Origin of the sequence: Leptolyngbya sp. DQ-M1 (assembly GCF_039962505.1) — a bacterium.
Taxonomy (GTDB): Bacteria; Cyanobacteriota; Cyanobacteriia; order Leptolyngbyales; family Leptolyngbyaceae; genus Leptolyngbya.
This window is the reverse complement of sequence record NZ_JAMPLJ010000004.1, coordinates 403,701-516,677: the sequence shown is the minus strand read 5'-3', so window position 1 is coordinate 516,677 and position 112,977 is coordinate 403,701. Positions and strand designations below refer to the sequence as shown.

Annotated in this window: 110 protein-coding genes and 1 other RNA gene (2 of these 111 running past the window's edge); 57 read left to right on the top strand and 54 right to left on the bottom strand. The window is 48.7% G+C overall.

Going from position 1 to position 112,977, the window contains the following annotated elements:
- Positions 1 to 621, bottom strand: partial view of an acetyl-CoA carboxylase, carboxyltransferase subunit beta gene (gene accD, locus NC981_RS15740; protein WP_348243811.1) — the 5' portion only. It extends 300 nt beyond the left edge of the window; the window shows 621 of its 921 coding nt (coding positions 1–621); its start codon is at positions 619 to 621; its stop codon lies off the left edge, out of view.
- 379 nt (positions 622 to 1,000) lie between these two features.
- Here accD and NC981_RS15735 point away from each other — a divergent pair, with 379 nt between their 5' ends.
- Positions 1,001 to 1,999, top strand: coding sequence for a squalene/phytoene synthase family protein (locus tag NC981_RS15735; protein WP_190377879.1), 999 nt, complete (start codon positions 1,001 to 1,003; stop codon positions 1,997 to 1,999).
- Positions 2,000 to 2,076: 77 nt separating this feature from the next.
- Here NC981_RS15735 and NC981_RS15730 read toward each other — a convergent pair whose 3' ends face one another.
- Both NC981_RS15730 and NC981_RS15725 read right to left on the bottom strand, forming a co-directional pair.
- Positions 2,077 to 3,798, bottom strand: coding sequence for a diflavin flavoprotein (locus NC981_RS15730; RefSeq protein WP_348243810.1), 1,722 nt, complete (start codon positions 3,796 to 3,798; stop codon positions 2,077 to 2,079).
- A 96-nt stretch (positions 3,799 to 3,894) separates the two neighbouring features.
- The gene (locus NC981_RS15725) at positions 3,895 to 5,631 is read right to left on the bottom strand and encodes a diflavin flavoprotein (RefSeq protein ID WP_348243809.1); all 1,737 of its coding nucleotides are present in this window, start codon (positions 5,629 to 5,631) and stop codon (positions 3,895 to 3,897) included.
- A 108-nt stretch (positions 5,632 to 5,739) separates the two neighbouring features.
- Here NC981_RS15725 and NC981_RS15720 point away from each other — a divergent pair, with 108 nt between their 5' ends.
- A complete protein-coding gene (locus NC981_RS15720) occupies positions 5,740 to 6,537 on the top strand; it encodes a pantothenate kinase (RefSeq protein WP_348243808.1) in 798 nt (265 codons plus the stop codon).
- Between the two features lie 12 nt (positions 6,538 to 6,549).
- Here NC981_RS15720 and NC981_RS15715 read toward each other — a convergent pair whose 3' ends face one another.
- The 5 genes from NC981_RS15715 to NC981_RS15695 all read right to left on the bottom strand — a co-directional run bounded on the left by NC981_RS15715 (position 6,550) and on the right by NC981_RS15695 (position 10,097).
- A complete protein-coding gene (locus NC981_RS15715) occupies positions 6,550 to 7,005 on the bottom strand; it encodes an NUDIX hydrolase (RefSeq protein ID WP_348243807.1) in 456 nt (151 codons plus the stop codon).
- 100 nt (positions 7,006 to 7,105) lie between these two features.
- A complete protein-coding gene (gene bcp, locus NC981_RS15710) occupies positions 7,106 to 7,564 on the bottom strand; it encodes a thioredoxin-dependent thiol peroxidase (protein WP_348243806.1) in 459 nt (152 codons plus the stop codon).
- A gap of 2 nt (positions 7,565 to 7,566) precedes the next feature.
- Complete coding sequence (argH, locus tag NC981_RS15705) at positions 7,567 to 8,976, bottom strand: argininosuccinate lyase (RefSeq protein ID WP_348243805.1); 1,410 nt, start codon at positions 8,974 to 8,976, stop codon at positions 7,567 to 7,569.
- Between the two features lie 108 nt (positions 8,977 to 9,084).
- Positions 9,085 to 9,315, bottom strand: a complete 231-nt coding sequence (locus tag NC981_RS15700; protein ID WP_348243804.1) for a hypothetical protein — start codon at positions 9,313 to 9,315, stop codon at positions 9,085 to 9,087.
- Between the two features lie 74 nt (positions 9,316 to 9,389).
- The gene (locus NC981_RS15695; RefSeq protein ID WP_348243803.1) at positions 9,390 to 10,097 is read right to left on the bottom strand and encodes a response regulator transcription factor; all 708 of its coding nucleotides are present in this window, start codon (positions 10,095 to 10,097) and stop codon (positions 9,390 to 9,392) included.
- A 241-nt stretch (positions 10,098 to 10,338) separates the two neighbouring features.
- On the opposite strand from NC981_RS15695, the gene NC981_RS15690 reads away from it, so the two are divergent.
- Entirely contained in the window at positions 10,339 to 11,820 is a 1,482-nt protein-coding gene (locus NC981_RS15690; RefSeq protein ID WP_348243802.1) for a phospholipid carrier-dependent glycosyltransferase, read from the top strand.
- 71 nt (positions 11,821 to 11,891) lie between these two features.
- Here NC981_RS15690 and NC981_RS15685 read toward each other — a convergent pair whose 3' ends face one another.
- The 3 genes from NC981_RS15685 to NC981_RS15675 all read right to left on the bottom strand — a co-directional run bounded on the left by NC981_RS15685 (position 11,892) and on the right by NC981_RS15675 (position 15,376).
- The gene (locus NC981_RS15685; RefSeq protein ID WP_348243801.1) at positions 11,892 to 12,746 is read right to left on the bottom strand and encodes a histidine kinase; all 855 of its coding nucleotides are present in this window, start codon (positions 12,744 to 12,746) and stop codon (positions 11,892 to 11,894) included.
- 187 nt (positions 12,747 to 12,933) lie between these two features.
- Positions 12,934 to 13,665, bottom strand: a complete 732-nt coding sequence (locus NC981_RS15680; protein ID WP_348243800.1) for an outer membrane beta-barrel protein — start codon at positions 13,663 to 13,665, stop codon at positions 12,934 to 12,936.
- 523 nt (positions 13,666 to 14,188) lie between these two features.
- Entirely contained in the window at positions 14,189 to 15,376 is a 1,188-nt protein-coding gene (locus NC981_RS15675; protein ID WP_348243799.1) for a glycosyltransferase family 4 protein, read from the bottom strand.
- A gap of 357 nt (positions 15,377 to 15,733) precedes the next feature.
- On the opposite strand from NC981_RS15675, the gene NC981_RS15670 reads away from it, so the two are divergent.
- Positions 15,734 to 16,279, top strand: a complete 546-nt coding sequence (locus NC981_RS15670; protein WP_190377867.1) for a late competence development ComFB family protein — start codon at positions 15,734 to 15,736, stop codon at positions 16,277 to 16,279.
- A gap of 55 nt (positions 16,280 to 16,334) precedes the next feature.
- On the opposite strand, the gene NC981_RS15665 is transcribed toward NC981_RS15670, so the two are convergent.
- Both NC981_RS15665 and NC981_RS15660 read right to left on the bottom strand, forming a co-directional pair.
- Positions 16,335 to 16,802: an NUDIX hydrolase gene (locus tag NC981_RS15665; RefSeq protein ID WP_348243798.1), complete on the bottom strand. Its 468-nt coding sequence runs from the start codon at positions 16,800 to 16,802 to the stop codon at positions 16,335 to 16,337.
- Positions 16,803 to 16,824: 22 nt separating this feature from the next.
- Positions 16,825 to 17,394 (bottom strand): L,D-transpeptidase, encoded by a 570-nt coding sequence (locus NC981_RS15660; RefSeq protein WP_348243797.1) that lies wholly within the window; start codon positions 17,392 to 17,394, stop codon positions 16,825 to 16,827.
- 278 nt (positions 17,395 to 17,672) lie between these two features.
- On the opposite strand from NC981_RS15660, the gene NC981_RS15655 reads away from it, so the two are divergent.
- The 3 genes from NC981_RS15655 (at position 17,673) to NC981_RS15645 (ending at position 19,305) form a co-directional block, all read left to right on the top strand.
- Positions 17,673 to 17,819 carry a hypothetical protein gene (locus NC981_RS15655; RefSeq protein WP_190377864.1) on the top strand — a complete coding sequence of 49 codons (147 nt, stop codon included), beginning with the start codon at positions 17,673 to 17,675 and terminating at the stop codon, positions 17,817 to 17,819.
- A gap of 149 nt (positions 17,820 to 17,968) precedes the next feature.
- Positions 17,969 to 18,628 carry a sigma-70 family RNA polymerase sigma factor gene (locus NC981_RS15650; protein WP_190377863.1) on the top strand — a complete coding sequence of 220 codons (660 nt, stop codon included), beginning with the start codon at positions 17,969 to 17,971 and terminating at the stop codon, positions 18,626 to 18,628.
- Between the two features lie 194 nt (positions 18,629 to 18,822).
- Positions 18,823 to 19,305: a zf-HC2 domain-containing protein gene (locus NC981_RS15645; protein ID WP_348243796.1), complete on the top strand. Its 483-nt coding sequence runs from the start codon at positions 18,823 to 18,825 to the stop codon at positions 19,303 to 19,305.
- Positions 19,306 to 19,349: 44 nt separating this feature from the next.
- On the opposite strand, the gene NC981_RS15640 is transcribed toward NC981_RS15645, so the two are convergent.
- Complete coding sequence (locus NC981_RS15640; protein ID WP_348243795.1) at positions 19,350 to 19,760, bottom strand: gamma-glutamylcyclotransferase family protein; 411 nt, start codon at positions 19,758 to 19,760, stop codon at positions 19,350 to 19,352.
- A gap of 39 nt (positions 19,761 to 19,799) precedes the next feature.
- Between NC981_RS15640 and NC981_RS15635 the strand changes: the two genes are divergently transcribed.
- Positions 19,800 to 20,288 (top strand): WbuC family cupin fold metalloprotein, encoded by a 489-nt coding sequence (locus NC981_RS15635; protein ID WP_348243794.1) that lies wholly within the window; start codon positions 19,800 to 19,802, stop codon positions 20,286 to 20,288.
- A gap of 60 nt (positions 20,289 to 20,348) precedes the next feature.
- On the opposite strand, the gene NC981_RS15630 is transcribed toward NC981_RS15635, so the two are convergent.
- From NC981_RS15630 to NC981_RS15620, 3 genes are read right to left on the bottom strand one after another with little or no spacing between them, the layout of a single operon-like run.
- Positions 20,349 to 20,687: a DUF4359 domain-containing protein gene (locus NC981_RS15630; RefSeq protein ID WP_348243793.1), complete on the bottom strand. Its 339-nt coding sequence runs from the start codon at positions 20,685 to 20,687 to the stop codon at positions 20,349 to 20,351.
- 25 nt (positions 20,688 to 20,712) lie between these two features.
- Positions 20,713 to 20,874, bottom strand: a complete 162-nt coding sequence (locus tag NC981_RS15625; protein ID WP_348243792.1) for a hypothetical protein — start codon at positions 20,872 to 20,874, stop codon at positions 20,713 to 20,715.
- Complete coding sequence (locus NC981_RS15620; RefSeq protein WP_348243791.1) at positions 20,871 to 22,214, bottom strand: hypothetical protein; 1,344 nt, start codon at positions 22,212 to 22,214, stop codon at positions 20,871 to 20,873. Before NC981_RS15620 ends, NC981_RS15625 begins: the two co-directional genes overlap by 4 nt.
- Before the next feature lie 72 nt (positions 22,215 to 22,286).
- Here NC981_RS15620 and NC981_RS15615 point away from each other — a divergent pair, with 72 nt between their 5' ends.
- The 4 genes from NC981_RS15615 to NC981_RS15600 all read left to right on the top strand — a co-directional run bounded on the left by NC981_RS15615 (position 22,287) and on the right by NC981_RS15600 (position 26,050).
- Complete coding sequence (locus NC981_RS15615; protein WP_348243790.1) at positions 22,287 to 22,994, top strand: hypothetical protein; 708 nt, start codon at positions 22,287 to 22,289, stop codon at positions 22,992 to 22,994.
- A 54-nt stretch (positions 22,995 to 23,048) separates the two neighbouring features.
- A complete protein-coding gene (locus tag NC981_RS15610; RefSeq protein ID WP_348243789.1) occupies positions 23,049 to 23,330 on the top strand; it encodes a hypothetical protein in 282 nt (93 codons plus the stop codon).
- A gap of 350 nt (positions 23,331 to 23,680) precedes the next feature.
- Complete coding sequence (locus tag NC981_RS15605) at positions 23,681 to 24,634, top strand: hypothetical protein (protein WP_348243788.1); 954 nt, start codon at positions 23,681 to 23,683, stop codon at positions 24,632 to 24,634.
- Between the two features lie 33 nt (positions 24,635 to 24,667).
- Positions 24,668 to 26,050, top strand: coding sequence for a serine/threonine-protein kinase (locus tag NC981_RS15600; protein ID WP_348243787.1), 1,383 nt, complete (start codon positions 24,668 to 24,670; stop codon positions 26,048 to 26,050).
- Between the two features lie 336 nt (positions 26,051 to 26,386).
- On the opposite strand, the gene NC981_RS15595 is transcribed toward NC981_RS15600, so the two are convergent.
- Both NC981_RS15595 and pip read right to left on the bottom strand, forming a co-directional pair.
- Positions 26,387 to 26,686, bottom strand: a complete 300-nt coding sequence (locus NC981_RS15595) for a ferredoxin (protein WP_190377853.1) — start codon at positions 26,684 to 26,686, stop codon at positions 26,387 to 26,389.
- Between the two features lie 255 nt (positions 26,687 to 26,941).
- On the bottom strand, positions 26,942 to 27,892 hold the full coding sequence (gene pip / locus NC981_RS15590; protein WP_348243786.1) for a prolyl aminopeptidase: 951 nt from the start codon (positions 27,890 to 27,892) through the stop codon (positions 26,942 to 26,944).
- A gap of 57 nt (positions 27,893 to 27,949) precedes the next feature.
- Here pip and NC981_RS15585 point away from each other — a divergent pair, with 57 nt between their 5' ends.
- Positions 27,950 to 28,171 carry a hypothetical protein gene (locus NC981_RS15585; protein WP_348243785.1) on the top strand — a complete coding sequence of 74 codons (222 nt, stop codon included), beginning with the start codon at positions 27,950 to 27,952 and terminating at the stop codon, positions 28,169 to 28,171.
- Here the strand turns inward: NC981_RS15585 and ilvC are convergent, their stop codons facing one another.
- The 3 genes from ilvC to moaA form a co-directional block, all read right to left on the bottom strand.
- On the bottom strand, positions 28,172 to 29,167 hold the full coding sequence (ilvC, locus tag NC981_RS15580) for a ketol-acid reductoisomerase (RefSeq protein ID WP_190377850.1): 996 nt from the start codon (positions 29,165 to 29,167) through the stop codon (positions 28,172 to 28,174).
- Between the two features lie 70 nt (positions 29,168 to 29,237).
- Positions 29,238 to 30,716: a DEAD/DEAH box helicase family protein gene (locus NC981_RS15575; RefSeq protein ID WP_348243784.1), complete on the bottom strand. Its 1,479-nt coding sequence runs from the start codon at positions 30,714 to 30,716 to the stop codon at positions 29,238 to 29,240.
- Positions 30,717 to 30,782: 66 nt separating this feature from the next.
- On the bottom strand, positions 30,783 to 31,769 hold the full coding sequence (gene moaA / locus NC981_RS15570) for a GTP 3',8-cyclase MoaA (protein ID WP_348243783.1): 987 nt from the start codon (positions 31,767 to 31,769) through the stop codon (positions 30,783 to 30,785).
- Positions 31,770 to 31,927: 158 nt separating this feature from the next.
- Here moaA and NC981_RS15565 point away from each other — a divergent pair, with 158 nt between their 5' ends.
- On the top strand, positions 31,928 to 32,626 hold the full coding sequence (locus NC981_RS15565; protein WP_348243782.1) for a glutathione binding-like protein: 699 nt from the start codon (positions 31,928 to 31,930) through the stop codon (positions 32,624 to 32,626).
- 112 nt (positions 32,627 to 32,738) lie between these two features.
- Here NC981_RS15565 and psaB read toward each other — a convergent pair whose 3' ends face one another.
- Positions 32,739 to 34,955 carry a photosystem I core protein PsaB gene (psaB, locus tag NC981_RS15560; RefSeq protein WP_348243781.1) on the bottom strand — a complete coding sequence of 739 codons (2,217 nt, stop codon included), beginning with the start codon at positions 34,953 to 34,955 and terminating at the stop codon, positions 32,739 to 32,741.
- Between the two features lie 328 nt (positions 34,956 to 35,283).
- Here psaB and NC981_RS15555 point away from each other — a divergent pair, with 328 nt between their 5' ends.
- The 3 genes from NC981_RS15555 (at position 35,284) to NC981_RS15545 (ending at position 38,414) form a co-directional block, all read left to right on the top strand.
- A complete protein-coding gene (locus NC981_RS15555) occupies positions 35,284 to 35,760 on the top strand; it encodes a molybdenum cofactor biosynthesis protein MoaE (RefSeq protein WP_348243780.1) in 477 nt (158 codons plus the stop codon).
- A gap of 103 nt (positions 35,761 to 35,863) precedes the next feature.
- Entirely contained in the window at positions 35,864 to 37,549 is a 1,686-nt protein-coding gene (gene hflX, locus NC981_RS15550; RefSeq protein WP_348243951.1) for a GTPase HflX, read from the top strand.
- 73 nt (positions 37,550 to 37,622) lie between these two features.
- Positions 37,623 to 38,414 carry an ion transporter gene (locus tag NC981_RS15545; RefSeq protein ID WP_348243779.1) on the top strand — a complete coding sequence of 264 codons (792 nt, stop codon included), beginning with the start codon at positions 37,623 to 37,625 and terminating at the stop codon, positions 38,412 to 38,414.
- Here NC981_RS15545 and cobS read toward each other — a convergent pair.
- Positions 38,385 to 39,107, bottom strand: a complete 723-nt coding sequence (gene cobS / locus NC981_RS15540; RefSeq protein WP_348243778.1) for an adenosylcobinamide-GDP ribazoletransferase — start codon at positions 39,105 to 39,107, stop codon at positions 38,385 to 38,387. The genes NC981_RS15545 and cobS overlap by 30 nt on opposite strands.
- A gap of 159 nt (positions 39,108 to 39,266) precedes the next feature.
- Here cobS and NC981_RS15535 point away from each other — a divergent pair, with 159 nt between their 5' ends.
- A complete protein-coding gene (locus NC981_RS15535) occupies positions 39,267 to 39,722 on the top strand; it encodes a hypothetical protein (protein WP_348243777.1) in 456 nt (151 codons plus the stop codon).
- A 64-nt stretch (positions 39,723 to 39,786) separates the two neighbouring features.
- Positions 39,787 to 40,737, top strand: coding sequence for a zinc ABC transporter substrate-binding protein (locus NC981_RS15530; protein ID WP_348243776.1), 951 nt, complete (start codon positions 39,787 to 39,789; stop codon positions 40,735 to 40,737).
- A gap of 158 nt (positions 40,738 to 40,895) precedes the next feature.
- Here the strand turns inward: NC981_RS15530 and NC981_RS15525 are convergent, their stop codons facing one another.
- Positions 40,896 to 41,393: a hypothetical protein gene (locus NC981_RS15525; RefSeq protein WP_348243775.1), complete on the bottom strand. Its 498-nt coding sequence runs from the start codon at positions 41,391 to 41,393 to the stop codon at positions 40,896 to 40,898.
- A gap of 169 nt (positions 41,394 to 41,562) precedes the next feature.
- Here NC981_RS15525 and NC981_RS15520 point away from each other — a divergent pair, with 169 nt between their 5' ends.
- The gene (locus tag NC981_RS15520; RefSeq protein ID WP_190377840.1) at positions 41,563 to 43,215 is read left to right on the top strand and encodes an AarF/ABC1/UbiB kinase family protein; all 1,653 of its coding nucleotides are present in this window, start codon (positions 41,563 to 41,565) and stop codon (positions 43,213 to 43,215) included.
- Between the two features lie 115 nt (positions 43,216 to 43,330).
- Positions 43,331 to 43,720, top strand: a transfer-messenger RNA (tmRNA) gene (gene ssrA, locus NC981_RS15515).
- Between the two features lie 29 nt (positions 43,721 to 43,749).
- Here ssrA and NC981_RS15510 read toward each other — a convergent pair.
- A complete protein-coding gene (locus tag NC981_RS15510) occupies positions 43,750 to 44,544 on the bottom strand; it encodes a polysaccharide deacetylase family protein (protein ID WP_348243774.1) in 795 nt (264 codons plus the stop codon).
- Complete coding sequence (locus NC981_RS15505; protein ID WP_348243773.1) at positions 44,537 to 45,058, bottom strand: GNAT family N-acetyltransferase; 522 nt, start codon at positions 45,056 to 45,058, stop codon at positions 44,537 to 44,539. Before NC981_RS15505 ends, NC981_RS15510 begins: the two co-directional genes overlap by 8 nt.
- An 80-nt stretch (positions 45,059 to 45,138) precedes the next feature.
- On the opposite strand from NC981_RS15505, the gene NC981_RS15500 reads away from it, so the two are divergent.
- Positions 45,139 to 45,873 carry a DUF561 domain-containing protein gene (locus tag NC981_RS15500; RefSeq protein ID WP_348243772.1) on the top strand — a complete coding sequence of 245 codons (735 nt, stop codon included), beginning with the start codon at positions 45,139 to 45,141 and terminating at the stop codon, positions 45,871 to 45,873.
- 66 nt (positions 45,874 to 45,939) lie between these two features.
- Here NC981_RS15500 and NC981_RS15495 read toward each other — a convergent pair whose 3' ends face one another.
- Positions 45,940 to 46,314 (bottom strand): DUF4870 domain-containing protein, encoded by a 375-nt coding sequence (locus NC981_RS15495; RefSeq protein ID WP_348243771.1) that lies wholly within the window; start codon positions 46,312 to 46,314, stop codon positions 45,940 to 45,942.
- Between the two features lie 532 nt (positions 46,315 to 46,846).
- Between NC981_RS15495 and NC981_RS15490 the strand changes: the two genes are divergently transcribed.
- From NC981_RS15490 to NC981_RS15480, 3 genes are all read left to right on the top strand, one after another.
- On the top strand, positions 46,847 to 48,046 hold the full coding sequence (locus NC981_RS15490) for a sugar ABC transporter substrate-binding protein (protein WP_348243770.1): 1,200 nt from the start codon (positions 46,847 to 46,849) through the stop codon (positions 48,044 to 48,046).
- A gap of 157 nt (positions 48,047 to 48,203) precedes the next feature.
- The gene (locus NC981_RS15485) at positions 48,204 to 49,031 is read left to right on the top strand and encodes an ATP-binding cassette domain-containing protein (RefSeq protein ID WP_348243769.1); all 828 of its coding nucleotides are present in this window, start codon (positions 48,204 to 48,206) and stop codon (positions 49,029 to 49,031) included.
- Positions 49,028 to 50,263 (top strand): inner-membrane translocator, encoded by a 1,236-nt coding sequence (locus tag NC981_RS15480; RefSeq protein WP_348243768.1) that lies wholly within the window; start codon positions 49,028 to 49,030, stop codon positions 50,261 to 50,263. The genes NC981_RS15485 and NC981_RS15480 overlap by 4 nt, the downstream gene beginning before the upstream one ends.
- 193 nt (positions 50,264 to 50,456) lie before the next feature.
- Here NC981_RS15480 and pgeF read toward each other — a convergent pair whose 3' ends face one another.
- Positions 50,457 to 51,227 (bottom strand): peptidoglycan editing factor PgeF, encoded by a 771-nt coding sequence (gene pgeF / locus NC981_RS15475; protein ID WP_348243767.1) that lies wholly within the window; start codon positions 51,225 to 51,227, stop codon positions 50,457 to 50,459.
- Positions 51,228 to 51,697: 470 nt separating this feature from the next.
- Between pgeF and NC981_RS15470 the strand changes: the two genes are divergently transcribed.
- Entirely contained in the window at positions 51,698 to 52,819 is a 1,122-nt protein-coding gene (locus NC981_RS15470) for a peptidoglycan DD-metalloendopeptidase family protein (RefSeq protein ID WP_348243766.1), read from the top strand.
- A gap of 467 nt (positions 52,820 to 53,286) precedes the next feature.
- Here the strand turns inward: NC981_RS15470 and recG are convergent, their stop codons facing one another.
- Genes recG through NC981_RS15455 form a run of 3 tightly spaced genes read right to left on the bottom strand, consistent with a single transcriptional unit; the run spans position 53,287 to position 56,582 of the window.
- Positions 53,287 to 55,755, bottom strand: a complete 2,469-nt coding sequence (recG, locus tag NC981_RS15465) for an ATP-dependent DNA helicase RecG (RefSeq protein ID WP_348243765.1) — start codon at positions 55,753 to 55,755, stop codon at positions 53,287 to 53,289.
- Positions 55,756 to 55,779: 24 nt separating this feature from the next.
- Positions 55,780 to 56,202 carry an NUDIX hydrolase gene (locus tag NC981_RS15460; RefSeq protein ID WP_348243764.1) on the bottom strand — a complete coding sequence of 141 codons (423 nt, stop codon included), beginning with the start codon at positions 56,200 to 56,202 and terminating at the stop codon, positions 55,780 to 55,782.
- Positions 56,199 to 56,582 (bottom strand): hypothetical protein, encoded by a 384-nt coding sequence (locus NC981_RS15455; protein WP_348243763.1) that lies wholly within the window; start codon positions 56,580 to 56,582, stop codon positions 56,199 to 56,201. Before NC981_RS15455 ends, NC981_RS15460 begins: the two co-directional genes overlap by 4 nt.
- A gap of 195 nt (positions 56,583 to 56,777) precedes the next feature.
- Between NC981_RS15455 and folD the strand changes: the two genes are divergently transcribed.
- The 4 genes from folD to NC981_RS15435 all read left to right on the top strand — a co-directional run bounded on the left by folD (position 56,778) and on the right by NC981_RS15435 (position 59,686).
- Positions 56,778 to 57,653 carry a bifunctional methylenetetrahydrofolate dehydrogenase/methenyltetrahydrofolate cyclohydrolase FolD gene (folD, locus tag NC981_RS15450; RefSeq protein ID WP_348243762.1) on the top strand — a complete coding sequence of 292 codons (876 nt, stop codon included), beginning with the start codon at positions 56,778 to 56,780 and terminating at the stop codon, positions 57,651 to 57,653.
- Positions 57,654 to 57,700: 47 nt separating this feature from the next.
- The gene (gene crtE, locus NC981_RS15445) at positions 57,701 to 58,624 is read left to right on the top strand and encodes a geranylgeranyl diphosphate synthase CrtE (protein WP_348243761.1); all 924 of its coding nucleotides are present in this window, start codon (positions 57,701 to 57,703) and stop codon (positions 58,622 to 58,624) included.
- 81 nt (positions 58,625 to 58,705) lie between these two features.
- Positions 58,706 to 59,206, top strand: coding sequence for a divergent PAP2 family protein (locus NC981_RS15440; RefSeq protein ID WP_190377824.1), 501 nt, complete (start codon positions 58,706 to 58,708; stop codon positions 59,204 to 59,206).
- Positions 59,207 to 59,269: 63 nt separating this feature from the next.
- Positions 59,270 to 59,686: an acyl-CoA thioesterase gene (locus NC981_RS15435; RefSeq protein ID WP_348243760.1), complete on the top strand. Its 417-nt coding sequence runs from the start codon at positions 59,270 to 59,272 to the stop codon at positions 59,684 to 59,686.
- A 57-nt stretch (positions 59,687 to 59,743) separates the two neighbouring features.
- On the opposite strand, the gene NC981_RS15430 is transcribed toward NC981_RS15435, so the two are convergent.
- Genes NC981_RS15430 through NC981_RS15415 form a run of 4 tightly spaced genes read right to left on the bottom strand, consistent with a single transcriptional unit; the run spans position 59,744 to position 62,058 of the window.
- Positions 59,744 to 60,238, bottom strand: coding sequence for an ATP-binding protein (locus NC981_RS15430; protein WP_348243759.1), 495 nt, complete (start codon positions 60,236 to 60,238; stop codon positions 59,744 to 59,746).
- Positions 60,239 to 60,260: 22 nt separating this feature from the next.
- Positions 60,261 to 60,950: a hypothetical protein gene (locus NC981_RS15425; RefSeq protein WP_348243758.1), complete on the bottom strand. Its 690-nt coding sequence runs from the start codon at positions 60,948 to 60,950 to the stop codon at positions 60,261 to 60,263.
- A gap of 13 nt (positions 60,951 to 60,963) precedes the next feature.
- Positions 60,964 to 61,290 (bottom strand): MgPME-cyclase complex family protein, encoded by a 327-nt coding sequence (locus tag NC981_RS15420; RefSeq protein ID WP_190377817.1) that lies wholly within the window; start codon positions 61,288 to 61,290, stop codon positions 60,964 to 60,966.
- Positions 61,291 to 61,335: 45 nt separating this feature from the next.
- Positions 61,336 to 62,058 carry a pyridoxine 5'-phosphate synthase gene (locus tag NC981_RS15415; protein ID WP_190377816.1) on the bottom strand — a complete coding sequence of 241 codons (723 nt, stop codon included), beginning with the start codon at positions 62,056 to 62,058 and terminating at the stop codon, positions 61,336 to 61,338.
- Positions 62,059 to 62,267: 209 nt separating this feature from the next.
- Between NC981_RS15415 and NC981_RS15410 the strand changes: the two genes are divergently transcribed.
- From NC981_RS15410 to NC981_RS15390, 5 genes are all read left to right on the top strand, one after another.
- Positions 62,268 to 62,954, top strand: a complete 687-nt coding sequence (locus NC981_RS15410; protein WP_348243757.1) for a cytochrome b N-terminal domain-containing protein — start codon at positions 62,268 to 62,270, stop codon at positions 62,952 to 62,954.
- A gap of 62 nt (positions 62,955 to 63,016) precedes the next feature.
- Entirely contained in the window at positions 63,017 to 65,629 is a 2,613-nt protein-coding gene (locus NC981_RS15405) for a chloride channel protein (protein ID WP_348243756.1), read from the top strand.
- A gap of 94 nt (positions 65,630 to 65,723) precedes the next feature.
- The gene (locus NC981_RS15400; protein ID WP_348243755.1) at positions 65,724 to 67,037 is read left to right on the top strand and encodes a BMP family ABC transporter substrate-binding protein; all 1,314 of its coding nucleotides are present in this window, start codon (positions 65,724 to 65,726) and stop codon (positions 67,035 to 67,037) included.
- 126 nt (positions 67,038 to 67,163) lie between these two features.
- Positions 67,164 to 68,675, top strand: coding sequence for an ATP-binding cassette domain-containing protein (locus NC981_RS15395; protein WP_348243754.1), 1,512 nt, complete (start codon positions 67,164 to 67,166; stop codon positions 68,673 to 68,675).
- Between the two features lie 5 nt (positions 68,676 to 68,680).
- Positions 68,681 to 69,715, top strand: coding sequence for an ABC transporter permease (locus NC981_RS15390; protein WP_348243753.1), 1,035 nt, complete (start codon positions 68,681 to 68,683; stop codon positions 69,713 to 69,715).
- An 88-nt stretch (positions 69,716 to 69,803) separates the two neighbouring features.
- Here NC981_RS15390 and dacB read toward each other — a convergent pair whose 3' ends face one another.
- The gene (dacB, locus tag NC981_RS15385; protein ID WP_348243752.1) at positions 69,804 to 71,153 is read right to left on the bottom strand and encodes a D-alanyl-D-alanine carboxypeptidase/D-alanyl-D-alanine-endopeptidase; all 1,350 of its coding nucleotides are present in this window, start codon (positions 71,151 to 71,153) and stop codon (positions 69,804 to 69,806) included.
- A gap of 317 nt (positions 71,154 to 71,470) precedes the next feature.
- On the bottom strand, positions 71,471 to 72,430 hold the full coding sequence (gene nadA, locus NC981_RS15380) for a quinolinate synthase NadA (protein WP_348243751.1): 960 nt from the start codon (positions 72,428 to 72,430) through the stop codon (positions 71,471 to 71,473).
- 83 nt (positions 72,431 to 72,513) lie between these two features.
- Here nadA and NC981_RS15375 point away from each other — a divergent pair, with 83 nt between their 5' ends.
- Positions 72,514 to 72,879 (top strand): hypothetical protein, encoded by a 366-nt coding sequence (locus NC981_RS15375; protein WP_348243750.1) that lies wholly within the window; start codon positions 72,514 to 72,516, stop codon positions 72,877 to 72,879.
- 163 nt (positions 72,880 to 73,042) lie between these two features.
- Here the strand turns inward: NC981_RS15375 and NC981_RS15370 are convergent, their stop codons facing one another.
- The 3 genes from NC981_RS15370 to NC981_RS15360 form a co-directional block, all read right to left on the bottom strand.
- Positions 73,043 to 74,623: a hypothetical protein gene (locus tag NC981_RS15370; protein ID WP_348243749.1), complete on the bottom strand. Its 1,581-nt coding sequence runs from the start codon at positions 74,621 to 74,623 to the stop codon at positions 73,043 to 73,045.
- Positions 74,624 to 74,747: 124 nt separating this feature from the next.
- Positions 74,748 to 78,269: an AAA-like domain-containing protein gene (locus NC981_RS15365; protein ID WP_348243748.1), complete on the bottom strand. Its 3,522-nt coding sequence runs from the start codon at positions 78,267 to 78,269 to the stop codon at positions 74,748 to 74,750.
- Positions 78,266 to 79,597 (bottom strand): AAA-like domain-containing protein, encoded by a 1,332-nt coding sequence (locus tag NC981_RS15360; RefSeq protein ID WP_348243747.1) that lies wholly within the window; start codon positions 79,595 to 79,597, stop codon positions 78,266 to 78,268. Before NC981_RS15360 ends, NC981_RS15365 begins: the two co-directional genes overlap by 4 nt.
- A gap of 1,077 nt (positions 79,598 to 80,674) precedes the next feature.
- Between NC981_RS15360 and NC981_RS15355 the strand changes: the two genes are divergently transcribed.
- Positions 80,675 to 82,390: an EAL domain-containing protein gene (locus NC981_RS15355; protein ID WP_348243746.1), complete on the top strand. Its 1,716-nt coding sequence runs from the start codon at positions 80,675 to 80,677 to the stop codon at positions 82,388 to 82,390.
- On the opposite strand, the gene NC981_RS15350 is transcribed toward NC981_RS15355, so the two are convergent.
- From NC981_RS15350 to NC981_RS15340, 3 genes are all read right to left on the bottom strand, one after another.
- Complete coding sequence (locus tag NC981_RS15350; protein ID WP_348243745.1) at positions 82,387 to 83,058, bottom strand: DUF547 domain-containing protein; 672 nt, start codon at positions 83,056 to 83,058, stop codon at positions 82,387 to 82,389. The two genes, NC981_RS15355 and NC981_RS15350, sit on opposite strands and share 4 nt — an antisense overlap.
- A 2-nt stretch (positions 83,059 to 83,060) precedes the next feature.
- A complete protein-coding gene (locus tag NC981_RS15345) occupies positions 83,061 to 84,953 on the bottom strand; it encodes an ABC-F family ATP-binding cassette domain-containing protein (RefSeq protein WP_348243744.1) in 1,893 nt (630 codons plus the stop codon).
- A 97-nt stretch (positions 84,954 to 85,050) separates the two neighbouring features.
- Positions 85,051 to 85,332, bottom strand: coding sequence for an HU family DNA-binding protein (locus NC981_RS15340; protein WP_190377803.1), 282 nt, complete (start codon positions 85,330 to 85,332; stop codon positions 85,051 to 85,053).
- 151 nt (positions 85,333 to 85,483) lie between these two features.
- Here NC981_RS15340 and NC981_RS15335 point away from each other — a divergent pair, with 151 nt between their 5' ends.
- From NC981_RS15335 to NC981_RS15320, 4 genes are read left to right on the top strand one after another with little or no spacing between them, the layout of a single operon-like run.
- The gene (locus NC981_RS15335; protein ID WP_348243743.1) at positions 85,484 to 86,059 is read left to right on the top strand and encodes a Uma2 family endonuclease; all 576 of its coding nucleotides are present in this window, start codon (positions 85,484 to 85,486) and stop codon (positions 86,057 to 86,059) included.
- A 33-nt stretch (positions 86,060 to 86,092) separates the two neighbouring features.
- Positions 86,093 to 87,457, top strand: a complete 1,365-nt coding sequence (locus tag NC981_RS15330; RefSeq protein ID WP_348243742.1) for a glycoside hydrolase family 76 protein — start codon at positions 86,093 to 86,095, stop codon at positions 87,455 to 87,457.
- Positions 87,454 to 88,134, top strand: coding sequence for a GDSL-type esterase/lipase family protein (locus tag NC981_RS15325; protein WP_348243741.1), 681 nt, complete (start codon positions 87,454 to 87,456; stop codon positions 88,132 to 88,134). Before NC981_RS15330 ends, NC981_RS15325 begins: the two co-directional genes overlap by 4 nt.
- Entirely contained in the window at positions 88,131 to 89,012 is an 882-nt protein-coding gene (locus NC981_RS15320) for a 50S ribosomal protein L11 methyltransferase (protein WP_348243740.1), read from the top strand. Before NC981_RS15325 ends, NC981_RS15320 begins: the two co-directional genes overlap by 4 nt.
- Before the next feature lie 363 nt (positions 89,013 to 89,375).
- Here NC981_RS15320 and NC981_RS15315 read toward each other — a convergent pair whose 3' ends face one another.
- Positions 89,376 to 91,259 (bottom strand): cation:proton antiporter, encoded by a 1,884-nt coding sequence (locus NC981_RS15315; protein ID WP_348243739.1) that lies wholly within the window; start codon positions 91,257 to 91,259, stop codon positions 89,376 to 89,378.
- A 221-nt stretch (positions 91,260 to 91,480) separates the two neighbouring features.
- Here NC981_RS15315 and NC981_RS15310 point away from each other — a divergent pair, with 221 nt between their 5' ends.
- Positions 91,481 to 92,449 carry a protochlorophyllide reductase gene (locus NC981_RS15310; RefSeq protein WP_348243738.1) on the top strand — a complete coding sequence of 323 codons (969 nt, stop codon included), beginning with the start codon at positions 91,481 to 91,483 and terminating at the stop codon, positions 92,447 to 92,449.
- A 57-nt stretch (positions 92,450 to 92,506) separates the two neighbouring features.
- Here the strand turns inward: NC981_RS15310 and NC981_RS15305 are convergent, their stop codons facing one another.
- On the bottom strand, positions 92,507 to 92,842 hold the full coding sequence (locus NC981_RS15305; RefSeq protein ID WP_348243737.1) for a hypothetical protein: 336 nt from the start codon (positions 92,840 to 92,842) through the stop codon (positions 92,507 to 92,509).
- 1 nt (position 92,843) lies between these two features.
- Between NC981_RS15305 and NC981_RS15300 the strand changes: the two genes are divergently transcribed.
- Positions 92,844 to 93,026: a hypothetical protein gene (locus NC981_RS15300; protein WP_348243736.1), complete on the top strand. Its 183-nt coding sequence runs from the start codon at positions 92,844 to 92,846 to the stop codon at positions 93,024 to 93,026.
- Here NC981_RS15300 and NC981_RS15295 read toward each other — a convergent pair.
- Both NC981_RS15295 and NC981_RS15290 read right to left on the bottom strand, forming a co-directional pair.
- Positions 93,023 to 93,901 (bottom strand): BMC domain-containing protein, encoded by an 879-nt coding sequence (locus NC981_RS15295; protein WP_348243735.1) that lies wholly within the window; start codon positions 93,899 to 93,901, stop codon positions 93,023 to 93,025. The two genes, NC981_RS15300 and NC981_RS15295, sit on opposite strands and share 4 nt — an antisense overlap.
- A 133-nt stretch (positions 93,902 to 94,034) precedes the next feature.
- Positions 94,035 to 96,194, bottom strand: coding sequence for an S-layer homology domain-containing protein (locus tag NC981_RS15290; RefSeq protein ID WP_348243734.1), 2,160 nt, complete (start codon positions 96,192 to 96,194; stop codon positions 94,035 to 94,037).
- Between the two features lie 373 nt (positions 96,195 to 96,567).
- Here NC981_RS15290 and NC981_RS15285 point away from each other — a divergent pair, with 373 nt between their 5' ends.
- From NC981_RS15285 to NC981_RS15255, 7 genes are read left to right on the top strand one after another with little or no spacing between them, the layout of a single operon-like run.
- Positions 96,568 to 97,068, top strand: coding sequence for a DUF2231 domain-containing protein (locus NC981_RS15285; protein WP_348243733.1), 501 nt, complete (start codon positions 96,568 to 96,570; stop codon positions 97,066 to 97,068).
- Between the two features lie 26 nt (positions 97,069 to 97,094).
- Complete coding sequence (locus NC981_RS15280; protein WP_348243950.1) at positions 97,095 to 97,673, top strand: DUF2231 domain-containing protein; 579 nt, start codon at positions 97,095 to 97,097, stop codon at positions 97,671 to 97,673.
- 6 nt (positions 97,674 to 97,679) lie between these two features.
- Positions 97,680 to 98,618: a cytochrome c oxidase subunit II gene (locus NC981_RS15275; RefSeq protein ID WP_348243732.1), complete on the top strand. Its 939-nt coding sequence runs from the start codon at positions 97,680 to 97,682 to the stop codon at positions 98,616 to 98,618.
- Between the two features lie 27 nt (positions 98,619 to 98,645).
- Positions 98,646 to 100,334: a cytochrome c oxidase subunit I gene (ctaD, locus tag NC981_RS15270; RefSeq protein ID WP_348243731.1), complete on the top strand. Its 1,689-nt coding sequence runs from the start codon at positions 98,646 to 98,648 to the stop codon at positions 100,332 to 100,334.
- Positions 100,331 to 100,966, top strand: coding sequence for a heme-copper oxidase subunit III (locus tag NC981_RS15265; RefSeq protein WP_348243730.1), 636 nt, complete (start codon positions 100,331 to 100,333; stop codon positions 100,964 to 100,966). Before ctaD ends, NC981_RS15265 begins: the two co-directional genes overlap by 4 nt.
- A 10-nt stretch (positions 100,967 to 100,976) precedes the next feature.
- Positions 100,977 to 102,479 (top strand): GMC family oxidoreductase, encoded by a 1,503-nt coding sequence (locus NC981_RS15260; RefSeq protein WP_348243729.1) that lies wholly within the window; start codon positions 100,977 to 100,979, stop codon positions 102,477 to 102,479.
- Positions 102,480 to 102,520: 41 nt separating this feature from the next.
- Entirely contained in the window at positions 102,521 to 103,351 is an 831-nt protein-coding gene (locus NC981_RS15255; protein ID WP_348243728.1) for a Uma2 family endonuclease, read from the top strand.
- Between the two features lie 41 nt (positions 103,352 to 103,392).
- Here NC981_RS15255 and NC981_RS15250 read toward each other — a convergent pair whose 3' ends face one another.
- A complete protein-coding gene (locus tag NC981_RS15250; RefSeq protein ID WP_348243727.1) occupies positions 103,393 to 104,178 on the bottom strand; it encodes a DUF1868 domain-containing protein in 786 nt (261 codons plus the stop codon).
- Between the two features lie 131 nt (positions 104,179 to 104,309).
- On the opposite strand from NC981_RS15250, the gene holA reads away from it, so the two are divergent.
- A complete protein-coding gene (gene holA, locus NC981_RS15245; protein WP_348243726.1) occupies positions 104,310 to 105,296 on the top strand; it encodes a DNA polymerase III subunit delta in 987 nt (328 codons plus the stop codon).
- Here the strand turns inward: holA and NC981_RS15240 are convergent.
- A complete protein-coding gene (locus NC981_RS15240) occupies positions 105,293 to 106,090 on the bottom strand; it encodes a Uma2 family endonuclease (RefSeq protein ID WP_348243725.1) in 798 nt (265 codons plus the stop codon). The genes holA and NC981_RS15240 overlap by 4 nt on opposite strands.
- 219 nt (positions 106,091 to 106,309) lie before the next feature.
- Between NC981_RS15240 and NC981_RS15235 the strand changes: the two genes are divergently transcribed.
- Positions 106,310 to 106,822: a DUF4168 domain-containing protein gene (locus tag NC981_RS15235; RefSeq protein ID WP_348243724.1), complete on the top strand. Its 513-nt coding sequence runs from the start codon at positions 106,310 to 106,312 to the stop codon at positions 106,820 to 106,822.
- A 266-nt stretch (positions 106,823 to 107,088) separates the two neighbouring features.
- On the opposite strand, the gene thrC is transcribed toward NC981_RS15235, so the two are convergent.
- Positions 107,089 to 108,156, bottom strand: coding sequence for a threonine synthase (gene thrC, locus NC981_RS15230; RefSeq protein WP_348243949.1), 1,068 nt, complete (start codon positions 108,154 to 108,156; stop codon positions 107,089 to 107,091).
- A gap of 279 nt (positions 108,157 to 108,435) precedes the next feature.
- Here thrC and NC981_RS15225 point away from each other — a divergent pair, with 279 nt between their 5' ends.
- The 5 genes from NC981_RS15225 (at position 108,436) to NC981_RS15205 (ending at position 110,970) form a co-directional block, all read left to right on the top strand.
- On the top strand, positions 108,436 to 108,678 hold the full coding sequence (locus NC981_RS15225; RefSeq protein ID WP_348243723.1) for a hypothetical protein: 243 nt from the start codon (positions 108,436 to 108,438) through the stop codon (positions 108,676 to 108,678).
- A gap of 106 nt (positions 108,679 to 108,784) precedes the next feature.
- Positions 108,785 to 109,384: a low-complexity tail membrane protein gene (locus NC981_RS15220; RefSeq protein ID WP_348243722.1), complete on the top strand. Its 600-nt coding sequence runs from the start codon at positions 108,785 to 108,787 to the stop codon at positions 109,382 to 109,384.
- Positions 109,385 to 109,480: 96 nt separating this feature from the next.
- Positions 109,481 to 109,720, top strand: coding sequence for a hypothetical protein (locus NC981_RS15215; protein ID WP_348243721.1), 240 nt, complete (start codon positions 109,481 to 109,483; stop codon positions 109,718 to 109,720).
- A gap of 5 nt (positions 109,721 to 109,725) precedes the next feature.
- A complete protein-coding gene (locus tag NC981_RS15210; RefSeq protein ID WP_348243720.1) occupies positions 109,726 to 110,196 on the top strand; it encodes a GNAT family N-acetyltransferase in 471 nt (156 codons plus the stop codon).
- Between the two features lie 18 nt (positions 110,197 to 110,214).
- The gene (locus NC981_RS15205; protein WP_190377782.1) at positions 110,215 to 110,970 is read left to right on the top strand and encodes a HEAT repeat domain-containing protein; all 756 of its coding nucleotides are present in this window, start codon (positions 110,215 to 110,217) and stop codon (positions 110,968 to 110,970) included.
- On the opposite strand, the gene NC981_RS15200 is transcribed toward NC981_RS15205, so the two are convergent.
- From NC981_RS15200 to NC981_RS15190, 3 genes are all read right to left on the bottom strand, one after another.
- Complete coding sequence (locus NC981_RS15200; RefSeq protein ID WP_348243719.1) at positions 110,967 to 111,644, bottom strand: ATP-dependent Zn protease; 678 nt, start codon at positions 111,642 to 111,644, stop codon at positions 110,967 to 110,969. The genes NC981_RS15205 and NC981_RS15200 overlap by 4 nt on opposite strands.
- Positions 111,641 to 112,456 (bottom strand): M15 family metallopeptidase, encoded by an 816-nt coding sequence (locus tag NC981_RS15195; protein WP_348243718.1) that lies wholly within the window; start codon positions 112,454 to 112,456, stop codon positions 111,641 to 111,643. Before NC981_RS15195 ends, NC981_RS15200 begins: the two co-directional genes overlap by 4 nt.
- Before the next feature lie 104 nt (positions 112,457 to 112,560).
- On the bottom strand, positions 112,561 to 112,977 hold the 3' portion of the coding sequence (locus NC981_RS15190) for a sorbosone dehydrogenase family protein (RefSeq protein ID WP_348243717.1). Its footprint extends 900 nt past the window's final position; the window shows 417 of its 1,317 coding nt (coding positions 901–1,317); its start codon lies off the right edge, out of view; it ends in the stop codon at positions 112,561 to 112,563.

Below are 112,977 nucleotides of genomic sequence, written 5' to 3'. Positions count from 1 at the left end.
TGGATGAGTTAGGACTGGGATGTAAAGCAGGCGGCTTTCCCGGTGACGCTGTAGCGCTCCGGAGATTTTTGCCATCTGCATCAGGCTCAGCATTCCTTCCTGCATTCTCGCGCCACCAGAGGCGCACACAATCACAACCGGAAGGCGCTGCTGAGATGCGCGTTCAATCAGGCGGGTAATTTTCTCACCCACGACCGACCCCATACTCCCCCCAATGAAGCGGAAATCCATTACGCCGAGCGCAACTTGGCAACCATCGAGTTGACCGATTCCGGTTTGTACGGCTTCAGTCAGCTTGGTTTTCTCTTGGGTATCGCGCAGGTAGTCACTGTAAGATTTGCGAGCGCGGAATTTTAGCGGGTCGGTCGGAAGGATATCTTCATCGATCGGGACCCACGTGTCTGCGTCGATCAATTGTCGAATCCGTTCTGGACTAAAAACACGCATATGATGGCTGCATTCTAGGCAGACCATCTGATTTGCTCTGAGGTCTTTGGTGTAAGTCAATACACCACACATTTCGCACTTTTTCCAAAGTCCATCAGCAATCTCTCGCTCTTGAGCCTGAGGAACTTTCGGATCAGATTTTCGCCGATTTGCAAACCAATCAAATAGTGACATTAGTGAATCTACCTACTACCACGAATAAAAGTTAACGGCTTATATAAAAGCGAGTAACATGTCGCTAGTTCAATCAAATCGTATTAAAAAATGCGTTCTTTTCTATACTCTACACGTACTAAATTTGACTACCTTAACAGTATGAAAGCTTGTACGTAACCCATCTCTGATGAGAAATCATTTTTGTCGCTGTATTCTCTCGTACCTCATTTAACCGCTCGATTGAGAAATATTTTCTCGACGCGTTCTTGGTTTATCCAATTCCCAAGACTTTGGCAACTCTTATCTTAAATTGTTGTCATTGACATCCGTTAATCCTACCAAAATCTGGGAATTCTAAGCGCGAGTGCCGTGGCAAGTCCGAAATTTACCTGTTGATATGAACACGTCTACTGCTGAGTTGTTTGGGTCGTCTCATTATCGTGCCATTGCGGATGATGCTTTGAAAGACGAAGATAATGCTGCTTGGGTGATGGAGTTAGATCCAGACGTTCGACAAGCTTGGATTGAGCGGATTCGTTGGATTCGTTTAGCAGATCGTTTAGCGGAAAATGAACTGATTGAGGAGAGATCTGGACAGTTTCAAGCATTTTGTAATTCGTGGCGCTGGCTGAGTGCGACTGGAACGGTGCAGCCGACGGGAGATCATCGATCGCTGTTTGAGTCGATGCGAGACTGCTGGTTTGACCAGGCTGATCCAAGTAGTCAATTTTCCCGGCAGGCTTGGCAGCAGTATTTAACGGCGCTGAATCGGTATAGCCAGAAGAATTTAGTCTTTGATACGATCGCTGAGTTTGAGACGATGCTGCGGGAGTTAGCTGCATCATTTTTTCAGGTTTTACCGTTTTTGTCCGATCAGACTTGCCAGGTGGTTGGCGCGTTCGGGGTCGTCGATCAGTTTTACAATACGCTACGAGATTTACGTGAGGATGCAGAGCAAGGAATTTGCTATTTGCCCAACGAATTGCTCGATCGCTTCGCTGTGACACGATCTGAGATTCTAGACCTTAGAGCCTATGACAATCCGGGATTTCGATCGATGATGCAGTTTTGGATTTATGATTATTTGCCAACCCTACAGCGTCGCACTTATCCATTTCTTTTGTCGTCTGATTTGCATCCGTCTTGGCAGATTTTGCGCGATTGGTCGCTGAATCGGTACCGTCGCATTGAGCGGGTGATGCGCCATTGCGATTATGATTATGTGCGATTTCCGCAAGTCTATTGGCGTGAGGTGCAGCGCGATTTAGTGCTGTTGATGCCTGCAAGATGGGGGAACGCAACCGCGCCGAAGCAGTCTAGCAAAGCGGTATCGTTTCACGATCGACATTGTAAGCTGCGGAAATTTGTCGCAACCGATCTTTCACAGTGCGGGTAACTTCAGAAGATTCTGCCGAACAGCAATACTCTCGCTGCTTCAACTTAAAGCGGTTAGACAGCGAGAGCAACTCGCCTTTAATAGGCGCTTGCGGTTTTACGGTGCTGAACTGCGGTTACGCCTGTGGGTTCAAGCACTTTACCATTCTCAATCGTGGCATAAAGCAGCCAGTGGTCGCCGCAATCCATCCGATTCTCGATTTTGCATTCGAGGTAGGCAAGAGCATCTAAAAGAATAGGGCAACCATTAGAGGCGTGATCGGTGCTGAGTTCAGCAAAACGATTTTCACCGGGAGCGGTTGCTTTTAAGAAGGTGCGCCGAACGTTTCGCCCTTCCTTCAGAATGTTGAGCACAAAGGGAATTTCAGGATGGTCTAGAACGCCTTCTGCTCGATCTTTCGGTAAGGCAACCGTAATTCCAGGAGGGTTAAAGGTCGCTTGCGACACCCACGAGGTTAGAATCCCAAACGGTGTTTCTCCCTGATTTGCAGTCACAACACAGAGCGAACCGACAACGCGCCCGATCGCTTGCTCGGTACGATCGGTTTGAGCTTCGACGGCTCCTTGACGCGGCGCTCTGATTTTTTTCATTTTTTTCAGAGCTTGAGCGAATTCGGCTCCGGCGGCTTCACAGTGTTGCAGCACTTCTTCTGAAGGTGTGAATTTGACGCGAATGGTGTCGAAGCCAAAGGCAAATCCGGCATCTTGCAGTCTGCCTTCGAGTAGGTCGATCGCTTCACCACTCCAGCCGTAAGAACCAAAAACACCTGCAATTTTGGTTTTTGAAGCGGTAGAAAGCACTAATCCTAGAGCAGTCTGCATTTGGGTTGGAGCGTGTCCGCCCAGCGTTGGAGAGCCGATGACGAATCCGTCGCATTGCTCGATCGCGGCTGTGATTTCGCTGGGGTCAACGAGTTCACAATTAATCAATTCGACTTTGATTTCAGCATCGGTGAGTCCTTTAGCGATCGCGTGGGCGACGGTTGCGGTGTTGCCGTAAGCAGAGGTATAAAGCAGCGCTACAGAAAGTTCTTGATTCTCTTGCTGTTCGCACCATTCGAGGTATTCGAGCTTGAGGCGGCTGAGGCTGTAGCGCACGATCGGGCCATGTCCAACCGCGTACCATTTCGGACGAAACCGAGCCATCTTGTCGATCGCGTCTTCGACTTGTTTTGACTGTGCTGCGTGGAGGCAATCGAAGTAGTAATGGCGATCGTCGTCGAGTTGCTTCCAGTTCTCGTCGAAAATGGCATCATCGCAAACGTGAGCGCCGAAGAATTTATCAGTATAGAGAATACGGGTTGCCGGATCGTAAGTGCAGAGTCCATCTACCCAGCGCGGGGTGGGCGTAAAGGCAAACTGAAGCTCGTGCCCTTTTCCGAGGTCGAGGACTTCTTCACCTCGAACGGGGTTGATGTTTAGGGGCTGATTGGAGAATGCAGCCTTGAGGCTATTGGCGGCAGGGCGAGAGCAAACGATCGTAATTTGTGGCGCAATTTCGAGCAGGCGTTTGATCGTTTCGATCCGATTGGAGTTGACGTGACCCAGAATTAGGTAGTCGAGCTTTTGGAAATACTGGTGGTCGTGGAGTTCCTTGAGAAAGATATCGGTAAAGGAGCCGCCCGGTGGGTCAAACAGCGCACTTTTTTCGGCTTGAATGAGGTAGCTGTTTGCAGTTGTTCCTTTTTGACGGGCGTATTCGGTTTCAAATTTCAGCCGATCCCAGGTGCGCGATCGTAAGATCCAAGTATCTTGAGCGATTTCGGCAACTTGGACATCTCTAGGTCGAGTTTGAAGCATAAGGCGAGCATGATGAAGGGTGGGACATAAAGGACAGGTTCATCCTTTTGCAAACTCCCACCCTGACTGGACAAGTCGGGGTGAGGAGATTCGGTATTAATAGTGATTGCCAACTTTGCGATGGTGTACAGCCGTTAACGCATCCGCTTTCGCGACTCGCCCTGTGGTAACGATGCTGTAAACAATCCAGTGATCGGGGCATTCCATCCGGCTCACAACTTCGCACTCTAGATAAGCCAGCGATTCAGCCAGAATCGGTGAGCCATTAGTCGCAGGATAGGTGGTGACATCGGCAAAGCGATCGGCTCCCGGCGCAAACCGCTTGAGGAAGTGCTTCATTAATGCCTGATATTTTCCTTCTTCCAGCGCATTTAGCACGAAGTGATCGCCAATGTGCAGGAACGATTCGATCGCCCGATCTTTGGCAACCGCGATCGAGACTCCGAGCGGTTCAGAACTTGCCTGCGCGACCCAAGATGCCAGCATTGCACTGGAGATGTCGCCCTTTTTGGCAGTAATGATGTACAGACCGCCGCTAATGCGACCGAGGGCTTTATCTAGCTCGGTGTCGAGGGCTTTCATTTGTTTGACGGTACGATCGCGAGTGAGCCATTGTCCTAAGTCTGTGCCGGACTCCTCGCAAAGCTGGTAGATCGCTTCGGTCGGTTCGTCTGCGATTTTGATTGGCTCAAATTTCTCAACCAAGCCAATCTCCCGGATTCGGTTGCGAATCGGATAAACGGCTTCATCGTTACCGCCGCCGACTTCAAACAGTCCAAAGTTCTGCTTGGAATTTACGGCAGCAAGAATGGTACCGATCGCGGCGGCAGCGTTTTCAGCAACTTCTCCAGATTGCGGGGGCATTCCCAGAACGATCGCGCTGGAGAGTTCGACCAGTTCGCGGACTTCCTGCGGTTCAGCAACGCGCAGATCCATGATTTCAACGGCGACTCCGGTTTTGGTAATTCCGGTTGTGATCGCTTGCGCGAGTTGATCGCCGTACCCATGTCCTGCCACATAGAATAAGCCAACGGTGGTGGTCGCTTTTGCTTGGGTTTGGCTCCAATCTTGGTAGCGTCCGACTAATTCTTCGATGTTGTAGCGCAGCAGTGGCCCGTGACCTGTGGCGATCGTCGTAATTTCGGGAAGTTCTTTGATGCGTTTGATCGCTCCGAGTACCGATCGAGCGTTCGGAGCCATGAGGCAGTCGTAGTATAGACGAAACTCGGCTTCGAGAATATCAAGGTCTTCATCGTAGGTGTGATCGTCGCAGAAGTGCATCCCGAACGCATCACAGGTGAATAGCGTTTGCGTTTTGTGGTCGTAGGTGAAAATTGTGTCGGGCCAGTGTAAGTTCGGTGCAGAGACAAATTCAAGTTCGTGTCCATTGCCGAGTTCCAGACGATCGCCGCTCTTGACAACTTTGCTCTTGAACGGCTGATGCACCAAGTTTTCGAGAAATTGGATCGCAACTTTTGCACCCACGACGATGATATCCGGATTGAGTTCTAGGACATCGCGGACTAAGCCACTATGATCTGGCTCGGTGTGACTGATGATTAGATAGTCAATGTCTTGTGGATCAATCAACTCATTTAGAGCATCAATGTAGAGTTCACGGAATTTCGCATGTGAGGTATCAACTAGAGCAACTTTCTCGCCTTTAATTAAAAAAGAATTGTAAGTTGTTCCATTCTCAAGAGAAAATTCGATATCGAAGCGATCGCGATCCCAATCGAGCGATCGGATCGTGGTAGTTTCGGGTGCAATATCGCTGATTTCGGTAGTGAGACGAACTCGTGATCGAGCTGAGCGAGGAGCAGAAGCGACCATAAACGATCTCCCAGAGGTAATGTAAACGATAACGCAGTTCTCTTATAGCTTGATTGTCGCGCCTTGTATCTCAATTTGTAAAGTTTCAATAAGTAAGCATACCTATAAATGAAACTAATTACAAATCGTTGGATCGCGCTAAATATTGGAAACTCCCGACTTCATTGGGCTTTGTTTGAAAATGACCAAATTCAACAAAGATACAATATGTCACATATCGCCGAGGATTCAGTGATTCTGCTGAACGATCGTGATTCCAACTCTACAGCAAAACCGATTAGCTTAGTTTATCAATCGCTGCCTTGGATGAGCATCGATTCAGAGCTATGGGTCGCGTCAGTTGTCCCGAAGCAGGTTGATTACTGGCGGAATGTTCCCAATTTTCACGGCATCTCTCTCAGCGAAATTCCTCTTCATCAGCTTTATTCTACGCTCGGTGTCGATCGTGCTCTAGCTCTATGGGGTGCTATCCAAGTCTATGGTAGTCCAGCCTTAGTCATCGATTGCGGAACGGCAATGACTTTTACAGGTGGGAACGAAAAGCATGAGTTGATTGGCGGCGCGATCGTGCCTGGAGTGCGGCTACAGTTTCAAGCTCTGGGACAACAGACCGCAGCGCTTCCTACGATCGGGCAAGTTGAAACTCTGCCTGAACGATGGGCAAGGAATACCCAAACCGCGATCGAGAGCGGAATTTTGAACACACTTTTAGCAGGAATTCGCAGTTTTGTCGAAGACTGGAATCAGCAGTTTGAAAGGAGTACGATCGTCTTGACCGGGGGTGATGCGGAGTTAATTTATCGGCTCTTTGAGCAGACCGAGCCGCGAATTTTTGAGCAGCTTCGACTCGATTTGGATTTAGTGTTTTGGGGAATGCGATCGGTTCGCAACGCCTTGAAACCTTAAGCGCTTGAAACTTTAAGCGATCGTAGTCCTGCCCTCAAAATAATCTTGTAGCTGCTGATCGTGATCATGTGAGAGCTTACCGGGGGGTAGATGTAAGCAATGGAACGCCTGCACATCTGCTACTTCATCGATATCCTTTGGGTTGAAGGTTCCAGTTGCTTCCACTTCCACAACGATGCAAATTGAGTGCATTCGTGGATCGCGATCGGGAGCCGAGTAAATTCCGACTAATCGCCGAATTTTGGTCAGTTCTAAACCTGTTTCCTCGACAAGCTCGCGGCGAATCGCCGTCGGCAAGTCTTCGCCCCAATCGACAATGCCTCCGGGAAGGCTCCACAGTCCGTTATCTCGTCGCCGAATTAGCACAATGCGATCGTCCGGTAAAACTGTAATGATGCTTGTCCCAGTAATCGGGTGGCGGAAGATCACACCCAGAATGGTTTGGAAATATCGCCAAAACCGACGCATAAATTCACGATATGAGGTGAAGGGGTTGAAGTGCCTAAAAGTGATAGAAGCAGTCGAGCGGGAATTTCTGGTAGATACGAGACGCTGGAGGATAAGCAATTCACGCGAGATCGGCGAGGACTTGTGCTGCGTGAAACTCAGGTTTTACTTTGCGGTAGATTTTCTCGATCGTACCATCTGGGCTAATGACAAAGGTGTTCCGGATTACGCCTAAGAACTCTTTGCCCATAAATTTCTTCAATCCGTAACTTTCATAAGTCTCCGCTACTTTACCGCCTTCATCACACAGCAGCGGAAACGGCAAATTGTACTTCGTCACAAACTTCTCATGGGAATTAGCGTCATCCGCGCTAATTCCCAATAGAACGATATCTTGCGTCTGATATTGCTCGTAAGCATCCCGAAATCCACAAGCTTCTTTAGTGCATCCGGGAGTATTATCGCGAGGGTAGAAATACAAAACGACTCGCTTACCTTTGAAATCCGCAAGCTTGACTAAATTTCCCTGAGTATCGGGTAAACAGAAGTCAGGAGCGCGATCGCCTACAGTTAGTCCCATACTTAGCTCTGTTGAAATCGTTGTTTTGCGGATGCGATCGCCTGATTAATCTGCTCGAATCCAGTTCCACCGAAACTATTTCGGGCTGCAACGACCTGCACAGGTGAGATCGCGTCGTAGATATCTGACTCAAACGCCGGATGAAGTTCTTTCCATTCTGCAAGGGTTAGGTCTTTGAGCAGCTTATTGGCTGAGAGGCACGATCGCACCACTTTCCCAACCAGGTTATACGCTTCTCTAAAGGGAATTCCTTTTGCTGCAAGGTAATCCGCCACATCAGTTGCATTTGAGAAATCTTCTGTCACCGCTTCGTTCAATCGTGCCGTGCGGAACTCTAAGCCTTCTTGAAATAAAATTGTCATCGCTTCTAGACAAGCCTTGACGGTGTTCACAGAATCGAACAAGGCTTCTTTGTCCTCTTGCAAATCTTTGTTGTAAGCGAGCGGCAGTCCTTTCATCAGCACCAACATTCCCTGCAAATGCCCGAAGACTCGCCCTGCTTTACCGCGCACGAGTTCTGGTACATCGGGATTCTTTTTTTGCGGCATGATGCTCGATCCTGTAGCGCAGCTATCTTTCAGCGTGACAAAACTGAATTCTTGAGATGCCCAAAAAATTACTTCTTCGGACAAGCGGCTAAGATGCACCATGATCAAGCTTGCAGCGCAGAGGAATTCGATCGCAAAATCTCGATCGCTCACGCCATCTAAGCTGTTTTCGTACAGTCCCCCGAACTCTAACAATTCGGCGGTGTAATGTCGGTCGATCGGAAAGGTTGTTCCCGCTAGCGCCCCTGATCCCAAGGGTGAAACGTTGACTCGCTGATAAATTTCGCCGAGTCGCGTCCAGTCGCGCTGCGTCATCTCGAAATACGCCAGCAAATGATGTGCCAAACTAATCGGCTGCGCCCGTTGCAGATGGGTGTAGCCCGGAATTAGCGTCTTAACGTGCTGCTCAGCGAGTCCGAGTAAAACGCCTTGAAAGTCTCGAAGCTGCTGACGAATTTGTTGAATTTGGGCGCGGAGATAAAGGCGGGTATCAGTTCCAACCTGATCGTTGCGCGATCGAGCGGTATGCAACTTCTTACCAACATCGCCCACAATCTCGGTGAGACGGTGTTCTACCGCGAAATGCACGTCTTCTGCATCAATGCCGGGTTGAAACTGTCCTTGGCGATATTCTTGCCGGATCTGCTCTAGTCCTTTGACTAACTGATCGCCCTCTTCCGCAGAAATAATGCCAGTTTTTGCCAGCATTTTTGCGTGTGCTTGCGATCCCGTTAAATCATATTCAATTAGCGCGATATCAAATCCGATGCTGGCGTTAAACTGCGCGATCGCGGGATGCAATGCCGTTTCAAAACGCTGGCTCCAAGTTTGAGAAGGTTTAGATTCAGGAGACTGCTGACTCAAGGGAACTCTTTGTCGATCGACTGCAAGTTCTAAGCCTACCGCAAACGGTTGAAAAGAAGGGATGAAGCTCAGATTAATTTTTCATCCCAGTAAAGAGACTCGCCGGAATTAGCCGAACGAAGTAAAGGTTCTGACGAAGTACCCTAGTCCAGCTCCTAACACAAATGCCCAAACCTGACCGGTTCTGACAAAGTGATTCCAGCTTTTGCCGACATTCCCGGCAATATCGGTTTGCTTGAATTCCTGAGCCAGAATGTTGACATCGATCGATTGCACAACATCGCTCAGATGAAGGGTGTGATCGAACCAGGTGGGTAGATCTAAAACAAGATGAATCATGTGATTGTGCCGTGATTGGTTTGCTTTCAGCACAGTCTTATCACAGGAATCAAGTTAGAGAGTCCGAGAAAATGCTAGTTCAGAAGCGGCATTACTGAGGTCGCGATGATCGCCGCCTGCGTACGATCGCGTAGATTCAAACGCCCTAAAATGCTGGCGACGTGGTTTTTCACGGTTCCTTCTGAGATTTCGAGCGATTGGGCAATTTCCCGGTTGCTCGATCCTTCTGCGATCAGTCTTAACACTTGGCGCTCACGAGCAGTCAGCTTAGCAAATCCAGGCGGTAAGCTAGGAGCAGGAGTACGCCGCTGGGACGGCATAAACGGCAGAACGTTCGTCATTGATGGTTCGGTAGGACTGGTTTCTCCGATCGGCGGAGCAAGCACTTTCTGCAAAATTCCGGGACTGAGTTGAGTAAAGCCTCTATGTGCAGTCCGAACGGCATTGGCTAACTCGTCAGGCGACATATCCTTGAGCAAATAGCCCCGCGCTCCAACTCGCAAAGCGGTTCGGACTGAGGCTTCATCATCAGTAGCGGTCAGAACTAAAACGCGGGTTTTTGGGCAGCGCTCACAAATGGCTTGAGTTGCAGTGATGCCGTCCATTTTTGGCATTTTCAAATCCATCAACACCACATCTGGCTGGAGGGCTTCCGTTTGCTCTACCGCATCGCAACCGTTGTCTACATCTGCTACAACTTGCAGATCAGGCTCCTGCTCTAGAAGCGCTTTCAATCCTTCTCGAATGAGGTTTTGATCATCGGCTAACAATACGCGAATCATACAGTGCTTTCCTCTTCTCAGAGATGAAGTTTAGGGATGGGGGCGATCGAAAAACTCCTGAACGCAATGAACTCGAAATACAGTAACCGTTGAGAAAATTGTTCTCGATAATTTGTAAAATATCATCAAAATATCTTTTCGTTTTTATAGAAATAAATCAAGCCCTTTGTGACAGAAATTTACCAAATTGGAGAAGAAGTCAGTATGCTGAAAGACTAGAAAAAATGGCAGTGAAGTTGTGATGCGAAAGACTGAGCAACCCGTCAAGCCGATCTCCTGGTTTCGGCTTGGAATCCTTGGAATATTTCTTGTGTCGCTGGGTCTGCGGTTCTGGGGACTCGGACGATTTAATACACTCGTTTTTGACGAAGTTTACTATGCAAAATTCGCGAATAACTACTTAACTGGGACAAGATTCTTCGATGGTCATCCGCCGTTAAGCAAATACTTGATCGCAATCGGAATCTGGATTGGAAATCGTCTTCCGATCGGTCAAGACACTGTAAACAATTTGGCAGGCTCAACTTTAAGTACCTGGAGTTATCGCTGGCTTAATGCGTTAACAGGTTCCTTTATTCCGCTAGTTATTTCTGCGATCGCATACCAACTCAGCCAACGTCGTAGCTATGGTCTGATTGCCGGAATTCTTGCCGCGATGGATGGTCTATTCCTGGTTGAGTCACGCTACGCCCTGAATAATATCTACCTTATATTGTTCGGATTGTTGGGACAATGGTTCTTGTTATTAAGTTTACGATCGCCAAAAAAATTGAATTGGTTTCTCGTTGGATCTGGAGTATTTTTTGCTGCCTCTGCTTCAATCAAATGGAACGGATTATGGTTCTTGATGAGTGCTTATTTCCTGTGGGGATTAGGTTGGTTATTTCGCCTGCTTAATTGGATGAGTCAGCGATCGCAACGATTCACAGAAGTCTCTAATCATCCATTACCAACTTCATCGTTGTATCGAATTACGCAGATTAATCTGTTCTCTTTTTTACTCTGTTTTGCAGGTGTTCCAGCGCTGTTTTATTGGTTAATTTGGCTACCTCATATTTATCTAAATCCTGAATTTAACTTTATCGAAGTTCAGAGGCAAATTTTGTCTTACCATCAGCGCGTGGGTAGCGGCATGAATATTCATCCTTACTGCTCAACTTGGTACAGTTGGATACTAATGCTTCGCCCAGTTGCGTATTTTTATCAAGTTGCAAATTCACCGACTGCTCCAATTCCAAACGGAAGTTCTGCCCTAATTCTTCAGCCTGGACGGGTGGTTTACGATGTTCATGCAATTGGAAATCCAGCGCTATGGTGGTTTTCTTCGGTGGCGATCGTATTTCTCATTTGGATACTTGTCGAACACTGGCACATCTTGCCAACTCTGGTTACGGCTCAAGCTCCCAAGCTAGGCTATTTGCCGCCTCAAGAGTTATGGATTGTGCTGTTTCTAATGACTGGGTATGTAGCGAATTTACTGCCCTGGATGCCTGTATCGCGCTGTGTGTTTCTGTATCACTACATGGGATCATCCATTTATGCCGCGATGGGACTGGCTTGGCTGATCGATCGCTGGCTTCGCAAGCGCGAATCTCGTGCGCTCGGAATTGGCGTAATCATGCTTTGTGCGATCGCGTTTGTGTTTTGGATGCCGATTTATCTGGGCTTGCCATTGTCGCAATCAGAATATGAGATGCGGATGTGGCTGAGATCGTGGATTTAACGACTCTGAAATAAACGAAACGGGTTCCATTGAATGAAACCCGTTGAACTTATCCCGATTTTGCTGAGGCTCTATTTGATCTTGCTATCTTCGATGTCAATTTGAGTAGGGGGCAATTTCGGTGCGTCTTCTGTCCTATTAGAAGACTTCGATCGCGCCTCTCCCGCTTCTCTCACCATATCGGTTGCTTGTTTTAGCAAGTCTTTGAGCATTTTTCGCACTTGCCGTTCCCGTTGTGCCAGAGCAACTCCCGCTTCTCCAATTTGTCGATCGAGGTCTGCCATCTTTTGATCCGCTTGGGTCTTTGCGGATTCGGCTTGTGGTCGGGCTTGGTCGTACCACTCTTTTGCTTCGTTCAGGTGAGCTTGAGCGCGATCGTGATAATCCTCGCTGCGTGCAGCCAGGTTTGCCCGCAGAATGGCTAACTGTGCCTGCACTTGAGCATAGCGTTTCTTTAACAAACCCGCCTCCTCGCTGTTGCGAATCGTCTCGATCGTCGTCTCGATCTGTTCCCGAACTTCAACAGACATATCTCGTGCGGCTTCCTTCAGCCCTTCCATGCCCGCTTCGACTTGTTGCTCTAGTTCGTCTTCTTGTTCACTGAGTTGAGTCTGTAGCCGCTTCACTTCTGCTTCAGTTTCAGCAATACGCTGTTGACGAGCGCGACTAATTCCTTCGACGACTCCTTCAACCGAAGCGGTGATGTCTTCTTTGATATGTGTCCCGCCTTCTTGCAAGCTTGTTGCTGCACTAGAAAACGCATCCTTGACGATCGACCGAATATCTCCGGTTCCTGCTTTCAATTCGGAAGTGATTTGGTCGATCGCGCTTCGCATAATTTCTCGAATGCGATCGGTGCGGAGTTGTCCCACTTCTTTTGCTTGCTTCAGGTCAGATGAGATTTTCTCTTTGACAGAATTAGCCATATGAATCCTCTAATTAAAACCTTATTATTTCTTCCTCTAGTCTGACGTAGGATTTCTTTAACATCCTCTTTCTTAAGGTTAATAAGAAAAGCTCCTGATAAAATACCAGGAGCTAAGCTTTGAATTAGATGACCTTAAGCTTCAACAAAACGCTAAGCAAATTGTGTTCAGATTGCAATTCAAGAAACTAGAATCGCAGACCTACACCACCAACAATGCTCAGTGAACCATTGCCGCTTCCTTGATAAGCATTGATGCCATATTTCGCATCGCTATAAACAACAACGCCTTTTGCAACTTCTGATTCAACACCTGCTGAAATAACGGCAGAATCTTTGTTGCCAATTTGAGAAGTTTGACCGTCTTTTTGCACAAAACCGTAGCCAGCACCTAGATAGACGTTCGTGTTTCTAGAAACAGGAAGATCATAGGTCAGCGAAGGAATAACCGCGCTGTTGTCGCCGTTGAACATAACGGAACCACGAACAGAAACAGGCGCATTTGGAATTGCAAATCGACCTTGAATGTTTCCACCAAATACTGCTTCGTCATTACTGACTCCGCCGCTGGTCACACTGCCGCCAACCCCAGCTCCAACATAGCTTCCGTCGAAGCGAACAGATTGGGCAGAAGCAGAACCTGCAAAGAACAAAGGAGACAAAGCAAGGGCAGAAAGAGCAGAAAGAGTTGCTACCGATTTGAGAGAGAGTTTCATAACTTTTCCTAGCGTGACGAAGAACTTTAGTTGAGGTTTATTGCCTTCAATTCTTACTTTCAATGTCGTAAGAAGTGCTTGATGTGTTCCCGGAGTTTCAGAGGTTTTTGAATTGGTTAGGAGTTCTATATCTTTAGAAATAGTTCCAGTTTGATCAGTCAAAAACTTGAGATTACTTCTGGAGGAACCAGCAATAAATCGCATTGATTTCTCATATCTCTGGTATATCTTGCAGGATTTCAAATCATCTTAAACAATGGTCTGTTCTATAAGTGTCACATCATAAATGTTGTCATTTATCTCTCTTTCAAAACAACAAAAAAGAGGCATTCTTTGCAATTTTGCCAAAGAAAACGCCTCTAAGAAAATGATTTTTAGGTGTGAAAATTAGCGTTAAAGTTCGGTTTTCCGTCTCGTTAAATCAAGAAGTACCTAACCCAAAAGGCTGAGAATAACTACACATTATTAACTAGAATTTTCGGAAGCAATATCTTTTAGGTTTCCGAAAGAGGTCAGTTGTAAAGAGCGCGGCTATAGTCATCCTAATTAGTTGTGAAATGGGGCGTGGGGTGTCGTTTCTTTTTCAACCCCCTACTCCTTTTAGCGTTCACAACTCAAACAGGGTCGCTACACAATTTATAGATGCAGCAGCAGAATCAAAAGTTCCGAGCCGATCGCTCTGCAAAATAAAGAAACTTTTCGCTGACATGAAACTACGGCGTGAATTCTACCAATCCACCTCTGCCCGTTCATGCAGGACGCGCCCATACACGGCTTCAGTTTGCTGTGCCAGCTTGCTCCAGTCAAACCGCCGGACTAAATCTTCATAGGCGTTCTGCACCAGCGATCGCGCAAACTCTGGACGCTTCAATATTTCCAAAATTCCCCAAGCGATCGACTCTGGGTTACTCACCCAAGTCACAATTCCAGTCCTGCCATGCCGCACAACTTCAGGAAATCCCCCTGCATCGGAAACAACAACGGGCACTCGCGCTGCAAAGCTTTCGAGCGCCACAATTCCGAAAGGTTCATACAAACTTGGGAAAACCGCACAATCTGCAATCGTCTGAAAGCGATCGAGGTCTTGATCCGGCATAAATCCAGCGAAGAAGCAATGTCTCCAAATTCCGAGTTCTTTCGCCTGCTGCTTGAGATGTTCTGTGTGTCCACCCCCAATAAAAACGAATTTCACGCGCTGATTCATCTCATGTAGGATCTTCGGAGCCGCCTGAATCAAGCCAGAAACCCCTTTCTCATGCGTCATCCTGCCGACGTAATAGACAATTTTCTCCTGATCGACCGCAAAACGCCGCCGAAACTCCCAATAGTCGAAATCCGGGTCAAGCTGTTTTTTCTCGCGCCGGATGCCATTGTAGACGACATCAATTTTGTCCCACGGTGCCGCGAGGGTTTGCTCAACTTCTCGCCGCATAAAGTTTGTGCAAACAATAATTCGCCACGCTTCGTGAGTTAACAACCGCTCCTTTCCGTGAACATAATGCTGCGTTGGGTTAAAAATTCCACCATGCCGTCCACGTTCTGTAGCATGAATGGTTGCCACAAGTGGCACTTTAAAGTGATGTTTTAACGCGATCGCCGCATCGCTCACCAGCCAGTCATGAGCATGAATGGCATCAAAGCCGCCTTCTTCTAGGATTAATTTACCGCCGTGCTGTCCCATGCTATCGTTCATGGCACAGACCCATTGGAAAAAATCTTCATGTTTTGCTACGGCGACTCGATGAACTTGGACTCCCTCCACAACCTCAAAATGAGGTGCCAGTCCAAACTCCACGGTAATCAATACAATTTGATGCCCCAGTTTCACCAACTCTGGGTAAAGTTCTCCAACATGGCGAGCAATGCCGCCCACGATGCGGGGTGGAAATTCCCAAGTCAGCACCAAAATCTTCATCGCTCTTAACGCCCTTTTACCAGCGGTATGTTTGTACTTGCTTTGAGTCCTTTCCTTCACCAGCGCCCAAGTGTTAGATATGGAACCTCTTACAGATGGAATCCTGATTCTATCAGTCTGTTTTTTCGAGATTGATAAAACTTTATGCTAAAAAATAGACTCAGTGTGAGGTCGTAGACTTGATCGATCCTGAATGAATTGTCGTATTAAAAAACACTAAAGATTCAGCCACAATCCTTTATTTTTGTACTGCTACAATAAGCTTTCATCAGAGTGTTCCTGGGTACGCAAACTAGGGCAAAATGATGCAGAGGAAATCGATAAACAATCCGCTGCGATGGAGTTGAAAGAGGCGATATGAGCATTGAAAAAATCGTTGATCAAGCCCTTCAGGATGGCTATTTGACCCCCGCGATGGAAGCCGAAGTTGGGCGTATCTGCGACACCGCCTCGGAACTGTCGATCGAAGAGTATATGGCGTTGGATCGATTGATGGGAGCGCTCCTGACTGGAGAAGTGGTTGCCGTTCCCCGTAAGCAGTTTATTAACGTCATGGAAGAATTGGTCTTAACGGAAGCGATCGCACGGGTTGCAGAAATTGAAGCGACTAGCGATCGCACCTTAGATTTAGGTGATATTGCCGCTTATGCGTTGAACCGTTTACCGCCGCTTTACGCTACGACTGAAGAAGGCGCGAACTATCAACGGCAACACGCTAAAGAAGATTTACAAGGAATGATTTCGCAGCGAGTTGGAGAAGCGATCGCGAAAAATCTTGATAAGCCTGATTTCTTCCCAGAACGTCAGATTCTCGGCAAAAGCTCGAAAGATGAGATTCTCACTCAAGTGGGCAGTCTTTTGCAGGCGTATGCTCCCAGTTTCGAGCCAGAGCCACATCGTTAGATATTTCTATTGTTAGATATTTTTCATGAGGTTAAAGGGGCAGAACGCCCCTTTTTTATCGAGATTGTAATCCGAGATAATGAACCATCGGGAAGCCTGCGGCTAGATCCTGCCAGAATTGATCGCGTAATTCCTCTGGATACACAGTAACTTGATCTAGCTCAATTCGCTTAAACCAGCGGAGTTCTGTAATCCAATCAGAATCAGGCGAAGTTGGGGGGAGGTGTTCGAGCGTGAGCGTACCGGAGAAGTGATCGACCACGCAGAAAAACTCACAACTGCGAACATCTGATTCACTGTCGTAAAACTCTAGCAGGTAAGCGATGCGTGACAAGCTGGCGGTCAGTCCAGTTTCTTCAAAGATTTCACGAGCGGCACAGGCAAAAATCGACTCGTCTTCCCGCTCAATGCCACCACCGGGAGGAATCCAGATTGTGCGTCCAGTTTCGGGGCATTTATGAGCAACTAATAGAATCTCATCTTCCTGCACCACTAAACCAGCCGCTCGAATTCGGTGTTTCATACAAATAGTTTCATACAAATAATTAAGGCTTAACGACGACCAGAGTTCCAATCTGTACCTGTTTGTATAGCGCAACAACATCAGCATTCCTCATTCTGAGACAGCCATGCGAAACGGCTTGCCCTAGCAAGGAATAATCTGTCGTTCCGTGAAAACCAATCAGCAGTTTACCCTGCGATGTGAATCCGATCCAGCGCTGACCGAGCGGATTATCTTTGTGTCCGGGCGCAATCTTTTCCCCTGTAATTGGATGCTGCCATGCGGGATTCTCGTACATTTGCTGCACTTTAAAGGTGCCTGTCGGAGTTTCCCAGCCCTCCTGTCCGATCGCAATCGAATAAGTTGCTTCTAATTTCTTCTGTTCATACAACCGGACTTTACGATCGCTTAAATCTACAACTAATTCTCTTTCAATCACGGGGGATGGCTCTGGAGCCGGAGTCACGCTCACTTGAAAATTTGGCAGCTCAATTTGAGGCATTGAGATCGCCGGAAGGCGCTGCAATTGCAGAAGCGCGATCGCGCAGCCCGTAAGAACGCAAATCGTCGTTAAGGCTCTAGCAAGAGACGAATTTTGAACCTTTGTCGCCATTACTTCTTCATTCAAACTGCCACAATTATCTTATTTTGCCCGGAACCCCGACTGTAAGCCTTGAATCTCTAGACGCAAGTAGACCTACATCACAGGTATACCACTGTCAAAATGTCAACGTAGTTATTACGGCGATAATTTCACTCAACCGGACGGTCGGTGAATTTGAGAAACTATAACCATGGTTAGATGAAGTAGCACTTGACAATGGTTCAATCTGCGATTCGGAATCTACAATGCTGGGAGTGTGGTGTTTCGGTTTAGAGGAGGACGGAGTGATGAAAGAAAAGTTTTTTTTGGCGATCGTAATTACTTTTTCACTGAGCTGCCTGCAAAACTGGTCAATTCCGACTGCAACACAAATAAAAGATTCCATGCAGGAGCAAACCTATCACCTCGCTCGCGTTTGGATTGACCAGCCTTAGGCGTATTTCTATTGCAGGAACTCTCCAGTAAGAACGGGCACGAGATATCCTAGATAAGACCATTCGATCGCGCCCTTAAACTCGAAGGAACTTTTTCAACCCGTGTGCTGTCATCTATAGCGGAACGTCAAACATACCGTTATCCGCCCATGAGTCAGTCCCTTCCTGTATCCTGGTCATCGATCGAGCCAAAGGTTCTTCAGAGTCCAGTGCAAGCAGAAAAACTCTCTAATTACGATCTAGTGTTGCAGTGTCAGACCGGACATCGCCCAGAGAAAGCCGTGTTTTCGGAACTCATGCGGCGGTATCAGTCTCATGTCGACAAAGTTTTGTATCATCTCGCTCCGGATTGGCAAGACCGCGCCGACCTCGCGCAAGAGGTCTGGATTCGCGTCTATCGCAACATTACCCGACTGAATGAACCGGTGAAGTTTCGGGGCTGGCTCAGCCGGATCGCCACGAATCTGTTTTACGATGAGCTTCGCAAACGCAAGCGCAATGCTTCTCCGCTGTCACTCGATGCGCCGCTATCGGTCGAGGACGGTGAAATGGATTGGGAAATCGCCTCAGCGACCCCGGGGCCGGATGAAGATTTGACGACGCGGGAATTTTACGATCAGCTAAATGAAGCGATCGCTGACCTACCCGAAGTATTTCGCACGACGATCGTCCTCCGCGAAATCGAAGGGATGGCATATGAAGAAATCGCTGAACTGACCGGAGTTTCACTTGGAACCGTAAAATCACGGATTGCAAGAGCGCGTCATCGCCTCCAGTCCCAACTCCAGCAGTATCTTGACGGACATTAAACCCGCCAAGCGACGCTACAGACTTCAGGTTGGCTTTGATATTATGCTTCTAGACGTAACCCAAAATGAGAATTGTGCTTTGAGGAGTGGTTGATTACACTGATTTCATATCTTGCAGGCATTCTCAACTCAATGTCTTACCTCATTGATAGTGACCCTCGATGAACTCCAATTTTGATTCGCTCAATAACACTATGCAACCTTCGCCCGATTCTCAGTTAAACGCCCGCGATCGCTTTGAGTTACTCAGCGCCTATTTAGATGGGGAAGTTACTGCTAGCGAGCGCAAACAGGTTGAAGAATGGTTATCTACCGATGCCTCTGTCCAACAGCTACATGCCCGATTACTGAAGCTTCGTCAAGCTTTCCGCTCGATGCCGGCTCCAGCGCCGTCTCAACCTGTTGAAACAACGGTAGATCAGGTGTTGGCAAAAGTCGATCGCCGCCCGAAGCTCCGCTGGGCGTGGGGGGGTGCGGCAATAGCGGCTGCCTTTATGGGTGCAGTTTCGCTGTTTAGTGTGCGTCAAGCTCAATTTGCCAAAGTGAATCCGCCTCAACAGCCGACGGTACAAGCACAACAGCAACCCGCTTCAGAAGTAACAGGCGGAATGATGGTGGCGCTCGATCGTCCAGTGGTATCGATCAAAGCTGCTGATACTTCAAAACAACGCAACTAGAAAGATTTGATGAATTTCTCTGCTCGTAGTGCGACCACTACGAGCTATTTTTTTGATTGCCAAATGCCATCAGGGGCTGGAATCCCATTTAGACGATCGACTTGATCTAGAGTCATGACATACGCCCAAGCTAGACCGATAAAATCGCCGTTGAGAGCAAAAACTTCGATCTCCTTGCGGTCATAATTATTGTCTAAACCAAACAGGGCGATCGTTTCAGGGTCGTGCTGTTCGTAATCGTCGAGAATTTCTAGAATGGCGCGATCGTTAAAACTTAGAAGATAGCCGTAAGTCGCAGCGTTTCCAGGAACGATCGCGGGATAGCCAAGCGGTAAATGATAAAGAGCTGCGCGAACGATCGCAGGGACTGCGGAAATTACGGAATCTCTACAGAGAAAATAGCTCGTTTCATCAGGTTTTAACGTGCCATAGACGAATACGTTGATAGACTGCATTGCAACACCAAAGCAATTTTGTTAATTCTATTTACTCCTATGACTGAATTACCGATTAAGCGCTTAACGCAGCCGTTGATGGACTCGATCGCCGAACAAGCCCGCTCTAGTCCGCGTCAGCGCAAGAATCACAACTTTCATGAACATCACGATCGAGTGCAGCGATTTCTAAATGTGCTGCAACCCGGAACTTATGTGCGTCCCCATCGCCATGTCCGTCCGGCAGATGCAGACGGATTTGAGTTCTTTTTGGTGCTACAAGGCGCGATCGGGATTTTGATTTTAAACGAATCGGGCAGTGTCATTCACACCGAAAAAATTAGCGCAACGGGCACGACGCGAGGGGTAGAACTTGGAGAGGGAATGTTCCATACACTGATTGCATTAGAGCCAGACACGGTGATGTTTGAATTGAAGGAAGGGCCTTATGTGCCAATGGACGATAAAGACTTTTTGCCGCAATTTCCGTTGGAGAATACGCCCGACGCAAAGCAATGGATACAAACTTGGCAGGGCTATTTTGCCTAATTGTTCTACCAAAACCTTGTATTGCTCTACCAAAACATTGTAAGCAAAACATTGTAAGTATCAAAAACACTGTCCTGCAATTCCAATGGTCTGAACTTCTGTATCTATGAACTTTGTACGATAGATGCTGAGCAACAGATGATTTTTGCGGTAGGTATGCAATGAAGTTCCTGAAGCAGTCACAGCATTTGGTAGAGATATAATCACCGAACAAAACATTCCAGCCACTGATTTCTGTTCACAAATCTTGTTCTTGAGCTTTTCGGCAGCGTAATGACTACACGCCTCTTGGTCGGGATTTGTGAGTCCTAATACTGTTAGCACTACTAATCCAGCAGCAATATAAATTCCCCCGGGGCGATTGGGAGGTGAAGATTGCGGTACAAACATCTGAGCCATGATAACAATCCTCCTGAAATAAAGTTTAGCGGCGTGAAGAGTTACGGCGAGACTTTGAACGGTTGCGAACAGTCGATCGCGGTATCCGGGGAGGCTGGAGTCTAATCGGGGTTGAATGATGCCAAGCAACTACAAGCCAAAGCACGATCGCGATTCCTAGACTGAAGCCCAATAGTAAAGCGGTCATGAGAGTTCCTGCACTGCGATCGTATTGTTGCGCCACCAATCCAATCGCTTCCATAGGTCACGATCGATGTCCTCGCTGAGATAAGCGGCAATCTCTGTTTCGAGCGGATCGAGCGGTGTAATTGCTTCTTGACGCACCGAGCGCAAGTGATGGAGGCGATCGTAGATTTTTGCAGGATAGGCTTGATAAAGACAGTTAAAGTGACTGATCAGATCGACTAAGCATTGATAGCCAATTCTGCTGCAAAGCAGCTTGCGACTATCTTCTAGAGAAATAGTGTGTTGCGCCGCCTTAATAACATAGCGATAACTTGGATGGAGTTGAATGCGTCCTAAAATCCAAGCGTAAATCACAGCAATTTCAGCTTGCTCGATCGTGAGATCTTGTCCGGGAAAAGGCAGATTCCGCGCTCCAACGATCGGATGAAACTTCTCAAAATATGTTGCCTCAGCAATTTGGTGATAGTTCTGAACTGCGATCGGATAGTGCGCCCAATGACTATAAGGCAATACGGCTCGATACTGAAGAAAGATAATCTTATTCGGGTCGCCTGTGTCGATGTCTTGATACCCTCGTTCTCGGCTACTGTACCAATTGAGTAACTGCGGTACATTTCTTTGATGAGCTTTATCGATTCCAAGTAAGCGAATCACAAATGTCCCATTCTCTTGGTCACAGCTTCCTTTGAGTTCAATAAACTCGAAGGATTGTCGATCGAGCTGTTTTAGCACTCTGCCTAACTCTGTCTCTTGTGGAAATCGGTGATAAAGCTCTGTCACAACGTGCAATCCAGAAAGCTGCGGCTGCAAGGTAGCTTCAGCTTGCAGTAGCAATTGAGTTTTGAACGCGATCGGATCAGCAAGGAAAGGCAGCAATTGAGACTGATTGAGCAGTGGATTGATCAATCGTTCGATCGCGCAAGCTTCTCCCGCTTCTGGCAAAATGCGCTGATATCCTCGGCTTAAGTCTGATTCTGTCTCATGAAGACAGAGACCATTGGGGCATTCAAACTCAGGACGATAATGAATGAGGTGCTGTTGCTCAAAGGTGAGTGGTGTTCGCAAGTCTGCAATCGATCGCTCTGCTTGTTCGATTTGATTGAGCAACTGACTGACAATCTGTTGCAGTTGCGCTAAGGTTTCAACGCTAGCAAGATGAGCCGCTCTAGAGATCACAGCCGAATAGTATCGATTGAAAGCATTGCTTCGCGCTGAGTTCCAGGGTTGTAGCTGTGATGCAATCTCTTGTTCGATTTGGGCGCTACGGAATCGATAGAATGGTGCTTGTCGTTTCCGTTCAATCTCCTCTAAACACTCTGGTACTTGTGTTGCAAACGACATCCCAATAAAGAGCAATCTAAGATCGCGGATAGATGTCTGCCTCAATCCTCTGTCGAACATTTGATTCGCTCTGTGTTTGAAAACGAAATTCTAACCGATGAGTTTCCTATCTATATCAAGCACTACACGGTCGAGAAAATCCGACCCCTGCCGCTCTATTTCAAAACCAAAGATAAGCTGAGTGGTCTCCTCAACCCGGAGCTATTAGCCAGCCCAGAAAATGAGGATGAAGTGAATGGTCTAGAAAGGCAATTCGCCTACAAAGTTGTTGTCCATTTCTATGTAAAACTGCCAAACAACTACAAGCCCCCCTTTCCGAATCCGAATTCTAGTGCTGATAATCAAATTTCTGAGCAAAGATTTGATTTCTTTGAAGAAGTGAGAGGCGTAGGCAGCTTAATCTCACTAATCACCTCAGCAATTAACTCGGTTTTATTATCGGGAATACCCGTTTTGCAGGAGAAGAAATATTTTCCGATCGCTCAAGAGCGGCTACGGATTAACGAAGTGATCGGACAGAATGGCTACAATCCCGTTTGGTCACAAAATCACGTCAGACTCTGCAAAGAACCAGATATTAAAGCTGCCCTTGACAACCAGAAACCCTATGAACAAGTGGTGCCGGATCTAGAGCTTTCTCACGGTGAGTTTTGTGGATTTGATTTGATTGAAGTCACAGCTAACGCAGCACTCTATGCTCGATTAAGAGCCATTAAAGAAGCTGGAATTGATGCAGAGCGATACATTACTGAGTTATGCAATCGCGTTCTAGAATCATAAGCCCTCAAACAAGCAAAATCTTACCTGGAACTCTACCCCTTTTCGCTGAGAGCAATGGAAGCTCACCTCGATCGCACTGTTTTTTACGCAAATCGATACCGCAGTCGCAATTGCCAGTTTGAATTCAAAGAGCAAGAGCCAAAGAAGCCTTGGAGCCTGATTGCGTATGATGCTCATCTTGCGATCGCCCGTGCCTATTTGATGGAAGGACTATACCGCGTTGGCAAATGCTATCTCGATGTCCTCAAGCCTCATATAGACAATGGGTTTCTATCAGATCGCAGCTTGCAAAATATCAATTATGCCGCTATCGGTACTACAATCTGGCTGATCTAGACGATCGAGACTATTTTCCGGATTCGGGTCGCTTTGAGGCAGTTCGCCGTGCTTACAATGCACTGGATAAAGCAGAAAGGCATGTTCATGACCGACTGAGAAAATATCATGTCCTCGATGAATTCTCACAAAGTAACTTTCATCCCTTCTGTTATCTGCTATCAAAAATTAATGCTCATCGCGCCAAGCTATACATTTTTGCGTCTGTCTCCGTACCTAGTGACGGTCGCCAGTGGGATAACCTCACTCTACCGATTCGACTGCTGGAGAAGGCGCGGATATATGCGGCTCAGGATGGTGCAACATCAGAATACAGCTATTGGTCTGCCTACCAGAGCTGGTGCTATCTTATGCTGGCATATCTACGCGATAGTAACCACCCTAGTTCCTCTTCTAAGCTTGCCTCGATCACCTTTCAAGAATGCACAGATTGGGCGCGTCGATTGATTGATCATGCGCTGATTTGTTACTCTTCGCTCGGTCAGCAATGCTATCAGACAATCAAAGACAACGGTGGGAGAGTGACAAAACATAAACGAAAGACCAAGACTGGGCTGAAATACTATGAAGAGTATGGCAACGTTCAGATACAGATGTTGCCTTTTATCGAAGAAAGTAAAGCTCAAGATGAAGAAAACGAGCCAAACAAGGATTCACGCATTCTTCGGCTTGATTTATCGTTGCTTAAAATAGAGCGCGAAGTCTGGCTGGGCAATAGAGATATGATTCATCTACTAGGCACTCATTCGGCACTGTTGTTGTTTCCAATGGGAATGCTGGAACTCTGCGAGGAGCGAGATCAACCCGCACAGCTTAAGAAGAAGGTACGAAACGCGGAAAAGCTATTTACTTATGCTTGGGCAACCGCCGGTGATGGGGTTTTGCCTGAGCTTGAGGGCGATCGCTTGTATCTCGATCGTAAGCTAGAGCTTGATGATCCAATCCTGGATCGAGAAGCGCTAATTCAAGGTTTATATCCACACCGATTAACGCAGTTTGCTGACTTGGGTAAGGTGTTTGCTGCGGTTTGCAAAGTTCTACTGCTACCGGAGAACCCTGAAGAGGCTGAGACCCAATGGAAGCAGATTTGGTATCTTCTAGATGCGTTGCATGGTGGAGAACATAGTGGCTCTGAGACGATTCTGGAGCAGCGGCGCTACAATGGGCACCTTTCGACGCATTTCAAAAATATCCGCAATTATTTTCATCTGTTAAAGAACACTCCGCTTGAGGGCAGTATGATTGAAAGGCGCGATCGCATCATCAAGCAAGTATTTCAATACACCCTGGGGCGCAACGAATAAGCTATCGGCAATGAATAAGCTATTGATAGTGCAATGGATCAACTGATTGGAAAAGTTCTACACGATCGTTATCAGATTCAATCACTGCTGAGTCGTCAGACTGGGCGCAGAACATTTTTAGCGACTGATTTACAAACCGCGGCATCGGTGGTGATCAAGCTATTATTGTTTGCGCCCGATTTTACTTGGGATGATTTGAAGCTATTTGAGCGGGAGGCAGCCGTTTTACAAGCGATCGATCATCCCGCCATTCCTCGATATCTCGATGGCTTTGAGACTGAGACGGGGTTTGCTATTGTTCAGACTTACATCGAAGCTCGATCGCTGCAAGATTGGGTACAGTCCGGGCGCACGTTTAGCGAAGCGGAACTAAAAGCGATCTCTAAAGAACTATTAAACATTCTGGACTATCTACACAGCCGCCAGCCTTCAGTTGTACACCGCGATTTGAAGCCGAGTAACATTCTATTGAGCGATCGTACCGGAAATAGTCCCGGACAGGTTTATCTGATTGATTTTGGTTCTGTGCAAACGGCGCTTCAGGCTGGAACACGTACAATTGTTGGGACTTACGGCTATATGCCACCGGAGCAGTTCGGCGGGCAGACTGTTCCGGCTTCGGATCTTTATGCTTTGGGTGCAACGCTGATCTATCTTGCAACCGGACAGCATCCGGATCAATTACCGCAGCGTGAATTAAGGATTTTGTTTGACGATCGCGTGACTCTCAGTCCTGCATTCGTGGACTGGCTGAAATGGTTAACGGAACCCAGCTTAGATTTAAGAGCGCGATCGGCACAGCAAGCCTTACAAGCATTAGAAACCTCGCAACAAAACAGTCGCTTAGCGATCGCGAAACCAACCGGAAGCAAAGTTCAAGTCAGGCAGTCTCGGCAGCAGCTAGAAATTTTAATTCCAGCGCGGGGATTTCATGCCGGACTGATTCCGCTGATCGGATTTGCAATTGTATGGAATTCGTTTCTAGTGGTGTGGTACAGCGGCGCAGTTGCGATTTGGGCTTCTGGAGGATGGGTGATGGCATTATTTGCGCTCGGTCATCTCAGCGCGGGTATGTGGATGATTTGGCGCATCTTGTTTGATTGGTTTGGCAAAGTTAGATTGCAAATTACCGACTCGAAGATTTTTCGCAGGATGGAGCTACTGGGAATACATACCTCTCCGACGATCGGCGATCGACAAGACATCAAACAAATTGAGCTGACCAGTGTTTCGCACAAGTCCGATAGTGAAGGTGGAACAATTAGGATTCCGCCCCAAATTAACATTTGGGCAGGTACAAAGAAGTTCTCCTTGGGAGGTGGAGACAATATTACCGAATATTTGACTCCTCCAGAATTAGACTGGCTTGTACAAGTGTTAAGCAAGTGGTTAAATCTACCGATTAAGAAGAACTGACCTTGCCGTTTTCTCAACCGTTTTCTAATTGAGTTGCCAATTGTCTTGAGTTGCCGTCGCACGGTTTCCAGGGTATCCATCTCTTCCGATCGATCGTGACTGAACCAGGACGGGTAGAAGTCGGGTAATTCATCGATGTTGCTTGAGAAATTTCCTTGATCTAGTGGCTGAAACTATCCTGCCACCTGTGGGGATTTAGGGGGTACAAGCTGCCGACAACGAAGCGAAAATTCCCAACCCGCTCCAAACAACAAAGCAGAAACCCCGATCGGGGTTTCTGCTGCAAGAACGTTTCAAGACAGAGAGTGAGAAGCGAATCATCTCCCTGTCGGAGAATTAATAAAGCGCGTCTTCCTGATGGGTCAGGATCGTGCAGTTCGAGCGCGGGTAAGCCACGCAAGTCAGCACATATCCAGCTTCAATCTGGTCATCATCCAAGAACGATTGATCGGATTGATCGATTTCACCTTCAGTGATTTTGCCTGCACAAGTCGAGCAAGCACCCGCACGACAGGAGTACGGCAAATCCAGACCTGCTTCTTCAGCCGCATCTAGAATGTACTCATCATCGGGAACCTCGATCGTCGTGTCCAGCCCTTCGGCTTCGTTGATTAACCTGACCTGGTAAGTAGGCATTCGGTGATCCTCTCTAGTAATAGAAGCGGCAAAACTGCCGGAAAATTTGAGACTTAAGTTTTCTCAATCAATGCTGAGATGCCTAAGTTCTTTTCAATTCTGATACTACGGGAAAACTTAAACGTTAAATCCGCGATTTAGGGGGATCGATGAACGCGATTCCTAATAAATCAGCATGATTTAATCTACTTATACTTATAGGACGATCTATCGGGCGCAATCGAGAGTTACAATCCGTTACCCTAATCATTTGCGTTAGCGATTTTCCCCAAATCTATCGGTAGCATCGACTAAGGCACTAAGAATTCCTGTCTCCATCATCGAGTGCCCTGCATCGGGAACGACGATAAATTCTGCCTTGGGTAGCGCCTGGTGTAAATCCCAAGCTGAAGCCATCGGACAAACGACATCGTAGCGTCCTTGCACAACTACGGTGGGAATGTGAGCGATACGATCGCAGTTTTGCAGCAGTTGCTCATCGGTTTCAAAAAAGCCGCGATTGATAAAGTAGTGACACTCAATTCGCGCAAACGCTTCTGCAAAGTCATCTTGAGCAAACTTACTCTGCAAGTTTGGATCAACAATTAATCGGCTGGTGCTGCCTTCCCAAACCGACCAGGCTTTTGCGGCGATCGCTCGAACTTCTGCATCATCGCTGGTCAAGCGTCGGTAATACGCTGAAACCATGTCGTCGCGTTCTTCGGTTGGAATGGGCGCGAGATACTGTTCCCAAGCGTCGGGAAAAATCCAGCTTGCGCCTTCTTGATAGAACCAGAGGATCTCTTTACGTCGGAGTAAGAAGATGCCGCGCAGGATTAAGCCAAGACAGCGATCAGGATGCGTTTGACTATAGGCGAGCGATAACGTGCTGCCCCAACTGCCCCCGAAGACGACCCAGCGATCGATTTGGAGGTGCGCTCGGAGTTTCTCAATGTCACCGACGAGATCCCAGGTTGTGTTTTCCCTCAGTTCAGCGTGGGGTGTGCTTTTTCCGGCTCCGCGCTGATCAAACAGGATAATCCGCCATTTCTCCGGGTCGAAATACTGTCGATAGATTGAAATGGTGCCACCGCCAGGCCCACCGTGCAGAAAGACAACAGGTTTTCCGTTGGGGTTGCCGCTCTGCTCGTAGTAGATCGTATGCAGGTCGGAGACGGGCAGCATCCCCGACTGGTAAGGCTCGATCGCAGGATAAAGATGACGCATTCTAGTTCTTGGGATAACTAACTGTAGATCATGATAGTTTCCCGCAGTTTCAACTCTATGCGTAATAAGATTCCAGTTGGGTTTTTAGTGTTGTTTAGTATCGTTTTTATTGGATTTGGCGATCAGTTTTTGCCGTCTGAAGTTGGGCGATATAGCTTTCAGGCGAGAAGCACGATCGATCAACTCTTGGTGAATGCTTTTCCCAGTTGGCAACCCAAAACAAACCCCCACCGTCGCACTGAAGAAGCGGTGAGGGATGTGAATAAAGCTAAAGACTAATTAGACTTTCTTCAGCCAGCTAAACATCGATCGCAGGTCTTTGCCGACTTCTTCGATCGGGTGTTCTGCCTCACGTCGGCGCATTGCTGTAAATCCAGCTTTACCCGACTGATTTTCCAGCACAAATTCCCGCGCAAACTGTCCGGTTTGGATTTCGTTGAGAATCTTCTTCATCTCAGCGCGAGTGGAATCGTTGACAATCCGAGGGCCACGAGTGAGATCGCCGTATTCTGCCGTGTTAGAAATGCTGTCGCGCATTCCTGCCAACCCTTCTTCGACGATCAGATCGACGATGAGTTTGACTTCGTGCAGGCATTCAAAGTAAGCAAGCTCTGGCTGATATCCAGCATCAACCAGGGTTTCAAATCCCGCTTTGATCAATGCGCTCAAGCCACCGCAGAGAACCACTTGTTCGCCGAACAAATCGGTTTCGGTCTCTTCGCGGAAGGTGGTTTCCAAAATGCCAGCGCGAGTGCCGCCGATCCCTTTTGCATATGCCATTGCACGATCGCGAGCCTGTCCGGTTGCGTCTTGATACACCGCAAACAGAGCCGGAACACCTTGACCTTGCTGGTAGGTGCGACGCACGAGATGTCCTGGGCCTTTGGGCGCAACCATCACCACATCGACATCAGCCGGGGGCACAACCTGACCAAAATGAATGTTAAAGCCGTGTGCGAACAGCAGCACATTTCCGGCGCTCAAGTTTGGCGCAATTTCGTTTTTGTAAACGCTCTTCTGCACTTCATCGGGGAGCAGAATCATGATCAGATCCGCAGCTTTTGCGGCATCTGCAACGGAGTGAACCGTCAAGCCCGCTTCTTTCGCTTTAGTCGCAGACTTACTCCCTGGATACAGCCCGACGATGACGTTCATGCCGCTGTCTTTCAGGTTGAGGGCGTGTGCGTGTCCTTGAGAACCGTAACCGATAATTGCGATCGTTTTGCCCGCAAGTAAATCTAAGTTGGCATCAGCGTCATAATACATCCGAGCCATATGAAAAGTCTCCTTCCAGCAAGTCGATTAATGAGGGGTCAGAACCGTTAATCTTATCAGAAAATGTGAATTACCAATCGTCGTAATTTGCTTCGCCTTCTGCGGCGCGTGGAATCACGGTGGGCGGGGCTGAGTACGGGACTAATTCGAGTTGACGAGCGGGCGATCGCGGTTTTGTCTTTTGCGTCGGGTTGCGTCGGCGGGAGACTCCTTCTTCGTTGGTGTCTTCTGCCACAACTTCATACAGGATTGCGAGTTTGGTGGGATCTTTGCTTTTTCGCAGAATGCGTCCCATGCGCTGAATGTATTCTCGTGCTGATCCGGTGCCTGAAAGCACGATCGCGATACTGGCATCGGGGACATCCACACCTTCATTGAGGACGCGGGAGGCAACGAGCGATCGATATTCTCCTTGCTTAAATTTAGTCAGAATCTCATGACGTTCCTTCACAGGCGTTTGATGCGTGATTGCGGGAATTAGCAAATCCTGAGAGATGCGGTAAACGGTGGCGTTATCGTCGGTAAAAATTAAGGTGCGCTCCGGGTAGTGACGGGCAAGCAGATCGGCGAGGACTCGTAATTTTCCTTCGGTTCCGAATGCGATCGATTTTGCTTCTCGGTGAGCTAACATGGCTCTGCGTCCGGCGGTCGATCGTGCACTTGCCTGCACAAATCGCTGCCAGCCTTGAGCATTACTAAGGTAAATATTTGATTCTTTTAGAAAGGTGTTACGAATTTGAATGAGTTGATCGTAGCGTTCGCGTTCGTGTTTAGACAGTGATACTTTAATCTGAATCGCTTCATGTTTTGCGAGTGCTGATCCGGATAATTCTTCTGCTGTTTTCCTATAAACCTCTTCACCGATTAATAGTTTTAGATCTTCGTGTTTCCCATCGGATCGCTCAGGCGTTGCCGTTAGTCCTAATCGGTAGGGTGCGATCGCGTACTCTGCAATGACTCGATTAAAGCTACTCGGCAAGTGATGGCATTCATCAAAAACCAGCAGCGCATATTGATTGCCTAATGTTTCGGCGTTGATTGCAGCACTATCGTAAGTTGCGATCAAAATGGGAGTACGATCGCGTGATCCACCCCCCAGCAAGCCAATCTCAACATCAGGAAATGCCGCGCATAAGTTGGCGTACCACTGGTGCATCAAGTCCAGCGTTGGAACCATGATCAAGGTACTGCGCTGCGTGGATTGAATCGCGAGTTGTGCGAGGTAGGTTTTACCTGCGGCAGTGGGTAAGACGACAACTCCCAATCGTCCTGCATTTTTCCAGGCTGCGAGTGCTTCTTTTTGATGTGGATAAGGCTCCATTTCGACCGAGGACACAAGCTCGATCGCGTCGAATCCTTTGGCGCGATCGTCGATTTCGGTTCCTTCCGATCGCAGCGCTAGGACTAATTCCCGATATTGATTTGCCGGAATGCGAAATTTCTCGATGCGATCGTCCCACACCGCAAACTCGACCCAAGCTTTCCCTCTGGGTGGCGGGTGCAGAATCAGCGTTCCGCGATCGTATGACAGACAAGGCATTCTCGGCATGATTAGTACATCTGTCGTTTAACCCTATTGCTCATCCTACCGAGTTCAGGTGAAAAAACCAAATGTTTAGCCGCCAATCTGTGACATGGTGCGGTGATATTTTCCAGTGGTTCCAGATTGACGCTGCTTGTAGTTAATCTCTGGCTTTAGTCCGAGTAGTTCGCTCACTTGTTGACGGAGTTCTCTAGTTGAAACGCCCGATCGCAGTTGGGTTCTGAGATCAATTTGTCCGATCTCATTCAGCAAGCAAGGACGGAGCCAACCATCGGCGGAGAGGCGCATTCGATTGCAGCGATCGCAAAAACATTCTGACATTTGACTAATAAATCCTAATGTTCCTTTTGCTCCTGGAATCTTAAATACATCTGCGGGGCCGTTTCCTCTGACGTTTGCTTCAGTGAGTCCCCAGCGTTTCCGAATTTGTTGACGAATGGTTTCTGAGTCAATCCAACCTTGATCGTTAAATAATTCACCGTTTCCGATCGGCATGAATTCAATAAATCGAACGTGCCATTCACGATCGACGCTCAATGCCGCCAAGTCAAGCACCTCATGATCATTGATGCCCGGAATCACCACGACGTTTAATTTAAGCGGATTAAATCCAATCCGGTAAGCGGTTTGAATTCCGCCCCAAACTTGTTGCCAGCGAGATCGACCCCGATTTCCAATGATGCGATCGAACGTTTCTGGCTCTAGCGAATCGAGACTGATATTAATTCGTCTCAAACCAGCGTCATAGAGATCTTGCGCCATCGATTCGAGCAAAAACGCATTCGTCGTCATCGATAGATCTTGCGTTTCGGGAAATTGCGCGATCGTTCTCACAATGTCCACCACTCCCGGACGAATCAACGGTTCTCCACCCGTTAATCGAAACCGAGTAAACCCAACCGGAATAAAAACTTCTCTCAGCAGCGTGGTTAATTCTTCTTGAGTGAGTAAGTCTTGCTGCAATACATATTCAAGATCGCTGCCTTCAGGCATACAGTACAGACATCGAAAGTTACAGCGATCGACTAAGCTAATTCGCAAATAATCCACTTGATTCATATTTCCATTCTGCCGGATTCGCTCCAGAGCATCAAAACTTTTGACATAGAGTTTCTAGAATTCAGAGAGTTTCTAGAATTTAGGGAGTTTCTAGAATTTAGGGAGTTTCTGGAATTCAGGGAGTTTCTAGAATTTAGGCATTGGTTATCGGAGTCATTATGCTCGATCTTTATTATTGGACAACGCCAAACGGACACAAAATCACGATGTTTCTCGAAGAAGTGGGATTATCCCACAATCTTGTGCCAATCAACATTGGTAAAGGGGATCAGTTTCAGCTAGACTTTCTGAAAATTGCGCCGAATAACCGAATTCCTGCGATCGTCGATCGTGATCCCACAGGTGGCGGTGATCCGATCTCTGTGTTTGAATCTGGTGCAATTTTGTTATATCTTGCTGAAAAAACAGGACAACTCATTCCCTCAGATTTGCGGGGTCGGACTGAAGTGCTGCAATGGCTATTCTGGCAAATGGGCGGCTTAGGCCCAATGGCGGGACAAAATCATCACTTTAGCCAATATGCACCAGAGAAAATTTCTTATGCGATCGATCGGTACGTGAATGAAACGGGGCGATTGTATGCCGTGTTGAATAAGCGACTGAGCGATCGAGAATTTGTGGCGGGTGAGTATTCGATCGCAGACATCGCTTGTTATCCGTGGATTGTTTCCTATGAGCGGCAGGGACAGAAACTCGAAGATTTTCCGAATTTAAAGCGTTGGTTTGAGGCGATTCAAGTCCGTCCAGCAACCATTCGAGCCTACGAGAAAGCGGAAGCATTCAAAGCAGAACAAATTAGTCCGGATCAGGCGCGAGAATTATTGTTCAATCAATCGGCGGGAACCGTGAAACATTAAACCGAATCATTCCTCAAAAATTGCTCCTCGCTAGACAATCGAAACGAAAAAAGGATGAAGCCATTTGACTTCATCCTTTTTTTAGTATTTAGCCGCAGTTGCTAGCAGCACATCAAGCAAATTTACCCGTTGTCGCAGCAATCAAGAACGCTGCATACGTCAGAATATAACCCACCGTGAAATGCACCAGACCCACTAACCAGCCTTGAACGATCGACAATGCAACAGGCTTGTCTTTGAATCGAATCAAGTTTGCTAGCGGTGTACGCTCGTGCGCCCACACTAGCGTCTCAATTAGCTCTTGCCAATATCCACGCCAGCTAATTAGGAACATAAAGCCAGTTGCCCAGACTAAGTGACCAAACAGGAACATCCACGCCCAAACCGATAGATTGCTGGTTCCGTAGACGTTGTATCCGTTGATCAACGGTGCTGAATACTGCCAGAGATAATCTCGCAGCCATCCCATTAGATAAGTTGAGCTTTCATTGAACTGAGCCACGTTACCTGACCAGATCGCAAGATGCTTCCAGTGCCAGTAGAACGTCACCCAACCGATCGTATTCAGCATCCAGAACGTAGCCAAATAGAAGGATTGTTCCCAAGAAGCAATTTGGCAAGTACCGCCACGACCTGGCCCATCACACGGGAAGTTAAAGCCAAAGTCTTTCTTGTCTGGCATCAACTTGCTACCGCGAGCATCCAGCGCACCCTTCAGACAGATCAGCGTTGTCACATGCAAACCAAGCGCGATCGCATGGTGTACCAAAAAGTCACCCGGCCCAATGGTCAGGAACAATGAATTCGTACCACTGTTAATTGCATCCAACCAGCCTGGTAAGTAAGCTGCTCCAGGATTCGATGCAATACTATCTGGATTAGACAGCAACGCATTGAAGCCATAGAGTGCTTTACCGTGAGAGGCTTGCACAAATTGAGCAAACACAGGTTCGATGAGAATTTGCTTTTCTGGTACGCCAAACGCGACTTGAACATCATTGTGAACATAGAGTCCAAGCGTGTGGAAGCCCAAGAACAGCGAAACCCAGCTCAGGTGCGAAATCAGTGCTTCTTTATGTCCCAGCAATCGAGCTAGAACGTTGTTTTCATTGTTGTCTGGATCGTAATCTCGTACCCAGAAGATTCCAGCATGAGCGAATGCACCCACCATGAAGAATCCAGCTAGATATTGATGGTGTGTGTAAAGCGATGCCTGCGTTGTGAAGTCTTTCGCCATGAACGCATAAGGCGGCATCGAGTACATATGCTGCGCCACCACTGAAAGCGCCGTTCCCAAAGCAGCAAGGTGAATCCCTAGCTGGAAGTGCAGCGAATTGTTATACGTGTCGTATAGCCCTGCGTGTGGCAAGTTTCCTTGACCATTGATCCGATTACCAAAGAAGTTCTTCGCGTTGAGAATATCTTTGATGCTGTGACCAATGCCAAAGTTCGTGCGGTACATATGACCCGCAATGATGAAAATCACGGCGATCGCTAAATGGTGATGCGCCATGTCCGTCAACCACAGCGATTCAGTCTGTGGATGGAATCCACCCAGGAAGGTCAAGATAGCAGAACCTGAACCTTGTGCCGTTCCAAAGATGTGTTCTGCGGTATCCGGACTTTGTGAGTAAACGCTCCAGTTCCCAGTGAAGAACGGCTTTAAGCCTGCGGGATGTGGCAGCGTGAACAGGAAGTTCTCCCAACCGACGTGCTGACCGCGAGATTCGGGGATCGCAACGTGGATTAAGTGACCTGCCCAAGCCAGAGAGCTAACCCCAAACAATCCAGCCAAGTGGTGGTTTAATCGAGATTCAGCATTTTTGAACCAAGCCAAACTCGGACGGAATTTCGGCTGGAGGTGGAGCCAACCGGCAAACAGGAACAATGCCGCAATCAAGAGCAGAAAGACTGCGCCTTGATACAGGTCAGCATTAGTTCTCATGCCGATCGTATACCACCAGTGATACACGCCTGAATAAGCGATGTTCACCGGATAATCGACTCCGCCTTGGGTGTAAGCCTCGATCGCAGGCTTACCAAATTGAGGATCCCAAATCGCGTGAGCGATCGGGCGAACGTGGAGCGGATCTTTGCTCCACTGAGGGAAATTGCCTTGCCATGCGACATGGAACAACAGGCTAGATGTCCAAAGAAAAATGATTGCAACATGACCAAAGTGAGTCGCGAATATCTTTTGATACAGCTTCTCTTCAGTCATCCCATCGTGACTTTCAAAGTCGTGCGCGGTTGCAATTCCATACCAGAGTCGCCGTGTGGTTGGGTCTTGCGCGAGATCCTGGCTAAATTTCGGAAATTTAGTCGCCATATAATTTGACTACTCGAATTTCATAAGTGGATCAGTTTAGATTGAGTTGTCCGGAGATCAAATCGCTCGATCGCTAGTTCAATAGATTAATGAAAGTTACGCTCTCAGAGCTACGACCAAAGGTAGAGAATCTGTTTGTCAAATCTTGCATTTCTTATCGGAATTTCTGATCAAAGATTAATGAAACTCTGAAATCATGCGGGTTTTCGAGCAAACGAGGTTATTTTATCAAGCATAAAAATTTACTGAACTTAACAGAGTTGAAATTGAGGCAAGATTACGCTAGTCACCGACCGCTAAGATGTGAATGAAATGTTACACAAATGCTATGGTAATTTCTTTGGTCGGCGCTAAGTCGGTTTCTGCTCATCCGAATGATCAGCTTGTAATTACGATCGCGCCCTTGTCGGTCGAGGAGGTTTACAAACAGGCGGATGATGCGGCGAATGGTGCGATCGTGCTGATGAGCGGCATGGTTCGCAACAATAGCGAAGGCTTTTCGGTGCTGCATCTGGAGTATCAAGCTTATGAACCGATGGCGATTGCGGTGTTCAAACAAATTGCAGCAGAGATTCGCCAAACGTGGACTGACGTGACTCACGTGGTGATTCATCACAGAGTCGGACGGTTAGAGATTGGCGAGATTAGTGTGTTGATTGCAGTAGGTTGTCCGCATCGCAAGGAAGCGTTTGAGGCGTGTCAGTATGCGATCGATACGCTCAAGCATCGCGCCCCAATCTGGAAGAAAGAGTTTTACTACGGCAAAACGGGCGAAGTGTGTTCGAGTTGGGTGAAGTGTTGCTAAAAATCCTGTGAAGTCACAGGCTGAGAATCTATGGCGCTCCCCGATTCCCAACCGACAAGAGCGATCTAAGATAGAAATTAAGTCGCGTTTGGCAAAGTGAGTTATCGAAACGGTCTACGGAAACCTCAACGGTCTAAAATCAAGCCAGATTAAGCAACTACAACGGTTGTATCATCAACGCTTACCCGGCGATCGCATTACCACGTCTGAGTTTGCTCAGCGTATTGCCGCAATTAGCTGCGAAATTAGTCAGCCTGTCTGTGCTTATGTGAATCGTCGCGGTCAAGTGATTCGCGTTGGAGTCGGGACGATGAGGCAAACTCAGATCCCGATGCTAGAGCTTCCACGCTACGGGGCAGAGCGCTTGTGTGGAATTCGCTGTATTGCTACCCAATTAAAGCAAGACCCGCCCGGAGAATCGATGCTGACGGTGATGGCGCTTCAGCGTTTGGATGTGTTTGTAGCGTTAACGCTGACAGGAGGAGGATTTGAGCGCAGAGGGGGCGGCGCGACTGGCTATGTAAGAAATGCGTATTTGGCGCATTTGGTACCACACCCAGAGGCAAATTGGACGATTTCGCCGCCGTTGAGCTTGGATGTGATCGCAGAGCAAGATTTTTTGGCGCTGGTTGAGGGGCTGGAAGAAGAGTTCCGGCGGGAGTATGTCGCGCAGCAAGTCGATCGCGATCACGATCAGGTGCTCATTGTGGGACTGCAAACGGACGAATTCTCTCCGCAAGCCTTCAAAACGGCGCTACAAGAACTGGCGCGGCTGGTAGAAACCGCAGGTGGCGAAGTGCTGCAAACAATGACGCAAAAACGCCCGCGTCCCCATCCTCAGACCGTTGTGGGAGAAGGAAAAGTCCAGGAAATCACCTTGGCGGCTCAAACGGTTGGAGCCAGTTTGCTCGTGTTCGATCGCGATCTTTCACCTGCTCAAATTCGCAATTTGGAAATGCAGATCGGGGTGCGGATTGTCGATCGTACCGAAGTGATTTTAGATATTTTTGCTCAACGCGCTCAGTCGGGAGCCGGAAAGCTTCAGGTTGAACTGGCGCAACTCGAATATATGTTGCCGAGGCTTACAGGACGCGGACAGGCAATGTCTCGACTCGGTGGCGGGATTGGGACAAGAGGCCCTGGAGAAACGAAGCTAGAGACTGAGCGCCGAGCAATTCAGCGACGCATCACACGGCTCCAGCAGGAAGTCAACCAGCTTCAGGCGCATCGTGCCCGATTAAGACAGCGAAGACAGCATGAAGAGGTGCCCTCGATCGCGGTGGTGGGTTATACGAATGCAGGTAAATCGACTTTGCTCAATGCTTTAACGAATGCAGAAGTTTATACAGCAGATCAATTATTTGCAACCCTTGATCCAACCACTCGGAGACTAACCGTAACAGATTCGGAAACTCATCAAAATACACAGATTCTATTAACGGATACCGTTGGATTTATTCATGAGTTACCGCCCTCGCTGATGGATGCGTTTCGGGCAACGTTAGAAGAAGTTACCGAAGCGGATGCACTTCTGCATGTGGTTGATTTATCACATCCAGCTTGGCAAAGTCAGATTCGAGCGGTGATGCAAATTCTGTCTGAGATGCCGATTACTCCGGGGCCTGCGCTTTTAGCCTTTAACAAAATCGATCAGGTAGATGCAGAACAATTGGCGATCGCGCGTGAGGAATTTCCGCAAGCGGCGTTTATTTCGGCGAATGAGCGGTTGGGATTGGAGACGTTGAGACAGCGCTTGTGTCAACTGGTGCGCTATGCGATGTCGAATTAGAAGTCGCCAAATCTCTTTCTAAAAATGCTGGGTTTTGCGTCAAAATGTCTCAGACCCAGCAGCTTATTCATGTATGTTGCCCTTGCGCGAAAAAATTGCGTTTTATCTCGAAGATATTGATACACCAGTAGGAAAAGGAATTAATCTTTTCATTACGGGGCTAGTGTTAGTTTCTTCGGGAATTTTTGTTGCAGAAACCTATAAGATTCCGGTTGAAGTTAGGCAAATTCTGGATGCGATCGAACACCTAATTCTTGCAGTTTTCGTGATCGAATACGGTTTAAGAATTTGGTGTGCTGAGCGAAAACTGCCATTTATTTTTAGCTTATATTCGGTGATTGATTTATTGTCGATCGCGCCTTTCCTGATTGGAACGAACGTAGGTTATTTGAGAATTTTTCGTTGGTTTCGGATTCTTAGATTAATTCGATTTATTCAAGGCAAAACGATTTTTGGCTATGTTAGCAGCGAAGATGGCGCAATCTTTACGCGAATTATTTTTACGATTCTCTCGATTATTTTCGTCTTCTCAGGGCTTATTTATCAAGTTGAACATACCGTAAATCCCAAATTTGGCACATTTTTAGATGCGGTATATTTCTCTGTTTCTACGATTTCTACCGCAGGGTTGGGAGATATTACGCCAATTTCAGAAATAGGGCGATTGCTCACGACTCTGATGGTATTGACTGGGATTGTATTAATTCCCTGGCAGCTTGGAGATTTGATCAAACGACTGGTAAAAACTGCGGATCAAATTCAAGTTTTGTGTTCAAAGTGTGGTCTCGCGTTTCACGATTCAGATGCCTATTTTTGTAAAAACTGTGGAACTTGCTTAAACCGCAGTCAGCAAACAGAGCAATAGCGCCTCTGTCCATTCCACGATCGCCCCATAGGTATCTCCGGTTTGTCCGCCCAACTTCCAATTGAACCAAGCGCCCGCTAGCACTGCGATCGCGCCTCCCGCAATCATCCACGGACGCACCACTAAACTTAGCGCGACTAAAATCACGAGCGTCGGCACCACTTCCCAGGGCGATCGGATTGCCTCTTTATGAAACGCTCCCTTTCCAGCCGGCTTGAGATAGGGATATCGAGCGATCGCCACCAGTTGCCCCCAACGCCCCCAGCCTGCCACCCCCGCCAAAAGCCACATTCGATCCTGCCCCAAATCGCTGAGCGCGATCGTTTTGAGCAACAGCAAAATTACAGCCGTCATTGCCCCAAATGCCCCGGTCGCGCTATCTGCCATCACTTCTAAACGTCGCTCAGGATTCATCACCGCCAGTCCATCGGCTGTATCCATTGCGCCATCGAGATGCAAACCGCCCGTAATCGCTACCCAAACCGCCACCGCGATCGCGCTTCGAGTTAAGATCGGAACATCGAGCCAAGCTAAACCCCAATCTAAAGCGCCTACGATTAAACCCACCATTAAACCCACGATCGGCGCAAATCGAGCAATTCCACGAAAGTCTAAATTTGCGGAAGTGGGAATCGGTAAACAGGTGTAAAACGTAAGCGCAGCAAGGCATTGGTTTAGGGCTTGGATAATCATTGTTCAGATCAATTCACATAACGTAAACTTCTAATACCTTTAGTCAGGATCGCAATCCCGATTTGCAGCCATAATTGCGATAGGAAGCATCTAACTTGAGTCAGAACTTGAGCTAGGCTTGGTCTTAACTTCCGTCTACCCTTTGACTTTGCTTGTGTTATGAGCCACGATTCATTTTCTCGCAATGCTCGAATTCCTGCCCCCTGCATTATTGACGATGGCACGATCATCGACAAGCAAGATATGCAGCGCGTTTTAACCGATTTGAGCCGAGTTCGCTATATCCACACGCACGATGGTAGAACAACGAGCGAAGGAGAAGGCTGCATTCTTGAGGTGTTTGCTGATCCACATCGAGCAACGATGGTGGCAAACCAGACGCTTTATCTCAATGTCTACAGTTTTGATTACATTCAGTTGAGCAAAACCGCAGACGGTTCGCAGTTTGATCTGATTCAGGACGATCGCCGCTTGCGCCTGCTTCCCCTAACCAATCCGATGCAGAATCAAGTCGATCGTGGCATTAATGCGGCAGAGCTTGAAGCGATGGTGGCTGAAGTATTGTCTGCTAGTTTAGATGTGCAGATTGACGACGAAGAAAATTTCTCGCTTTAGAGCGATCGAATTGCTAAACACTTCACGATAAATTGGTTTCCGTCAGAGAAATCGGTGAGGAGCCATGAGACAGGGGTTGAATCGGCGGCAGTTTGGGCAATTCATTGCTGGAGGTACGATCGCGCTTTGGCTGCATGGCTGCGGGCAACAGGAGCAATCGACGAATCAGAAGCCACAGGTGGTTTCGACCAGTACGATTTTGACGGATTTAGCCTCGACGATCGCGGGTGATTCGGTGCAGGTGATTGGAATTCTCAAGCCGGGAGCCGATCCGCATACCTACGAGCCTGTTCCGGCGGATACTGTCGCAATGGAAAAGGCGAATTTGATTTTGTATAACGGCTATAACTTAGAGCCGGGATTGATTCGCTTGATAAAGGCCGCCGGAGTGAATGCGCGTCAGGTCGCTGTGGGAGAAGTGATTACGCCGCTCCAGCTTGAAAAGGAGGGGCAAAAGGTTCCTGATCCGCACGTTTGGGGAGATGTGCAAAATGTGGCAAAAATGACGATCGTGGTTCGGGATGCGCTGATTCAACTGGTGCCGAACGATCGCGAGAAGATGACGCAGAATGCCGATCGTCTGATTGCCGAGTTGAATCGCTTGGATGGCTGGATTAAGCAGCAGGTTCAGACGATTCCTGCCGCAAATCGTCTCCTTGTAACGACGCATGATGCATTTCAGTATTACGGCAAGGCGTATCAATTGGCGATCGCAGGGACGCTGATTGGGATTAGCACAGAGGAGCAACCGAGCGCCCAGACGGTGCAGCGATTGGTGCAGTCGATTAGGTCGGCGCGGGTTCCAGCGATTTTTGCAGAGACGACGATTAATCCAGCGTTGATTCAAACGGTGGCGCAAGAGGCGGGGGTGAAGTTAGCGCCCCAACAGTTGTATTCGGATTCGATCGGTGCTGTGGGAAGTAGTGGGGAGACGTACATTAAGATGATGGCGGCGAATACAACGACGATCGTGCAGGCGCTGGGTGGCAGGGTGATTCCGTTTCAGACCGGGTGAGATGTCAAAATATTCGCACTATTTTTGGGTGATCGCACTATAACTTGCAAATGTTAAGTCCCGTTGCCGGGACTGAAACGCACAACGATTGAAGAAAGGCAATTCTCACAAATTAAAAAGATGTTGGCGCAACGCATGGGCGAACGAAAGCATCAACCTTAAAACGATCGCAACACATCCCGCACAACCTGACGCATCACCTCAAACGGTTGACCCGCAGGCGGCAGCAAGCGCTCAGTTGAGAACACATAATAAATCTCACCCGCATCGCTCACCTCAAAATTCGCATCATACTCCCGCGCCCACAGATCAAGATGCCGCTGTGCCATCTGAGGCTCCAACTGCGTCGCCCTAGAAAACTCAAGCACCGAAATCCGCCCCTGCCGCAAATGCAGCAACTGAAAAAAGCGATCGCGAATCGCCCGACGATGCGCCTTAGAACTCACATAAAGCAGCAACCCCCCGATCGCGCTCGGAGCCAAGCCAAAAAACACCAGCAAAATCGACAACAGCGCCGAAGCCCACGCCGGAGGATGCAGCGTCAAGATCAATAAAAACAGCGAGAGCGAAACGACACCCCCAGCGCAGAGAAATACACTACCAAACGCCTTACTTGCCACGCTCCAAACCCGATTCATGCCGCGTCTCCTTCGCATCGCGTTATTCCTAGACTAACCTGTTTTTCCGCGATCGCTTGGACGGTTATCCGAAACTTTCAACCGATGCAAACGAGTCCTCTTCCACCCCAGAGTAGATAGCTGAAACCATCACGTTTACGCTACTTTAGGAGACAGTGTTCGCCTTCACCCTAACCGGATTTCTTTCATGTTTTCTAGACTTGTCCAAACCAGTTCACGTCAAGGTGAAATCGTAGAAGTTGTCCTACGAAACGGGTGGGACTATATGCGGCGACTGCTCACCGGAGGCAAAGTCGATGAACCCAAACTGCCACCGCCCGCCGTACTTCGCAACATTCTGGTCGATTTAGGTCCTGTTTACGTCAAACTTGGGCAACTCCTCAGCACCCGTCCCGACCTCCTGCCCGCCGAATACATCGATGCCCTTTCTACTCTACAAGCCGAAGTGCCACCGATCGACTGGGCAGAAGTCGAAGTCATGTTACGCAAGCAATTTAGCCAGCCGCTCGAAGAAATCTTCGCCTCCATCAACTACAAACCCGTCGCCGCAGGATCGATCGCCCAAACTCATCGCGCCGTTCTCAAAGACGGTCGCCCTGTTGCACTCAAAGTCCAGCGCCCCGGACTCAGCGCCGTGGTCGAGCAAGACATCTCCCTGATTCGCTTCATCGCTCGCCTAGTTGCTCAGACCGAATTTGGTCAGTATTACGATATCGTCTCGATCGCAGAAGAGTTTGCCGAAGCGCTCAGATATGAACTCGATTTCACTCAAGAAGCTCGATATACCGATCAACTGCGGCATAACTTAAGCAATACGCGCTGGTTCGACTCCAAGCAGTTAGTCGTGCCTCAAATCTACTGGGAATACACTACCGATAAACTGATTGCAATGGAATGGCTCGATGGAGTCGCAATCTTATCTGCGCTTCCACCGATCGGCTTTGATGGCACCACGGACTTACAGCAGCGAGAAGATATCTCCACTCTATTGCTCAGAGCCTTCTTTCAGCAGATCTGTTTAGATGGCTTCTTCCACGCTGATCCGCATCCCGGTAACGTTTTCTATCTCAATGATGGACGGGTCGCACTGCTCGACTGTGGCATGGTTGGGCGGCTTGATCCCCGCACTCAGCAATTGATTCTGGAATTAGTGTTAGCGATCGTCAATCTGGATGCTCAGCGCTGCACTCAGCTAGTCTTGCAGCTTGCACCCCCCGTTCAACCGATCAATCGCGTCAAGCTCGAAACTGAATTCGATCGCCTATTGCGGCGCTACTATAGCTTGAACATTTCTCAAGTGAACTTCAGCAAATTGGTGTATGAAGTGCTGCAAATTGTTCGAGATAACAAAGTGCGGGTTCCTGGAAACTTAGGACTTTGTGCAAAAGCGATCGCCAACCTAGAAGGCATTGCTCGATCGCTTGATCCAAACTTCAATATCCCAAATAAAATTCGCCCGATGATGACTGAAGTATTTCAGCGGCAGATTGTGGGTGAAGCGCCTTTAATTGCTTTATTGCGAACCGCGCTCGACGTGAAGAACCTCTCACTCCAGTCTCCGCGCCAAGTGGAACTCTTACTCGATCGCGTGACTTCAGAAACTTTGCAGTGGAATCTTTCCATTCGAGAAGCAGAACCGCTCCGCCGCACGATCGATGCTTCTGCAAATCGCATGTCATTTAGTATTGTGGTCGGATCATTGATTATGGGTGCAGCGATCATTTCTTCCAACACCCAATTGAGTCAGGTAACTTGGGTGAGCGATGTTCTGTTTGCAGCAGCAAGCTTCCTAGGGCTGTGGTTGATTTTGAGCATTCTGCGATCGGGAGCTCTCCGTTAGCAGCAGAATGCGCTTAGACTACGTTCAGCGTACAACCTAACATTGCAGCATTTAACACGATCGAGCAAAAGCTCCACACAGATCAGAATCTCGCGCTATAATAAGAAAACATCACGGGGCTGTAACGGTTTCGACAGGTTGGCGAACGTTCCGTCGAGATGCAGGTCGAGAGGGAGTCCACTCTCGTAAATCTAGGCTCAAAACAATAGATGCAAACAACATCGTACCTTTTGCTCGTAAAACTGCACCTGTTGCAGCATAAAACACCTCTAATTCAGGTTCGAGCGCTTACAGTCTGACACCGTTAAAGGCAGTAAGCAAACCCCAACGGTTGCGCTAAATCTTCACCTCTGGTTGGCGGTTTAGCTAAGACAATACCAGAGCATCCCATTATCCGGGACAAAGGATAGTTCCCGCTTCGAGGATTAGAGAAGCTAAACCTGTGAACGATTGACAGAGTAAATACCCAGTTTGGACACGGGTTCGACTCCCGTCAGCTCCACTTTAGAAAACTACGCCATACCTTTTGGCTACTCACAAGAGTTTAAACAAGCTACGAGGATCTAGCTTTGCTTGAAACTCAGAAAACGTCGCGAACGTACCGATCGCGCTGACCCACCTCAAATAATTCTCCAAGCGATCGAGCATTTCCCGCCCCGATCGCGTTTTAATATATCCCGGTAATTGATACCCTCGAATATTCGTAAATTCCCAGGGATGAAAATACAAATTGATGTAAAAATCCCAATTTAATGTAATTCGAGAAGCGAGCTTATAAAGCGGTAAAGGCAGGTTCTTAAAGCTTAACCAAAACAAAGGAAATCGAATGAACGGTGTCACCGAAACTGGAATATTTAATAAGCGATCAGAATGATAAGGAATTCGAGGTTTAGAAAGATTGTTGTAGCGACCCGGTAAATAAGTAGGATTCATCGAGGAATTGTAACGATATCCGGCTTGTTGAATCTCTCGATCGCTCACAGGTTGCAGCCGCGCCATTCTAAATCCAGCGACTTCTTGATGCGTAATTTCTTCTAGTGCCTGCTTCGATCGGGCTAAATCTTCCACACAAAACGAAGCATGATAAAACCCATGCGAGGCGATTTCATGCTTTTTTGCAATTTCGAGAATTGTTGAAGGGTGATGAATAGCGAAATTTGCAGTAATGAAAAAAGTGGCTCGAATATTTAAGCGATCGAGCAACTCCAAAACCTTGTCCAAGCCTTCCGCCGAGACTTTGAATTTCATGCTTTCTGGTAGAGTTTGACCGTATTCTTCGGGCACATCAAACTCTTCGACATCAAAACTCAGCAGAATTAGCTTATCCATGCAAACCGTGAAACTCATTCTTGGAGATAGCGTAATACACAACGTCAGTTTTGTAATAGTGCGCGTTCTTCTCAAACGTCATGCCCACTTTTTGCATCACTCGTTGCGATGCCAAATTTTCAGGCTGTGAGATCGCAACAACTCGCTCTAATCCCACTTGCTCAAATCCAAATCGCAGACAGGCGATCGATGCCTCTGTCGCAATCCCCCGATTCCAGTACGCCTTATCCAGGGCATATCCTAGCTCGATTTCTGGCGTTCCATCGAGATAAATCAATCCACATCGGCCTAGCAACGTTTGACTTGCTTTCTCAACCACTGCCCACATTCCAAACTCAGAACAGTTGTAGCGCTGAAGGATCATGGGAAATTCTGCTTCGAGTTGCGATCGCGTCTTTGTTCCAGACGCAATGAATCGCATCACCACCGGATCGCCAAAAATTTCTGCCATCCGATCCAAATCTTCTCGCCTGAACTGACGTAACCACAAGCGTTCTGTCTCTAATTCCTGCATTGATAATGACGCTCTCCCCTAGCTGACATCTCCTAATACTGGCACAATGATCTGTACTCATTTCACGATGATGAAACACTATGATTTCTACGCTACAAACTGCTCTCGCTCAAGGTCGCGCTCTCAAAGTCATTAGCGGCTTGAACAATTTTGATGCAAACAACGTTGCTGCGGTGATTAAGGCTGCCGATCGTGGCGGTGCTACTTTCGTTGATATCGCTGCCGATGCCGACCTGATTCGCCTGGCGAAACAACTAACCAGCCTGCCGATTTGCGTCTCTGCGGTCGAGCCTGAACAATTTGTCATGGCGATCGAGTCCGGCGCAGATTTAATCGAAATCGGAAACTTCGACAGTTTCTACGCTCAAGGTCGTCGCTTTGAAGCTGAGGAAGTTTTGGCACTGACTCAAGCAACTCGCGCTCTCCTGCCTCATGTCACGCTCTCCGTCACTGTGCCTCACATTTTGCCTTTGGATCAGCAAGTCCAACTGGCAGAAGAGCTGGTGAAAGCAGGTGCGGACATGATTCAAACCGAGGGCGGAACTTCTTCGAGTCCTGCACACTCCGGCGCGTTAGGATTGATTGAAAAGGCAGCTCCGACCTTAGCAGCAGCTTACGAAATCTCAAGAGCGATCAACATTCCAGTTCTCTGTGCATCTGGTTTGTCGAGCGTAACGGCTCCGTTGGCGATCGCTGCTGGTGCTTCGGGTGTGGGCGTGGGAAGCGCAATTCACAAGCTCGATAGCGAAGTCGCAATGATTGCAGCCGTTCGATCGCTGGTTGAATCTCTCGATCGCGCTTCGGTCAACGTTTAAACGCAAAAACCCGTAACGGTCATAACAATACGATCGTTACGGGTTTAACAGTGATTTTGGAAATTTCTAGAATAATCGGAAAATAAACGGATAGCGGAACGGCTCATCGGGTTTGCTTAAACAATGTGCAAGCGCCCAAATTGTCAATCCCCAATGTAGCAAAAAGCCAAATCCAATCACCGGGAAGAACAGCAATCCACCCAATCCAAAGGTTAAGAACGATAGAATTCCGACCGGGATACCAATCACCGCCGCCCAGAACCAAACATTCAGGTGAAAATTCATCGATTCTTTAGCGTTAGCTTTGACCACTGGGTCATCCGACAGCAAATTGATTGCAATAGGAACGCCGATCGAGAACAAGGTTGTACTAAAGAAAATTGCGCCATGACTTAAGCAGGATAACAAGCGGCGCTGATTAGTATCGAATGTGGTCTGCATCCTGGATTTCTCCTATAGTGCTTTTTCCTTACAGGCTCGATCGTATCCTTCTAATCAATGCCCGTAGTAGTGCAGTTTACCGTACTTAAAAAACCCGTCGCCTTTTACCTTGGATAGATTAATTTTAAGAAACGATAACGATCGGGCAACGCTTCAATGCTCAATTCACGATATAACGCGATTTTTACGCATAGCGCGATTAGAGATGTGAAGAAAGATTTAGTAACTCCTGCTACTCATTCTCGCGGTAGAGGCTGAAATTAAGCGAAGAAATCTAATGTCAAATAGATGGGGATCGCGATTAGTAACTAATCTCTGAACTTCAAAAGTAATAGAACTAGGAACTAATACGATCGCTATTTTGTTGCTGTGTTGAAACAAGGAAAGTCTATACAAAACTCAGCAGTATAGCTTCTATTTCTACTCTTCCTGAAGTAGCAAGCTGACGCTGTTAAGTTCCTCGCAAATCTGCAACACAGTAACTAAAGAATCTCCGCGTTCGCTACAAGACTCAGACTCTAGGACGGCAGAAATGAAACGTTTTTCAAAACTAATTTACAGCTTTTTACCATTAATGAGTGTGGCGCTGTTTGCAGCCTGTAGTAACCAAAACAATGCTGCGAATAATTCTGCAAACAATCCCACTTCGGGCACAAACACAGATACAAGATTTGCCGCAGCAAAAGGTTGCAAAAACATTGGTGTTCTCTTACCCGAATCTGACTCATCGGCTCGATACGAAGCTTACGATCGACCGTTGCTCGAAAAGGAAATCAAAGCCCAACTTCCAGATGCCACCATCCAATATGCCAATGCGAACAACAATGCAGATACTCAACAAAACCAAGCGGAGGCAGCATTAACCAAGGGTGCCTGCATTCTCGTTGTTGATCCACAAGACAGCGACAAAGCATCGGTGATTGTGCAAAAAGCCAAAGCGAGTCAAGTCCCAGTCATCGCTTACGATCGCTTCATTCAAGACCCAGACGTAGCTTACTATGTATCGTTTGATAATGTGCGCGTCGGCGAACTCCAGGGACAATACATCGCGGATCAATTCCGCAGAGGCGCTTATGGTCTCAAGCCCGGTGCAAACTTGGTGATGATTAATGGTTCGCAGACCGATAACAATGCTCTGCAATTCCGGGAAGGTGCATTAAAAGCATTGCAACCCTTGGTCGATAGCAAACAGTTGAATCTAGTGTTTGATCAGTACACGCCAAACTGGGACAACGCCAGAGCGCAATCCATCATGGAAGGCATTTTGACGCAGCAGAGAAACAATGTCCAGGCGGCGTATGTTGCCAATGATGGCATGGCAAATACTGTGATTGCAGCTTTGAGAGCGCAAAAACTCGATGGCAAAGTTCTCGTCACCGGACAAGATGCCACCTTGACCGGAATCCAGAACATTCTCACAGGCGATCAAGCCATGACCATCTACAAACCGATCGCGAAAGAAGCTCAGGTCACTGCACAGTTAGTTGCAGCATTGAGTAACGGTACTGAACCGGGAGCGATCGTCAATGGACAAACCGCACTCAAATCAAGCGGACAAGTTGCATCGGCGCTAATTACTCCAGTCGCAGTCGATAAAACTAATGTTCAGCAAACCGTTCTAGCAGATGGCTATCTAAATAAAGCTCAAGTCTGTAATGGACTAAGCGGTGACACCACTGGCATTTGTCGAGGAGTCGCACAAGGGGGTTCAGATCGACAAGGTTCACTCTAATTCTGAATTTTGTACCGAAATTGGCTTAAAATCCCCCACTCGTGGGGGATTTAGGGGGCTAGAAGCTGACCGCAACGCAGCGAGAAAGCCATCGAGCGAACGAAAGTGGGTGATTTCGCTTCTGAATCACCCCGCCTCAGCAATCAACCCAGAAAACATGAACAACTCAGTTTTACCAACCCAAACAGAACCGCACTCCGATCGACTCCAACCGCGCCTGCAACTCCGCAACATCAATAAATCATTCGGAGGAGTCCAAGCGCTGAAAAACGTCGATTTTGAGGCGTATGCAGGCGAAGTGGTCGGTTTAGTCGGAGACAACGGTGCAGGCAAATCTACACTGGTTAAAACCATGTCTGGCGCATATGTTCCAGACTCCGGTGAAATTTTGATTGATGGACAACCCGTGTCGATCGCGTCACCGCAAGATGCCACTCGATTAGGAATTGAAACCGTTTACCAAGACTTAGCGCTTTGTGACAACCTCGATGTTGTGGCGAATTTGTGGCTCGGTCGAGAAGCCTATCGATGGGTCATTCCAGGCGTTCTCAAAGCGCTCGATGAAACCGAAATGGAACGCCGCACGATCGAAGTTCTCAGAACGCTCAATGTCAAAATTCCCTCGGTTCGTCGTCCGGTGGCGACGCTTTCCGGGGGACAGCGGCAATGTATTGCAGTAGCAAAAACCATTCTGCGGCAGCCGAAAGTCGTCCTACTCGACGAGCCAACGGCGGCGCTGGGAGTCGTACAAACTCGGCAGGTCTTGAATCTCATTCTCCGCCTCAAACAACAAGGTCTAGCCGTTGTGGTGATTTCCCACAATTTGCACGATGTTTTTGAGGTCTGCGATCGCGTCATTGTGATGCGTTTGGGTCAGCGTACTGCCACCTTTGACATCAAAAATTCCACTTCAGAACAAGTTGTCGCCGCCATTACAGGCGCAGAACATCGCGATCCTGCCGTTCCTACTCCAGAAATGACATGAAAACCAATACACGCCAAGACGATCGCTCCTCGGTGAATGCAGAAATGAGCGATCCACAATCTAATCTTCAGCGATCGTCGTTTAGCTTGCGATCACTCATGCGAGGTGATTTAGGATTCCTTCCTGTTGTTTTCACTCTTGCATTAATCACGCTATATTTCCAAGTCACCACGGGCGGTGTCTTTCTCCAGGCTCGAAATTTAACCAATCTGACTCAACAAATTGTTGTTATTAGTATTCTCAGCACTGCTGCGGTTTTGGTTCTACTTCTGGGTGAGATCGATTTAAGCTTAGCAGCCGTGGCGCAAGCTTGTGCCGCAGTCATGGCGACCGTCTCGGTTTACCAAAATTGGGGGGCAATTCCTTCGATTCTCGCTGCACTTGTGATTGGTGCATTAATCGGCTTAGTCAATGGATTCTTTATCGCAATCTTGCGGGTTCCTTCGTTCATTGTGACGTTGGCGGGGTCGATCGGTTATGCCGGATTTTTGCTGCTGGTGTTGGGACGGCAAACGACTTTGATTGTGCGTGATCCAGCGATTCGGGCGCTCGCACCGACCTATCTTAATCCGATCGTCGGTTGGGGGCTACCGCTTGTCGTTGCTGCTTTGTATGCGATCGGGGTTTGGTATGAACGTCAGCGACGAGTCAAAGCCGGACTCCCGGTGAAGCGCCCCACAACGTTGATCGCTCAAGTTGCAGGGATTTTTGCCAGCATCATCTTGATCGTATTCCTATTTCAAACTTATCAAGGTGTTCCTCAAGCCGTCCTGATTTCGCTGGGAATCGTCCTTGTGTTCTGGCTGATTTTGAGAAAAACGCCGTTTGGTCGTCACCTCTATGCGGTGGGTGGTAATGAAGAAGCGGCAAGACGTGCCGGGATTAATGTCATTGGCATGAAGATGACGGTCTTTACTTTGGCATCCGTTTTAGCCGCCCTAGCGGGCATTATGCTGACTTCGCGCAGTACCGCCGTTGCCACTCAAATTAGTGCGACATTGTTGTTAAATGCGATCGCGGCGGCGGTTATCGGTGGAGTCAGTTTATTCGGAGGACGCGGCTCAGTTTGGGCAGTGATTTTGGGTGCGCTGGTCATTGGCAGTTTAGACAATGGCTTGGACTTGCTCAACCAGGATCAAAGCATCAAGAATATTGTCCAAGGTGCGGTGCTAGTGTTGGCTGTTACGGCAGATGCTTTAGTCCGACGAGCTAATCCGGTACGCGGCAAGTAAAGAACGCGAGTTCGACGAGGTTTTCCGCTTCGGTTTGAGCGGTTTTGCCCCCTAAATTCCCCATTCTGGGGAACTTTGAAAGCTAGAGAACTACTTCAATTTGGGAATTCTCTTTTCTCCAAGTCCCCCACGAGTGGGGGATTTAGGGGGCGCAAATCCGACAGCAACGAAGCTTTAGACTGCGAAACCAACATCAGCCGCAGGCTGCTCCACGACTCACAATGCCCGACCATTGAACCTTCTTCAGCTTCTCCCGCCGATACGAAAAGAAATTGATTGGATCTTGATATGTACAGTGAGGCGCGATCGCAATCTGTTCTGCCGTAATTCCCATTCGTTCTAATTGGATTGCAATCACCCGCCGGACATCTAAGCGCGATCGTCCTGCTGCCGAGTCCCTTAAAATCGGCGAATTCGGCAATCTCAGTAACTTCTCTAAATCTGGATTCGGCTCGATCGTCGCTCCCACTTCTAGCGCCACTTGATGCGAAACTTGATACACCTCACCTGCGATCGCCGGACCTAAAGCAATGCGTAGATCTTCAAGGCGACTCCCTTGCGATCGCAGCTTCTCGATCGCTACAGGCACAATTTTTTGCGCCGTTCCCCGCCAGCCCGCATGCACCGCCGCAGCATTCCCCGTTTTCACATCTCCAATCAAAGCGGGCGTACAATCCGCACTACACGCCCAGACCGCCTGCTGCGAGCGCTCCGTCATTAATCCATCTGCCTGAGCAAAATTCTCGCGATCGTGTGGGTTCTCTAACTCAGAAGGTGATAAAACCACATTGCCATGCACCTGATGAACGCGGTAAATCTCAACCGTCGGATCAAGCACCTCGGTGAGTTCAAACGGCGATCGGGGCGAAAACTGTTGCGTAAAAAAGCCGTGCTGCCAAGGTTCTAGAAGGCTGCAAGTGAGATAAGGCAGATCGTTCCAGGTTTGCCAGTGCCAAGTGTGCATGAGGGGCATCCACGAAATTCTGTTGCCATCGTAACGGTTTATTGAGCTGCTAGTGTAGTAGGCTCCTCCAAGATTAAAGTTTTTGTGAATTTACGACAGGTCACAACTGAGACAACTGCGGGAAACTACTGTACCTTCAAGCTGCAAAATTCGGCGCTTTTACTCAGTGCCAAATCCTCTTTTATTCCAGAAAGGTGTTCTCACTCGCGAGAAATCAGGCATCATAGCGGACGGAATTCCATAGCAGCAGACTTCACAGCCAAATCTGTGCAAATATGTGGATTCCGTAAAACTAAGCCTACCCCTCCGGACTTGTACCCAAAAACCGGTACTATGTCTCTGGAATATAGTTAATTAGTGTAAAGAAATCGCCCGACGTACCCACCGTGCAGCGCAGCGATCGAGTGGAACTTAGTCAGAGTCATCATCGACGAATGAACACGAGCAAGCCTGAGAGAGGACATTACCGTATGACGCAGCGACCCACCCCGATTCGACCCCTTCGCAACCGCAAGCAATTATTAAGACGGCTCGGATGTTTGAGTAGTCTGGGGGTTTTTAGTAGTGGGATAACGCTGGCGCAAGCTGCTCCGACAACTTCGCTGCAGACAAGCGTGGCCGCTTCGCCTTCTCCGGTCGTTGTTGCGCCCACGGCTGCGGACTTAACGCCGACTGCATCGGCATCATCGCCTACCACTCCTGCACCCGCCGCTCCGGAAAAAGAAGCTCCTGATCCGACACCACCCGTTGAAATCGAAATCCCAGAGTCTTCTCCTGTTTCGGAATCTCCCTTAGTCAAGCCGCAGGCTGCACCGGAGAATCCGGCACCTAACTACGTGCCCCCTAGCTCGATCGTGATTGAAAAACGCGATTCCGCCCCCAAAGTAACGACGGTGAAGCCTAAAACGACTGGAATTGCCAACGCGGTTTCCAAAGCAATTTCTGGAGTGATTCGTCCGAAATTCAACCCGGCTCAGCCTGAAGCTGAAGCTGAAGCTGAAGCTCCTTCAACGGAAACTGCTTCAAGCTGGGCACCACCTTCGATCGTACCACCCTCGTTTGTCCAAGATTACTTCAATCGCACGGTTCGTCCGCTCGGTCTTCCCGGTAACGGGGATGTCCGCTTACTCTTCCCGCTCTCGATTCCCAGTGCGATTACCTCTGTCTTTGGTTGGCGGGTTCACCCCATCACAGGCGATCAGCGACTGCACACGGGGACAGATTTGGGCGCACCGATGGGAACTCCGGTATTAGCAGCACTCACCGGTCGCGTGATTATGGCGGATTTCTTTGGGGGATATGGGTTAGCGATCGCGCTAGAACACACAAATGGATCGCAGCAAACGCTATATGCTCACTTGTCAGAAATCTTCGTGAAGCCCGGAGATGTCGTGAAGCAAGGAACCGTAATTGGTCGGGTCGGTAGCACCGGCAACTCGACGGGGCCTCACTTGCATTTTGAGTTCCGTCAGCAAACTCCAGAAGGCGGTTGGGTAGCTCAAGATGCAGGAGCCTCGCTAGAACAGTCAGTCGCGCAGCTCGTTAAGTCGATGCAGGTGACACAACAGAATCCGCAAAATCCAGGTTCTTAGTTGAAAAAAGCCCCACGCAGGGGCTAGAAGAAGTTGTTGACCTCACAATCTAACAGTGTGGGGTCACATTTTTTTACCAATCAACCAGAGAAGTCCAGCATCAATGAAGGTGAAGGGACTGTCCAAGGTTCCAGCAAGAAGGCTGAGAAAAAGGAAATAACTAAGCGAAGCGACTGCGACGAATTTAATTAAAACGAAGGTTGCCATAGCAGTTGAAGAGAAAACTAGGTGGATGTAGAATAATGCGTCTAAGTTATTTTTTGGCTAAGCCTTAACAGAATAGATCAAAGCTTATAAGTTTTATAAAGATACAACACATTTTAATAATTATCACTGAGCAATTCCTCTTACTCAGTTCTGAGAAGTTGAATAGATAGCTTCTAGCTAAAGACATACCGCAGACGAAGCCACAAAACCGGAAGCTGCAAAAATTCGCAACGATCGTAAAACTTTTCCGAACCCTAGCACTAAGTTAAAATCGCGCCGCCCATGAGTCTCCGGTAGCGATAGTCAAGTTCGGCTTTCATGGCGTTCCACCGCTCGATCGTTGGGTCTTTCTGTATAGTTCTTTCTGCTGCATCTCGCGCCATTTCCAGCACTTCTTGATCTTCAACTAAACTTGCTAGCGCAAAATCTGGTAAGCCCGATTGCCGTGTTCCAAGCACCGCACCCGGCCCTCGAAATCGCATGTCCATCTCAGAGATGAAGAAGCCATCTTGCGACTGTTCGAGAACTTTTAATCGCTGTCGTGCAGTTTCGCTCTTGGAACTGCTCATCAGCAAGCAGAACGACTGCGAGCCGCCGCGTCCGACTCGACCCCGAAGTTGATGCAGTTGTGAGAGTCCAAACCGCTCTGCGTGTTCGATCATCATCACAGTGGCATTCGGAACATCGACCCCAACTTCGACAACCGTAGTGGATACAAGAATTTGAGTTTTGTTGTCACGAAACTCGGTGATAGCTTCGTCTTTTTCGGCAGAAGTCATGCGACCGTGGAGTAACCCGACATTGAAATCTGGGAAGATATCATCTCTGAGGTGTTGGTGTTCGTCGATCGCAGACTTGAGATCCAATTTCTCCGACTCTTCGACCAGAGGCAAGACGATGTAAATTTGTCGTCCTTGAGCAATTTCGCGCTTCATCAGGTCATACGCCTGTTGACGATCGCGCCCAGCTAGTACGGTTGTTTGAATCGGTTTGCGTCCGGGTGGCAGTTCATCGATCTGGCTCACGTCTAAATCTCCATGCAGCGTTAGCGCCAGAGTGCGCGGAATCGGCGTTGCGGTCATGGTGAGGACGTGGGGATGTTCGCCCTTTTGCTGAAGTCGGGCGCGCTGTTCGACTCCAAAGCGGTGCTGCTCATCGATCACCACCAAGCCTAAGCGATCGAAGCTGACCGTATCTTGAATTAGGGCATGGGTTCCAACCAGTAGCGGCAGTTCCCCGGTTTGTAACCCGTTGTGGATTTCGCGACGTTTGGCGGCTTTGGTTGATCCCGTCAGCAGTTCGACCGGGAGATGCAGTTGATTAAACCAGCCGACCAATTTGCGGTAGTGCTGTTCTGCAAGCACCTCGGTCGGAGCCATAAACGCAGCTTGATAGCCCGATTGAATTGCTGCCAGAATCGTGATGACAGCGACAACGGTTTTTCCGGATCCAACATCGCCTTGGACTAAGCGATTCATCGGGATCGGTCTTTGCAGATCGTTGAGAATATCGTTGACCACTCGTTCCTGAGCATTGGTCAGTTCAAACGGTAGCAGTTTGTGAAAATCGTCGATTAGTTTTCCAGTTGATGCAAGAACGGCACTGGCTTGAGTTTGTCGTTGTTCGTATCGACGTTTGAGCAAACCCAGTTGGAGATAAAAGAATTCATCAAAGACTAACCGACGACGCGCCAACTCCAGCGCATCAGAATCAGCGGGAAAGTGAATATTTGCGATCGCCTCTTGAATTCCAGTCAAGTTATATTCAGTTAAAAGTCCTTTGGGGATCGGTTCATGCAAATTCACGATCGCAGGCAGAGAAGCCGTCACCGCTCGACGCACTAAATCGGCTCCAACTCCTTCGGTTAGGGGATAAACCGGAACAATCCGCGCCACCGTCGGAGAAGTGAGGGAATCTCCAGAATCATCGAGCACTTCGATATCGGGGTCTTCGAGACTGACTCCGAATTTTGTTTGCTTGACTAATCCGGAGGCTGCGATCGAGGCTCCTTTTGGATAAAGCCGTTTTTGCTGTTCTTGCCATCCACGGCTGGCGAACCGACTGCCCATATAAAAGCGGCTAATCTTCATCTGTCCGCTTGAGTCTTGAATCGTCAACTCTAAAATCGTAAGTTTGCTGTTTCGCGGACTGGTGAAGCAGTTGCAGTTTTTGACCGTAGCAACGATCGTCACCGTTTCCCCGACTTCAAGTTCGCGGATATGCACTTGGCGGGCGTAGTCGATGTAGTCGCGTGGGTAGTAGTACAAGACATCCCGAACATAATAGAGTCCGAGTTTGGCAAGTTTTTCAGCGCTTTTCGAGCCAATCCCGGCGAGATAAGTCACCGCTTGCGTCAGCGGAATATCGCGAGTCGGGGTTTCTGGAGTGGGAGCAACAGAAACCACAGCAGGACGCGGAGCAGCTTTCTTTTCCTCAGTTTTAGGTGCCAACTTTTCGGCTACCTTCTCTTCAAATTTTTTAACTTGGTAAAGAAAGCGACGAGTCTCAGCGACGAGATGCTGACGCTGTGAGAATTCAAGTTCTGGATATTTGGCGTATTGACTCGCGATCGAGCGACACCGTTCTTTTTCCGATTTGGGCAGTTCGTTAGTCGATTCGCTCAGAATCAGATGCAAAAATTCGCTGAAGCGGTACTGGTTCCCCTCCAGATCATTAAATCCGCGATCGGCTTCCACCGATAGCGCCTTTTGTAACCGTACCAAATCCATAAAACTCAGTCAGGTGAAGCGATCTCACCCGTTTTTCTTGATGAAGTCTAGCAAAATTCGCTGATGAATTGCGCCGAGCGGTCGAATCTGGCTTGCTCGATCGCTAAATCGCTCCCCTTGCTCAATTTGCGATCGCGTAAATAATCCCAAATCCCACCCTTCTAATAAAGTAAGTTCATTGATCCCCACCGTCAGAGGAGCCGCAAAGACATGACGAAGGGCGCGATCGTCTTCGTAAACGCCAAATTTGACCGCATTCGGCGGTGAATAGCAAATTTCCTCTTGTAGCTCACGCACCAATGCGACCTCCGGAGATTCATCTGCTTCGATATGCCCACCGAATAAGCCCCAATGCCCCGGATACGCAATGTTTGGAACGTTATCGCGCAACTGTAAGAGAAACTGATCCTGCTGATAGAGGATTGCAATTGCGACTTCTGGCTTCATTGCTGCTCAATGTAAAGGGCGCTTTGATCCTGTCCAGCCAAATCAATTTTCTGCAAGCGTACCTTGCCTTGAACGCTCACTTGGCTTCCTGTTGCGGGAACTAGCTGACCGGTCACAATCCAAATGCTTCCAGTATCGTCTTGCACTTCATACGCCCGCTGCCCGCCCATTAACGGCGCTTGCGCTTTGATCTTGCCTTCAACCTGCACCGTACGATCGCGCTTTGAACCCAGATCGCGCACCTTCACCCGCTCCCCAGCCTGCACCAGCGACAGCACGTTATTTGAGGCCACAGGTAAATCCGGAGAAGCACTACAGCCGATCGCGAAACACGACAACCCCAACCCAACTGCCACTAACCCAACGTTTGAGAACCGCATACCTTTAGCCTCAGCACATCGTCAAAATCCGTTGCAGTTCACGCAACACGGCGCGAATCTGCCAAACTATAAAAGTCAATCTTCAAGAATGCAAAAGATCGCGCCCAACAACCGGAAAAATTCATCAATCTTGGTTCACATTTTGAACGATCTTTTCCGGTTTGGCTGACTAAATTTTGCATCGAATTAGTTCCTATGTCTTCGATCGCCCAACTCCTCGACGGAAAAGCGCTTGCCCAGAAAATGCAAGCCGCACTAACCGAAAAAGTTCAAGCCCTGACTGCTAAAAATGGTCGCCCTCCCGGTCTCGCTGTCCTGATGGTCGGGGACAATCCAGCCAGCGCAGCTTATGTCCGCAACAAAGAGAAAGCTTGCGCCGCCGTTGGCATCGCCTCTTACGGCAAACATTTTTCCACCGAAACCACCCAAGCCGAACTTGCTGAGACGATCGCTCAATTAAACGAAGACGATCGCGTCGATGGCATTCTCGTGCAGCTCCCCTTACCGGAGCACCTAGATAGCGTTGCACTGTTAAACCAAATTCATCCCGATAAAGACGCAGACGGCTTACACCCGACCAATTTAGGGCGCTTAGTCCGAACAGAACCCGGATTGAGAAGCTGTACGCCCTACGGTGTGATGCGACTTTTAGAAGAATACAAGCTTGATCCCAGCGGAAAAAAAGCCGTCGTCGTCGGCCGCAGTATCCTTGTCGGCAAGCCGATCGCGCTGATGCTGCTCGATGCCAATGCCACGGTGACGATCGCTCACTCTCGCACCCCTGATCTCGCAGAAGTCACCCGCAGCGCCGATATTCTCGTTGCCGCCGTGGGCCGTCCGAATTTAATCACGGCAGACATGGTAAAACCTGGCGCGATCGTGGTGGATGTTGGAATTAACCGAATCACCGATGACACGGGAAAAAGTCGCCTCGTCGGAGATGTAGATTTTAATGCCGTCCAGTCGGTTGCGAGCTACCTTACCCCCGTTCCCGGTGGAGTTGGTGCGATGACTGTGACCATGCTGTTGCACAATACAGTATGGAGCTATGAACAACGCTTCCAACATTAAGCTAACTTTACAAGAATCGCGTAGTGGAAACGAAGGAGGATATCGGAATGGTCGTGACAGGACAAACGCACTCAAATCAAGCCTCCCAATTTGATTTGAAAGGCTATCTCGCGGTAAGACAGCAGCAAGTTGAAACCGCCCTCGATCGAGCATTTCCGGTGGTCTATCCCGACAAAATCTATGAAGCGATGCGCTATTCGCTCTTCGCAGGCGGGAAAAGATTGCGTCCGGTGCTTTGTCTTGCCACCTGTGATCTGCTCGGCGGTACGACTGACATGGCAATGCCGACCGCCTGCGCTCTGGAAATGATTCACACAATGTCGCTAATCCATGATGATCTGCCCGCAATGGATAACGACGATTACCGACGCGGGAAACTCACCAATCACAAGGTCTTTGGGGAAGCAGTAGCGATTCTTGCCGGAGATGGCTTGTTAGCGTATGCGTTTGAACATATTGTTGAGGAAACGAAAAATGTACCGAGCGATCGCCTGATCAAAGTAGTGTCTCGTTTGGGTCGGGCAGTCGGAGCCGCTGGGCTGGTTGGCGGTCAAGTCGTGGATCTTGACTGCGAAGGCAAGAAAGATGTCAGTCTCGATACGCTGAATTTCATTCACACCCACAAAACAGCGGCACTGCTTGAAGCTTCGGTCGTGAGCGGTGGCATTCTGGCGGGTGGTTCAGATTCAGATATTCAGCGATTGTCGCGCTACGCTCAGGCGATCGGGCTGGCATTCCAAATTGTCGATGACTTACTCGATATCACCTCCACGCAAGAAGAACTCGGCAAGAGTATCGGCAAGGATATGAATGTTGAGAAAGCTACCTATCCGCGCCTTCTAGGAATGGAAGAATCGCGCCGTCAAGCGGAACAACTGGTCGAAAGCGCGAAAGCCGAAGTCGCGGGATTTGGTGAAGTGGCATTCCCGTTAATGGCGATCGCAGAATACATTACCGCCCGCAAAAACTAAATGGAAAGTAGGGAGTAGAGAATGTTCTACCCCCTACTCCCTATCCCCTACTCCCCACCTACCTCTCTACCTCATAAACGAATGCAGGACTTTGGTCACATTATCGATAACAGAGTGCTGCTCCTAGCCCTCATCGCCTGTTTGATTGCCCAAGCCACGAAGCTAGTGGTTGAATTGATTGTGCATCGCAAAGTCAATTTTCGCGTTCTTGTCGAGACAGGCGGAATGCCCAGTTCCCATTCGGCACTGGTGACTGCACTAGCAACTGGAGTCGGCATCACTGACGGTTGGGACAGCACCCAATTTGCGATCGCCACAGTAGTTGCCTTTATTGTTATGTACGATTCCCAAGGCGTTCGGCAAGCAGCAGGCAAGCAAGCGAAAATTTTGAACCAAATTATCGATGAGTTTTTTACAGGCGATCATCATTTCAACGAAGCTCGCTTAAAAGAATTGCTCGGACATACCCCAGTTCAGGTGATCGTCGGCTCATTATTAGGAGTTGTGGTTTGTGTGGCGGGAGATTGGTGGCTGGGCGGCAATTGGCGATCGCTGTTTGGGCAGATTGCAGGCGTTCATTAGTCTTTAGACTCAGGCTGACTGATATCTTCTGCGTTAACCCCAGAAAAGCGTTTATATCAATCCATGTCTCAGTCGATCGTCTACTCCGAAGACCGTGAAGTTCAACCGCAGCATTGCGATGTGCAAAATCACTTGAACAATGTGGTTTACGTACAATGGATTCAGGACATTGCGATCGCTGCTTATCGGTCTAAGGGCTATTCCCGCGAATTCGATGAGAACAATCACATCATCTGGTTTGTTCGGCGGCACGAAATTGACTATTTATCGCCTGCATTTGTGGGAGATGTCGTTCGATTAACGACTTGGGTGGAGGGTGGTACGCTATCGACCTTTTTCCGACGAGTTGAATTTGTGCGGGTTTCAGATCAAAAAGCGCTGTGTCGATCGCTCACCGAGTGGTGCTACTTTGATGCCAAACGCAACCGACCTGCGAAAATTCCAAGCGAAATCAAAGCTGTTTTTCTTCCAGAATATTGACCTCTTCCGAACCGCTTCTCTCGATCGTGCAAAACTTGCTATCTGTCTGTTGAAGAGTTAGGTGCGGTGATGATGGATAACATTGAAGGCTTCATCGTCCGAAGGTTCCTGAAAATACTTCGTAATCGCATCAAACTCAGTCTCACTCGTAAACGCTGAACCCTCAGGAAGTTCCTTGCTCCGCTCCCGTAACTGTCGCTTGCACAACTCGTCCGGCACATCGACGTAATGTAACTCATGATTGGCATTCGCAGCTTCAAACAACTCTCGAAACCAAGCCCGCTGCGTTCTCGTGTTACCAGGAAAGTCAAGCACAACCGATAAACCCTGTGAGAGCAGAGCAGAAATATGCCCTGTAAGCACGCTTCGTAGCCTGGACGAATATTTCACGAAACCAGGAATGTCTGTTATTTCGCCTGGAAACAACTGATCCAGCCACTCATCCTGCACCATCAGAACGGCATTCTCTCGCCGCGCGATCTCCTTTGCAAGGGTAGATTTTCCCGCCGCCATCTTTCCACAAAAGAAGAAAAGCTTTCCTGACTGCTCCATGTCCTTTGCCTCCTAAAACGTTTTACTGACCACTCATTCCAGGGTTAGTTTGAACCACCGGCGTGAGCAATGTCACTCGATCACTCCTCACCAGCATCGCCGCAAATCCGCGATCGTTTAATCGCCGCAAAATTGCAGCCGCAGTCGCACGATCGTTGGTATGGATCGCTAGGAGATAAGGACGCTGCTCAAAGGAAGCCAGCCCAATATTTCGATTCAACACTCGTTGAATTTGTGCAGCAACTTCAGGACGATTATTGTGATCGACAATCACAGCAAAACCCCCGCGCAAGCGTTGTGGATTAAAGGCTTGAGCAGGGGTTACGTCAGGTTGATCGACTTGTTGCGATCGGGGCGCTTCGGCTTGAGCAGCGATCGCCGCTCCGGGGGGAACTGCCACGAATGCTCTAACGCGAACTGTGTCATTGAGATAATTGACCCAAGATTGTGCCGTATCCGCATCTCGGTAGCCGCCAACTCGCGTAACGGTCTGACCGAGATAACTACAAACGGAGACTTCGGCAGTGCGAGAGACGACGCTACGAACACGGGCTTGGGATTCCGAGGTCGGGGTCACAATCAGAAGCAGGAATTCGTTCGATCGTGGCGCTCGACAATTCGGGAGTTGGGCTTGAGCAGAAGAAATTCCGGTCAGCGTTAAAGCAAGTCCAGCGAGTCCTGTAAGAACCGATTGAAGCGTCGTCTGAGGCATAGAAGTTTAGGAACTAGGAAACAGGTTCCAGAGATCCAAGCGGGTTCGGAATCGCGTCCGACTGCTGGTACTCTCCGGTGATGACATATTCTAGACGCAGCTTCAGCCAAGTAATAAATTGTTTGTTGGTGGAGACGATCGCGACGCAAGGACGCGGACATTTTGCTTTGATTTCTGCCATTTCTGGCGCTTCTAAGAAAGCAGGTTCTTTGATTACCCAGAAATCAATTTCCCTTTTCTTTTCTTCGTAGTCGCGATAGCGTTCCCGAAGAACCTCGTCCATCGGTTCTTCTTCCAGCAAAAATTTCTGGCTTGCCAAAACGTAGTAGTAAGTTGTCATGGGGTCTTCCTATTTGATCAGTCTTTGAGTGAAGAATCCGGAGCGTTAGAGTTCGCCGCGAATGGCTTGTTTCATTTCTCGCACCGCTCGTTCAAGTCCAACGAGAACGGCGCGACTAATGATCGTATGGCCAATATTCAATTCTTCCATGCCAGGGAGTCGTGCGATCGGATGAACATTCCAATAGGTCAAGCCGTGTCCAGCGTTGATGCGGAGTCCAGCAGCGAGCGCAATTTCGCAGCCCTGCGCCAGAATTTCTAATTCTTTGGCTTGTCCTTCTTCGGAATATGATCCGGCATACTGTCCGGTGTGCAGTTCGATGAATTTTGCACCCGCTGCGGCAGAAGCATCGATTTGTTCCGGGTCAGCATCGATAAACAAACTTACAGGAATTCCGGCAGATTGCAGCGTACTCACGACTTCGGTCATGCGATCGAGCGCGCCTACAATATCGAGTCCGCCTTCAGTGGTAACTTCCTCGCGCTTTTCGGGAACGAGCGTGACGTAATCGGGTTTGAGATCGAGCGCGATCGACACCATTTCATCGGTCGCTGCCATTTCTAGGTTTAGATGTGTCCGCACGGTTTGCCGCAGCAATCGGACATCATGATCCTGAATATGGCGGCGATCTTCGCGCAGGTGAACGGTAATGCCATCGGCTCCAGCGAGTTCAGCGAGAACCGCAGCAGCGACGGGATCAGGTTCGATCGTGCGTCGGGCTTGGCGGATGGTTGCGATGTGGTCAATATTGACACCAAGAGTAGGCAAGGTCTTGTTCCCAAAGCTTCAGCCAATCATTTTACCGTGTTCGTTTGAGGTTCTGCGTTTAGACAGAGACCGAAGTGATCGAGAATGCGTAATCTGAGAGCAAGTTGCAATTCTTAATTCGTTCGATTAAAAATCGTTTCCGAACGTAAAGAGCTTCATTAAGATTCTCTTAATGAAAGCAAATAATTTACTCACCACAGAACCTTGTCATGCTTAATCCTGCTTTCATTCTGCGGCGGCTCTCGACGATTCTCGCCGTTGCCATCCTTACCCTGACGCTAGTTGGTGTCACTTCTGGAATCTTGCTTGCGTTCTACTACGTCCCGACAGCGGGTGGAGCATACGACTCGCTGCAACAGATTGATCAAAACGTGCCTTACGGTTGGTTAGTTCATACCCTGCACAACTTGGCGGGTAACTTTGTCATCGGGTTGGGTCTAGTGCAGATTGTGGTGATGTTTCTGGGTGAGCGATTCCGTCGCAGTTGGTTGACGGCTTGGATCAGCGGCATTCTATTTACCTTGAGCGCGATCGGTTTAAGCTGGACGGCGATGATTCTCAACTGGAATCAAATCGGCTTCTGGCGGCTGAAGATTGAATTGGGCACGATCGAAGCGATTCCCTTTATTGGTGCAACGTTGCGCGACATCATCACAGGTGGAGCAGTGGGAGGGCTGACGGTGGCTCATTTGTATACGCTGCACAGCTACGTCGTTTCGTTGGCTGCGGTTGGCTTGTCGATCGTGCATTTAGGTGGACTGCTGTTTCAGGAGAAAGAACTGCAAGCCGAGCGCATGGCTGCACCTGTGGCAAAACCTGTTCCGCCAGTTCAGATCGAGCAATCTCAAATCGAGCCGCCTGCAATGGCAGATTCAGAAGCTCAATTTCCAGCGTAAAAACCGTTTAATCATTTAACTCTCGGTTACGATCGATCTGCATTTTCCTTAGAAGCCTCCTCATGTGGCTATCGAGATTTAGACTGAGTGCGGTTTCACCCAAGCAGCTTGCGGTATTTGAAGCCTGTTTAATTGGATTAGTATCGGGACTCGCAGCGGTTGCCCTGAAGCGCGGGGTCGGTTGGCTGGGTCAAGAGCGACTTCAAATCGCGACGGTTCACCCTGCTTGGATTGTGCTGCCTGCGATCGGGACTGTAGCGGGACTGTTAGCAGGTAGCATTATTGAGCGGCTGGCACCGGAAGCCGCAGGCAGCGGCATTCCGCAAGTGAAAGCGGCTTTGGGGGGGGTGACGAGTGCGCTCAATCTGCGAGTTGCGATCGCAAAACTTGCGACCACCTTGCTTGCCCTGGGATCAGGATTAAGCATCGGGCGGCAAGGGCCTACGGTTCAGATCGGAGCCGCGATCGCGGCTCAGTTGAGCGATTGGGTTCCGACTTCTCCGATTCATCGGCGGCAGTTGATTGCAGCAGGAGCGGCGGCGGGATTAGCAGCCGGATTTAACGCGCCGATTGCAGGCGTTTTATTTGTCGTTGAAGAACTGTTACAGGATGTTTCTGGCTTGACGTTGGGAACGGCAATTTTGGCATCGTTTGTCGGTGCCGTGGTGTCGCGTCTGTTGGGAGGAGACGGACTAAACGGCAGAACAAACTCGTTGGAGATTATGACGAGTTTTAACCTGGAGGCGATTCCGGTCTTTTTAATCGTCGGCATTGCATCAGGCTTGCTTGGCTCTCTGTTCGTGCGGGGAGTTTTGTTCAGTCTGAAATTTAATAACAAAGTGATGAAGTGGAGTTTACCCCTGCGGATTGCCTTTGCCGGGGGAGTTTCAGGAGCCGCGATCGCAATTCTTCCCGATGCGCTGCGGGGAAATGCGAGCCTACAAGAAGTTTGGATTACCAGTGAGTTTGGCTGGCGGATTACGGCAGTTATTTTCATTACGAAGTTTGTCTTAACCCTGGTGGCATTTGGGTCTGGTGCGCCGGGGGGATTGTTCGCTCCTTCGTTGATTTTGGGTTCAGCACTAGGGTATCTCATTAGCTTTGCGGCTCAAAGTATTGAAAATGCGGGAGTTCCATTGGGGTTAGATCTGAGTGGGTCGCTCACGACTACGGCAGCACTCACTGGAATGGGGGCATTTTTTAGTGCAGTGACTCGTGGCCCGATTACCGCGATCGTCATCGTATTCGAGATGACCACAGACTTTAACATCGTGCTGCCGCTGATGATCGGGTCTGTGACGGCTTACTTAGTGGCAGAGAGTTTGTTTAGCGGATCGATCTATAAGCATCTGCTTGCATCCAGAGGCATTCATCTGCAATCGAATCCAGACTTGGAAACGCGGCTGGCGGGCTTGACTGCTGCGGATTTGATGCAGCCACGAGTCGAAACTCTATCCAGTGAGATGAGATTGGATGAAGCGATTCAAGCGTTTTCACGATCGCATCATCGCGGCTTTCCGGTGATTGATAACGGCAGGTTAGTGGGAATTGTCACACAGACAGACTTAGGGCACATTGCAGAACGGCAGCTACAACATAGCCAGCCGCTCAGCGAAATTATGACTCCCCGCCCGGTCGCAGTCCATCCAGATGATCCACTCAGCCAGGTTTTGTATTTATTAAACCGCTATAAGATTAGTCGATTGCCCGTGGTGGATCGTCGGAAATTAGTCGGAATTATCACAAGAGCAGACATTATTCGAGCGGAATCCGACAAACTCAGCGACACCGCAAAAGTCGGGCCGCGATCAGAGCCGTCGTTTGTGGTGTATCAAACTCGTGCCCCCGAAACCGGGAAAGGTCGGGTGCTAGTACCGATCGCCAATCCTCGAACTGCCGGACGACTCCTCCAGATGGCAGCAGCGATCGCGCACGAGCGCGACTATGAACTGGAATGTTTACAGGTAATTCCGATCGCCCGCCATCGCACTCCTGCTGAAACTGGGGTTTCAACCACAATCAGCCGCAAACTTTTAAAGCAAGCCGTCTACTTAGGCAAGCAATGGAATATTTCAGTGCATACTCAAGTGCGGGTGACGCATGACATTGCTCAAGCCATCCTAGAGACGATTAAGGAACGGCACATTGATCTGATGATTATGGGCTGGAACGGCGAAACTTCTACATCCGGTCGAATTTTTGGCAGCATTGTCGATACGATGATTCGGCAAGCAAGCTGTGATGTTGTACTCGTGAAACTTGGGACTGATAAAGGGATGGCGCTCGATCGCTGGCTAGTTCCCACAGCAGGCGGTCCTAATTCCCGGCAAGCAATTCGGCTGATGCCCGCCTTGGCGCAACTCTCTAAGGCTCCAGAAGTTTGTCTGTGTCAGATACATCAGCCGCAGCGTGATCTTCCTGATCCAACTCCACTGAATGAAGCGATGCGATTTTTAAACGCACGTCTCGCCTGTCCGGTTGCTCTCAAGCCTGTTTGCGCCGATTCAGTGTCCGATGCGGTGATTGATTTGGCGCAGCAGGGTCAGTGTGATGTGATTGTGTTAGGGGCGACCCGTGAAGGGTTTCTACAACAGGTGATTCAGGGCAATATTCCAGAAGCAATTGCGCGGGGCTGTAACTGTACCGTAGTTCTGATGCGGGGCGCGATCGGGTGACGTTAAAAATTCCTGCAATTCCTACAGGATTTAGCAATTCTTGATAATTTGATGTGGTTTGGAATACATTTTACAATCGCCCGAATTCGCAATAATGCGATCGTCAGAACCCGATTCGGCTTCGCTCCCACACCTCACCTTTCTGTTTTGGTTTGTACAAAATATGACACAGTATTGGCTTTCTAGATTTCTCCGACAAGCTGGATTTGCAATCGCATTAGGCTCGATCGTGGGAGCCTGTGGTACAGGCGGCACCTCCAATCAAAATCAAACGGCAGCTTCTCCCAATGCAGCGGGTGGTGGCGATTATGTGATCGGTATGGTGTTAGTCGGACCAAAGAACGACGCTGGATGGAATCAGGCACATTTTGAAGGGATTGAAGGCGCGATCAAAAACGTGCCTGGAACGAAGTTAGAATTCGTCGATAAGGTGAATCCTGCCGACCGTCCCAACGTCAAAGGTTCTCAGGTTGCGGATGACCTAATTGCAAAAGGCGCAAAGCTTGTGATCTTTAACTCGGATGACTTTAAAGACGACGCACTCGAAACTGCGAAAAAGCATTCCGACGTGAAAGTAATTCACGCTTCTGGTGACTATGCTTGGAAAGAAGGGCAAAACTTTAAAAGTCAAGCGAACCTGACCAATATCATGGGACGGATGGAATACGGAAAAATGCTGGCAGGCTGTGCAGCGGCGTTGGGCACAGAAACCGGAAAGATCGGCTATTTAGGCCCATTGATTAATGATGAAACTCGGCGCTACACTTCTGGGGCGTTCCTGGGTGCAAAATACTGCTGGGAGAACTATCGTAAAAAACCTGCTGCGGATTTGGATTTCAAAGTCACCTGGATTGGATTTTGGTTCAACATTCCTGGCAAGACGCTTGACCCGACCAAAGTTGCAGATGACTACTACAACGGTGGCTATGATGTGGTGATGAGCGGCATCGATACGCCAGAAGCAGCCGTACAGGGCAAGAAGGCAGCAGAGGCAGGTAAAAAAGTGAAGTATGTTCACTATGACCTGGAAACAGGCTGTTCGCTGGCTCCGAATATTTGTCTGGGGGTGCCGTTCTATCGCTGGTCGCTGCCCTACACAGATGCACTGAAAAAAGCAAAATCTGGCAACTATCCGAGCGAGTTTGTTTGGTCGGGGCCTGACTACCAAAATCTCTCTGCACCTTCAAGTGGAATGATTGGTTTCAACGTGGGGCAAGCCCTCGGAGACAATAAGAAGTTTCTCGATGAGTTTGCTAAGGGTATGGCAGACGGCAGTATCAATCTGTACAAAGGCCCGATTAAATTCCAGGATGGCTCAGATTTTGTCAAAGCTGGCGCAACAGCAACGGAGCAGCAAATCTGGTATATGCCGCAGTTGTTAGCGGGAATGGAAGGCCCAAGTAAATAAAGCGGTTCGTGTAGAGATTGAATTTTCTGAGGGTGGGGAGTGGCGTTTCGCAAGAGAAGCAAAACTACTTCACCCTTTACTCCCCATCCCCTACTCCCCACCTTTTTACTGCTGTGTGAATAGCTTATGAAAATCGAACTTCAACAGATAACAAAGCGGTTTGGACAGGTTTTAGCAAATGATCAGGTGTCGATGACTGTGGAGGCTGGAAGCATTCATGGTTTATTGGGTGAAAACGGAGCAGGGAAAAGCACGATCGTTAAAGTTCTGAGCGGCTTTATCAGTCGAGATTCCGGGACGGTTTTATTCGACGGCAAACCCGCAAGCGTAAAAACTCCAGCAGATGCGATTCGAGCGGGTGTGGGAATGCTGCACCAAGATCCGCTAGATTTTCCGCCGTTGACGGTGCTGGATAATTTTATGGTCGGTCGGGGTGAGGTGCTATCGAAGGGGATTTTTTCAGGACTGAAGTTTGTGAATCCTGATCGCGCTCGTCAAGAATTTCTGCGTCTCACCGAAACCTTTAACTTTTCGCTCAGTCCCAACAGCCGTGTTTCTGATCTCACCGTCGGAGAGCGGCAACAGCTTGAAATTATTCGGCTACTCTCGCTCGGTGTGAAGACGTTGATTTTGGATGAGCCGACCACTGGGATTTCTGCAGATCAAAAAATAGCCTTATTCAATGCGGCAAGACAGCTTGCTTCAGAAGGAAAATCAGTCATTTTTGTGTCGCACAAGCTCGAAGATGTGGAGGAACTGTGCGATCGTGTCACTGTTATGCGAGCCGGAAAAGTGGTCGGCAATGTTCAGGTTCCTTGTCCTGATTCAGTGCTGATTGATCTCATCTTTGGTAAAGAGCTTGCGCTGCCGATGAAACCTCTGACCCGGCAAGCTGAACCGATGTTGGAATTGCACGATGTCTTGGTCAGAGACGATCGCCTAATGCTGAAAATGGGTAACTTCAGTGCCTATAAAGGGGAAGTGATTGGACTTGCAGGACTCGAAGGCAGTGGACAGCAACTATTGTTACTACTCTGTGCGGGATTGATCCGAGCCGCGACGGGAACTGTGGCGATCGATCAGGTCGATATGACCCAAAAGCCTTATCCAATGTATCTTAAGCATGGAATTGGTTATTCTCCCGCCGATCGACTGAAAGATGGATTGATTCGAGGTCTGTCGATTCACGAGCATGTGATTTTGCGGAGTCAATCGCGGCGATTGATGATCGATTGGAAAGGAACTCATCAGCAAGCAATCGACGCGATCGCAACCTTCAACATTCGGGGTAAACCGCACTCCTATGTCGAACGGCTTTCGGGTGGAAATCAACAAAGAACCCAGCTTGCATTGTTACCTGTGCCGTTGAATCTATTGTTAATGGAGCATCCCACACGCGGACTCGATATTGAATCGACGCTGTGGGTGTGGAAGCAATTGATTGCGAGATGTGAGACGGGGACAACCATCTTATTTATGTCTTCGGACTTGGATGAGATTATGCAGTATAGCGATCGAGTTTTAGTTTTTAGTGGAGGTCAGGTGTCTGCACCGATTGAAGCCTCAAAACTAACCGCTGAAAAGCTCGGACAGATGATCGGGGGTCGATTTGTTGAAGTAGAACCTGCAAGTATTTAGGAACCATGACACTAAACCGAACGCTTACTTATCAAATTGGCGCGATCGTGATGGCGCTTGTGGTGACGATGATCATCATTTTGCTTGCAGGAGCATCGCCGATCGCAGTATTTACTGAGATTGTTTCGGGTGCATTTGGCACACCCGGGCAGTTTGCGCGAGTGATTGCAACCTTAGCACCCCTATTGATTATTTCCTGTGGACTGCTGTTTACCTTTACTGCTGGATTGTACAACTTAGGGATTGAAGGACAAATCGCGTTTGGCGGCATTGCCACAACGTTTATGCTGCGGCTGACACAAGATAGCTTTCCGCCGGCGATCGCCCTGACTTTAGCAATTTTGGCGGGTGGAGTCGGTGGAATGCTCTGGGGAGTGTTTGCAGGCGTTCTAAATATCTATGGACGGATCAACGAAATCTTTGCAGGATTGGGGTTGAACTTTCTTGCCGATGGCTTGGCGCTGTATTTGGTGTTTGGCCCTTGGAAGCGTCCGGGGGTAGCTTCAATGAGTGGAACGGAACAATTTCCAGAATCATTATGGCTGCCAACTTTTGGAAATACGGATGCAAGCCCGATCGCTCTGTTGATTGCACTGTTGGCGATCGCGACGACGATCGTCGTTCTTGGTAGAACACGCTTTGGTTTGAAGCTTCGAGCGGTCGGACAAAATCTTCGCGCCTCTTATGTGTTGGGCATTCCCTCGGTGCGTCAGCTTCTAAGTTCATTTGCAATCTGTGGAGCCTTTGCCGGGATCGCCGGGGCGCTGCAAGTGGTGGCAGTGTTTCACCGATTGATTCCGAACATTTCGAGCGGATTGGGATTTCTGGCGCTGTTGGTGACGCTGCTGGCGGGAATGAATGCTTGGTTATTGTTGCCGATCGCGTTCTTCTTTAGTGCGCTGAATATTGGAAGTTTGCAGCTTCCATTGGATCTGAATTTAGAATCCTCATTGGCAGGTGTAATTCAAGGAACCCTAGTGCTGTTTGTGATTTTGGGTAAGGGCTTGAGCGAGTGGAAGCGCGGGCCGGTAGCCCGATGATCTGCCGTAATATTGCATTTTGCCAAATTACTAACAGAAAAGCGCGATCGCTAGATTGAAACGATCGCACTCTACCTTGCTAAGCTGATTAACAATTCCGCAATCGAGTTAAAGCAACGACTAGACTGTCTACTGAAGCTCGAACCGTTGAAGGAGAATGATTCGAGTTGACGATAATGCTAAAGACGATCGGCGAATAGTTCGGCGGGGTCACATAGCCCGAAAGCGCTACCACACCCGAAATGGTTCCAGTTTTGGCAAACACAATTCCTTGTGCTGGGGTATTCCGAAATCGATTGCTTAAGGTTCCACTCACGCCACCAACGGGGAGCGATCGTCGAAATACATCCACATCGGGTCGTTGCGCCATTGCTTGCAAGGTCTGTACCAATGCTTCAGCACTGGCGCGATTGCGACCGGCAAGCCCGGAACCATCGACCATACTGAACCGATTCGGATTTACGCCTAGCTCGGTCAGAATCGATCGTACTGCCGCGACTCCGCTGGCTGTGGAGTCTGAACTATTTGGGTCTTGCAACCGTCCCAGTGTCTTCAACAGCGCTTCTGCATAAGCATTATCGCTGTCTTGATTGGTTGTAAAGATTAAACGCGATAGGGGAGGAGAAATCACCGATGCGAGTTCAACTTCTCCGGGGGGTGCGGGTGTCCGTTTTACCAGCGTTGAACTTTTAACTTGAACGCCTGCACCCGCTAATCGTTGGCGAAACTCACCCACAAAATAATTACCCGGATTGGAAACCGCACCCTCACCGATCACATTTTGATTCAACATTAGGCTATTGACTGGAGGGGCATATGCTTCCCCGCGATCGTCTGCATCCCAAAAAAGATTGTAGTCGGCTCCCCGAAAAATGGTATCGTCTCCGATCAACTGTTGCACCTGACGAATCCCGCGCTGACGTAATTGTTGGGTGAGTGAATTGAGTTGCGCGGTTCCGAAGCTTGGATCACCTTGACCAATCACCCGCAGCGTTAATAGATCGGGACTATTGGTATTGCCAAAAACCGGAGTGCGAATTTGATGCTGTGCGCCTAATTTTGCGAGGGCTGCTGCGGTTGTAAAAATCTTGTTGTTAGACGCGGGAACCAATTGCGTAAACGGATTACGAGCATAAAGATTCTGGCGCGTACCGCGTGCTGCTTGGGTTTGCACCAAAACGCTCCAACTTGCCGGTAGGCGATCGACAATCCCATCCAATGTTCCACCGAGTTGCGCTGGACAGATGCCACCATTGACCGGAGCCTGAACTGGGCGCGTTGGTGCTGGAGTTTGAGGCGGTTGAGGGAGCGGTTTGGGCTGTGTAGAAGGCGGAAATAGGGGGGCTTGAGCCCGGACAGGTGCGGTTAAACTTTCCAGTGAGACAGACAGAGCAAGCGTTGCACAAAAAATTCCGTGAGGCAACAGCGCGAACTTCATAGGAGCCATTTCCGGGTAACATTTCCATCGGCATTGACTAGAACGCCGAGGAATTTGTTGCACGATCGATCCGCGAGTTAATGTCAGTCCGATTAAATTTTTGCTTCGTTGTTAGCGGATGTGTGCCCCCTAAATCCCCCACGAGTGGGGGATTTAGAAAAAAGATGTTCCCCAAAAGCGAAGGATTCCTTCACCTTCAAAGTCCCCCAGAATGGGGGATTTAGGGGGCAATCCGAGGATATAAACGCAGCAAAGACCATTTTGCTGAACTCACATCATTGAATAACTGCGATCGATCGTGCAACAAATCGCTGTCATTATACGCTCATCGCCAGCATTTTCTCGATCGGTTGCAAAGCGGCAATTCGAGTCGATTCTGGCAAGGTGATTTCAGGCGTTTTGTGTTTCATTGCTAGGTAAAGTTTTTCCAGCGTGTTTAGCCGCATATGGGGGCATTCGTTACACGCACAGTTGTTGAGCGGGGGAGCCGGAATAAAGTGCTTATCGGGGGCGGCTTTCTGCATTTGGTGGATGATGCCGGGTTCAGTGACGACGATAAACGAGGTGCGATCGCTCTTTTGGCAGTATTTCAGCAATGCCGTCGTTGATCCAATGTATTCAGCATGACGCAGAACCGCTTCTTCACATTCCGGGTGAGCAATCACTTCGGCTTCTGGATATTGCATTTTTAACTGCACCATCTTCTTTTCAGAGAAGGTTTCATGCACCATGCAGCTTCCTTGCCACAGCACCATCTCGCGTCCGGTTTGCTCCATCACGTATTTACCGAGGTTGCGATCGGGGGCAAAGATAATTGGCTGATCTGCCGGAATTTGATTGACGATCTTTACTGCGTTGGCGCTAGTGCAGATAATGTCGCTCATTGCCTTGATTTCTGCGGTGCAATTTATGTAGGAAATTACCAAATGATTTGGATATTTTGCTTTGAACTGCGCGAATTGATCCGGTGGACAACTATCCGCAAGGGAACAGCCTGCATTGAGATCGGGCAGTAGCACCAACTTATCGGGGTTGAGAATCTTGGCGGTTTCTGCCATGAAGTGAACGCCTGCAAATACGATCACATCTGCATCGGTTTGAGCAGCTTGCTGGGAGAGTCCAAGTGAGTCTCCAAGATAATCTGCGGCATCTTGAATGTCTGGATCTTGGTAATAGTGCGCCAAAATCACAGCATTCATTTCGCGTTTGAGTTCCGCGATCGCACCCAATAAGTCACGCGGCAGGGAAGGTTTAGTCGGAGCAACAGTCGTAAACATAGCGCGATCGATCCGGTAGGGAGTTTCAATAATTATAGTCTAAACTACCAAAAATAAAAGTATCTTTATGGCTGAAACTACCAATGTCGATCGGTAAGGCGCGATCGCGCAAAGTGAGGGTGATCGTGGTTGGAGGGTTAGGCGTTTTGACGGAGGCGATTTCGCAGAGATCGACCTCCATCGACCTCAACGAGTCGATCGACAATACCGCGTCAACACACTCACATACAAACTCGTCCCCGGCATCGGGAAATCGGACTCCATTGATTCAATACTGGCGGATGAAAGGTGTTTTTTGCCCAACGATGAGCTATTTCAGTGATCCGATGCACTGTTTTAGTCCACGCGATCGCTGTTTTAGTGATCCGATGCACTATTCCAGTCCACGCGATCGCCGTTTTAGTTCACGCGATCGCTGTTTCAGTTCACCGATGAGCTGTTTTTGCTAATCAAGTACCTAGAGTCATACCGAATCAATTTGTTGATGCGACAGATCCTTCGCCCCCTAAATCCCCCATACTGGGGGACTTTGAGAATCCGAAACAGATTTGGCTTGAAGTCCCCCACGAGTGGGGGATTTAGGGGGCTTCCAAGATCTGTCGCACTCAAAAATCAATTTGGTATCAGTGGCACTGGTGTTCCGGTTTCGGGGATGCGATCGAACTCAATTCGATACGTGCCAGTAAATCCTGTCCCCATCACATCAAATTCCCAACCGCCCGGAACTTGACGCATCGGAGTCGCATTCCGCATTGGATCATCGCTGGCAAACTCCTCGCTGTTGTATAAATACAGTTCCAATGAAGGCTGTAAAACAGCACGAACATAGTATTGTTTCGCGAACACAATATTGTCAGAAAAACCAACCCCAAAGAGATCGCGCTCACCGACATAAAATTCCAGTCGCATCACCAAATCGGTCTGCGACAAACTCGCTTTCAGGTTGAGATAGCCCTCCCAAATCAGCTTTTGGTCATCTGCCCAAGGCAACGACAAATCCGTATCGCTGAAGTCTCCAGTACGGAACGGCCCGTAACAGTTTTCAGCTTCTCTACTTTGATGGAACAATTCAAAATCAACCCCTCGCGGCTTCACCGACACCCCGAAGAAAAACTCACTCTTGCCGAAGAAGTCAAAGCCTCGTTTCACCTGTGCTCGTACTTGGCGCAGCCGAGTTCGCACATCTCCATAAAAGAAGCGGGTCGCAATCTCAAACGATTCCCGCGACGTAATAATCGAATCAAAACCACCATGCGACTTATGAATAAACGTGCGAGGCGCACCGTCGATTTGGGCACAACTCAGTTTGACTAAACCATCACTCCGGTTGAAGTTCATTCCCATTTCACCCGCGATCGGTGAAAGTCGATTCAGCAATGCCGCCGCTTGATTGTTGTAAGCCCGATAGTTTGTGCCCACCACACAAAGCATACGATCGAGCGGAAAATGTCGCGCAAAGTTCACAGCAGAAGTGGGATTGCTAGGATCAGCTTGGTTGTCTGGGTTGAAATGTTCTAGCTCGTTTGCAGACTCGATCGGCAACCAGCGCAAATCTTTTAGCAGTTGGAATGACACCCCTTTATGCGGCGTTCCGAGCGTCACAATCTTATTAATCGCTTCATCAGCCGCCGTTGCACTGCGTTTTGGATACGTGCGCTGAATCGCTTCCCGTACCACTAAACCACCCATTGAATGCGCGATGATATTGACTTTGGGTTTTGCGCCTTGAGATTTAAGCGCACAGAGCGCCCGAATAAAATCGATTAACCGCACCAGCGCTTCACCGTAAACCGGAAAGGTACGATCGCACAGATCGTAATAGCGAAACACCCACAAACTCTTCCACGGCTCATCCGATCGCAGAAAATGCAGCGCCATGGCTGGATCGATAATGATGCGACCGCTAAAGAAATGCGGATCAAAGACCTTGAGTTCCTCTGGAATCACAGGCGGCGTTGCCATTTGGCTCGGATAGTAGCCGACTACATTGGTGGCATCGTTGTAGCGCCAATCCGATTTGATAAACCGCAAAACCATTCCTTCGTAGATGTAGTTCTCACCCCGTTTCTGTGGATAGACACTGCCATCATTGAATCCCTGATAAGTTAATCGCCGTTCGTCTGCACTATCCCCCGCCGCAAATCCACGAATCATAATGATCGGTAGCGGTTGACGAGTTGGACCAGACCACATCACATTAGACATCACAATCAATTGCCCTCTTCTAACTACGGGGAAAAGCCTGTGATAGTTATGTCTTATCTTGCAGGTTTTGCACCCCTTTAATTCAGAGGGATCTACAAGCAAGGGCGATCGATTACGGATTGTCGCTACAGAGCGATCGATTCGATTCACTCAAGGCAGTGTTTGTCGAGAGATAATTCGCCACCCAGCCACAGGCTGAGGCTGAGGGATGCGTCTTCAAGACCTGCTCAAAGTTCCAGAGTATGACCGTGTGATCGCGGCTTCCGGAGGCTAACAACGTTCCATCCGGATTAAAGGCAACGCTGTGAACGCCATCGGTATGACCGCTCAAGGTTGCGATCAATTCGCCTGTGTTCGTCCAGATTTTGATCGTTTTATCTAAACTGGCTGAAGCGAGTAGGGTTCCATCTGGACTAAACGCCAGACTGTAGATTTGATCTTGATGTCCCAGTAACGTTTTGATGAGGGTGCCATCGAGCTTCCAAAGTTTAATCGTGCGATCGAGTCCACCCGTCGCCAGAATTGAACTCGAGAACGCGATCGCTCTAACTTCCCCATCATGTCCAACGAATGAAGTTAAGAATTTTCCGGTGTCGGCTTGCCAGAGTTTGACGCTGCCATCTAAACTCGAAGACGCGATCGAGCGACCATCGGGACTAAAAGCAACCTTTTGAATCGGCGCGCCGTGGGCAACCCAGGATTTCACAACGCCTCTTCGCAGATTCCAGATTCGCAAGCGTTTATCCTGTCCGGCAATGACAAGAAAAGTGCCGAGCGGATGATAGTCTAAGCTTTGGATCGCACCGATGCTGGGATTTGGGGTTGGTTTAATTGCTGTACCATCTAACTTCCAGCGCTCTACTATCCCGTCTAATCCAGTTGCGATAATCTCTTCACCCGTTGGACGAAATTTTGTATCCAATTTCCAACCGCCATCACTCCTCAAATCCCGGATAAAATTACCGCTTTGTGACCAGAGCTTCACCGATCGATCTTTACTTGCAGACACCAGCCATTCACCGTCCGGGCTAAAGGCAACCTGATTCACATCGCTACGATGTCCTTCCAATCGCGTCATTAATCCATTGTTCAATTGCCAAATTCTTGCCGTTCTATCCGCACTGCCAGTGACGATCGTTTGTCCGCTTGGGTGGTAGGCTGCTGCCCAAATTCCATTTTCGTGTCCTGGCAGCGTTCGCACTAATGTTCCATTGCGCTGCCATAGCTTTAGGGTTTTATCAAATCCAACCGAGGCAAAGGTTTGCTGATGTCGATTCCACATGACGCAATTGACACCATCGCTTTGCGCTTCAATTCTGCGAATCAGGTTTCCCGATCGACTCCATAGCCCGATCGTATCGTCGAGGCTCGCTGAAGCAATTTCGCTTCCGTCTGGGCTAAAGGCAACCGATCGCACCGAATCTTCATGCCCCGATAAGGTTTTGATCAAGCGACCTGTGCGCGTCCAGAGTTTGATCGTGCGATCGGCGCTGGCGGTTGCAATCAACTCGCCATCCGGACTAAATGCGACCGCATTCACCCCTTGTTGATGCCCATTCAGCGTCTGGATGAATTGACCCTGGCGCGACCAGAGTTTCACAGTACGATCGGCGCTGGCAGTTGCGATCGTGCGATTATCGGGACTAAATGCGACTCCATAAACTGTGTCCTCATGTCCGCTCAGCCGCTGTATTTGCCAACCATCATGGCTCCACAACTGCACCATATTATCTGCACCCCCGGTCGCGATCAGTTCCCCATCAGGACTAAACGCGATCGCAAACACACTTCCGGTATGCTGCTTTAGGGTTGTAACCGGAGATCCATCTTTGTGCCAGAGCTTGACGGTTTGATCTTCAGATGCCGTGGCAATAAAATCTCCATCAGGACTAAAGCTCACGGCGCGAATTCCGCCGGTATGACCCGACAGCCGATTCGACTCAGCCGCCGTGTAAACAGCTTGCCCCAACACGCGATCGACTTGGGCTAAAACTTCACGCTCCTGAATGTGCGATTCTTGCGCGATTGCACGGGCGCGGAGCGCTTCGATCATGGCATCTAATCCATGCCCTAGAGCGTAAAGCAACTCGGAATTGCTGGTCATCGCGATGATGCTGCTCCGAGTTGCCTGCTGATACTGCACAGACGCGATCGACCCCAGCGCGATCGCGATCACTAATACCGCGCTCAGCAACACTAAAAGTTGGCGCTGGAGCTTTGTATTTCTGCGCTCTAGTACCAGTCGTGCCGCGATCACTTGAGCGCGATCGGCTTCAAGATCGCGCAGCGTGGTCTGTTCTTGCAGCGTTTGACTGGCAGAGAGAAAGCGGTAATCGTCGTCACTGAGTTGTTTTCCGATCGACCAGTTTCGCGCATCGATTAGCGCTTGTCCCCGCAACAATCGCGATTCATCTTCATAACCGGAATTTTTCCACTGTGTCAGTGCCTCGGAATACGGACGCAATTTGGCAAATTGTCGATCAATCCAGCTAAGATTAAACACCGCTTCATACACGGGATTCTTAACGCGGAGATATCCGTCCGATCGCTTAACTAATCCAGACAGCAGTAAAGCGATTTGTTCGACGCTGTTATCGATTTCAATACCCTGATGTCGTTGCTGAAATAAAGGATAGTTTTGATCGATATCGAGCTTAGGCGATCGTAGAATTTGCTGATACAACTCCAATAGCCGTCCAATTCGGCCTTGATCAGCGACAATGCGATCGCGAATAGTTTTCAGATGTTCGGGGCGATCTTGCGCTTCCCAATTGTCGATCACGCGCAGTTGAAACCAATACTCCAGCGTCAGTGGGGAAATCGCGACAGTTTCGCTTGGTTCTGTAGACTGCTCGGAAGCCTCGCGCACTACAATCTCGCAGAACTTCTGAGTCAGAAACGGCTGTCCTCCTGTCCACCTTAGAATCTGGTGCAGCACCAATTCTGGATTTTTCACCACTCGCCTTAAGCCTTCGATCAAAGGAGCCGATTCAGAAAACTGAAATCCTGCAAGCTCGATCGCTCTGCCAATATTAAACGGCGTTCTTTGTTTGTTGCTGATTAGTTCGGCAGGCGTTGTCACTCCAAACAGCGCAAAACTCAACCGTCGAAATGCAGGATTTTCCGATCGCTGGTGATAACAAGAGCGAATCAACGCAAAAAAATCATCAGCGGGAAACTTGAGTGCCAGCACACTATCAATTTCGTCGATTAAAATTGCAACGTTTTGCTGGATCTGCGCGAGCAAAACCGTCTCCAAAAACTGTTCTAACCGCTTCACAAACGTCAAATGCGCGCGATCGCGCCACCACCGCCCAAGCTCAATTTCTAAGTCAAAACTACTGACTAGCGCCGCCGCGATCGAGGCATACCACTGCTCTGCGCTCACCTGCTGCACGCCAATTCCAGTCATATCGATCGTGCAGCACTGTACCCCTGCTTGCCGCAGCCGCTGCATCGATCGCACCCGCAAGCTCGACTTTCCCATCTGCCGCGAATTAAACACATAGCAGAATTCACCCGCAAGCAGCGCTTGATATAGCTCCTCATCGGCTTTGCGCTCGACGTAACACGCCGCATCCGGCGGCAAACTGCCCCCCACCTGATAGCGCGAATTCGAGCCTTGAACAGTCACAGTGTCGAAAGTGCTTGCTGAAAGAATTGACGATACAGTTCGCAGCTTGGCGAAATCAGAGAATTCTTCATTCGCACTAACCCTTTGCTCTGAAGCTTAAATGCTTGAAGTGGTTCCACTTCTACGGGCGCGTCCGAGAACACCACCCGCCTTAATGCTGCCATTAACTCTGGATATTTTTGCAGATCCCACAAAAGATTCCGTAAATGATTCCCATATACGCCATCACTGCTGGTCGATCGCAATAATTCCTCAAGGCTAACGCTCTGAAGGCTCAAGTGATGCAGACCCACCTGCACCAAATAAGGATTGCCGCCCGTTAAGTTCAATAGCGCCTCTGCCGCAGTTTCGAGATCCTCAAACCCATAGCGTTGCGCCAGATCAAGCACCTGTTCTGCATTCAGCGTTGGTAGCTCAACCAGCAACCCCGCATTAAACGGCGATTGATTCAGATGCAGCGGGACATAGACTTCAATCGAGTGAATCAGCACCAGCCGTAGTTTCTGCCAAAGTTCACTTTTCGCATCGCCATAGCGCGATTTTTCATACCATGCCCGCAACATTCCAAAAAAATCAGCCGCGATTTCTGGATGCTCAAACACAGCATCCACTTCATCGAGCGCCAGCACGATCGGCTCGGTAATCTCGGTAAGAATGTAATTTTCAAAGTAGTTGGTGCAGTTGTAGCTGTTGCCAAACAAATCATCCCAGTGGCGATCGAGGTGATTGTGCAAGCCGAAATTTTGCGACACGATCGCGCAGAACCACTGTAAAAATCGCCGCAAATCCGTTAATACAGACGCATCGGCTAGCTGCAAGCTAATAATCGCAGTGTGATAGTGCTGCTCTCTGAGCTGGGTGAGGACTCTCGACACGAGCGAGGTTTTTCCCATTTGCCGAGGCGCTTTGACGCGCACCAAGGCTCCAGGCTGCATCAACGCTTCATAGCACAGCGCTTCGATCGGCGGACGGTAGACGTAAAACGGCGAATCGATCGGCAACTGCCCGTTTGCAAGCAGGCTCTGTCGGTTGAAGGGCGGACTGTCTGCATCAGTATAGTCTTCGGGGCTGAGCCTCAGGTCAAACGCCCGAAAGTAGTTCTCTAAAGTATGTTGATCAACGGCAACCTTGCGGCTCCGCACTCGTGCTAAGGTGTTTGGACTCAATTCCGTTCGTTCGCTTAGCTCTTGGAGTGTGTAAGGCTTACCAGAATGTTGCTGTTGATTGAATCTCGCTTCAGCAGCTTGGAGGCGTTGCCAGCCGCGAGCGCTAAGGATAACTCCTCGTTTGCGCTTCGCGGGCTGGCGTGGAGACGGTGCATTTGACATGGATAGACATTAACCTGACAAATAGAATAGGCTTTGGAAATACACATAAGCAATAACGTGATTTCTAGCTTTTTAAGTAGAATAAAAGATTTTACCGGCAAAAAGCTTGCCGCTGAGTTAATTCAGTGAAAGGACTTCGGACTAGATGATTGGATTCAGTCATCTCTAGCCAGTATAAGTTTGTCTAAAATTCTTGCCGCACAGCAAATTCACAAATTACTTTTTTTGGATTCATTTTAACGACGAAAATCTAAATCATTATGCAAGTTTGCAGTGTAACTTTTGTGTATCCGCAAAATGGCGTGATTTGATACGGCAAATGGATGAATGATGAATCTGAACCAATTTCAGCGAATTAGAGGTGAAGTAGTAAAATAATAAGCGCTCTGGCGCTTGACAGCTGCGCTATTCAGGCTATTTTCCGTAAGCGCCCAAATCGTTTAACTGTTGCTCAATCCCCCGATCGCAGCATTTTCGGCTTAAGTGGTGGACTTAAGTCGTGATCTTCAGTAGCCAATCGGGGTATTCAGAGGCAAACTAAGCAAAGGTAAAGTCTGCATTGCATCCGTATTTTCCCGGTTAAGTAGGATACGCAGTGCTGAGGCTCTTAGAGGTGAGTAAAAAGGCGATTCTGCTTCGATCCAGATAGTAGAAATATTCAAATAGAAAATTACTTAATTCCGACTTAGCTGAAATTAAGTAATCAGGGTGCATGAGGGATGAGGATATGATGTCAACCCTATCTAGAACTTCGAGACAATGTTAATCCGAAACAAAGCGTTAACCCGAAACAAAGCGACCGAACTCAAAAGCCGCAGACTTGAGGCGATCGTAATTGATGGACAATCTCGCGTAAATAGGATAGGTTCTTGTGAGGTTAATTGCGGCCCTGCAAACTATTACACGGCTGATTAGTGCAGTTCGGGACTGAACAATTCTTTAGTTCCTCTCCACAATTTTTTGCCAGATAACGCTTTACAGTTTATTTTTACCTTCATACACTGCCCCATTACAATCTCGTTTGACATTCGTTTTTATTCGCTCAGTTGATGAGTTGCGTAGGCTGATTTACTTCTAATGAAGACCATTCTTGTAATCGAAGACGATGAGCTGATCCGGAACAATCTGCTTGAAATTCTGGAACTCGAAGGATTCCGGGCGATCGAAGCAGAAAATGGTCAAGTCGGAATTCATAAAGCCAATGCCTATCTCCCGGATCTTGTGCTTTGCGATATCTGTATGCCAGAGCTTGATGGCTATGGTGTTTTAGAGTCGCTGCGATCGACTTCGCAGACTTCGACCATTCCGGTTGTGTTTCTAACGGCAAAAAGTGAACAGCGCGATATGCGGTACGGAATGAATTTAGGTGCAGATGACTATCTCGTTAAACCCTGTTCGGTGAATGAGCTAGTCGGCGCGATTTCAACCCGCCTGAAGAAGCAGGCAGCCTTCATTCAACGGTATGCTGCTCAACAACATCAGGCAACCGCAGCCTTCCGTCGCGGTGCAATGCTCGATCCGTTGACCAACTTACCGACTCGCGGCTTATTGTATCAGCATCTGCAAAACCTACTGACTCTGCAGTCTGATACTCAGTCTTCTATTGCAGTGCTGTGTCTGAATCTGCGGCGCTTCCATGTGATTAATTCCAGCTTTGGGCACACGGTTGGCGATATCGTGCTGCAAATGATTGCTAACCGTCTGAGCAAGATTGTGCAATCAAATGGATTTTTAGCGCGGCTCAATGGGGATCAGTTTGGAATTGTGCTGAGGGATGTGTCGGGAGCAGAACTCGAAGCCTATGCTCAAATGCTGCTCGATCGCGTGACGCTGCCCTGTGTGATCGACGGTCGCGAGATTCGATTGAACATCAGCCTTGGAATGACTTGGACGGATCAGGCGGAGGGAACGCCGCAGGACTTGTTAACTCAAGCGGAAACAGCCCAACATTGGTGTCAGCAGCCCACTATATCGGCTTATCGGCGCTATGATGCTGAGTTGGATGCGCTGGAAATGGAGCGGCGCTTGATCGAGATGGATTTGGTCAAAGCGATCGAGCGGGCTGAGTTTCGGGTGTATTATCAGCCGCAAGTGGATTTGAGGAGGGGGCAGATCGTTGGGGTGGAGTCGCTGGTGCGGTGGCATCATCCAACGCGAGGCATTGTATCTCCGGACACGTTTATTCCGATCGCGGAAGAGTTGGGCTTGATTGTGCCGCTAGGGGAATGGGTGCTGAGAACGGCGTGTCAACATGCAAAACAGTGGCAAGACTTCTATTTGCAGCCACTGCAAGTGTCAGTCAATTTGTCGATGCGACAGTTTCAGCAGCAGGATCTACCAAAGCGAGTGGAAGCGATTCTGGAGGAAACGGGGATTGATCCAAAATTGCTGATTTTGGAATTGACGGAAAGCTGTGTGATGCAGGATGTGCAGATGACAATCTGTACTTTAAAGGCGCTCAAAGCATTAGGAATTGAGATTTCGATCGATGATTTTGGTACGGGCTATTCGTCGCTGAATTATCTGTATCAGTTGCCGATCGATGCGTTGAAGATCGATCGAACCTTTGTGAAGCAAATTCATTCGAGCGAGGGTGCAGTTGCGATTTCTGATGCCATTATCAGCATGGCAAAAGGGTTAAGGTTGCACATTGTGGCGGAGGGAATCGAGAACCAAAATCAGTTGGAGTTCTTCCGCGATCGAGGATGTGATGCAATTCAAGGATATTTCTATAGTCCGCCGATTTCGGCAGAGGAAATGCAATCTCTTCTGAAGAAAGATCGACGACTTTAATAAGTGGGGATTTGATTTAGGCTCCAGTCATAATCCAGATAAGAAATTCTGGCGTTTTTAGGGATTGCTGGGTTAATGTATTCGGCGATCGAGGGGGCAACGTTGAGAAAATCTTGGCGATACCATTTGAAAATTTTGCTACAGTGCAAAACATTGCGATCGGCATCGTATTTTACTTTTTCGGGGTTTTGAATAAATCGATTTTTGTCGGCTTCAAGTTGCTGATTCACGCGATTGGGAAAATAGGCTTCATTTCTTAACAACGGGCAGCCGATCGAGGCGCAGACGATCGCAAAATGAATGCGCGGATCTTGAAATTGTTTTCTCAAGCGTTCGTTTTCGATTTGTCCTAAGCTGAATTTCTGATTGAATGCAGTGCGATCGCGATTGAAAAAGAATTGAAAAAAGGCAATCCAATTGGGAATGCCGAGAATTTTAGGCTGAATTGATCGGATCGGATAGCGCGGCAGAATTTTTTCAATGACAAAGGCATTGTAGAGGTTAATCCACAAACTTAATTGCTCATCGGGTGTGGGATCGCTCCATTCTAGAGATGAGATCCATTCTCTGACTGCGTTAGGCTGTTCTTGTTTCCAACGAACGTAATCGACTTGTCCGCGATCGTTTACATACGTCTGTAAGAGCTTGTTCCAGGGTTCAAAATCCATTGTTATCCCTCAATTTCAGAGAGTTCCATCCAGCGAATCGTAGACGTTTCAATTTGTTCTTCTAGCTTTGCTAATTGTTCAGAAAGTTTCTGAACTTCGGTAAATCCGGCGGGTGGATTGTTGTAGAGTTTTTTCTCGATCGCTGCTTTTTCCGCTTCGAGCCCAGGAATTTTCGTTTCTAGAGTTTCAAGTTCGCGCTTCTCTTTGAAAGATAATTTACGCGGTTTATTAGAAACAGATTTTGCTGCGATTGGCTTCGGTTCTGGTGCTTTTTCGACAGTAACTTCTTCATCCTTTTTGTAATCCAGATAAATCGAGTAATTCCCTGGATACTCGCGCACGTTGCCGCCTGATTCGAGGGCGAAGATTTTATCAACGGTACGATCGAGAAAATAACGATCGTGCGACACCACTATCACGCAGCCGTTAAAATCTTCTAGATAGTCTTCTAAAACCGCTAAAGTTTGCACATCTAAATCGTTAGTCGGTTCGTCGAGAATTAGAACATTCGGTGCGCTCATCAATACTCGGAGTAGGAATAAACGCCGTCTTTCTCCACCCGATAACTTATTAATTGGCGCATATTGCTGATTTGGTGGGAACAGAAAGCGCTCTAGCATTTGAGACGCGGTGATCACTTCACCTTCTGAGGTTTTGACCAGTTCCGCCACGTCTTTTAGATACTCGATCACGCGCTGATTTTCGTTGATCAAAAGATCGTCAGAATGCTGATCAAAGTAGCCAAAATGAATCGTACTTCCGGTTTCGATCGTGCCCGCATCCGGCTCAAGTCTGCCTGTAATTAAATTAAGTAGCGTTGATTTTCCTGCACCATTTTCGCCAATAATTCCAACTCGATCTTCAGGATTGAAATTGTAGGTGAAATCTTTAATCAGCGTACGATCGTCAAATCCTTTAGTGACATGCTCCAGTTCAACCACCTTTTTACCGATGCGTCGTCCTGCGGTGGAAATTTGCACTTTACCCTGAGCTTGTTTAAACTCAGTCTCCTGCATCTCATGAACGCGATCGATCCGGGCTTTCTGTTTGGTGCTGCGTGCTTTGGCTCCTCGTTTCAGCCATTCTAATTCTCGCCGTAATACGCCTTGATGCTTGCGTTGTGAACTCGCCTCAGAAGCTTCTTGCGCGGCTTTTTTCTCCAGATAGTAAGAATAATTGCCGTTATAGCTGTAGAGTTCGCCGCGATCGAGTTCGATGATTCGATTGGTGACGCGATCGAGGAAATAGCGATCGTGCGTTACGAGGAGCAATGCACCCCGAAATCTGCTGAGATAGCTTTGCAACCATTCGATCGACAGTGCATCTAAATGGTTGGTCGGCTCGTCCATTAATAAGACATCCGGCTCTGATAACAATGCAGTCGCCAGCGCAATTCGTTTCCGATAGCCCCCGGAGAGTTGTTCAATTTTGGCGTTGAGATCTTGAATTCCAAGCTTCGTTAAAATGATCTTCGCTTTGGTTTCCAGCTCCCAAGCGTTGAGCGAATCCATTTTCTGCGTCACCTGCGACAATCGCGCCATAGTCGCATCAGAATTGCCGTTTGCATGGGCTAACTGCTCAGATAGCTGCTCGTATTCTTTCACCAGCGACATCTGATCGCCGCTATCTGCAAAAACTTGTTCTAAAACCGTTCGCTCTGGGTCAAGATCAGGTTGCTGCGGCAGGTAGATCATCCGGCTGCCTGAAGTTTTCGTCAGCTCGCCTGCGTCGATCGATTCCAATCCGCCGATCATCTTCAGCAAAGTCGATTTTCCTGATCCATTCGTTCCAATCAGTCCGACTTTTTCGCCTGCTTCTAGCGTAAAACTGGCATCGCGCACAATTTCTTTGATGCCGAAATCTTTTTTGACCGATCGTAGCGTTAGAACACTCATGATTGATTGAACGAAACCCGCTCATCAACGGTAGCACTGATTGAGGTGGGGAGTGGGGAGTAGGGAGAATTAACAATCTACCCCTGCTCCCTACTCTCTACTCTTGCGGTGCCACTCGGTCTTTGAATCCTTTTCCTGCTGCAAATACCGGAACTCGTGTCGCTGGAATTTGAATTGCCGCCCCGGTTGCCGGGTTGCGTCCTTCACGGGCTTGACGTTCCCGCGCTTCAAAGCTACCAAATCCTACGATCGTCACTTTATCCCCACTGGCAACGGTTTCCAAAATGGTATCGACCATCGCCGTTAAGATTGCATCTGCTTCTTTCTTAGTTACGCTTGCCTTTTGAGCGATCGCGTCTACTAATTCACCTTTGTTCATTTGTGTGTCCTCACAATAATTCCAACGTAAATTCCAACGTAGATTCCAACATAATCCGCTGCATTGTAGTGCAAGATTTTGCAAAGTTCAATCGTACTATGCAATTTCCTAACACAAAGTATCATTAGAGTGTAGAACTCAAGTGTCAGTTATGCTGCTTTCAGCGTTCGATCTGAAACCCGTGATTGATCTAACCGACGAGCAGTTTTACCAACTCTGTCGGGCAAATCCCGATGTCAAGTTTGAACGGGATGCAACCGGAAAGATTTTAATTATGTCTCCTTCAGGCGGAACCACCGGAAATCGTAACTTTGAGATAGCTGCTGAATTCGGTATCTGGAATCGTCAAGCTCAGTTAGGTGTTTGTTTTGATTCTTCAACGGGATTCAAGTTGCCGAATGGAGCAACTAGAGCGCCCGATGTCGCGTGGATTGAGCAATCGCGTTGGGATGCCCTCACTTCTGAACAGCAGGAAAAATTTCCTCCGATCGCACCCGATTTTGTGCTGGAACTGATGTCCCCGTCTGACACTTTAGAAGAAACTCAAGCCAAGCTGCGAGAGTACATCGAGAATGGCGTGAGATTAGGTTGGTTGCTCGATCGTAAAACCCGCCGCGTGGAGATTTATCACTCAGACCAATCCGTTGAAGTGTTAGATAATCCAACCTCACTAGAGGGTGAAAATGTTTTACCGGGATTTGTGCTGAATTTGGCGATCGTCTGGTAGGGTCTATTGTTGGAGCATTTTGGCAAGTGAAACATGGTTGTACCCGCGACGTGCCAGCCTGGAATTGCGGCAGGAATGGCAGCTTTACAGATGTTTTACAACACGGGTACGGGCTTGTGGGATACCTCGAACTGGTGGAATGCAGCAAATGCGCTGGAAGCAACGATCGAATATTCGCGCCTAACCGATTCCCTCACGTATCGCGGCAATATTTTTAATACGTTCTATCAGAAGCCGAGGTATGCGAATTTTATCAATCCTTGGTTTCGGGATGATGATGGCTGGTGGGCGATCGCTTGGATTCGAGCCTATGATCTCACAGGTGAACAGAAGTATTTAGACCAAGCCAAGTTCATCTTCTGGGACATGACCAAAGGTTGGGATAACGTTTGTAATGGCGGATTGTACTGGCACAAACGCGAGTTAAATTACAAAAATGCGATTACTAACGGATTATTACTTTCGGTTGCAGCAAAGTTAAATCTACGTGAACCAAACGATAAACGCTATTTAGAATGGTCGCAAAAGATTTGGAACTGGTATCAGCAAAGCGGAATGATCAATGCTGAGAACTTAGTGAATGATGGTTTAGATAGCAACTGCCGCAACAATGGAAAAACAATCTGGACATACAATCAAGGCGTTTTGATCGGTGCATTAGTGGATTTGTATCGAGGCACAAAAGATGCGGAGTTATTGAAGCAGGCGGAAGCGATCGCGGATGCGTCGATCGTAAAACTCGCCCGCAATGGCATTCTGCGCGAACCTTGCGAAGACAACAATGACTGCGGCAATGATGGGCCGCAATTCAAAGGAATTTTTATGCGGAATTTGACGGACTTGTATCGCGTCAGTCCCAAGCCAGCTTATCGCGAATTCATTGCCAGAAATGCAGAGTCGATCTGGGCAAATCGCAATGCGAAAAATCAGTTTGGTTTGAATTGGGCAGGAACGATCGATAAAGCCGATGCAACTCGACAAACAAGCGCGATCGATGCTCTGAATGCTGCAATTTCACTTTCGACCGCAAGAACTGTTCAAGCCGAGAATTTCGTCGCAACTAGCGTTCAGCCAAATTATGTAATGAGTCAGACTGAGAATGATTTGACTCGGTTTAAGGTGTCGATCGGTTGTTCGGGTCGGTATGATTTGGTGTTTCGATACGCATCCCCCCAAAGCGCAGTTCGGTATGTCTATGTGAATGGTCGAAGTTTGATCGATCGACAAGCGTTTCCAGCAACAGGTGGCTGGAATCAGTGGCAGTCGATCAAAATCGAAAATGTCTGGCTAAATGCAGGTGATAATTCTGTTTCGGTGATTTTCAATTCGAGTAAAGGCAGCCAGAATCCTTTAGCGCTGGATGCTTTATCGATCGATGTTTCTCGTAGTTTGAAATGAATGTGATTCAGAAAGTTACACATCGCTTAAATCAGATTAAATCTCTGAGCGTTTACGGTTTTGATCTGATTCAAGAGCGAATGACTGATTTTTCTCAGTTACAGCACTATGATCAAGCCAATACTAAATTGATTCCAGATTTCGATCGCGTCATTTTCTTTGGTGATTCAATTACTGATTTTTGGGATTTACAGAGCTATTTTCAAAATCAGTCTTATGTCAATCGCGGAATTGCTGGACAAACGACACCGCAGATGTTGATTCGGTTTCGTTCAGATGCGATCGCGCTTCGTCCCAAAGCCGTGATTCTTCTCGCTGGAACGAATGACATTGCAGGCAATACAGGCAGCGCGACGATCGCTCAAATTCAGGATAATCTGATGTCGATCGTCGAGCTTGCAAAATATCACCAAATCCGCGTGATTCTGGCTTCACTACTCCCAGTGAGTGAACTGGTTTCCGCTACTCGTCCTCTCGACAAAATTGCGGCACTCAACGATTGGATTCAGAACTATTGCGCAGAAAATGACTGCGTTTATCTCGATTACCACAGCCAGATGGTAGACGATCGAGGTTTCCTACAATCTCATCTTTCGGTTGATGGGTTACATCCAAACGACGCAGGTTATAAAATCATGGCTCCACTCGCAGAAGCCGCAATTCAAGGGGTGATATGACGATCGAATTCAGTTTAGATGCCAACCGTGAAGCGATCGATTGGATTCGATCTCTTTTAGCAACGGTTAATTTTGAAGGGAATCTACAAATCGAATCCGCTTCTGAGCCTTGGGCATTCCATGTTTGCTTTTATTTGCCGAACGACGATCGCAGCAAAATTAATCAAATCGAAACAGCATTGTCATCGCTTCATCGCACTGGAATGACAACAGAATTAGAAATGATGGTCGTTGAACAAGAATCAGAAAACATCGTTACTACACATCGAATCGGTGATAGATTTGTGATTGTGAATGGAAATTATGAAGTACAATCAAATGAAATTGCCTTAAACATCGAGGAAAGCCTAGCATTTGGTAGCGGCTTTCATCCCACAACAACACTGTGTTTACGATCGATTGAACGCCACGTTAAGCCAGACTTAGAGATTTTAGATCTGGGTTGTGGAACTGGAATCTTGAGTGTGGCAATGGCGAAATTAGGCGCACAGGTTCATGCGATCGATAACGACGCGATCGCAGTTGAAGCTACTGAACGCGCGATCGATCAAAATTCGGTTGATGTTAAAGTCGATCGCGCCAGTCTCGGCAAAGGCAGCGATTTAGGGCATTGGATGGGCGGCGAAGCTCCGGAAACATTGTCGATCGAGCCTGCTCAAAACTTTGATTTGATTGTTGCCAATATGTTTGCTCGAATCCTGATTGACTTGAGCGAAGATTTGAAAGCAGCACTCCGACCAACGGGACGATTAATCTTATCGGGATTCACGATCGAATACGAAGAAGAATTAACCGAAACGCTAACCCCATTGGGATTTGAACGAATCGATCGAGAACAACTCGGAGACTGGATTGCGATCGTCTATCAGCTTCATTGAGTTTGACAAGAAGAATTCGCTTCGATGCTGAAACCAGGATCGCTGCCTAAATTCGCCATACAGAGGGGCTTTGAGTGATACCGAATCAATTTATTAATGCGACAGATCCTTCGCCCCCTAAATCCCCCATACTGGGGGACTTGAGAATCCGAAACAGATTTGGCTTGAAGTCCCCCACGCGTGGGGGATTTAGGGGGCTTCCAAGATCTGTCGCACTCAAAAATCAATTTGGTATTACACCTTGCACAAGAGGTAGATACTTTTCATCAATCCGATGTGATCGCAGACCTTCACCTCTAGAAACTGCTTGGCTAGGTGAAACCAATCAAACCAAAGCGAAAAAACCTCATACTGGCACCCGCCTCAAACCCAATCAGACTTAACTTCCAATTCTTCTGGAATTTCCTCAATCTCAGGCAGCTTTTCTAACGTTAATCGCGTTTGATTCGAGCCGCCCAAGATCTTGAGCAATTTCGGTTTTGGATCATGCAGTAAGTAAATTAATCGATCGCCCACTTGCCAAGTTAGATCTGCGAGACAAACCTGTAAACTCTGATCACGCTCCAACAATACAGGTAACAGCGTTTCCGCTTCAGCCATTGCTCTAAGTCGGGCTTGCTGCGCCTCAAAATTCTCTGATTTGAACTCAGTTTCACCCAACTTAACGGCACTGTCTGACAAAAATTGATTCCAGGTTTTCAGGTTAAATTGCGGGGTAAATGCAGGCTGAATCTTCACTGAAGCGGCAGAATCCGCCGGAAAAACCGAGACAACACGCGGCGGCGCAAACTCTTCGATCGCCCGTTGCGCCAGCACTAAATTCACTTCACCATTGTTCGTCATCGCTAGGAAGGTTCCCACAGATGCCAGTCCCGCTTCTTCTAAGACATCGGTATCTAACGCACTGCTGATAAATACTCTGAGATCTGCATCGGTGGGATAAGAGTCAGGATCAGTATCAATCAGCGCAACAGACTCACCCTGATCGCGGAACAATCGCGCAATCAGCAAACTTAGCGGACTACACCCAACAATCACCGCACCTGTTGTATCTTCTGCGGTAATTTTTAATAGGTTCGCGATCGTTTGTGCGCTCACAGACTGCAATACGACCGTTAATATAATCGTCAAAAATACCAGCGCTTTAATCGAATCACCGCCGTTAATTCCTCGTTGCGTTAACAAAATTGCAAAAATCGATGCCACAGAAGCCGCAATAATTCCACGAGGCGCAACCCAACTGAGAAAGATTTTTTGTCGCCAATTCAAATCGCTATTCCACGTACAAGCAAATACATTCAAGGGGCGCACAACGAACATCAGCACGAATACCGTTAACAATCCACCCCAACCCAGCGCAAAAATCCCTGGAATGGATAAATCTGCTGACAATAAGATAAACAATACCGAAACCGCTAGCGTGGTTAACTGTCCCTTAAATCGCTTGAGCAATCGTTCTTCCGGTAGCGCAAATGCACGCAATACAATCCCTGCAACCACTGTCGCCATCAATCCCGCTTCACCGCGAATCGTTTGCGCTAACCCAAACAACCCCCACAATCCTGCTAGTACCACCAGCGTTTTGAGATCATCGGATAAAAATGTCGCTCTCCTCAACAAAGCGCCCATTAATCCTGCCCCGATCGCCCCAATTCCCGCCCCAATCCCCAACCGCACAATCAAATCGATCGCAACACCGATTAAATCGGACTGCCCATTCAGCACCACATTCAGCACCACCACCGCTAGAATCGCGCCGATCGGATCAATCAACACCCCCTCTCCTTCTAAAAGCGTTGCCACCTGTCGATCGACTCTCACATACCGCAGCAGCGAGTTAATCACCACAGGCCCCGTCACCACTACTAATGCCGCATACACAAACGCGATCGACCAGGGAAATTCACTCAACGTATGTGCTGCGATCGCGCCCCCCAAAATCGAAATCAGCACCCCGATCGTCACCAAATTCCGCAAGCTGCCCGACACGCGATCGAGTTCCCGCAATTGCAGATTAAACCCACCCTCAAACAAAATCACCGCCACTAACAGCGCGATCAGCACCTCTAATCCGGTGCCCAACTGATCCGGGTGCAGCCAATTCAGCCCACTCGCCCCCAGAATTACCCCAAACAGCAGCAAAAACACGATCGCTGGAATTTTTAGCCATTCTGCCACCACCTGAGCGCCAATTCCCGCCATCACGGTCACGACGATCTGCAAAGTAAGTTCAAGCGTGGCATCCATAGCGGCAGAAAAGGGGGACAAAATAAAAACGTTTTCCCGAACTTCTGTCCTCATTGTGCGACCAACGTGACGCAAAAAGTTGCCGCGATCGCAAATTAGATTGCGAAATTGCAACGAAATCGCGGGTTTTACTCAATATTTTGTAACTGCTCGACACGAATTCGGCGATCGCGCTTTATGGGAACATGAAGGCAGTCAACGATTCACAAAGATTTAAGAAAATGGCACAAGATCAAAAACCGACCGTGGTGATTACGGGTGCTTCCTCTGGAGTCGGCTTGTACGCTGCAAAAGCTCTGACCCAAAAAGGCTGGCATGTGGTGATGGCTTGTCGGAACTTGGAAAAGGCAAACAATGCTGCACAGTCTTTGGGGATGTCACCCGATAGCTATACTCTGATGCACATTGATCTGGGGTCACTCGACAGTGTTCGCAAGTTTGTTGATCAGTTTCGCCAAAGTGGAAAGTCTCTCGATGCGCTGGTTTGTAATGCAGCCGTGTACTTACCTCTGCTTAAAGAACCACAACGCAGTCCCGAAGGGTATGAGATCAGTGTGGCAACCAACCATTTTGGACATTTTCTATTGTGCAATTTGATGCTGGAAGATCTGAAGCATTCTGCTCACTCTGATCCCCGCTTGATCATTTTGGGAACGGTTACGGCGAACTCGAAAGAACTGGGCGGAAAGATTCCAATTCCGGCTCCGGCAGACTTAGGGAATTTGGAAGGCTTCGAGGCAGGGTTTAAAGCTCCGATCGCAATGATCGACGGCAAGAAGTTTAAAGCAGGCAAAGCTTACAAAGATAGTAAGTTGTGCAACATGATCACAGTGCGCGAACTGCATCGCCGCTATCACGATTCCACCGGAATTGTATTTAACTCCCTATATCCGGGCTGTGTTGCAGATACGCCATTGTTCCGCAATAGCTTACCTGTGTTCCAAAAAGTCTTCCCGTGGTTCCAAAAGAACATTACCGGGGGCTATGTGTCTCAGGAACTTGCAGGAGAGCGCGTGGCACAGGTGGTTGCTGATCCTGAGTTTAAGCAATCGGGTGTGCATTGGAGTTGGGGCAATCGCCAGCAAGCCGGACGCGAATCCTTTGTGCAAGAGCTTTCTGAAAAAGCAAGTGATGATGCAAAAGGTAAGCGGATGTGGGAGTTGAGCGAGAAGTTAGTTGGTCTAGCGTAGTGGATAGTAGGCGATCGCTAAGATGCTTTTTGTGTTTTGGCGATCGCCCTTTCTTTTTTAAAGAAACTCCGCCGTTAGATCCGTAACAGAGCCGCGACAAACCCGACCCATCGCGTAGTCTTGTTCCGCTTCTTGGACTTCTTGAACAAGGTTTGCCCGACGTTGCTGGCTCAAGCGTTTCTCAATGATGTCGATTAAAATTGCTTGTGCCTCAAAGGGTAACGCTTCTACAGTTTCTAGCGCTTTCTGGAACTCAGAAGTTTTAATGGTTTGCAATCGCGAGACTGTGTTGTCATAAGTCAAATCTATCGAATAAATACAATCGTAAGCGATCGCAAAAACTACTGCTTGCGATCGCCATTTCCATAGTTGTAACTTAGTGCGGGAAGACATTATGCAAGAATCTGTGATTTATCGTTCGATTCAGCAAGAAACAGAAGCGAAAGCAAAGAGATCGATCGCTCTTAATCTTTTACGGGCAGGCGTGGACATCAACCTGATTGCATCTTCAACGGGTTTATTGGTTGAAGAAGTTCAACAACTACAGCAACAACTACACGATTCTGCACAAGATTAAGCCTGATCATCGCTCTCGTCAGATTGCTCCGCTTTCAGTTCAATTGTTTTTTCCTCAGTAGGCTCAAACTCAATCCGTTCAAGCTCAACGGCTTCCTTCTCAGCAGGCTCAAACTCGGCTGCTTGTGCTTGCGGTAATGCCCTTTCAACCTGTGCAGGTAACTCTAACGGCTGAAGCTCGACCAACTCTGGCAAAGCCACCAGCGGCTTCTCGACTTCTTTGACTGTGATTGGAATTTGGAGCGGTTTGAGTTCTTCGACCCAGCAGGTTGCGATCGGTAACGTCTGATCCAAATCGTCCAGCGCTCTCGGAATTACCATCACAGAATGCAGTTCTCCGACTCGTTCCGCCTCTTGCATTCCGACCTCGACCGCCATCGCCACGTTCGCCACGGTTCCGCGAATGATCGCAGTACACAAGCCATCGCCGATCGTATGATATGCCGTCAAAGTCACATCGGCAGACTTGAGCATCGCGTCGGCTGCCGCCACCATCGCCGGAAAGCCGCGAGTTTCAAGCAGTCCGACTGCGAGATTACTAAACTGATTGGTACTATGTTTGCCAATCATTGCGGCGAGCTTACTGCCGATCGGTAACACTTCATCCAAATTTGGCATCGGACGCGGAATAATCACCGTCGAAACCTTCATGCCGAATTGCTCAACGGTTTCGGCTCCCACTTCCACCGCCAACCGCACATCCGAAATGCCGCCGCGCACCACCGCCGTACAGTAACCGCCGCCGATCATTTCATAGCCAACCAGCGTCACACCGGACGACTTCAGCATCATGTCAGCAGTGCCCACGATCGCGGGGAAGCTTTGGGTCGAGACAAGCCCAAGGGCTGAATCGAGAAACGGGTCTTGGCGGTTCATTGGCACAGGGAGGTAACTGTCCCTTTCATCTTACTCTGTCGGAATTTCCTTGCAAGCGCCAACCTTCCGGTAACAAGGCTGTAATGCAGTTAAAGCGGCGAGATTGAGCAAGCCCAATCTCGCCGCTCCCGGCTTATGCCGTCACGATGTACGGAGAATCGACTGATGCAACTCGTCCATCTCTGAGCAACGTTTGATAAACCATTGCCGAAACATCGGCGCGGGTCGCTTCTCGGTTCGGGTTAAACTGCTTCTGATTTGGATAGTTCACGACGATATCTGCCTGAACTGCTGCGGCTACTCGGTCTTGCACCGATTGCGGAATCGCACTGCGATCGTCCAACACCGCCAAGATATTTGCATTGGCAGACGGAATGCCAAACCCACTTGTCAGCGACAAGACTAATTGCAGCCGCGTGACATTTTGATTCGGCTTGAAGGTTCCATCTGGGAAGCCGGAAATAAATCCAGCGCGGTAAGCTTGGTCGATCGCACTCCTCGCCCAAAAATCTCCAGGCACATCCTGGAAGCTGACTCCTGCTCGCTTTGGCGCTGGATTGAATGCCCGCGCAATCAAGGTGGCATACTGAGCGCGAGTCATCGCTGCATCGGGCTTAAAGGTGCCATCTGCAAATCCTTGAATCAAGCTCTGATTGGATAAGCCCAGAATGAAATCTTTTGCCCAATGATTGGTTACATCAATAAAGGCGATGTTGGTTGCATCAGGATTGACAATGTAAGCGGATGCGATCGTCGGTGCTTGACTCAGTGCCACTAACGATTGATAAATAAACGTCGTCACTTCAGCACGGGTAATTTCCTGCAAAGGGCGCAGTTGTGACAAGTTTGGGTAGTTCACCACTAAGCGGCGCTGCGTTGCGGCAGCGACTTTATCAGTGGCAAAGCTCGGAATCTGAGCGCGATCGCTATACAGTGCTAGCAGATTTTGCGTCCCACCAGATAGCCCTAACCCATTGACAAGGGCAACGATCGCTTGCGTCCGAGTGAGATTTAAGCCAGGTCGGAAAGTCCCATCTGGGAATCCAGTAATAAAGCCCATGCGATTCGCTTTTGTGATCGCTTCTGCTGCCCAAAAATTTGAGGGCACATCAGAGAAGTTTGTTGCAGGTTGCTTCAGCGGCAGATTAAAGCTTTTCGCCACGATCGCAGCAAACTGAGCGCGAGTTAATGAATTCTCTGGCTTAAAGGTATTGTCTGGAAATCCAGTGACCAGATTTCGACTCACGAGCGATTGGATAAATGCTTCTGCCCAATGCCCTCTGATATCCGTCAATCCAGCCGTCGGTGTTGGAGTCGGAGTCGGTGTGGGAGTGGGAACTGGCGTGGGAGTCGGAGTCGGGGTTGGAGTCGGAGTCGGTGTGGGAGTTGGAGTTGGGGTTGGAACTTGACTCACCACGAAATCGACTGCGCCTTGAACTCTCGATGCATTTAATTGATTCCCGACAGAGACGATCGTAATTTGGGGATTCGTCGCATTCTGAAGATCGAACTCGCCGTTATCGCGGATGGTATTACCGCCGGGATCTTGACTGCTGCCTAAATTCGGGGCGCTGCTTGCTAAGATGACAACGCCGGTTTCGGTATTTCGCTCGATCGTATTGCCCCGCAACACTGGACGCGCTGCATTACTCAACACGATACCGGCGCGGTTCTGAAACACTCGGTTTTCAAGGATTAATGGTGCCGCATCATCGCCGATCGCAAGTCCAAACCCGGTGTTCTGACAGACATTGCGCCGGAATTCCCCTTTGGCATTGCGAGAAAAAGAAGCACCATTGGCATCGTTTTGTACAAATACGCAATCGGTCACGATCGGATTTGCCGTTCCCGTAGCAAACACACCCTCACGTTTGCAGTTAGTGAAGGTGCAATTGGCGATCGTCGGAGCCGTTGATTCTACCCAAGCGCCTGTTCCGCGTGAATTCGGATTTGTCACCGTCACACCGCGTACCTGAGCATTGGTTTCGAGCCGGAAGGTGATATTCTGTCCTGCCCAAGACGGACTCAAGAAGTTCCCGCCTCCTTGAACTAAAATCCCACTGCCTTTATTCGACTCGTTGCCGATCACCGTCACTCCAGACGGGATCACGATCGGGAAAAATTCACCGCTTTCTGTGCTGTAAGTTCCGGGAGCGAGTTGAATCGTAGTGCCAGAGCGGGCTTGTTGAAGAGCGCGGGCGATCGTTTTGAGCGGAGCCGATGACGTTCCGGCAGCACCATCGTTACCGCTACTAGGATTGACAAAGAGAATGGGAGAGCCTGCTTGAACCATAACGTTTTAAGCGTGAATAGGTAATCTTGTGAAATGCAACAGAAAGTAAATCAGCGATTCCAGGAAGCTTCAAAAGTAATTCATGATACTCATTTGCGCCCAGGTCGCACACAGATTTGTTAAGAAACTTCGAGTAAGAGAATATTGAAGCCAAATCTGCACTTCTCTGCCTTTCTCTAGATGGATTTTTGGATCAAATGCTTACGTTATGGTTTTGATGCACTTGTGAGTTTCAAACCACGGAATTTTCAAACCACCGAATTTTCAAACCACCAATTAACTCATAAAGATTAAAACATTGCTAAGGAGCGCACAACTCCAGCGCGATCGCCTTTTAAGTTATTCCTAGTGTCGTTTGTACCTTTGAGAACTCGTGCTTGACTCTCTTCTCCCACCGCTCAACGAGCATAATTTGCCGTATCCCGATACCATCCATCCGATCGTGGTGCATTTTGTCATCGCGATGGTATTGTTCGCGTTCGTCTGCGATACGGTTAGCTACTTCACGCGCAATCCAAAATTGGCAGAGGTCAGCTGGTGGAACTTGGTATTTGCTACAGTCTCTATCTTTATTGCAGTCATTTTTGGACAAATTGAAGCGGGACTTGCAGAGCCTTATGATGCAGCCGTCTCGACGTTGAATCTACATTCCATCCTGGGTTGGTCGCTGTCTGGAGTTTTGGCAGCCGTGACCGGATGGCGCTATGTCCTTCGACTGCAGAACAAACCCCAGCTTCCAACCCCTTATATTGTTGCCAGTGTTGCGCTGGTGGGACTGGTCATTGCTCAGACCTACTTAGGGGACTTATTGGTATGGGTTTATGGGCTCCATTCTGTTCCCGTTGTAGAAGCCACAAGAGGAGGACAACTGTGACGACCAAAACAGAACTCCTAGATCAAATGGCGGATCAGCTAGGAGCGAATCATTTACCGTATGTGATCCCAATCCATCCCAATCTGGTGCATTTAACCTTGGGACTGTTCATTGTGGCGATTTCGTTTGATATTGTCGGGGTGCTATTTCCGGTGGATAAAGCCCTATTTAAGTATCTGGCGATTCCGGTCACGCGATCGGGCTTGTTTGATGTGGGTTGGTTCAATATGGTAGGAGCGGCTGTGATTACCTTCTTCACCGTTGCTTCTGGCTTTTATGAAATGCTGCTCGCTGATCCGATCCCCGATGTTAAAAGCGTTTGGGGGCTACAGGCACTCGAAACAATGGTCTGGCATGGCGTGGGTGGCGTATTGCTGCTGACTCTGATCGTGGGCATGACCGTGTGGCGAGGATTTCAGCGCTTCGCTTGGCGAAAAGACATGGCGCGCCAAGTGCAGTGGAGCTACATTGCGGTGGGTCTTCTGATCTTTCTGATTATGTTTGTTCAAGGAACATTGGGAGCGCACTTAGGCGGCGAATTTGGCATTCACACCACAGCGGATCAATTGATTAAAGCAGGCGAAAACCCCGATCTTAAACTGTAGAAGCTCATGAAACTCCGCCCGATTTTAGTAATTAGTGCCTTTGTCGCTTTTCTAACGACTGCCAGTTTCTGGATGGCAAAGCAGGCGTACTCCTGGTTTCCGCCGCAGGCTTCGGCTGAGGCAAAACTGTATGATGGACTATTCAGCATTCTGACGGGGATCGGAACGTTTATTCTGCTTGGCATTTCGTTGGTTGTGTTGTATTCGGTGTTGTTTCAACGTGCCGAAAAGTATGACTTTAGCGATGGCCCGCACATTGAAGGCAATACGACGATCGAAATCGTCTGGACAGCAGCTCCCTTACTGTTAGTGCTGTGGATTGCAACCTATAGCTATCAAATCTATGATGCAATGGCAATTCGCGGCCCGATGGAACTGGTGCATCTTCACAATCCCATGGAGATGCAAGCCGCTTATGCTATGAACTTGAATGAAGTGAAGCCAGCGCTCCCGACCGAGAACATTGATGTCACTGCGAAACAATGGGCTTGGGTGTTCCGCTATCCCGATCAGAACCTTACTAGCACAGAGCTACACTTGCCTGTCGATCATCGCATTCATCTCACCTTGCACTCAGATGATGTGCTACACGGATTCTATGTGCCTGCATTCCGGTTAAAGCAAGATGTGATTCCGAGTAAAACGATCGACTTTGAGTTCACGCCGATTCGAGTCGGTAAATATCGATTGCGCGATTCGCTCTACAGTGGCACTTACTTTGCCTCGAATCAAGCCGATGTTATGGTTGAATCCCAGGAAGACTACGATCGCTGGTTAGCCACGGCTGCGAGTCAATCTCCCACTCCCGCCTTTAATCCCGCTGCCGCAGAACACGCCCGCAGTGCTGAGAAAAATGTGGTTCGAGGTTGGAAAACGGTAGAACCTGCGCCGCCTCCGGTTGTGAACTTTGCACCCAAACAAGAACCGACTAGCCCTGCTGCTTAGCAAATTAAAATAACTGGATAAATTGCGATGACGAATGTTCCTGTAGAAGCGATCGAGGTCGCCCGCCAGCAACCGTATCCTGGTGCGCCCGATAACTGGAAGCGATTTTTCACCTTCAGCACCGATCATAAGGTGATTGGGATTCAGTACATTGTGACAGCGTATGTCTTCTTTTTGATCGGCGGATTGCTGTCGATGATCATGCGCGGTGAATTGATTACACCCGAAGCAGATTTGGTCGATCGAACAGTCTATAACGCATTGTTCACGATGCATGGTTCGATCATGCTATTTATGTGGACGTTTCCCGTGTTGGTGGGATTGAGTAACTATCTGGTGCCATTGATGATCGGGGCGCGAGATATGGCATTCCCAAGGCTGAATGCGGTTTCGTTCTGGATGATCCCTGTGGTTGGGATTTTGATGATCGTCAGCTTTTTTGTTCCGGGTGGCCCCTCTCAATCCGGCTGGTGGGCTTATCCGCCTGTGAGCTTGCAGAATCCGACTGCAAATCTGATTAATGGGCAGGTGTTATGGATTCTTGCGGTCGCGATTTCGGGTGTGTCCTCGATCCTGGGCGGCGTGAACTTTGTCACGACGATCGTGAGAATGCGTGCGCCCGGAATGACTTGGTATAGAACGCCTGCGTTTGTCTGGTCAGTGTTAGCTGCACAGCTCATTCAGCTCTATGGACTGCCTGCCCTGACTGCCGGAGCCGTGATGCTCTTGTTCGATTTAACTTTGGGAACGAGCTTCTTTGCGCCAGAGCGGGGCGGAAATCCATTGCTGTACCAGCACTTTTTCTGGTTCTATTCCCATCCTGCCGTGTATGTCATGGTGCTTCCCGTGTTTGGGATATTCTCCGAGGTGCTTCCGGTTTATGCGAGAAAACCTTTGTTTGGGTATCGAGTGATTGCCACTTCATCACTCATGATCACCTTCATTAGCGGCTTAGTGTGGGTGCATCATATGTATGCCAGCGGGACTCCCGGATGGATGCGAATTCTGTTTATGTTTACCACGCTGCTTGTTTCTGTTCCAACTGGAATTAAGGTTTTTGGTTGGGTGGCAACGATTTGGGGTGGAAAGCTGCGGCTGACGACTTCGATGCTGTTTGCTCTCGCTGGAATCACAAATTTTGTGTTTGCTGGCATTACTGGAGTGATGTTGGGATCAGTGCCGATCGATATCCACGTCAACAATACCTACTTTGTCGTCGCGCACTTTCATTACGTGATTTACGGCACGATCGTCTTTGGTATCTATGCAGGTTTGTATCATTGGTTCCCGAAAATGACCGGGAGAATGTATTACGAAGGACTTGGAAAGCTACACTTTGCGCTGACTTTCATTGGTACAACCTTATGTTTCTTCCCGATGCACTTTGCGGGACTGATGGGAATGCCGCGCCGAGTTGCTTCTTATGATCCTGAGTTTGCGCTGTGGAATGTGATGGCAAGTATCGGTGGATTTTTGCTCGGAATCTCGGTGTTGCCCTTCATTCTGAACGTGGTGAGTTCTTGGATTCAGGGGGAAAAAGCACCGAACAATCCGTGGCGTGCGATCGGTCTCGAATGGCTCACTACTTCCCCGCCTCCGGTCGAGAACTTTGAAAAAATTCCTGTGGTGATTTCACCGCCTTATCAGTACGGCAAAAGTCAACCGCTTATCGAGAATCAGTCCGAGATTGTCCCCGCTGATGGAGTAACGACATGACCGCAGAAAGTTCGTTTAGCGCAACGCGCAACGCCGACGGCACCGCAAAATCTATAGAAGCCGAGATTCGCTCCGAGCAGGCACATGAGGAAGCAGAAAATAGTAAGTTCGGCTTTATTGTGTTCCTGCTGTCTGAGAGTGTGATTTTTCTCAGCTTCTTTGTTGGCTACAGTGTTTTCAAAACCAGTAATTCTGATTGGTATCCGCCTGGAGTCACTCATCTAGAGACAAGAGAGCCGTTGATCAACACGATCGTTCTTGTTTCCAGTAGCTTTGTGATCTATGTCGCTGAACGATATCTGCATGATAAAAAGCTCTGGGGCTTTCGACTATTTCTGCTAGCAACAATGGCAATGGGGGGTTACTTCCTTTATGGTCAAGCCGTTGAATGGAGTCAACTGAGCTTTGGACTGACCTCTGGCGTATTCGGTGGATTGTTTTATCTATTAACCGGATTTCATGGCTTGCACGTTCTCAGTGGAATTTTGCTGCAAACGGTGATGATTGGTCGATCGTTTATTCCCGGTAACTACGACAGTGGTTACTTTGGCGTAGAAGCGACCTCTTTGTTCTGGCACTTTGTCGATGTCATCTGGATTATTCTGTATGTTCTGATTTACGTCTGGCAGTAGGAGCAGCGCCATGATTATTGATGATCAATTCTATGATGTGATTATTGTCGGCACAGGCGCAGGAGGCGGCACTCTGGCGCGTAAGCTTGCTCCTACAGGCAAAAAGATTCTAGTTCTAGAGCGTGGCTTTTTCCCGGTGCGAGAAAGCTCCCAAACTCAGGACATCGAACTGTTTAAAAAAGAACAGTTTCACGCCCCGGAACAATGGTACGACGAGAATGGAGAGCCGTTTTATCCGCAAACCAGCTATTGTGTCGGCGGTAATACAAAGATCTATAGCGGAGTCTTGATGCGAATGCGCGATCGAGACTTTGAAGCCGTTGAACATCAAGACGGCATTTCTCCAGAATGGGGCGTAAAATACTCAGACTTCGAGCCTTACTACACCGAGGCTGAAAAGCTATACCAAGTTCACGGCAAGCTAGGCGACGACCCGACAGAACCCACGCACAGCGAAGACTATCCATTTTCTGAAGTTGCACATGAATCGCACATCCAAACCGTGTGTGATGGACTTTCCAAACAAGGCTTACATCCCGCTTATTTACCTCTGGGCATCAATCAGCAAGGGAGAACTGATGCCGAAGATACAGGGATTACTCCGATTCTAGACTATGAGAATGTGACGCTGAAGACTTCTGCTCAAGTTGTTTGTTTACATACCAATCCTTCTGGCACAGAAATCAAAGCTGTTGAAGCTAAGGTTGGTGAACAATCGTATCTCTTCCTTGGGCATATCATTGTGTTGTCTTGTGGTGCGATCAACTCTGCGGCATTGCTATTACGATCGCAAAACGAAAAGCACCCAAACGGCATTGCGAACCATTCCAATCAAGTCGGACGCAATCTAATGAAGCAACAGCTATCGGTTGTGGTGCAACTGATGGCAGACGCGAACTCTGGACTATTCCAGCGCACCCTTGGAATCAATGATTTTTACTGGGGCAATGGTGATTACACCTATCCAATGGGTCATGTCCAGAACTCAGGTGGCATCTTGCAAGATGTGATTTTTACCGAAGCACCTCCGGTTCTCTCTGCGATTTCGCGAGTGCTGCCCGGATTTGGAATTCGCCAATTGGCAACGCGATCGCTCGGTTGGTGGTTACAAACTGAAGACTTACCGAATCCCGACAATCGCCTCCGCTTTGTCGGAGATAAGCTGCACATCGACTACACCGCCAACAATGTCGAAGCACACGATCGCTTAGTCCATCGCTGGATTGATGCGCTCAAACAAGTCGAAGCTTCCCAGCCTTCAATGTTCAATCGTGCTGCCCATCCTCGCAGTGATATGCCGATTCAGGTAGTGGCGCATCAATGCGGCACCTGTCGATTTGGCGAAGATCCCAATACTTCCGTGTTAGATCTCAACTGTCGCGCTCATGAGGTTGATAATCTCTATGTTGTTGATAGTAGCTTCTTTCCATCGAATGCGAGTGTGAGTCCGTCGCTTACTGTGATGGCGAATGCGTTGCGAGTGGGCGATCACCTGGTTGAGCGGTTGAAATAACGATCGCGCCATAATAGTCCTATCGAGTTGGGGAATTGTCGATGTCTCAAGATCTGCTAAACGACGAAGACATCATCACGGAACTGGACATCAGCCATCTGACGATCGAGGACGATACCCCGGTGGACAACTTTCAATCTGAAGAACAGCAACGGCTCTTAGTCGAACCGCTCTATAGTTCCAGAGCGCTGTCCGCCCCCTTCCTAGCGGCTGCAAATGTTGGATTATTCTACAAGCTCAAGGGCGATCCGATCGTACCGGATGCGATGCTTAGCCTCGGAGTCCAACGTGCTGACTTCTCCGAACGGCGAAACCGCTCCTACTTCGTGTGGGAGTTTGGTAAAGTTCCCGAAGCTTGCATCGAGATTGTGTCTAACCAGGAAGGGGATGAAGTCACCCTTAGCCAGAAGTCTCGACAGAAAGGGAAAACGACGGCGAAAAAAGATATTTATGCTCAAATCGGTGTTCGTTGCTATGTGGTGTTCGATCCGCTTCAACAGATTCAAGCTGATATGAATGGGGCATTGCTGCGCGTGTGGGCGATCGCACAAAGCGGTTATGTGGAATTGACCCCCCCGGAGGGACTCTCCCAGCCGGGGCAATTTGTCTGGCTAGAAGCCGTTGGATTGGGTTTGTCGCTCTGGGAAGGACAGTTTGAAGACGAAGTGATGCGGCTGTGGTTGCGGTGGTGCGATCGTTCTGGTCAGGTGATTCCGACGGGAGCCGAAGGTCTAGAAATCGAGCGTCAACGCGCCGAAATCGAACGCCATCAAGCCGAAGCAGAACGCCAACGTGCCGAGACAGAACACCAACGCGCCGAACGACTAGCTGAGCGACTCCGGGCACTAGGGATTGATCCCGATGAAGGCTAGGGAAGAAGTAGCGATCGCACTCACGATCGCTACTTCCCACCTCAAAACTGAAACGTCGCCCAATCTGGCTCTCGTAAATATTCCGCCATGTTATTAAACTTGCGGAACTCTGCTTGATGAATCCAGAACTCATTATCGGGATAGTTGTCTAACCAGTCTTGGTTCAACTGATCAAACGTTTGACTTAATTGAGCGCGATCGAGATCCGGTGGCAGCTTGCCAAAATAACCCAGCGTAATATGTGGCGTAAAGTAATATTGCTGCTCGATGCCAATCTCGATTAGGTCTGGATTTTGATAAATGGATCGCCGGAATTTCAAAATCCGCTCGTATCCTGAACTATCCACCGTTGCCAGACAAACCGCGATCGCTCTTGCCATCACCATCAATCCGACCACCTGGAATCGAATCGCCTCTCCGATGCCAATCGGCTGAGACTGACGGAAACTACTCGCCACACGATCACGCAATCGCTCATCAAATCCCGGCGATTCTGCCGCATGAAGATATGCGCCATTCCAGATAAGATCCGCGACCGTCACATGAAAACTGTCTGCTGGAATCGGCGCAAACATCTCAGCCCCTAGCGTTTGGGCAATCCGATTCTGGTAATGTTTCAGAGACTCATAGAGACCCCGATTTTTGCCGTCTTCAGATCCAGGCGGCGTAATCACCGTGTAGCCGGGAAACGCAGTCGGAAGCCATACACCCTCCGGGGAGCGCTGAAACTTTGGGGACTTTTGGATGTGCTGCACCTGAGACTTGTAAGTGTCCGGCAGGGTTAACCGCATCACGCGATTGAGGAAAGTTTGATAATTCTCGTCCAATGTGCGATCGCCTCGCGCCGTAAATCGATAAATTAGAAATCCATTCTTAAATCTAACGGTAAAGTGTCATCCTACTACGAGAGATTTAATGATCGGGTATTACTCTAGGGCAGCGGGAAGCGAAGATCAGTATGGGGATTTACTTTTATTGGGGCGAGGATAGCTTTGCGCTCTCTCAAGCCGTGAAGCGCTTGAAACAAAAGACACTTGACCCAATGTGGGAAAGTTTTAATTTTGATAAATTCTCGTCGGATCAAAGTGATGCGATCGCTCAAGCGCTGAATCAGGCGATGACTCCTCCATTTGGTGCGGGGAATCGCCTCGTCTGGCTCTCAGAAACAACTCTAGCGCAACGCTGCCCTGAAGATGTCCTAACTGAACTCGATCGCACCCTCATCGCCTTGCCTGAAACGACAACGCTTCTATTGACCAGTTCGACCAAACCCGATGGACGACTAAAATCAACCAAACTGCTCCAGAAGTACGCGACCCTTGAAGAATTCGCCCTCATTCCACCTTGGAAAACTGAACTAATTAGCAAACAAGTGCAGCGAGTTGCACAGGAATTAGATCTGAAACTCACGCAAGGCGCGATCGACTACATTACCGAAGCTGTCGGCAACGATACGCGCCAACTTTACAGCGAACTCGAAAAACTCAAAATGTTCGCAGGTGAATCCAAAAAGCCGCTGAATGAAAGCGCGATCGCGCCGTTAATCACTGCCAGTACACAAAGTTCACTGCAACTGCTGACAGCAATTCGGCAGGGAAAAACAGCAGAAGCATTAGAGCTGGTGAGCGATTTACTGCGGCAAAATGAGCCAGCTTTGCGAATTGTGAGTACGCTGGTTGGGCAGTTTCGCCTGCGACTCTGGATCAAGCTGATGCTGGAATCAGGAGAGCGAGACGATCGAGAAATTGCTAAAGCTGCGGAGCTAAACAACCCAAAGCAGCTTTACTATCTCAAACAAGAACTCTTCTCAACTTCACTCACCCAACTGCAAAGCGCTCTACCCTTGCTGCTCAATCTAGAATTCAGCCTCAAGCGGGGTCACGATGAAACGATCGCCCTTCAAACCAAAACGATCGAACTGTGTCAAATTTTCCGAAGCCGCTAAACTTCATCGGGATCAATTCCCAGTGCTCTCAGGCGCTCTGCTAAGCGTTGCGCTTTTGATTCGGCTTCATCTGCTCTCAGACGCTCGTTTTCCGCTCGCTCTGCACCTGTCGGAATCACTTGCCCAGATCGATCGCACCACCGCAACCATAATCGCGTAATCTCTTCCTCAAACTGTCCTGACCAAAGCGTGAGACCTAATCCCACTTCCTCTAACCAAATCGACTGTCCGATCTGGGTGATTCCTTGCGGTGGTGTTAATTCCGTACACCGACCTGCAAAATTTGACCAGATTCGCAGTAAGGCTCCATTCATTTCGGTTTCACCCTGAATTTGTCGGAGCGGGTCAAACACCACATAGTAGGGAATGCGGATTTGGGAATAGAGATCTTTTTTAGTCATCGTCTTTCCCTTCTGCTGCGATTTTCGACTCAGAATCAGTTCATCGCCCTCTTGATTCGAGACAATTTCGATGCAAACTTCTGGCAGCTTGCCAAACTCCCACACAAAATAAGAGCGGTTCTCTTTTTGAGAAAAGTCCTCAGCACATTGCACATCTAAACTGAGCATGACATCGGGAACGACTGGGTCGCCCTTCAGCTTATAGAACAGCCCGACATTCGCCGCCACAAAAAACGGGGACGGTAACGCTTTAGAACTGTAGAGCGGCTCGACTAACAGCCGTTGCTGTTTTTCAGATTGAATATTGTCCACCGGCATATCGTCCTCGATCGTCAAATGGCTAATGTCTAGCTCCGTGACGATTTCATCAGTATTGAGAAGTTGACCCGTCATGAGTAGTCATCAAACTCGATAATTCATTATTGTCCAATCCTGACTGTAAATCGGGCGCATCTGAAAGTTGGGCAGTGAAGATCCGGGTGAACGGCGACAAAAATCATGGGAGTAGAGCCATCCGCTCGAACTTTTTTAACCTTCTTCCCGTTTTCTGGAACTTCTTGCAAGTAAAATAATTCAGATTCCTTGTACCTCTCTTGTGTGCTAGTTCCCCGAATGTCACACCGTCTTATGATGAACCGTGATCTCTCTTCTCTCTCTCGTTGGTTAATCAAACGCTCGATCGTGTTAGGAGCATTCTCCTCGATCGCAGTTTTAGCAGGCTGGGCACCGAATCTATCGGCTCCCTCGATCGCCCAGATGTTTGATTCTTCCGCATCGGCTCAGGAATCTTCATTCACTCGATATGTCCGTTCTGCAGTTGCCCTAGAACAACGCAGACAAGCCCTGCAAAGTCAACTCCAACAAGCCACAGGCGGAAATGTGCCCAGTGGCGTTTGCCAAAACATCAATCAAGTCAACGGAGGGGCGCGGGATCGAGTTCGTGGCTTGTGTCAGCAGTTTCGCCAGAGTTTTTACGATATTCTCGCAAGCCAAAATCCCAAACTCACGCCGGAAGAATTTAATTCGTTCCAAAGCCAAGTTGGAAGTCGTCAGATGTGCGATCGTGTTGCCCAAGAAGCTCGTCGCCTAAAGCTTGGTGAGATTAGCTGCAAAGACGCAAAATAGCAAACCTCTTTATCACTAAACACGGTAGAAGAAATCCCCTTCTAGCGTGTTTTGTATTAATTTACACGCCGTGGTTTAAATCGGAGTACGATCGCAACAGCGATTCGAGCAATGCAGAATGAAGACAGCAAAAACGGCGAAGCGGAATCATTCACACAGCACCGAAAGCTGGCGTAAAAATATCACCCGACTTAGAAGCTTATCTAAATCGGGTGGAAGATGAGATCGAGCTTATGGTTGCTCGACCACTAAAATAGGTACTTTAATTAGAATCCCATTGCTCCCGCAACCGCACTTAAATCAGGGTCAATTCCTTGCTTGAAGTTATTTTCGCTGAACTTGATTGCTGAATCCGGGTCTTTCAAACCGTTTCCAGTCAGGACACAAACGACAGTTGCCCCAGTTGGAACTTGATCTTTCACCTTTAGCAATCCTGCTACTGATGCAGCACTCGCAGGCTCACAGAAAATGCCTTCATTTGCTGCCAGCATTCGATAAGCTGTCAGAATTTCTTCATCAGTCACGGCATTAAAGCTACTTTGACTTGCATCTCGAACCGCGATCGCGCGATTCCAGTTCGCCGGATTCCCAATCCGAATCGCCGTTGCTAAGGTTTCTGGATGCGTAAATGGTTCTCCCTTGACCAGCGGAGATGCACCTGCCGCTTGGAACCCCATCATTTTTGGCAATTTCGACGATCGACCTTCCTGGTGGTACTGACAAAATCCCATCCAGTACGCGCTAATATTTCCGGCATTGCCCACCGGAATACAAAGCCAGTCGGGGGCATCACCCAAGACATCAACGACTTCAAATGCCGCCGTTTTTTGTCCTTCCAGACGATAGGGATTTACCGAATTGACCAAAGTAACGGGATAATTCTGAGACATTTCGCGCACGATTTCTAAGGCGCGATCGAAGTTGCCTTTAATCGATAAAACTTCGGCTCCATATAACAGCGCTTGTGCCAGTTTACCCAAAGCTACATAGCCATCAGGAATCAGTACAAACGCCCGCATTCCACCGCGACGAGCGTAAGCTGCCGCCGCTGCTGAAGTATTTCCGGTACTCGCACAGATCACCGCTTCTGCCCCTGCCTCCTTCGCCTTTGAGATCGCCATTGTCATACCGCGATCTTTGAAGCTTCCCGTCGGATTTAAGCCGTCGTACTTGACAAAAACTTGCACCTGACGACCGATCGCTTGCGAGATTGCAGGCACCGGGATCAAGGGCGTATTGCCTTCGTGCAGGGTCACAACAGGCGTTTGATCGGTTACGGGCAGGTAGCGTCGATAGCCGTGAATTAAACCGCGCCAGGGTTGGACTCTAGGCAGTTCTTCAGAGGGAGAGGGATTTGCAAGAGACAGGCGTAAGGTCACAGGAATCAATCTTTAGAGGGTGAAATACAGTGGCAATATTCTAGTGTACTGTGTTTAGCGGCTTCAAATGCAGCCAGATTTTAATCGTTAATCACCAGATTCTGTGATTTCGGAATTTCTTCTGGAACTGAGGGAATCTGCTATCGTCTAAAAGTGGATACCAGAATACAAACTTCTGTTAAGTTTGAGTTAAGATCTTCTGGTGGTGTGAGTAAGTACAAATTACTAATCAATATGAACGCTTCAAACGGACAACTTAGTAACACTGCGGTCTGCGGTTCTCAGCGGGGTGCATCTGAAATCACGAACACGTACTCGTGTAGCGTGGCTATCGCGCAGGAGAAGATCAAATTGCTCTATCCTGTTGATCAACAAGCCAAGTTCTTCGACCTGCAAGCGGAGGCTGATCTGCTCCTCAAACAGCTTCAAGCCCTCAAACAGCAGCGAACAGAGCAACCGGTTAGCCCAGTTTCATAGAGTTCCGAAGAGGTGAGAAATAGAGAGAAACTGTAACACTCTCTATTTCTCACCTCTTCCACTTTGAACGATATACTGATTCAGTCATTACTACGAACGTTTTAATATGCGATCGTTTTGGGCTGATCCGTATTTGTGGATTCATCTTGCAGGGATTGCAGCCGTGCCGCTGTCCCTGCTTGTTTGTTTATTAGGGCTGGCAGCAGGTGATCCGATTTTGCCGCCTTGGTTGGAACTAGGACTCGTTGCGATCGCGGGCATTGCGCCGATCGCCTGGATGCAGCTTCAAAAACCCTTCTATATCTATAGTCTGCTAGCAGTGGCGCTCCGTCCTTCTCAGCTAACCGAAGCACAAAGAAAGATTTTGGCAATGTTTGTCGCTCGTCGCAATCCGATCGCGGTTGGAGTTGCGGCGTTTGTTTTATTTCTGGCACTGAAGCAGATTTACGCAATCGCGCCGATCGCAGAAGCAATCACCCCGATTCCAGCTAGAGGCTCAGGGCTAATTGTGGCAGCGCTTGGATTTTTTGCAGCTAACTTATTTCTACAAGTGCCGCTTAGCGTTCTGCTGGTGATGCTATCGAGCGAGGCAGAAGTGGCGCAGATTCAGCCGATCGAGGTTGATCAGATTCCCAACCGTCTCTTCGTGTTCGGATTTCCGGTTAATGCGATCGTCCCGCCGCTTAGAGTGGATTCCACGACTTAAAAAGATCGTCTGGATTAGAGCAAATCGACTTAGGATAAAGAAAGGAACTTTACAGCAAAGCTCCGTCTCTATCTGCGATCGTCTCTGCTTAAAATCATGGCTTTTTTTCGTCAATACATTGCCCCGCTGATTGTCGTTTTGGTGTTTGTGTTCTCGCTGGTTGTCGTCAGTGCGCGGATTTTCCTGCCGAATGATATGGCAGCCCCCGCTCCGATCGAGGAAGCGAACCCGGCCAGCGATAAGGCTCAGATTCCTGATGCCGATGCAGTCGCAGGGTTACCGCCGAACCTTGCACCCTTTATTCAAGGGTTGCCCAACGATCCGACCCAACTCTAAAGGCAGTGACGGAATTCATTCCAGGGTATTCGCTTGAACGCGGCACAGGCTCTAGACGCGAACGCGATCGTCTACTAAGCTTTATGCAGTCTACCTATCGTGAACTCTTCAAGGGTGAATTTTCTCAGCTTGAAGACGCGATCGACCGATTTTTTTCACCCGAAACGCCGCTCGTCTGGGTGCAAGGATCGAATGAATCAAGCTGGAACCCGATCGCTGGACTGTGGCTCGGAAGCGCGATCGATCAGGGCAGTGGTGATCGACAGGCTCATATTTTGTTGCTGTATGTCATGCCAGATCATCGACGGAAGGGAATAGGAGCGGCGCTAGTGCGCTACGCTGAAACATGGGCAAAGTTACGCGGCGATCGGCAAATCGGGCTGCAAGTGTTTGAAACAAATTTGCCTGCACTCGGACTTTACCGCGTTCTGGGATACGAAACTCAGTCGCGGTGGATGACCAAATCGATCGAATAGCTGGATAAAATACTTCTTATGTATAGCGATGACGATTTAACCGTTCTAGATATTGAAGCGGATTTAGAAGACCCGTTGGATCACATTCCGGCGATCGCTGATGAAGTCACGCCGAAACCGGATGCGGATGCGATGTTGCCGTTGCTGGACGCATCCGATATTCAGCAGCGAATGCTAGCGGCGCGGGTGTTTTGCGATGTGCAGGACGATCGGGCGATTCCGCAGTTAATTACGCTGTTAAGCGATCCCTGTCCGCTGGTGCGAGTAAGTGCGGCGTATGCGCTGGGTCGAAATCCGAGTCCTGATGCGGTTGAGCCGTTAATCGATCGCTATCGTCAAGATTGGAATGGCTATGTGCGAAAAGGAATTGTCTGGGCATTGGGAAATTGTCGCGATCGCCGATCGCTCGATACGTTAATCGAGGCGCTGAAAACGGATATCTCTGCGGTTAGGTTGTGGGCGGCGAGTTCTTTGGCACAGATGGCAACGTTGGGATATGAGGTTGTAGTTGCGGCTGTACCGCCATTAATTGAGGCGTTGCGGCGCGATCCAGTGGCGGCGATTCGCAGTAATTGCGCGTGGTCGCTGGGTGAGTTATGTCGCGAAATGCCCTCGAATGTGGTGTATGCAACCGCGATCGATGCCTTGATTGAAGCGTTTGCGGAAGACGAAGATAGCGGAGTGCGTGAGGATGCAAAAGCCTCAATGCTGAAGGTTGGCGATGCACGAGGCTTGCAAGTGATTGAGACGCTAGAGCAAGAGGATTGGTTCTAGTCTGCGTTTTGAATCGCGCGGCAGCACTGTTCGATCGATTGCCTTTCCCGCAGTGCTGTCACAAGCGCATCGTAAGCCGCTTGATGGTTCTGCAAAAGCTCTTTGGCTCTGAGAATCGATAATCGCTCACGTTGGGGCAGCTCAGAAGCGGGAATGCCTAACTTCACTAACGTCTCGCGAAATTTTTGGAGATCGTCCGTCCCGCCCTCAGAATTTCCAAAGGCTAACTGCTCTGCCGCAATTCCCGCCATCCACACCGTACAATAACGCTCGATCAGTTGAGCCGACAGCTTGCCTTGCTTTAATTCCGATTCAAGTTCTTGCGTGTCAAACTGCACGCCGCCTTGCCCGGATCGACCTTGTCGAAAGGCTTCCCAAGCGTTCAAGGTATAGCTCACAACCGGAATTTCAAGCTGTTGCGCTGTAAGAAAATGTCCGGCTTCGTGGCGTAGAACGCGATCGCGATATTCCGGTGAAAAACTGGCGAACCAGTCGAGCGCGATCAAGCCAAACTTCCCCTGCAATTGAAACGCATCCAGCGTCGCCAGTCCCAGAATGCTGAAGGTTGCGATCGCGGGAACCGCAGGTGGAATGTGCAGCAGTGGACTGAGCAACGTCGAAAGCGTCATGCCAAAAATACCAATGGCAACGAGATTTAGAGCCGTTTGATTCATGGTGAGGGACTGGGAGAAGGGGAAGCTTGCTGTTGCTGAAACTCTTTGGATTTGTAGAAGGTTTCTAAACTGGCTTTATCTCCGACAAACCGCCAATGCCAAGGTTCATAAGTTACCCCCTGCTTGTTTCCTTTGGGAAAAGACAACTCAAAGTTAAATCGGGTAGCATTCTTGCTGAGCCACTGAAACGCGGGCGTTTTTTCAAAATCTGGACTGAGATTCGTGGCAGGAACATTGCCATCCCCGATGTCGATCGCATAACCCGTGTGATGTTCACTGTATCCGGGTGGGGCGCTCACTAAAGCCCGCTCCTGTAGCGTTTGCGATCGCTCTGCTTTGATCTCGAAATAAATTTGCTGTTGTTCGCTAATCGATCGAAATGCTGAAATCGGATTCAGAATGACTTCTTCTGCACGCGCTGCTGCCGCCATCTCTCGAAACGCCCTTGCAGCAGGACTCCGCATCTTCATGGCTCCATCGGCGCTGATGGGTTCTAACTCAGATTTTGGCGCTTCAGGATAGGCAAAATGATTGAGAAGGCGCTCATCTGCGGATTGGGGACTGAGCGAAGCAGCCGGAGAAGGAGATGCTGCGACAGTGGGATTGCTGCGAGTTTGTGCAGCTTGATACGCAAACCAGCCGCCTCCAGACAGCAGCGCGATCGTACCGAATCCCCCCAGCCCCCATAGCCAGGGAAGCAGTTGAGATTTCGGTTTAGCTAATTCAACCACCGTTTCACGTTCCGCGATCGGGATATCGTCAAACGATGGCGGATCCTGCTGCGACTTTCCCGGTTGGCTGGCGTTACTCAAAACGTCATCTCCTCAACGTTACTTTACATAGTATGTCAGGTGAACGAATGATCGCACATTAGAGACGCGCCAAGAAGCCGTAGTTCCCCGTACAACGCTGCCAATTATTGTCCTGTATACTGAACCCGATAAATCCGATTGTTTGCTTCGTCAGTAAATAAAAGACTGCCATCATTTAGAACGAGCAATCCAACCGGTCTACCCCAAGTCGTTGGGATTTTTGGATCAAGTAGAAATCCAGTGAGAAAGTCTTCGTACTGCCCTTGAGGCCGACCCTCGCTAAACGGCACGAACACGATTTTATACCCGGTTCCTTGTGAACGATTCCACGATCCTCGGAAGGCGACAAACGCACCGTTGCGATACTTTTCTGGAAAGGTATTGCCTGTATAAAAGCGCAGTCCTAATGCAGCAGAATGCGCCTCAAATAAAACATCAGGAGTGCGAGTCTTTGCCGCGAGATCAGGACGAGTGCTCTTACCATCGGCTTTCAGGTGACGGGGATCTAGACGATCGGGGCT

What these genes read in the sequence shown, in the direction of transcription:
- NC981_RS15555 (WP_348243780.1), top strand. Translation starts at nt 35,284, where the DNA reads ATGGTAATTTCTTTGGTCGGCGCTAAGTCGGTTTCTGCTCATCCGAAT.
- NC981_RS15625 (WP_348243792.1), bottom strand. Translation starts at nt 20,874, where the DNA reads ATGACCGCTTTACTATTGGGCTTCAGTCTAGGAATCGCGATCGTGCTT.
- NC981_RS15690 (WP_348243802.1), top strand. Translation starts at nt 10,339, where the DNA reads ATGCGAAAGACTGAGCAACCCGTCAAGCCGATCTCCTGGTTTCGGCTT.
- NC981_RS15485 (WP_348243769.1), top strand. Translation starts at nt 48,204, where the DNA reads ATGAACAACTCAGTTTTACCAACCCAAACAGAACCGCACTCCGATCGA.
- NC981_RS15660 (WP_348243797.1), bottom strand. Translation starts at nt 17,394, where the DNA reads ATGGCGACAAAGGTTCAAAATTCGTCTCTTGCTAGAGCCTTAACGACG.
- NC981_RS15205 (WP_190377782.1), top strand. Translation starts at nt 110,215, where the DNA reads ATGTATAGCGATGACGATTTAACCGTTCTAGATATTGAAGCGGATTTA.
- NC981_RS15480 (WP_348243768.1), top strand. Translation starts at nt 49,028, where the DNA reads ATGAAAACCAATACACGCCAAGACGATCGCTCCTCGGTGAATGCAGAA.
- NC981_RS15320 (WP_348243740.1), top strand. Translation starts at nt 88,131, where the DNA reads ATGACGATCGAATTCAGTTTAGATGCCAACCGTGAAGCGATCGATTGG.
- NC981_RS15295 (WP_348243735.1), bottom strand. Translation starts at nt 93,901, where the DNA reads ATGAACCGCCAAGACCCGTTTCTCGATTCAGCCCTTGGGCTTGTCTCG.
- NC981_RS15300 (WP_348243736.1), top strand. Translation starts at nt 92,844, where the DNA reads ATGCAAGAATCTGTGATTTATCGTTCGATTCAGCAAGAAACAGAAGCG.
- NC981_RS15535 (WP_348243777.1), top strand. Translation starts at nt 39,267, where the DNA reads ATGAGCCACGATTCATTTTCTCGCAATGCTCGAATTCCTGCCCCCTGC.
- NC981_RS15370 (WP_348243749.1), bottom strand. Translation starts at nt 74,623, where the DNA reads ATGTGGTCTGGTCCAACTCGTCAACCGCTACCGATCATTATGATTCGT.
- NC981_RS15260 (WP_348243729.1), top strand. Translation starts at nt 100,977, where the DNA reads ATGATTATTGATGATCAATTCTATGATGTGATTATTGTCGGCACAGGC.
- NC981_RS15595 (WP_190377853.1), bottom strand. Translation starts at nt 26,686, where the DNA reads ATGCCTACTTACCAGGTCAGGTTAATCAACGAAGCCGAAGGGCTGGAC.
- NC981_RS15330 (WP_348243742.1), top strand. Translation starts at nt 86,093, where the DNA reads ATGGTTGTACCCGCGACGTGCCAGCCTGGAATTGCGGCAGGAATGGCA.
- recG (WP_348243765.1), bottom strand. Translation starts at nt 55,755, where the DNA reads ATGGATTTGGTACGGTTACAAAAGGCGCTATCGGTGGAAGCCGATCGC.
- NC981_RS15355 (WP_348243746.1), top strand. Translation starts at nt 80,675, where the DNA reads ATGAAGACCATTCTTGTAATCGAAGACGATGAGCTGATCCGGAACAAT.
- NC981_RS15390 (WP_348243753.1), top strand. Translation starts at nt 68,681, where the DNA reads ATGACACTAAACCGAACGCTTACTTATCAAATTGGCGCGATCGTGATG.
- NC981_RS15325 (WP_348243741.1), top strand. Translation starts at nt 87,454, where the DNA reads ATGAATGTGATTCAGAAAGTTACACATCGCTTAAATCAGATTAAATCT.
- psaB (WP_348243781.1), bottom strand. Translation starts at nt 34,955, where the DNA reads ATGGCGACTAAATTTCCGAAATTTAGCCAGGATCTCGCGCAAGACCCA.
- NC981_RS15405 (WP_348243756.1), top strand. Translation starts at nt 63,017, where the DNA reads ATGTGGCTATCGAGATTTAGACTGAGTGCGGTTTCACCCAAGCAGCTT.
- NC981_RS15650 (WP_190377863.1), top strand. Translation starts at nt 17,969, where the DNA reads ATGAGTCAGTCCCTTCCTGTATCCTGGTCATCGATCGAGCCAAAGGTT.
- NC981_RS15730 (WP_348243810.1), bottom strand. Translation starts at nt 3,798, where the DNA reads ATGCTTCAAACTCGACCTAGAGATGTCCAAGTTGCCGAAATCGCTCAA.
- NC981_RS15575 (WP_348243784.1), bottom strand. Translation starts at nt 30,716, where the DNA reads ATGCCGAGAATGCCTTGTCTGTCATACGATCGCGGAACGCTGATTCTG.
- NC981_RS15440 (WP_190377824.1), top strand. Translation starts at nt 58,706, where the DNA reads ATGCAGGACTTTGGTCACATTATCGATAACAGAGTGCTGCTCCTAGCC.
- NC981_RS15675 (WP_348243799.1), bottom strand. Translation starts at nt 15,376, where the DNA reads ATGAAGATTTTGGTGCTGACTTGGGAATTTCCACCCCGCATCGTGGGC.
- cobS (WP_348243778.1), bottom strand. Translation starts at nt 39,107, where the DNA reads ATGATTATCCAAGCCCTAAACCAATGCCTTGCTGCGCTTACGTTTTAC.
- NC981_RS15720 (WP_348243808.1), top strand. Translation starts at nt 5,740, where the DNA reads ATGAAACTAATTACAAATCGTTGGATCGCGCTAAATATTGGAAACTCC.
- nadA (WP_348243751.1), bottom strand. Translation starts at nt 72,430, where the DNA reads ATGTTTACGACTGTTGCTCCGACTAAACCTTCCCTGCCGCGTGACTTA.
- NC981_RS15200 (WP_348243719.1), bottom strand. Translation starts at nt 111,644, where the DNA reads ATGAATCAAACGGCTCTAAATCTCGTTGCCATTGGTATTTTTGGCATG.
- NC981_RS15395 (WP_348243754.1), top strand. Translation starts at nt 67,164, where the DNA reads ATGAAAATCGAACTTCAACAGATAACAAAGCGGTTTGGACAGGTTTTA.
- dacB (WP_348243752.1), bottom strand. Translation starts at nt 71,153, where the DNA reads ATGAAGTTCGCGCTGTTGCCTCACGGAATTTTTTGTGCAACGCTTGCT.
- NC981_RS15530 (WP_348243776.1), top strand. Translation starts at nt 39,787, where the DNA reads ATGAGACAGGGGTTGAATCGGCGGCAGTTTGGGCAATTCATTGCTGGA.
- NC981_RS15360 (WP_348243747.1), bottom strand. Translation starts at nt 79,597, where the DNA reads ATGTCAAATGCACCGTCTCCACGCCAGCCCGCGAAGCGCAAACGAGGA.
- NC981_RS15315 (WP_348243739.1), bottom strand. Translation starts at nt 91,259, where the DNA reads ATGGATGCCACGCTTGAACTTACTTTGCAGATCGTCGTGACCGTGATG.
- NC981_RS15640 (WP_348243795.1), bottom strand. Translation starts at nt 19,760, where the DNA reads ATGCAGTCTATCAACGTATTCGTCTATGGCACGTTAAAACCTGATGAA.
- NC981_RS15410 (WP_348243757.1), top strand. Translation starts at nt 62,268, where the DNA reads ATGCTTAATCCTGCTTTCATTCTGCGGCGGCTCTCGACGATTCTCGCC.
- bcp (WP_348243806.1), bottom strand. Translation starts at nt 7,564, where the DNA reads ATGGGACTAACTGTAGGCGATCGCGCTCCTGACTTCTGTTTACCCGAT.
- NC981_RS15715 (WP_348243807.1), bottom strand. Translation starts at nt 7,005, where the DNA reads ATGCGTCGGTTTTGGCGATATTTCCAAACCATTCTGGGTGTGATCTTC.
- NC981_RS15685 (WP_348243801.1), bottom strand. Translation starts at nt 12,746, where the DNA reads ATGGCTAATTCTGTCAAAGAGAAAATCTCATCTGACCTGAAGCAAGCA.
- NC981_RS15335 (WP_348243743.1), top strand. Translation starts at nt 85,484, where the DNA reads ATGCTGCTTTCAGCGTTCGATCTGAAACCCGTGATTGATCTAACCGAC.
- NC981_RS15525 (WP_348243775.1), bottom strand. Translation starts at nt 41,393, where the DNA reads ATGCGAAGGAGACGCGGCATGAATCGGGTTTGGAGCGTGGCAAGTAAG.
- NC981_RS15490 (WP_348243770.1), top strand. Translation starts at nt 46,847, where the DNA reads ATGAAACGTTTTTCAAAACTAATTTACAGCTTTTTACCATTAATGAGT.
- NC981_RS15225 (WP_348243723.1), top strand. Translation starts at nt 108,436, where the DNA reads ATGAACGCTTCAAACGGACAACTTAGTAACACTGCGGTCTGCGGTTCT.
- crtE (WP_348243761.1), top strand. Translation starts at nt 57,701, where the DNA reads ATGGTCGTGACAGGACAAACGCACTCAAATCAAGCCTCCCAATTTGAT.
- NC981_RS15240 (WP_348243725.1), bottom strand. Translation starts at nt 106,090, where the DNA reads ATGACGGGTCAACTTCTCAATACTGATGAAATCGTCACGGAGCTAGAC.
- NC981_RS15645 (WP_348243796.1), top strand. Translation starts at nt 18,823, where the DNA reads ATGCAACCTTCGCCCGATTCTCAGTTAAACGCCCGCGATCGCTTTGAG.
- NC981_RS15700 (WP_348243804.1), bottom strand. Translation starts at nt 9,315, where the DNA reads ATGATTCATCTTGTTTTAGATCTACCCACCTGGTTCGATCACACCCTT.
- moaA (WP_348243783.1), bottom strand. Translation starts at nt 31,769, where the DNA reads ATGAATCAAGTGGATTATTTGCGAATTAGCTTAGTCGATCGCTGTAAC.
- NC981_RS15345 (WP_348243744.1), bottom strand. Translation starts at nt 84,953, where the DNA reads ATGAGTGTTCTAACGCTACGATCGGTCAAAAAAGATTTCGGCATCAAA.
- NC981_RS15495 (WP_348243771.1), bottom strand. Translation starts at nt 46,314, where the DNA reads ATGCAGACCACATTCGATACTAATCAGCGCCGCTTGTTATCCTGCTTA.
- NC981_RS15565 (WP_348243782.1), top strand. Translation starts at nt 31,928, where the DNA reads ATGCTCGATCTTTATTATTGGACAACGCCAAACGGACACAAAATCACG.
- NC981_RS15310 (WP_348243738.1), top strand. Translation starts at nt 91,481, where the DNA reads ATGGCACAAGATCAAAAACCGACCGTGGTGATTACGGGTGCTTCCTCT.
- NC981_RS15545 (WP_348243779.1), top strand. Translation starts at nt 37,623, where the DNA reads ATGTTGCCCTTGCGCGAAAAAATTGCGTTTTATCTCGAAGATATTGAT.
- NC981_RS15635 (WP_348243794.1), top strand. Translation starts at nt 19,800, where the DNA reads ATGACTGAATTACCGATTAAGCGCTTAACGCAGCCGTTGATGGACTCG.
- NC981_RS15725 (WP_348243809.1), bottom strand. Translation starts at nt 5,631, where the DNA reads ATGGTCGCTTCTGCTCCTCGCTCAGCTCGATCACGAGTTCGTCTCACT.
- ilvC (WP_190377850.1), bottom strand. Translation starts at nt 29,167, where the DNA reads ATGGCTCGGATGTATTATGACGCTGATGCCAACTTAGATTTACTTGCG.
- NC981_RS15585 (WP_348243785.1), top strand. Translation starts at nt 27,950, where the DNA reads ATGCGTAATAAGATTCCAGTTGGGTTTTTAGTGTTGTTTAGTATCGTT.
- NC981_RS15460 (WP_348243764.1), bottom strand. Translation starts at nt 56,202, where the DNA reads ATGAAGCCAGAAGTCGCAATTGCAATCCTCTATCAGCAGGATCAGTTT.
- NC981_RS15265 (WP_348243730.1), top strand. Translation starts at nt 100,331, where the DNA reads ATGACCGCAGAAAGTTCGTTTAGCGCAACGCGCAACGCCGACGGCACC.
- pip (WP_348243786.1), bottom strand. Translation starts at nt 27,892, where the DNA reads ATGCGTCATCTTTATCCTGCGATCGAGCCTTACCAGTCGGGGATGCTG.
- NC981_RS15630 (WP_348243793.1), bottom strand. Translation starts at nt 20,687, where the DNA reads ATGGCTCAGATGTTTGTACCGCAATCTTCACCTCCCAATCGCCCCGGG.
- ctaD (WP_348243731.1), top strand. Translation starts at nt 98,646, where the DNA reads ATGACGAATGTTCCTGTAGAAGCGATCGAGGTCGCCCGCCAGCAACCG.
- NC981_RS15455 (WP_348243763.1), bottom strand. Translation starts at nt 56,582, where the DNA reads ATGCGGTTCTCAAACGTTGGGTTAGTGGCAGTTGGGTTGGGGTTGTCG.
- pgeF (WP_348243767.1), bottom strand. Translation starts at nt 51,227, where the DNA reads ATGCACACTTGGCACTGGCAAACCTGGAACGATCTGCCTTATCTCACT.
- NC981_RS15655 (WP_190377864.1), top strand. Translation starts at nt 17,673, where the DNA reads ATGAAAGAAAAGTTTTTTTTGGCGATCGTAATTACTTTTTCACTGAGC.
- NC981_RS15605 (WP_348243788.1), top strand. Translation starts at nt 23,681, where the DNA reads ATGCTGGCATATCTACGCGATAGTAACCACCCTAGTTCCTCTTCTAAG.
- NC981_RS15430 (WP_348243759.1), bottom strand. Translation starts at nt 60,238, where the DNA reads ATGGAGCAGTCAGGAAAGCTTTTCTTCTTTTGTGGAAAGATGGCGGCG.
- NC981_RS15735 (WP_190377879.1), top strand. Translation starts at nt 1,001, where the DNA reads ATGAACACGTCTACTGCTGAGTTGTTTGGGTCGTCTCATTATCGTGCC.
- NC981_RS15400 (WP_348243755.1), top strand. Translation starts at nt 65,724, where the DNA reads ATGCGATCGTCAGAACCCGATTCGGCTTCGCTCCCACACCTCACCTTT.
- NC981_RS15350 (WP_348243745.1), bottom strand. Translation starts at nt 83,058, where the DNA reads ATGGATTTTGAACCCTGGAACAAGCTCTTACAGACGTATGTAAACGAT.
- NC981_RS15220 (WP_348243722.1), top strand. Translation starts at nt 108,785, where the DNA reads ATGCGATCGTTTTGGGCTGATCCGTATTTGTGGATTCATCTTGCAGGG.
- NC981_RS15680 (WP_348243800.1), bottom strand. Translation starts at nt 13,665, where the DNA reads ATGCGATTTATTGCTGGTTCCTCCAGAAGTAATCTCAAGTTTTTGACT.
- NC981_RS15520 (WP_190377840.1), top strand. Translation starts at nt 41,563, where the DNA reads ATGTTTTCTAGACTTGTCCAAACCAGTTCACGTCAAGGTGAAATCGTA.
- NC981_RS15670 (WP_190377867.1), top strand. Translation starts at nt 15,734, where the DNA reads ATGAGCATTGAAAAAATCGTTGATCAAGCCCTTCAGGATGGCTATTTG.
- NC981_RS15375 (WP_348243750.1), top strand. Translation starts at nt 72,514, where the DNA reads ATGTCGATCGGTAAGGCGCGATCGCGCAAAGTGAGGGTGATCGTGGTT.
- NC981_RS15600 (WP_348243787.1), top strand. Translation starts at nt 24,668, where the DNA reads ATGGATCAACTGATTGGAAAAGTTCTACACGATCGTTATCAGATTCAA.
- NC981_RS15500 (WP_348243772.1), top strand. Translation starts at nt 45,139, where the DNA reads ATGATTTCTACGCTACAAACTGCTCTCGCTCAAGGTCGCGCTCTCAAA.
- NC981_RS15505 (WP_348243773.1), bottom strand. Translation starts at nt 45,058, where the DNA reads ATGCAGGAATTAGAGACAGAACGCTTGTGGTTACGTCAGTTCAGGCGA.
- NC981_RS15255 (WP_348243728.1), top strand. Translation starts at nt 102,521, where the DNA reads ATGTCTCAAGATCTGCTAAACGACGAAGACATCATCACGGAACTGGAC.
- NC981_RS15215 (WP_348243721.1), top strand. Translation starts at nt 109,481, where the DNA reads ATGGCTTTTTTTCGTCAATACATTGCCCCGCTGATTGTCGTTTTGGTG.
- NC981_RS15695 (WP_348243803.1), bottom strand. Translation starts at nt 10,097, where the DNA reads ATGATTCGCGTATTGTTAGCCGATGATCAAAACCTCATTCGAGAAGGA.
- NC981_RS15420 (WP_190377817.1), bottom strand. Translation starts at nt 61,290, where the DNA reads ATGACAACTTACTACTACGTTTTGGCAAGCCAGAAATTTTTGCTGGAA.
- NC981_RS15665 (WP_348243798.1), bottom strand. Translation starts at nt 16,802, where the DNA reads ATGAAACACCGAATTCGAGCGGCTGGTTTAGTGGTGCAGGAAGATGAG.
- NC981_RS15510 (WP_348243774.1), bottom strand. Translation starts at nt 44,544, where the DNA reads ATGGATAAGCTAATTCTGCTGAGTTTTGATGTCGAAGAGTTTGATGTG.
- NC981_RS15275 (WP_348243732.1), top strand. Translation starts at nt 97,680, where the DNA reads ATGAAACTCCGCCCGATTTTAGTAATTAGTGCCTTTGTCGCTTTTCTA.
- NC981_RS15305 (WP_348243737.1), bottom strand. Translation starts at nt 92,842, where the DNA reads ATGTCTTCCCGCACTAAGTTACAACTATGGAAATGGCGATCGCAAGCA.
- NC981_RS15235 (WP_348243724.1), top strand. Translation starts at nt 106,310, where the DNA reads ATGTCACACCGTCTTATGATGAACCGTGATCTCTCTTCTCTCTCTCGT.
- NC981_RS15425 (WP_348243758.1), bottom strand. Translation starts at nt 60,950, where the DNA reads ATGCCTCAGACGACGCTTCAATCGGTTCTTACAGGACTCGCTGGACTT.
- NC981_RS15435 (WP_348243760.1), top strand. Translation starts at nt 59,270, where the DNA reads ATGTCTCAGTCGATCGTCTACTCCGAAGACCGTGAAGTTCAACCGCAG.
- folD (WP_348243762.1), top strand. Translation starts at nt 56,778, where the DNA reads ATGTCTTCGATCGCCCAACTCCTCGACGGAAAAGCGCTTGCCCAGAAA.
- NC981_RS15610 (WP_348243789.1), top strand. Translation starts at nt 23,049, where the DNA reads ATGGAAGCTCACCTCGATCGCACTGTTTTTTACGCAAATCGATACCGC.
- NC981_RS15470 (WP_348243766.1), top strand. Translation starts at nt 51,698, where the DNA reads ATGACGCAGCGACCCACCCCGATTCGACCCCTTCGCAACCGCAAGCAA.
- NC981_RS15280 (WP_348243950.1), top strand. Translation starts at nt 97,095, where the DNA reads ATGGCGGATCAGCTAGGAGCGAATCATTTACCGTATGTGATCCCAATC.
- NC981_RS15290 (WP_348243734.1), bottom strand. Translation starts at nt 96,194, where the DNA reads ATGGTTCAAGCAGGCTCTCCCATTCTCTTTGTCAATCCTAGTAGCGGT.
- NC981_RS15340 (WP_190377803.1), bottom strand. Translation starts at nt 85,332, where the DNA reads ATGAACAAAGGTGAATTAGTAGACGCGATCGCTCAAAAGGCAAGCGTA.
- holA (WP_348243726.1), top strand. Translation starts at nt 104,310, where the DNA reads ATGGGGATTTACTTTTATTGGGGCGAGGATAGCTTTGCGCTCTCTCAA.
- NC981_RS15620 (WP_348243791.1), bottom strand. Translation starts at nt 22,214, where the DNA reads ATGTCGTTTGCAACACAAGTACCAGAGTGTTTAGAGGAGATTGAACGG.